82 protein-coding genes and 2 pseudogenes (2 of these 84 running past the window's edge) are annotated in these 115,343 nt (G+C 48.2%); 59 read left to right on the top strand and 25 right to left on the bottom strand.

Features of this window, described 5'->3' with window-relative positions; all coding sequences use genetic code 11:
* Positions 1-97, bottom strand: the beginning of a protein-coding gene (gene ahpC, locus GL2_RS20275; protein ID WP_143732545.1) for an alkyl hydroperoxide reductase subunit C. Its footprint begins 470 nt before the window's first position; 97 of the gene's 567 nt are visible here — the first part of the coding sequence; its start codon is at positions 95-97; its stop codon lies beyond the left edge, outside the window.
* Positions 98-323: 226 nt separating this feature from the next.
* Between ahpC and GL2_RS20270 the strand changes: the two genes are divergently transcribed.
* The 3 genes from GL2_RS20270 to GL2_RS20260 are packed head-to-tail and all read left to right on the top strand — an operon-like array spanning position 324 to position 2,823.
* Entirely contained in the window at positions 324-1,640 is a 1,317-nt protein-coding gene (locus GL2_RS20270) for a DUF2157 domain-containing protein (protein ID WP_143732544.1), read from the top strand.
* Positions 1,637-2,179: a GDYXXLXY domain-containing protein gene (locus GL2_RS20265; protein ID WP_143732543.1), complete on the top strand. Its 543-nt coding sequence runs from the start codon at positions 1,637-1,639 to the stop codon at positions 2,177-2,179. The genes GL2_RS20270 and GL2_RS20265 overlap by 4 nt, the downstream gene beginning before the upstream one ends.
* A 14-nt stretch (positions 2,180-2,193) precedes the next feature.
* Positions 2,194-2,823 (top strand): CPBP family intramembrane glutamic endopeptidase, encoded by a 630-nt coding sequence (locus GL2_RS20260; protein WP_172621221.1) that lies wholly within the window; start codon positions 2,194-2,196, stop codon positions 2,821-2,823.
* 172 nt (positions 2,824-2,995) lie between these two features.
* On the opposite strand, the gene GL2_RS20255 is transcribed toward GL2_RS20260, so the two are convergent.
* Together GL2_RS20255 and GL2_RS20250 are read right to left on the bottom strand one after the other, a co-directional pair.
* A complete protein-coding gene (locus GL2_RS20255) occupies positions 2,996-3,628 on the bottom strand; it encodes a hypothetical protein (protein ID WP_143732541.1) in 633 nt (210 codons plus the stop codon).
* 966 nt (positions 3,629-4,594) lie between these two features.
* Complete coding sequence (locus tag GL2_RS20250) at positions 4,595-5,299, bottom strand: 2OG-Fe(II) oxygenase (protein WP_143732540.1); 705 nt, start codon at positions 5,297-5,299, stop codon at positions 4,595-4,597.
* Positions 5,300-5,478: 179 nt separating this feature from the next.
* On the opposite strand from GL2_RS20250, the gene GL2_RS20245 reads away from it, so the two are divergent.
* Positions 5,479-5,877 carry a thioesterase family protein gene (locus tag GL2_RS20245; protein ID WP_143732539.1) on the top strand — a complete coding sequence of 133 codons (399 nt, stop codon included), beginning with the start codon at positions 5,479-5,481 and terminating at the stop codon, positions 5,875-5,877.
* A 371-nt stretch (positions 5,878-6,248) separates the two neighbouring features.
* Here GL2_RS20245 and GL2_RS20240 read toward each other — a convergent pair whose 3' ends face one another.
* The 3 genes from GL2_RS20240 to GL2_RS20230 form a co-directional block, all read right to left on the bottom strand.
* A complete protein-coding gene (locus GL2_RS20240; RefSeq protein ID WP_143732538.1) occupies positions 6,249-6,833 on the bottom strand; it encodes an exopolysaccharide biosynthesis protein in 585 nt (194 codons plus the stop codon).
* 13 nt (positions 6,834-6,846) lie between these two features.
* Complete coding sequence (locus GL2_RS20235; protein ID WP_143732537.1) at positions 6,847-7,206, bottom strand: hypothetical protein; 360 nt, start codon at positions 7,204-7,206, stop codon at positions 6,847-6,849.
* Positions 7,207-7,298: 92 nt separating this feature from the next.
* Complete coding sequence (locus tag GL2_RS20230; RefSeq protein WP_143732536.1) at positions 7,299-7,946, bottom strand: NAD-dependent epimerase/dehydratase family protein; 648 nt, start codon at positions 7,944-7,946, stop codon at positions 7,299-7,301.
* A gap of 366 nt (positions 7,947-8,312) precedes the next feature.
* On the opposite strand from GL2_RS20230, the gene GL2_RS20225 reads away from it, so the two are divergent.
* Both GL2_RS20225 and GL2_RS20220 read left to right on the top strand, forming a co-directional pair.
* Complete coding sequence (locus tag GL2_RS20225; protein ID WP_143732535.1) at positions 8,313-8,723, top strand: hypothetical protein; 411 nt, start codon at positions 8,313-8,315, stop codon at positions 8,721-8,723.
* A gap of 39 nt (positions 8,724-8,762) precedes the next feature.
* Positions 8,763-10,334: a hypothetical protein gene (locus tag GL2_RS20220; protein WP_143732534.1), complete on the top strand. Its 1,572-nt coding sequence runs from the start codon at positions 8,763-8,765 to the stop codon at positions 10,332-10,334.
* 11 nt (positions 10,335-10,345) lie between these two features.
* Here GL2_RS20220 and GL2_RS20215 read toward each other — a convergent pair whose 3' ends face one another.
* Positions 10,346-10,777: a DUF4174 domain-containing protein gene (locus GL2_RS20215; RefSeq protein ID WP_143732533.1), complete on the bottom strand. Its 432-nt coding sequence runs from the start codon at positions 10,775-10,777 to the stop codon at positions 10,346-10,348.
* A 270-nt stretch (positions 10,778-11,047) separates the two neighbouring features.
* Between GL2_RS20215 and GL2_RS20210 the strand changes: the two genes are divergently transcribed.
* Together GL2_RS20210 and GL2_RS20205 are read left to right on the top strand one after the other, a co-directional pair.
* On the top strand, positions 11,048-11,311 hold the full coding sequence (locus GL2_RS20210) for a hypothetical protein (protein WP_143732532.1): 264 nt from the start codon (positions 11,048-11,050) through the stop codon (positions 11,309-11,311).
* A gap of 236 nt (positions 11,312-11,547) precedes the next feature.
* Positions 11,548-12,936 (top strand): MFS transporter, encoded by a 1,389-nt coding sequence (locus GL2_RS20205; RefSeq protein WP_143732531.1) that lies wholly within the window; start codon positions 11,548-11,550, stop codon positions 12,934-12,936.
* Between the two features lie 30 nt (positions 12,937-12,966).
* Here the strand turns inward: GL2_RS20205 and GL2_RS20200 are convergent, their stop codons facing one another.
* On the bottom strand, positions 12,967-13,878 hold the full coding sequence (locus tag GL2_RS20200; protein ID WP_172621220.1) for a LysR family transcriptional regulator: 912 nt from the start codon (positions 13,876-13,878) through the stop codon (positions 12,967-12,969).
* A 151-nt stretch (positions 13,879-14,029) separates the two neighbouring features.
* Between GL2_RS20200 and GL2_RS20195 the strand changes: the two genes are divergently transcribed.
* The 18 genes from GL2_RS20195 to GL2_RS22240 all read left to right on the top strand — a co-directional run bounded on the left by GL2_RS20195 (position 14,030) and on the right by GL2_RS22240 (position 54,702).
* Positions 14,030-15,049 carry an NADP-dependent oxidoreductase gene (locus GL2_RS20195; protein WP_143732529.1) on the top strand — a complete coding sequence of 340 codons (1,020 nt, stop codon included), beginning with the start codon at positions 14,030-14,032 and terminating at the stop codon, positions 15,047-15,049.
* 421 nt (positions 15,050-15,470) lie between these two features.
* Positions 15,471-15,980, top strand: coding sequence for a hypothetical protein (locus GL2_RS20190; protein ID WP_143732528.1), 510 nt, complete (start codon positions 15,471-15,473; stop codon positions 15,978-15,980).
* Between the two features lie 2 nt (positions 15,981-15,982).
* Positions 15,983-18,007, top strand: a complete 2,025-nt coding sequence (locus GL2_RS20185) for a tetratricopeptide repeat protein (protein ID WP_143732527.1) — start codon at positions 15,983-15,985, stop codon at positions 18,005-18,007.
* Positions 18,007-21,144: a tetratricopeptide repeat protein gene (locus tag GL2_RS20180; protein WP_143732526.1), complete on the top strand. Its 3,138-nt coding sequence runs from the start codon at positions 18,007-18,009 to the stop codon at positions 21,142-21,144. Before GL2_RS20185 ends, GL2_RS20180 begins: the two co-directional genes overlap by 1 nt.
* A 68-nt stretch (positions 21,145-21,212) precedes the next feature.
* The gene (locus GL2_RS20175; protein WP_143732525.1) at positions 21,213-21,797 is read left to right on the top strand and encodes a tetratricopeptide repeat protein; all 585 of its coding nucleotides are present in this window, start codon (positions 21,213-21,215) and stop codon (positions 21,795-21,797) included.
* Complete coding sequence (locus tag GL2_RS20170; protein WP_143732524.1) at positions 21,794-22,117, top strand: hypothetical protein; 324 nt, start codon at positions 21,794-21,796, stop codon at positions 22,115-22,117. The genes GL2_RS20175 and GL2_RS20170 overlap by 4 nt, the downstream gene beginning before the upstream one ends.
* Before the next feature lie 69 nt (positions 22,118-22,186).
* Positions 22,187-22,948 carry a MotA/TolQ/ExbB proton channel family protein gene (locus GL2_RS20165; RefSeq protein WP_143732523.1) on the top strand — a complete coding sequence of 254 codons (762 nt, stop codon included), beginning with the start codon at positions 22,187-22,189 and terminating at the stop codon, positions 22,946-22,948.
* Positions 22,948-23,538 (top strand): biopolymer transporter ExbD, encoded by a 591-nt coding sequence (locus tag GL2_RS20160; RefSeq protein WP_143732522.1) that lies wholly within the window; start codon positions 22,948-22,950, stop codon positions 23,536-23,538. Before GL2_RS20165 ends, GL2_RS20160 begins: the two co-directional genes overlap by 1 nt.
* A complete protein-coding gene (locus tag GL2_RS20155; protein WP_232053695.1) occupies positions 23,535-24,074 on the top strand; it encodes a biopolymer transporter ExbD in 540 nt (179 codons plus the stop codon). The genes GL2_RS20160 and GL2_RS20155 overlap by 4 nt, the downstream gene beginning before the upstream one ends.
* 9 nt (positions 24,075-24,083) lie before the next feature.
* The gene (locus tag GL2_RS20150; RefSeq protein ID WP_143732521.1) at positions 24,084-25,463 is read left to right on the top strand and encodes an AgmX/PglI C-terminal domain-containing protein; all 1,380 of its coding nucleotides are present in this window, start codon (positions 24,084-24,086) and stop codon (positions 25,461-25,463) included.
* A gap of 292 nt (positions 25,464-25,755) precedes the next feature.
* On the top strand, positions 25,756-38,799 hold the full coding sequence (locus GL2_RS20145) for an isopeptide-forming domain-containing fimbrial protein (RefSeq protein WP_232053865.1): 13,044 nt from the start codon (positions 25,756-25,758) through the stop codon (positions 38,797-38,799).
* Entirely contained in the window at positions 38,799-44,006 is a 5,208-nt protein-coding gene (locus GL2_RS20140) for an OmpA family protein (protein WP_143732519.1), read from the top strand. The genes GL2_RS20145 and GL2_RS20140 overlap by 1 nt, the downstream gene beginning before the upstream one ends.
* A 450-nt stretch (positions 44,007-44,456) precedes the next feature.
* On the top strand, positions 44,457-45,095 hold the full coding sequence (locus GL2_RS20135; protein ID WP_143732518.1) for a LysE family translocator: 639 nt from the start codon (positions 44,457-44,459) through the stop codon (positions 45,093-45,095).
* 76 nt (positions 45,096-45,171) lie between these two features.
* Positions 45,172-45,807, top strand: a complete 636-nt coding sequence (locus tag GL2_RS20130; protein WP_143732517.1) for a LysE family translocator — start codon at positions 45,172-45,174, stop codon at positions 45,805-45,807.
* A 54-nt stretch (positions 45,808-45,861) separates the two neighbouring features.
* Positions 45,862-46,194: an SMR family transporter gene (locus GL2_RS20125; protein WP_143732516.1), complete on the top strand. Its 333-nt coding sequence runs from the start codon at positions 45,862-45,864 to the stop codon at positions 46,192-46,194.
* A 1,038-nt stretch (positions 46,195-47,232) separates the two neighbouring features.
* Positions 47,233-48,621, top strand: coding sequence for an MFS transporter (locus tag GL2_RS20120; protein ID WP_143732515.1), 1,389 nt, complete (start codon positions 47,233-47,235; stop codon positions 48,619-48,621).
* Positions 48,622-49,949: 1,328 nt separating this feature from the next.
* Entirely contained in the window at positions 49,950-53,039 is a 3,090-nt protein-coding gene (locus tag GL2_RS20115; protein ID WP_143732514.1) for a glycoside hydrolase family 9 protein, read from the top strand.
* Positions 53,040-53,253: 214 nt separating this feature from the next.
* Complete coding sequence (locus tag GL2_RS22240; protein ID WP_143732513.1) at positions 53,254-54,702, top strand: glycosyl hydrolase family 18 protein; 1,449 nt, start codon at positions 53,254-53,256, stop codon at positions 54,700-54,702.
* A gap of 238 nt (positions 54,703-54,940) precedes the next feature.
* Here the strand turns inward: GL2_RS22240 and GL2_RS20105 are convergent, their stop codons facing one another.
* From GL2_RS20105 to GL2_RS20095, 3 genes are all read right to left on the bottom strand, one after another.
* Positions 54,941-56,467: a lytic polysaccharide monooxygenase gene (locus tag GL2_RS20105; RefSeq protein ID WP_143732512.1), complete on the bottom strand. Its 1,527-nt coding sequence runs from the start codon at positions 56,465-56,467 to the stop codon at positions 54,941-54,943.
* A 657-nt stretch (positions 56,468-57,124) separates the two neighbouring features.
* A complete protein-coding gene (locus tag GL2_RS20100; RefSeq protein ID WP_143732511.1) occupies positions 57,125-57,862 on the bottom strand; it encodes a hypothetical protein in 738 nt (245 codons plus the stop codon).
* A 321-nt stretch (positions 57,863-58,183) separates the two neighbouring features.
* Positions 58,184-59,971, bottom strand: a complete 1,788-nt coding sequence (locus tag GL2_RS20095) for a cellulase family glycosylhydrolase (protein WP_143732510.1) — start codon at positions 59,969-59,971, stop codon at positions 58,184-58,186.
* A 554-nt stretch (positions 59,972-60,525) separates the two neighbouring features.
* On the opposite strand from GL2_RS20095, the gene GL2_RS20090 reads away from it, so the two are divergent.
* The 6 genes from GL2_RS20090 (at position 60,526) to GL2_RS20065 (ending at position 69,940) form a co-directional block, all read left to right on the top strand.
* Positions 60,526-62,439, top strand: coding sequence for a glycosyl hydrolase family 8 (locus GL2_RS20090; protein ID WP_143732509.1), 1,914 nt, complete (start codon positions 60,526-60,528; stop codon positions 62,437-62,439).
* A 702-nt stretch (positions 62,440-63,141) separates the two neighbouring features.
* Positions 63,142-64,173, top strand: a complete 1,032-nt coding sequence (locus tag GL2_RS20085) for a polysaccharide lyase (RefSeq protein WP_143732508.1) — start codon at positions 63,142-63,144, stop codon at positions 64,171-64,173.
* A gap of 548 nt (positions 64,174-64,721) precedes the next feature.
* A complete protein-coding gene (locus tag GL2_RS20080) occupies positions 64,722-65,558 on the top strand; it encodes a TauD/TfdA family dioxygenase (RefSeq protein WP_197736485.1) in 837 nt (278 codons plus the stop codon).
* Complete coding sequence (locus GL2_RS20075) at positions 65,555-67,018, top strand: FAD-binding protein (protein WP_143732507.1); 1,464 nt, start codon at positions 65,555-65,557, stop codon at positions 67,016-67,018. The genes GL2_RS20080 and GL2_RS20075 overlap by 4 nt, the downstream gene beginning before the upstream one ends.
* A 182-nt stretch (positions 67,019-67,200) precedes the next feature.
* The gene (locus GL2_RS20070; RefSeq protein ID WP_143732506.1) at positions 67,201-69,063 is read left to right on the top strand and encodes an L-tyrosine/L-tryptophan isonitrile synthase family protein; all 1,863 of its coding nucleotides are present in this window, start codon (positions 67,201-67,203) and stop codon (positions 69,061-69,063) included.
* A 193-nt stretch (positions 69,064-69,256) separates the two neighbouring features.
* A complete protein-coding gene (locus GL2_RS20065) occupies positions 69,257-69,940 on the top strand; it encodes an HAD family hydrolase (RefSeq protein WP_143732505.1) in 684 nt (227 codons plus the stop codon).
* 513 nt (positions 69,941-70,453) lie between these two features.
* Here GL2_RS20065 and acnB read toward each other — a convergent pair.
* Positions 70,454-73,069 (bottom strand): bifunctional aconitate hydratase 2/2-methylisocitrate dehydratase, encoded by a 2,616-nt coding sequence (gene acnB, locus GL2_RS20060; protein WP_172621261.1) that lies wholly within the window; start codon positions 73,067-73,069, stop codon positions 70,454-70,456.
* 310 nt (positions 73,070-73,379) lie between these two features.
* Here acnB and GL2_RS20055 point away from each other — a divergent pair, with 310 nt between their 5' ends.
* Positions 73,380-73,835: a DUF1289 domain-containing protein gene (locus GL2_RS20055; RefSeq protein ID WP_143732504.1), complete on the top strand. Its 456-nt coding sequence runs from the start codon at positions 73,380-73,382 to the stop codon at positions 73,833-73,835.
* 48 nt (positions 73,836-73,883) lie between these two features.
* On the opposite strand, the gene GL2_RS20050 is transcribed toward GL2_RS20055, so the two are convergent.
* Positions 73,884-74,819: a hypothetical protein gene (locus tag GL2_RS20050; protein WP_143732503.1), complete on the bottom strand. Its 936-nt coding sequence runs from the start codon at positions 74,817-74,819 to the stop codon at positions 73,884-73,886.
* A 226-nt stretch (positions 74,820-75,045) separates the two neighbouring features.
* Between GL2_RS20050 and GL2_RS20045 the strand changes: the two genes are divergently transcribed.
* Positions 75,046-75,672, top strand: a complete 627-nt coding sequence (locus GL2_RS20045; protein WP_143732502.1) for a tRNA-(ms[2]io[6]A)-hydroxylase — start codon at positions 75,046-75,048, stop codon at positions 75,670-75,672.
* A gap of 3 nt (positions 75,673-75,675) precedes the next feature.
* On the opposite strand, the gene GL2_RS20040 is transcribed toward GL2_RS20045, so the two are convergent.
* A complete protein-coding gene (locus GL2_RS20040) occupies positions 75,676-75,936 on the bottom strand; it encodes a DUF3081 family protein (protein ID WP_143732501.1) in 261 nt (86 codons plus the stop codon).
* A gap of 79 nt (positions 75,937-76,015) precedes the next feature.
* Here GL2_RS20040 and GL2_RS20035 point away from each other — a divergent pair, with 79 nt between their 5' ends.
* The 7 genes from GL2_RS20035 (at position 76,016) to GL2_RS20005 (ending at position 79,978) form a co-directional block, all read left to right on the top strand.
* On the top strand, positions 76,016-76,477 hold the full coding sequence (locus tag GL2_RS20035; protein ID WP_143732500.1) for a DUF3429 domain-containing protein: 462 nt from the start codon (positions 76,016-76,018) through the stop codon (positions 76,475-76,477).
* A 191-nt stretch (positions 76,478-76,668) separates the two neighbouring features.
* Positions 76,669-76,893: a hypothetical protein gene (locus tag GL2_RS20030; protein ID WP_143732499.1), complete on the top strand. Its 225-nt coding sequence runs from the start codon at positions 76,669-76,671 to the stop codon at positions 76,891-76,893.
* A gap of 834 nt (positions 76,894-77,727) precedes the next feature.
* The gene (locus tag GL2_RS20025; RefSeq protein ID WP_143732498.1) at positions 77,728-78,111 is read left to right on the top strand and encodes a hypothetical protein; all 384 of its coding nucleotides are present in this window, start codon (positions 77,728-77,730) and stop codon (positions 78,109-78,111) included.
* A 10-nt stretch (positions 78,112-78,121) separates the two neighbouring features.
* On the top strand, positions 78,122-78,583 hold the full coding sequence (locus tag GL2_RS20020) for a hypothetical protein (RefSeq protein ID WP_143732497.1): 462 nt from the start codon (positions 78,122-78,124) through the stop codon (positions 78,581-78,583).
* A gap of 151 nt (positions 78,584-78,734) precedes the next feature.
* Positions 78,735-79,016, top strand: coding sequence for a barstar family protein (locus tag GL2_RS20015; protein WP_143732496.1), 282 nt, complete (start codon positions 78,735-78,737; stop codon positions 79,014-79,016).
* 116 nt (positions 79,017-79,132) lie between these two features.
* The gene (locus GL2_RS20010) at positions 79,133-79,528 is read left to right on the top strand and encodes a VOC family protein (protein WP_143732495.1); all 396 of its coding nucleotides are present in this window, start codon (positions 79,133-79,135) and stop codon (positions 79,526-79,528) included.
* A 120-nt stretch (positions 79,529-79,648) separates the two neighbouring features.
* Positions 79,649-79,978, top strand: coding sequence for a hypothetical protein (locus GL2_RS20005; protein ID WP_143732494.1), 330 nt, complete (start codon positions 79,649-79,651; stop codon positions 79,976-79,978).
* Between the two features lie 14 nt (positions 79,979-79,992).
* Here GL2_RS20005 and GL2_RS20000 read toward each other — a convergent pair whose 3' ends face one another.
* A complete protein-coding gene (locus GL2_RS20000; protein WP_143732493.1) occupies positions 79,993-80,955 on the bottom strand; it encodes an IS110 family transposase in 963 nt (320 codons plus the stop codon).
* 314 nt (positions 80,956-81,269) lie between these two features.
* Here GL2_RS20000 and GL2_RS19995 point away from each other — a divergent pair, with 314 nt between their 5' ends.
* From GL2_RS19995 to GL2_RS19985, 3 genes are all read left to right on the top strand, one after another.
* Positions 81,270-81,605 carry a hypothetical protein gene (locus tag GL2_RS19995; protein ID WP_143732492.1) on the top strand — a complete coding sequence of 112 codons (336 nt, stop codon included), beginning with the start codon at positions 81,270-81,272 and terminating at the stop codon, positions 81,603-81,605.
* A gap of 120 nt (positions 81,606-81,725) precedes the next feature.
* Entirely contained in the window at positions 81,726-82,094 is a 369-nt protein-coding gene (locus tag GL2_RS19990) for a hypothetical protein (protein WP_143732491.1), read from the top strand.
* Positions 82,095-82,198: 104 nt separating this feature from the next.
* A complete protein-coding gene (locus GL2_RS19985; protein ID WP_143732490.1) occupies positions 82,199-83,053 on the top strand; it encodes a hypothetical protein in 855 nt (284 codons plus the stop codon).
* A gap of 28 nt (positions 83,054-83,081) precedes the next feature.
* Here the strand turns inward: GL2_RS19985 and GL2_RS22510 are convergent.
* Together GL2_RS22510 and GL2_RS22505 are read right to left on the bottom strand one after the other, a co-directional pair.
* Positions 83,082-83,207, bottom strand: a pseudogene (locus GL2_RS22510) (IS110 family transposase); the annotation flags it as partial.
* Between the two features lie 76 nt (positions 83,208-83,283).
* Positions 83,284-83,386, bottom strand: a pseudogene (locus tag GL2_RS22505) (IS110 family transposase); the annotation flags it as partial.
* 310 nt (positions 83,387-83,696) lie between these two features.
* Here GL2_RS22505 and GL2_RS19975 point away from each other — a divergent pair.
* Complete coding sequence (locus GL2_RS19975; protein WP_143732489.1) at positions 83,697-86,738, top strand: TonB-dependent receptor; 3,042 nt, start codon at positions 83,697-83,699, stop codon at positions 86,736-86,738.
* A gap of 524 nt (positions 86,739-87,262) precedes the next feature.
* On the opposite strand, the gene GL2_RS19970 is transcribed toward GL2_RS19975, so the two are convergent.
* Positions 87,263-87,724 carry a hypothetical protein gene (locus GL2_RS19970; RefSeq protein WP_143732488.1) on the bottom strand — a complete coding sequence of 154 codons (462 nt, stop codon included), beginning with the start codon at positions 87,722-87,724 and terminating at the stop codon, positions 87,263-87,265.
* Positions 87,725-88,798: 1,074 nt separating this feature from the next.
* Here GL2_RS19970 and GL2_RS19965 point away from each other — a divergent pair.
* Positions 88,799-89,260: a YpsA SLOG family protein gene (locus tag GL2_RS19965; RefSeq protein WP_172621219.1), complete on the top strand. Its 462-nt coding sequence runs from the start codon at positions 88,799-88,801 to the stop codon at positions 89,258-89,260.
* Between the two features lies 1 nt (position 89,261).
* On the opposite strand, the gene adiC is transcribed toward GL2_RS19965, so the two are convergent.
* From adiC to GL2_RS19940, 5 genes are all read right to left on the bottom strand, one after another.
* Complete coding sequence (adiC, locus tag GL2_RS19960; protein WP_232053694.1) at positions 89,262-90,698, bottom strand: arginine/agmatine antiporter; 1,437 nt, start codon at positions 90,696-90,698, stop codon at positions 89,262-89,264.
* Between the two features lie 65 nt (positions 90,699-90,763).
* Entirely contained in the window at positions 90,764-93,070 is a 2,307-nt protein-coding gene (locus GL2_RS19955; RefSeq protein ID WP_143732485.1) for an Orn/Lys/Arg decarboxylase N-terminal domain-containing protein, read from the bottom strand.
* Positions 93,071-93,164: 94 nt separating this feature from the next.
* Positions 93,165-94,877 carry a thiamine pyrophosphate-dependent enzyme gene (locus tag GL2_RS19950; RefSeq protein WP_143732484.1) on the bottom strand — a complete coding sequence of 571 codons (1,713 nt, stop codon included), beginning with the start codon at positions 94,875-94,877 and terminating at the stop codon, positions 93,165-93,167.
* Positions 94,878-94,915: 38 nt separating this feature from the next.
* Positions 94,916-96,595 carry an FMN-binding glutamate synthase family protein gene (locus GL2_RS19945; RefSeq protein WP_143732483.1) on the bottom strand — a complete coding sequence of 560 codons (1,680 nt, stop codon included), beginning with the start codon at positions 96,593-96,595 and terminating at the stop codon, positions 94,916-94,918.
* Between the two features lie 105 nt (positions 96,596-96,700).
* Positions 96,701-97,852: a saccharopine dehydrogenase family protein gene (locus GL2_RS19940; RefSeq protein ID WP_172621218.1), complete on the bottom strand. Its 1,152-nt coding sequence runs from the start codon at positions 97,850-97,852 to the stop codon at positions 96,701-96,703.
* Positions 97,853-98,357: 505 nt separating this feature from the next.
* Here GL2_RS19940 and GL2_RS19935 point away from each other — a divergent pair.
* The 3 genes from GL2_RS19935 (at position 98,358) to GL2_RS19925 (ending at position 101,479) form a co-directional block, all read left to right on the top strand.
* Positions 98,358-99,662: a condensation domain-containing protein gene (locus tag GL2_RS19935; protein WP_143732481.1), complete on the top strand. Its 1,305-nt coding sequence runs from the start codon at positions 98,358-98,360 to the stop codon at positions 99,660-99,662.
* Between the two features lie 63 nt (positions 99,663-99,725).
* Positions 99,726-100,556, top strand: a complete 831-nt coding sequence (locus tag GL2_RS19930) for a glycosyltransferase family 8 protein (RefSeq protein ID WP_143732480.1) — start codon at positions 99,726-99,728, stop codon at positions 100,554-100,556.
* Positions 100,553-101,479, top strand: coding sequence for an NAD(P)-dependent oxidoreductase (locus GL2_RS19925; protein ID WP_172621217.1), 927 nt, complete (start codon positions 100,553-100,555; stop codon positions 101,477-101,479). Before GL2_RS19930 ends, GL2_RS19925 begins: the two co-directional genes overlap by 4 nt.
* A 9-nt stretch (positions 101,480-101,488) precedes the next feature.
* Here the strand turns inward: GL2_RS19925 and GL2_RS19920 are convergent, their stop codons facing one another.
* Together GL2_RS19920 and GL2_RS19915 are read right to left on the bottom strand one after the other, a co-directional pair.
* Positions 101,489-102,226 (bottom strand): UDP-2,3-diacylglucosamine diphosphatase, encoded by a 738-nt coding sequence (locus tag GL2_RS19920; RefSeq protein WP_143732478.1) that lies wholly within the window; start codon positions 102,224-102,226, stop codon positions 101,489-101,491.
* A gap of 35 nt (positions 102,227-102,261) precedes the next feature.
* On the bottom strand, positions 102,262-102,771 hold the full coding sequence (locus GL2_RS19915; RefSeq protein WP_143732477.1) for a peptidylprolyl isomerase: 510 nt from the start codon (positions 102,769-102,771) through the stop codon (positions 102,262-102,264).
* 208 nt (positions 102,772-102,979) lie between these two features.
* On the opposite strand from GL2_RS19915, the gene GL2_RS19910 reads away from it, so the two are divergent.
* The 10 genes from GL2_RS19910 to GL2_RS19865 all read left to right on the top strand — a co-directional run.
* A complete protein-coding gene (locus tag GL2_RS19910; protein WP_143732476.1) occupies positions 102,980-104,653 on the top strand; it encodes a glutamine--tRNA ligase/YqeY domain fusion protein in 1,674 nt (557 codons plus the stop codon).
* 87 nt (positions 104,654-104,740) lie between these two features.
* A complete protein-coding gene (cysS, locus tag GL2_RS19905) occupies positions 104,741-106,117 on the top strand; it encodes a cysteine--tRNA ligase (protein ID WP_143732475.1) in 1,377 nt (458 codons plus the stop codon).
* Between the two features lie 105 nt (positions 106,118-106,222).
* Entirely contained in the window at positions 106,223-106,411 is a 189-nt protein-coding gene (locus GL2_RS19900) for a DUF3012 domain-containing protein (RefSeq protein ID WP_143732474.1), read from the top strand.
* Positions 106,412-106,426: 15 nt separating this feature from the next.
* Positions 106,427-107,854, top strand: a complete 1,428-nt coding sequence (locus GL2_RS19895; protein ID WP_143732473.1) for a Wadjet anti-phage system protein JetA family protein — start codon at positions 106,427-106,429, stop codon at positions 107,852-107,854.
* Positions 107,847-108,590, top strand: coding sequence for a DUF4194 domain-containing protein (locus GL2_RS19890; RefSeq protein WP_143732472.1), 744 nt, complete (start codon positions 107,847-107,849; stop codon positions 108,588-108,590). The genes GL2_RS19895 and GL2_RS19890 overlap by 8 nt, the downstream gene beginning before the upstream one ends.
* Before the next feature lie 126 nt (positions 108,591-108,716).
* Complete coding sequence (locus tag GL2_RS19885) at positions 108,717-112,361, top strand: ATP-binding protein (RefSeq protein WP_143732471.1); 3,645 nt, start codon at positions 108,717-108,719, stop codon at positions 112,359-112,361.
* A gap of 56 nt (positions 112,362-112,417) precedes the next feature.
* Positions 112,418-113,620: a Wadjet anti-phage system protein JetD domain-containing protein gene (locus GL2_RS19880; RefSeq protein WP_143732470.1), complete on the top strand. Its 1,203-nt coding sequence runs from the start codon at positions 112,418-112,420 to the stop codon at positions 113,618-113,620.
* A gap of 187 nt (positions 113,621-113,807) precedes the next feature.
* The gene (locus tag GL2_RS19875; protein ID WP_143732469.1) at positions 113,808-114,260 is read left to right on the top strand and encodes a hypothetical protein; all 453 of its coding nucleotides are present in this window, start codon (positions 113,808-113,810) and stop codon (positions 114,258-114,260) included.
* Positions 114,261-114,402: 142 nt separating this feature from the next.
* Entirely contained in the window at positions 114,403-114,876 is a 474-nt protein-coding gene (locus GL2_RS19870; protein WP_143732468.1) for a GAF domain-containing protein, read from the top strand.
* Positions 114,876-115,343 carry the 5' portion of a spermidine synthase gene (locus tag GL2_RS19865; RefSeq protein ID WP_143732467.1) on the top strand. It continues 279 nt past the right edge of the window, so the window shows 468 of its 747 coding nt (coding positions 1-468); its start codon is at positions 114,876-114,878; its stop codon lies off the right edge, out of view. Before GL2_RS19870 ends, GL2_RS19865 begins: the two co-directional genes overlap by 1 nt.

Here is a 115,343-nt window from a genome sequence, read left to right as displayed (position 1 = left end):
TACCTTTAACGTCGGCCTCGCTGAGGTCATGAAACTCGCCATTTTGGTAAGTTTTGGCACTGAATGGCTTCAGCTCGGATTCGATATAGCGTGACATGGATAGCTCCTTTAGAAATTCCGTTGTCTGTCTGTGTTCTCTATGGAATCTATACTATTGCTGGGGTCCTCCTAATAAAAATTAACAATTTAAATCCAGCAGATAGCCTCCAGCTATCTGAGACATTTCATTGTGGGTATGGGCGACTTTAGGGATACTCGGCCCTGACACAGGGTGTGGACAATAATTCGCACCGGGGATGGACACTTTTCCGCAGGATGGTGGTATGCGATTGATTCGATTGTTAAAGCATGATCTGGCACGAGAGACCGGGGAGTGGGTGGACGATGGGGTGATCAGTGAGGCGCAAGCTGAATTGATCTGTGCCCGCTACGAGGTGGACTATCACAGGGCCAGGGAGCGCTCCCTCGGATACAACGTACTGGTAGGCCTCGGTTATTTGTTTATTGCCCTGGCGTTGATCACCCTGATTGGCGCCAACTGGGATGAGATTCCCCGCGCACTGCGTATGGGGGGGCTGATTGCTCTCACTGTTGCCACCCAGTGTGTTGCGCTGCGTATATATCTGAAACGCGATCCCCGCGCGGGCGAGGGCCTTTTCCTGCTGGGGAATTTCTTCTTCGGTGCTTCGATAATTCTTATCTCGCAGATTTATCATTTGGGTGAGCATATGCCCGATGGGCTCCTCTGGTGGGCGTTGGGGTGCCTGCCATTTGCCCTGATCACACGGAGCCCCTGGATAGCACTGCAGGCTAATGTGCTGGCATTACTCTGGTTCTTTTTACAGGTCAGAATGGGGTATTACCCGGTACTTTTCCCACTATTTATCCTGGTTTCCCTTTTTGTGCTATTGCGTGGGCGGGTGAATGCCTTATTGCTTTTGGTTCTTCTGGGGAGTATTGGTTTATGGATTGAGTATTCTTTGGCGGAAGTTTGGCGAGTCCAGGAAGACGGCTTTAAGCTGGCCTTACAAGTCGAGAGCCTAGCGGTGGCTATTTCCTTGTTTGTGCTGTTATACATATTTGCTCATTGGCTGGCCCTGAAGCAATCATCAGTTGCCCGTGACTATGCGGCGGTAGTTTCGGTGTGGTGTTTGCGCTTTGCACTGATCAGCTTGCTAGTATTCAGTTTTGAATCCCCCTGGGAGTCGTTGATTGAAGCGGACTGGGACCACTTGTGGTCTATGTGGTTGGTAGTAGTGGTTATGGCCGTAATAACCTTGGTGTTGGCTATGCCGACACGACGCCTGCTATCTACAGGCATTTTTCTTGTGCTATTTGCCGGTGCCCTGGCTTTTGTGAGTACCAGTAATAACCAAGGGCTTGCTGTGTATCTACAGGTGGCTACGAATTTTGCATTAATTGGCAGCGGTATTTGGTTGATTTATCGTGGAATTCACGATGGCATTTCCCACTATTTCTTCCTTGGAGTGATGGCAGTATTGCTCACCGCCTTGTTGCGTTATATCGACCTGATTGGCGATTACCTGGGTGCAGCCCTGATTTTTATTCTATTTGCGGGCCTGTTGTTGGGAGCGGCCAAATACTGGAAGTTCCACCAGGGAAGGGAGGGTACACGATGAAGCAAGGAGTTATCTTAGCCCTGGTTACGGCAATTGCCGCACAATTTTTGATTCTTACGGGCTTGTATGTAAAGGCTCAGGTTCCACTCTGGTCTGGTGAGCCAATCCGGGTGAAGACTACCCCGGTGGACCCCCGCTCAATGTTTCGTGGCAATTACGCCCGCCTGAACTATGGCTTCTCTGAGATTAAGAAGTCAGCTCTGCCTGTTGACAGGCCGGTGCGCCAGGGAGAGGTGGTATATGTTTCCATGAAAATGTCGCCGTCTGGCTTATATGTGTTTTCCTCGGCGAGTTTGAAAAGACCGACTGAGGGTATTTTCCTTAGAGGGCGTCTTACTAACATAGGTGCCTGGCGTAACGACGATAGCTATCGTGTTAAATACGGGATAGAAGCTTACTTCGCACCCAAGAAAAAAGCGCTGCAGCTTGAAAAGGACCTGCGAGAAGGGGGCGTGGCGGAGCTGATGGTGACCTCCAGTGGTCAAGTGAGCCTCAAGTCTGTAGTTGGTGATGAAAAGAGCGATGTACAAAGGAACTGATGGAGCCAGGGCCTATGTCGGAAGGCGAAAAACCAGAAATTGAGAAGCCTAATCAGGTAAAGAGTAGCGCGCGCATTTTTTCCATTATGATGTGGATAGAAGCAGGATGCCTGCTGATCGCCCTGGTGGCCATTGAGCTTTCAGGGATTGAGGTTTCCCTACCGGGTGATACCCCGATACGTTCAATGATTTGGGGCCTTATCGGTGCTTTGGTCACCTTTGCCGCCGTGGTTATCCTGACCCGATCCCATACGTCTGTTGGCCGCACTTTGCGCGGTCATTGCGCGCAGTTAACCTCACTATTTTCCGGGCTTTCCAGTGTACAGATTGTTCTACTGTCTATAGCAGCGGGTGTTTGTGAGGAGCTGCTGTTTCGTGGATTCCTGCAGGCGTGGTTATCGGAGAAGAGCTCTCCGCTACTCGGGTTATTGGGGGCCTCGCTGGTCTTCGGCTTTATGCACTGGGCCTCTTTTACCTATTTCCTGATGACATTTGTTGTGGGTTTGATTTTGGGAATTGCCTATCAGCTAACTGGAAGCCTGTTGGGGGTGATCATTTGGCATACTGTTTATGATGTGCTTGCGCTTATGATGATCGCTTATTATCCGCGCTTACTGGGTTCAGATGTTCAAGTGGCCGAGTAGAGGTTAGTTACAATTTCACCAAATGGGAGTCAATGTCCCAAGGCTTCTCTTAAAATATGTATTCTTTTAAATTGTAGCTGCAGTAGCCAGGCGATTTAGGGAAGGGTAGTTCAGACGCATGTTTTATTGGATAAAACACTAATCCTATACTGAACTACCGCATTTAATTTATTTATTCAATCTCAAAAAAGCCTATGAGCTTGTCTTTGCGACCAATATCCTGAGTGTAGAATGTCCATCTGTCATCATCACCGCGAACGCCAAAAACACGAGCACAAGTATCGTAATAGGCTGTACCTGCTTTTGCTTGCTCCTTCTTGAAGTTTCTTCCTTTTTGACCTGTTTTGGGGCCACCAATTGATAGTCGCCTTGTCCTTTTCACTTCAGGGGTTACTACTTCATTCTCAAGTTCATCCCGTTGTACGCTCCCTTCAATAGTGCCACCATTGGGGACATCTCCAGCAACATGTATAACTGTAACGCTCTTATTTTGATCATCGTGAAATTTGAAGGTCATACGGCAGTTACTCAAGTGCGATGTCATAAAATAAGGAGGACTGTTACTGTCAAGCTTTACTGGAACCGCCTTTTTTCGAGCCCAGGTTAAGTAGGTTGCTTTCTTGTCTGACTTTGGATCCTTTTTCATTAGAATCTTGTTAGGGCCTTTGAACTCAAATTCGATGCTGGTTTCATACGCACCTGCCTGAGAATCAAATTCGGCACTGTTGAAGTCAAGCTCATAGGTCTTAAAAGCCTGCTCCAAATCGTTATCTAAGAGGCTTAAGAAGTTTTCATAACTCGGCATGTCTCTATTCCCTTTTGTTCGTTTTTTGTTCTAAGAAGTATATGGTTGATTATTAAAGTGACAGTGGGTGCAGTTTAATTGAATATAGATTAACAGTCGGTGAATTTTCCAGTTCATCAAATAACAAAATCATTTTGATTATTGAATGTTACTATATGGATGCTGTTCTTGAACTTATCATGTCAATATTTAGGCTGCCACCTAAATAGTTGTAGTAATTACAAGTTCCTAATTTGTTCCTTTTTTACTCCATATTTCTTTCATAATTCCTGTTCCAGGACTAATTTCGCCAGTCAGCATGGAAATATCGCCTCATAATGAAACATCGACTTACTGATAAATTACTTATTTGTCGGAAAGTTATCTTGAGCGAGATCAGCTTTAAGTGTATTTAACCCCAGTTCGGGCAGAGCAGCATTTTCTCTTGAATTGAGTGGGGATGCTTCCTTGCTAAATACTGGCAATTGCCAGCTACATCATTGTGGGCATTATCACCGTCATGACTGTAGCAAATGAGTCCCACATCAGCAGCAGGCGTTGGTCATTCCCGGGATTTACCGAGGGCAATATCCCAGAATAAATTCTATAATGGCGGCTGATATTCCTCCATAAATAGCAACCTCAGCGGGCGACTCATAGTGTTAGGTTTCTCCTTGAAAGACGCAACAATAAAGCCCCGTATAAATTCAACAGTTGATATAGGTCATCTGCCCGTTAAAGTAATGCTGAGGTCAACTAAATGGTTGGGGCCCTGATTGCGCCAATACAAAGTACTTGCCACTTTAGTGTTCAGAGATAGGTGTTCGACTGAAAGAAGTGATGGATTAACTGAGCTGTATCAGTGACGTGCCCGTTGCTGGTGGGAAGGATAAAAACGTACTTATGTCTTGGTACGACAAATGAGATTATGATAGATAAATTGTGGCAAGTATGGAAAGGCCAGAAAAACTGGCCTTATTTGTTTAATTATTGGTTCACACCGTATATCTGTTCGGCCCGATTGAATAAGACCCAGGAGGTTAAAATATACTTATCACCTGATTCAGGTACGTTACCTCTGTGGGTATGAGTAAAGCCAGCTGGCGCAATCACCATCCGGCCAGCTTTCGGCTTTACTGTTTTGTTTTGGTAGTAAAAGTCAGTATGTCCACCTTCATCGACATCGTTGAGATAAAACATAAACAATAGGGCGCGATGCAGTGCCTCATTGTGGGGTGTTTGAGGGAAAATTTCACTGTGCCAATAGGGGTAGCCGCCTTCACCCTTATTATACTTTTGGGCGTTGATATGTCCTATGCGGAATAACTGTTGTATCAAAATGTGCGCTTGAGGTGCGCCCACTTCTTCATAGTTGTCTTGAATGAGCGTAACCGGTTTGCCCGTTTTGGGATGAATGACAGTAAGGCCAAAGGTGCCTATGAGTAAAAAATAGTACTTTTTAAAGTAATGGGCTATATGCTCTGAGGTGTAGTCGACAGTTTTGGCTAAGATATCTTTAAATTCAGGGTGTTGGTTTAAATGGATATCCTTACTGAGTTTTTTCGAAGGATCAACACCCCCTCCTGTTACTCCCTGTACCTGCCTGCCTGGACTTTTCTCAAATGTTTCGATAATTTTCTGACAGAAATCCAAAGGAAGGGCGCCATCATATACTTCGATAAAATCTGTCATACGGGTAGTCCAATTAAACTGCTGAAGTTATACGTCAAGCATTCAATTCTAGGAATGTCAACACCAAGGGTCAATAGCAACTTTTTCGTTTCGTTAGATCAATCTATTCACGAGTTGATTTCTGTAAAAGCCATGTCATGCTGTGTGCATTATTAATGTATGTTATGTGCCGGTGAAATATGTTTGTAGAGTCGATAAAAACACGCTTTTCTGACACGGATGCGTTAGGTCATATCAATAACACCATGTTGCCTATCTGGTTTGAAGGTGCGCGTAACCCTATTTTTGAGTTGTTCACACCTAATTTAGATATACAAAAGTGGAAACTGATTCTTGCCCGTTTTGAAATAGAATTTCACGGGGAGATCTTCTACGGTCAGGATGTTGAGATACGTACAGGTATATCTCGCGTTGGATCAAGCTCATTTGACGTATACCAGGAGGCGTGGCAAAGCGAAAAGCGGGTTGCGTCCGGTAAAACGGTACATGTTTATTTTAACTATGATGCTAAGCGTGCAGAACCCTTAACAGATGAACTTAAGGAAGCTTTGCTCGCCTATCCTCTCGGTCAAGACTAACACCAGCCTCCCGGCTGAGAAGAAAAGGGTATTCAGGCTGGCATATGGTGACATTAAAAGGGTGTGCATAAGGCTTTGATAGGCCAGCTATTGTGACTACTGTCTAATTGTTAGCCATAGCTGCTATGTGCACCTACATAGGCTATGGGTAATGGGGGCTTTGGATACGATTCAAGTGAATGGATGAGCTTAGCTGGAGCACTGCATAAAAAGTTATGCTCCTTATTTATCGATTTAAAGTCTAATTTTTATACTGATCCATTCATGCATAAATCTTATACTGGGTTTATCTCAAGGTATTAATTAAAAGTAAAAAACTTGAAGCTATGATGCCAGTGAGCAGAGTAGTAGTGCGGATACACCAATGTTTGTCAAAGTAGGGCGTGGGCGAGAAGCCAGGTGAGTAGACCGGTAAAAACAAATGCAATCAGGGCTAATAGTCCATCGTGGGTAACCAGGGCCAGGCCAAAGATGGTGAGTGCAAATCCGGCAGTAGTTGCCGAGAAGGGCACAAATTCCATCAGGGGCATAGTCAGAGCAATCAGTGAGCAAATAGTGCCTATCGCGAAAGTACCACTGCGTCGTACCAGGAAGTCAAGGCGCGGCTGCATCCAGCGGTCGGCAAAGGCCGCCGGCCTTCGCATCCAGCGTAGGGTTGCATTTAACTTTTTATGGGAGATGGAGCGGTTTAGCAACCATTGTGGTAGCCATACATGTTTGCGCCCCAGTAACAGCTGGATGGCTACCAGCAGCAGGAGTGAGGCCATGGCAGTAGACAAGCCAGGCACGCCACTCAGTGGAGAAAACAGGATCAACCCCACTAACAGCAGGAAGGGCGCATAAGACCTGGGCCCGATTGCCTCCAGTACAAGCTGCAGGGAGATACGCGCAGTGTGCTGGCTACTCGATTCAATTTGTTCAAGCAGTTGCCGCAGTCCGGTGATTTTCTGTGTCATATGGGGCGATTCCTCAGTGCCCGGGCACACATAATTTTGCCGTTCCCCGTGCGCAACCTCCCTGGCATTCAACTTTTTGCTTGCTATTGCGTCCCGCGAGCCCACCTTTGTGCTTTGAGCACCAGATTTTACCCAGATAGTCCCTGACGCAAAAACCTACACCACAGGCAATATTGCCGTTCAAATCACGTAGAGCTCCGCCTCCAAAGTGATACGCGCAATAGACCTGGCCGTCACTGTTGCGAGTACACTGGCCCGGACCACACCGTTTCTGTTCCTGTCGATCCAGGCGACAGTCCGCCGTTGCGGATAGCGAAAGCAGGGCCCAATAGAGGGATAGTAGAGGGGTGAGATGGCGCACAAACAACAACATAGTGCTCACCGGAAAGTGTGTACCTATACAGATAGTCTGTGCTGCTGGGGCGCCATTCGCCAGTCTGGATGGCTTGGAAAGGCAAAGAATAATCAGGTGTAAAACAGTTCGTCCAGGGTGAAGGTTTCTATGCCTGTACCCGTTTTATTACAAACGTTTATCATTTTTTCCGCCACCTGGGCGCCGCTAATGGGGCGATATTGGCGTAGTCCGGGGAGTCGGCAGACCCAGGGTAGCAATACAGCGCCTATTTTTTCGGCAGGGCGTGATTCCCCTCTCTCCCCCAGGAGTAGCGAGGGGCGGAAAATACTGATGCGGGTAAAAGGCAGGGTCAGTACTTTCTGTTCGAGTTCGCCTTTCATGCGCAAATAGGCGCTGCTACTTTTAGGATTGGCTCCACTGGAGGATACCAGCAGGTAATGGGATACCCCGTTATCGGCAGCCAACTGTGCCGCACGGAATTGATACTCCACATCCACCTTGTATTGCCGCTCCAGACCGCCTGCCTGCTTTTTTGTTGTGCCCAGACAGGAGAAGAGCAGGTCGCCACGGAACAGGTTTGCGTGCTCTTCCAGGCGCTCAAAATCCACCACTTCATTGTGAACTTTAGGGTGGGAAAAGGGCGCGCTGCGGCGGGTTAGGGTGACTATTTCATCAAAAGAATCATCCTGCACCAGTTGTTCAATAAGATGGCTGCCAATCAGCCCGGTCGCACCAATAATAATTGCTTTTTTAGCCATAGTTCCCGGTCAATCTATTTAGGGTGTTTGTGGATGATCTCCCGTGAAGGGGTATGTTTGTCAAGTACATTAATGGTGCCTGAACTTTTTTAGGCTACTGCGGATGGATTTTTAAAAAATCCTTGTTTTGTTTAAAAATAATTCCCCTTTTAACGGTGGTGGAATCATGGCGTTACACCAGGCTCTTTTTCAGGACGCCATAACAAGCATTGAATTCATTAGTCACTGGAGTGTGTTTAAACAATGCTATTTGATTATTCTAAGTCACCATACCCTGTCCGTGAAAATTTGTGGGAGGCAAATGTTAGGGTTTGGCAGTTTAGTGAAAATACCGGCAACTGATGAACTGCGAAGAAGCACGTTACCATGGCCAGGGAGGTACGTGCTGCATTCGACTGTGATTTTTGTGGGGAGCGAAAGAAGGCATTATCTCCCTATCAGGTGGAAGGCAGGCACTATAGTAATTCCAATCTTCCCGAAGCCATATTTGATGCGCTTCATCGGATAGTGACCGATCCATCCCGCTTGAGTGAGGTGTGGTTCAAGCAACTTGTTTTTACAGGCTTTCCTGTGGGGAAGTACGTGACGCTTGTGGCGGTAACCGTGTTTGTGCTGAACGTAGTTACCTTCCACCGGGCTTTGGGGCTGCCTCTGGAGGAATTACCCAGCATGGAATCTATGGGGACTGATAGTTGGGTTATTGGGCGGAGCATTCAGCGTAACTTCGCTGCTTTTGCCCGGTGTGGCGAAATTGATTTTGGGGAAGTCTACGCTTAGTGAATGGTTGAGCGGTAGGGAAGCCATGGAGTCGTAGAAATGGACACATCCAAGTTGGTAGCGGGTATTGCACTGACCTTGTTGTTCGGTTCCGCTGTTACCCACTCTGCACCACCTTTGCCGGGCAAGCCCTGGATTATGCCCTTCGATGTGGACCAGCGCTTCCCACCTTCCAGAATCCATCCAAGCCTCTCTGGAGAGCCCAGCCAGCGGGAGGTATACGAGTTTGCCTGGCGCAGTTTTATTGCTCTCAACTGGCCCTACAAAGAGAATGGCCTGCGTGGCCAACCTGATCCCAAAGCCAGGTTAGCGCCGATCACCAACTTGCCGCTTCCCGATGATCTGGTGGTTTGGGAAACCTATATGTCGCCGGAAACGGTATTTGTGCCACCCCAGCAGTGGCCAGTACATTGGGGGAAGCCCGACACCAGTGGCCTTGTTAGGATCAGCACGCCTCCCTGTTACAACGGCAACTATCAATACGGCACCTCTTTTGCACCGGGTATCAACCAGCCCTACACCAGTGCCAATGTGCCGACGGGCCCGGTGGTGGACCAGCATAAAGAATATTTACGCGTCGAAGTTACCCTGGGACGGTCCTATTTCGATTACATCAAGCAGTTCGGTTACTTCGATTCCGATACCCAGGAGCAGGCAGTCAGGAAATATATCCGCTACGCCAATCGCAAGGGTGAATCACCACCTCCAGCGCAGTCGCCATCGGATAATGCCAGCCGCTTCCAGCCGGTACCAACGGGGTTGGAGTTTTACCTGGACCAGTTACCGCTCTATGCACGCCAGGGCCTGACCGAGGTAAAGGCTGCTTGGAAGGTGCTTAAGCTCAGTGGGGAAAACCCGGATATTCCCGGTCGCTACTTCCGCCGCTTGATGCGTTTTCCCCTGCCGGATGGTTCTTTGGGAGAGCCTGTGTTGATGGGCTTGGTTGGGTTCCATATCCACCGGGTCACACCTTTCGGGCACCTGCCGTCCACGTTTGAACAGGTGGACAATGTGCGCATCGGTAAGCGGTTGTTCGACCCTCTGCCGAAGCCCAAGCACCCGACCCTGAATCCCGGTGGAACTGGCGGGCACCCGGCCCGGTACGACAACGGTTATGAGGTCAATGGTGAGAGTGGTGTCGCCGGCGTGATACCGCTGCCCTACAAAGATGGTGAGCAGCTGATTCCCGTCGACGAAAGAGAGCGGATTAATGTCTCCAGGGTAACCCCGATCCCTTTGCAGGTTCAGTTGGTGAATTGGAAATACCAGACCCTGCTCAGGGATAGCGTCTGGTCCTATTACCAGTTGATCGGTGCCCAAAACAAAAACTTGGAGTCACCCAATCCGCGTCTGGGCCCGGGTATTTCGGGACCGCAGACTTCAAATACTCAAAATTTGGTGAATACTACTTTGGAGACCTATACGCAGAGAGGATTCAGTTGTGCTCGCTGTCACCTGAATGCCTTTCCCCAGGGGGTGACCAGCTTCCCGCCCTACGAGAATCGTTTTGAAGACCTACATGTCATGAGCTTTCTGTTACTGAACGCTAAATCAGGTAGTAACCCTGCACAGGATACTGAGTGTTCCAGCAGCTATAGCGCCTTGCCATAGATATCATGGGTTTATGGTGAAGAGTTGTCCTGCGCCTCCTGTTGACGCATCGGCATACTATCGATACGGCGGAAAATCTCCCTGGGAGCATACTTGACCGAGCGATATTTCACACCGCCATCCTTGCCAATTAAAACGACCTGCTCGCCGTCTCCCTTAAAGAATTTTTCTTTGATATTCGTACCGAAATCACTGGTTATTTTGCCGGGATAATTGGTTTCGATATTTCCCTTGGTAAAAACAAACCAGAGGAGATTCCTCTCTGCAAATTGTGGCCCCAGTTTTAATAGGGACTGCATGGTCTCTGGTGCTTTGGTGGGGTTATTTAATAACAATATTCGGTTTTTCCACTGGAAACCATTCAGGTTGTTCACGGTATCCTCTTCCGCAATCAAGGTGTGAGAGGTGAAGATGATCATGATAAAAAAAATAAATTTGCGCATGAAGAAATCTCTGCTACGGGCTGGATGCTGTAGATAGTAGTCATCCAGCAAGAATTACAAATATCCATATTTTAGCTGAGGCACTTCAACTAAACTTATTTATAACCACTCAATCTCGCCTTGAGAGGAAAACTCTATAAAGTTTGGCCGGGGCTGGATTTATAGCGCACATCCAAGAATGTGGGCCATAACTTGGGTATTCGGGAAAGCTTAGACGGAATTCGGTTGGGCTGTGATGCCGGATCGGAATCCCTAAGGTTGGTATCATCCATGTCATATGCGCAGGAGCCGTCCATAAACTCTCCCCGTTTCGGCTTACTGGCAATTTGCATATCCCTTTTCATCATTGCACTCGATATCAGTGCTTTTTCCCCTGCGATACCCGCGATAGTGGACTCCAGTCGTGCCAGTCTGGCCTGTGCAATTATCTTTATGCTAAAAATTACTGGTGGCGCCGTGGGGCCCGGTATCAATGCCGCAATTGTAGGGTTTGCCCGGATATTACCGCTGGAATCAGTTGGGCCTTTGAGATGAATGCCTGTTTAGCAATGGCAGGATTTATTATCGCATTTTTTTATGAGTGCACCCAAGGTGGCCGGGAGTGGAAGGGGATAGTGTTAGTCAATTAATGTAGAAAGTTGGGAGTATGGCCTGCAATGAACATTTATTGGGTTGAGGTCTATTTAAAGATTGATACAGCCATTGCTGTAATCACCGTAGATACTTCTTTATCTATGGTGATGTGAGTCTGCTCAGGAAGACCGCTCTTTATGACATATTTCCAGATGGACCTTTCAGAGTCTCAGAAAATGGGATTCATTGCGGTTAACCTTGCCCTATTCCTTATTACTATTGATTTTACCGCATTTTCTCCTGCCATCCCTGCGATTGAGCAGGAATTCAGTATTGGTGTTACTACTTCCCAGTGGGTAATCAATGGCTATGCGCTGATGTTTGGAGTCCTGATCGTCACAGGAGGACGTTTGGCTGACATCTATGGGCGCCGCCGATTATTCTTTATTGGCAGCGCTATTTTTTTACTATTTTCCCTGGTAGGAGGGCTTTCCCTTAATACGGTAACCTTGTTGATATCCAGGATTGTGATAGGAGCTGGCGCTGCACTGATGTGGCCGTCGATTCTGGGCATAGCATATACACTGGTACCCCTAACCAGGGCTGGTCAGGTAGGCGGGTTGGTGATGGCCGTATCTGGGTTGGCGAACGCGATAGGACCAATTTTGGGAGGAGGTTTATCGGATCTTTGGGGGTGGCGATGGATTTTCTTGATAAATATTCCTATAACACTGCTATCTGTGTTTCTATGCTGGAAGTTCGTTCCAGATGATACCCCAACGAAACCACCTCAGAAAGTGGATTATGCCGGCGTGATTATGTTGATGGTTTCGGTATTTAGTCTTTTATTTGGTATGTATGTTGCGGCGGAGATCGGATTTTATCGCCTGTTGACATTATATTTTTTCTTTGTTTTTTTTGTTGCTGTTGTGATCTTCGTGTTTTTGGAAGTAAAGAAGGGGAAGTATGCGCTGATACCTGGGGATATAATAGTTAATAAAAAATTTACAGTAATTGGTGTTATAACCTTTGTAACAGCAGTGGTATTCTTTTCGGCAATTCTATATATGCCTCAATTTTTTACAAAAGTTCTCGGGTTTTCTGCTATTGATTCCGGCTTGGCGCTACTGCCACTTATGGCCTCATTTGGTGTTATTTCTTTTCTCTCCGGGAGAGTGTATTTGGGCTTTGGGCCGAAACTAATAATTTGTGCGGGTATGCTGTTGATGGGTGCTGGAATGTTGTGGCTCTCTCTTCTGTCAGCTGAATCTCGATATATAGGCCTTGTTCCTGGTTTAATCCTGCTGGGGCTTGGTCTGGGGCTGTTTAATCCTGCTGTCACCACTTTTGCGGTCACCATAGTTGATCCGGGTAGAGAAAGTCTCGCCAGCGCAATCCTGTTTATGTTTAAAGCTGCTGGTGGTGCTTTGGGGTTGGGCTTAAACGCTGTAGTTGTGGCGTTCGCCCCGGATATGGTTGTAGGTATCGGCCAGGCCTTTTTACTAAATTCCTGTCTGGTTTTCGTGAGCTTGATAGCGGGTTTATTTTTTATCGTCGAGAGTATCCCTGGGAAACACAAAAGCTAGGCCCCTTACGTTTATTCGCTCTAAATTTCACTATTCTTTGTCTGCCAAATTTGTGTATATAAAGTCCACGCAGAGTTTGATTTTCGGAATCTGGTATCTAGTCCGTTCGTAGAGCAGGAAAATACCGATATCACCACCAGGGCTGACTGATACTTTGCCCTCGGTAGGCACTTTTACCAGCTGTCCAGAATCGATATGTTCGCAAATACTCCATGATGGTACACAGAACATTCCGCGATGATTTAGCGCTGCGGTAAGCAGGGCTTTGCCATTGTTGCTGATTAGGTGGGTGGAAAGTTTTAAGGGCTCCCATTGGCCGTCAGTTAAATAGTACCAGTCTATGGGCCCCCGGGGCCCTCGGTATTGCAAGGCTTGGGCGGTTTCTATGGCTTGCTTACCAAGGGGGAGTTTCTGGCCCAGGGAACTGAGGTATTCAGGGGAAGCTGTTAGAGAGAATTCATTCTGAGATAGGCGCTTGGCAATTACGTGCTCGTCCGGTGCATAGCCACCGCGTATGGCGATATCCACGGGATCTTTGCCTAGTTGGGTGAGATCATCGCTGTAGTGCAAGTCGAATACGATATCCGGATAGTATTGGGCAAATTGTTCCAGCAATGGTGTCAGGTGTTGTTCACCGTAGGAAGGCAGGCAGCTGATTCGGATAAGGCCGCTGGGGGCCTCAAAAGTTTGGCTAACAAGTTCGTCAGCCTGCTCCAGTTGCCGAATGGCTTCAGTGACCATCGAATAGTACAGTTTGCCCAACTCAGTCACTTCAACCTGTCGGGTGCTGCGTTGTAATAACTCGACCCCCAAGGATTGCTCCAAGTCGCGTACACGGCGGGAAATGGAGGAGGCTGGCACATCAAACTCCTTGGCCACAGCAGAGAAACTGCTCAGTTCTGCAACACGTTTGAAATAGCGTAATGCTCTTATTTTGTCCATAATGGCCTCTATTACCCCCTTTCTAGCCTTTATAATCTCCTGATTATTGTTGTAAAGACAAAAGACTTCCACCATTTACTATCTGTTTCCTTGTGAGAACAAAAGGCACTATCGCTTTCATACTGTGTTGATCTGAAAGTCAGAGAGATTTATGAAAGCGTTGAGAATGACCCGTTATGGGGATATTGAAAGTAGTCTGGAATTTCAATCTGCAAATATGCCAAGCCCCAAAGTTGATGAGATCTTGGTGCGTGTATATGCCGCCAGCGTGAACCCCGTTGATAATATGGTCCTGCGCGGGGACCTCAAAGCGATGCGCAAGGAAAGCTTCCCAGCCGGTGTCGGCAGGGATGTCAGTGGTGAGGTGGTCGCTGTAGGCAAGGGGGTCACCCACTTTAGAGAGGGCGACCAGGTGTTTGCCCGTGTTGGAGAGGAGCATGTGGGCACCGTGGCGGAGTTTATAGCTGTGCACGCTTCCCACGTGGCCCCAAAGCCACAAAACCTTTCGCATCAGGAGGCGGCCGGCATTCCGCTGGTGGGGCTGACTTCCTACCAGTCCCTGGTTCAAGTTGCCGGGCTGAAGCAGGGTGATAAAGTGCTGATTCATGCTGGCTCAGGTGGAATCGGCTCTATGGCAATCCAGCTGGCCAAATCCTTCGGTGCCTATGTGGTGACGACTACCAGCACGGCGAATGTTGGCTGGGTAAAGGCGCTGGGTGCTGATCTTGTCATTGACTACAAAAAGCAAAATTACCAGGACCTGCTCTCCGATATGGATGTGGTGTTCGATACCCTGGGTGGCCATTACACGTTGGATGCTTTCAAAGTTATTAAAACTGGCGGGCGTGTGGTATCGATTTCCGGTGATCTGGACCCACAGACTACCGAAGAGCTCGGCTTGGGCTGGCTGATCCGCAAACTGCTCGCTCTCAAGTCCCGCAAGCTGATGAAAGCGGCCGAGGCGAAGTCCGCTCTTTACCGGATGGTGATTATGAAGGCCAATGGTAAGCAGTTACAGGAATTGGGGAACCTTTACCAGGATAAAATTATCACCCCAGTTATAGATAAAACTTACGCTTTTGAGCAGAGTAAAGAAGCGCTGTCCTATCTTGCTGCCGGTCGTGCCAAAGGCAAAGTAATTATCTCAATGGAAGAACCCGCTACAGCATAAAGCCTTTCAAAGCTAAAAGGGTGAATTTGACTCGGGTGCAGTGCCGCCCCAAAAAACCGGGAGCGGCACTAAAAAAACAGACTGGAGGCTTTAAGTACAAAAGCCTTATTCCTGTAAGTTTTTGACTTGAGTCCATATAGCCTTTCGTGAAAAAGCAAATTCTCTTCACCCCGCACTCAATGTCTTCTTGCAAGGAATGTGCGAACTGCCTCACACTCTTCCCCCTTGCTCCCTTCTAAACTTCAGAAAATTCATACCTGTCTGTTTCGCTAGATTTGACTTTCCTCACATCTGCCCTTTCTCCTATTCAATACAATGCCGCTGGCTGAAAGGTCCCTGTGTACAGGCATTTCAATGTGGCCCGCGAGGGTCTCCGCATAGCTGGTATTCATTGTTAAAGGTAGGGTCAGAGGTAGGTCACATGTTCAGAATTCTACAGGTAACAATCCTTTTGCTACTGACAAGCGTGGTAACTGCGCAAGATGTCAGTCGTGATGATATCCGTGGCCTGGATGAGCAAATCCAGGACGTAAAAAAGGATGTAATCGACCTGACTGCTACCTTGGCGCAACTGGAGGAGAAGCTGCTATTCCCCTCCAATACCCAGGTGGCTTTTTTTGTCTCCATTGCCGATGAGCGGCCATTTGAGTTGGAATCCGTAGAGGTCAAGCTCAATGGCGAGATTGTTGCGCATCACCTTTACACTTACCGCGAGATTGAGTCCCTGCAAAAAGGCGGGGTGCAAAAGATTTACACGGGCAATGTACAAGCCGGTGCGCATCCATTAGAAGTGCGTTTTATTGGCAAAACTTCCTCGGGAAGGGAATATCGGGCTGATGCCTCTTATCAGGTAGACAAGGCTGTGGGGCCGAAGTTTGTCGAGATCAGTATTTTGGGGACCGAGTCTGAGATTAACTTCAAGGACTGGTAATCATGCGTACTTCTCTGCTATCGGTACTGCCGGGCCAGGTAAAGGCGACGCTGCGGGTTTTGGCTGCCTCGCTGTGTACCTTATCTGTTTTTACCGGAATGGCTAAAGCCGAAGAGAATGAGGAACTGCGAGATCTGTTTTTCGGCTCGGCTATGTTCCACGCTCACCAGGAAAACTATTTCGATGCGATAGTGGCCCTGGATACCGAGTTGGCTCAATTTCACCGCCTGGATGAACCGGAACTTGATCCCTTCAGTGCGCACTTGGGGCAGGCAGAGTTCTCTGTGGGGGACCTGGAACTTTCCTATCGCATGCACCGCGAAGCAGGCCGTGCCATTGAGGCGGTGTTGCAAGGCGATGTTTCTCAGCCGGTGCGCAATGAGGCAGCCTATCGCCTGGCGAAGATCCATTACCACAAGCAGCAGCCGGCCAATGCCTTACATGCGCTGGAAATGATTGAGGGGCGGGTGCCCATGCGTGTGCGCTCGCAAGAGCAATTTTTGCGCGCGCGGGTGTTTATGCAGTTGGGCCGTTTTGATGAAGCCGTTGAGTTGCTCAAAGACCTGAAGGGAGACGAGTCTCTGGCCGGCTTTGTCGAGTTCAACCTCGGTATTGCCCAGCTAAAATCCGGTGAGGAAGCCCGCGGTATATTGGAACTGACTGCTCTGGGTAAAAAGAGCAGTGGGAAAGCTGCCGAGCAGGCACTGTATGACAAGACCAACCTGTTGCTCGGTTCCCACTTGATGGAAGCTGGCGAATTACAGCTGGCGCGCCCGTATTTTGACCGTGTGAATCTTGAAGGTCCATTTTCCAACCGCGCGTTGCTCGGTGCGGGTTGGGTGGAAGCTCGCGCTGGTCGTTACGACCGGGCACTGGTGCCCTGGAAAATGCTGCAGGATCGCAAAGGCACTAACGAGTCCGTGCAGGAGTCCATGCTCGCCGTGCCCTACGCATACGGCAAGTTGGATGTACACAGTACGGCGGCGATTAACTACGGCCGTGCACTGGACGCCTTTGGCAATGAAATTGATACGCTGACGGCCTCAATTAACAGTATCCGCACAGGGAAATTTCTGGAAGCACTGCGCCGCAAAGAGGCTACCCAGGTACAGAACTGGGTGGTGGCACTGCGCAACCTGCCGGATGCGCCGGAGACCCATTATCTCCTCGATCTGATGGCCTCTAATGATTACCAGGAATTCCTGCGCAACTACCGCGACTTGAATGATCTCTACGAGCGCAATGAGGAGTGGCTCAAAAGCCTGAGTGCCTACGAGAATATTATCGGTATCCGCAGGGCCTACTACGAACCGCTGCTACCACAACTTGATGACCAATTTCGCAAACTGGATGCTCGCATCAAGCTGCGTTTTGAGCAGCGCGATAAATTTGCCAGTCGTATTGAACAGATGCTGGTTTCTCGCCGCCCCGAATATCTTGCCACTGCTGATGAGCAGGAGGCGCGACTGGAATTGATAGAGCTGCACAGCCGGATTGCCGAGAGTCCTCAGGAGTTCACTGAATCGACCCGCAGCAGGGTAGAGCGCCTTCAGGGCGTTTTGGATTTGCGTCTCTCAACAGAGTATGACGGCAGGCTTACGGAAGCCTATAAGCATCTGCAGCAACTCAATGTGGAAATTGAAAAGCTGCAGACAGTTTATCAATCCTATGTGCGCAGCCGACAGGCAGCCACCCACAGTTATACCGGCTACGACGAAGATATCACCCGGCTGCGTGCGCAGATTCGCAGTACCCAGCAGCGCCTGGAAGTGCTGATGGCGCGTCAGGGCAGAATGCTTGAAGCTTTGGCAATACAAGAGTTGGAGCGCCGTCGTACCCAGTTGGAGAGCTACCAAATAAAAGCCCGTTTCGCCCTGGCCGACAGTTTCGACCGTGCCAACGAGCTGCAGGAGCAGCGCGAAGATCAGCGTAAAATTGAACAGCACCGCGAGGCCCAGCCTGAACCTTTGCCCGGGGAAAATCCTCCGGAACTGGAAGCGGAAGAAAGCGAAGAGGGTGAAGCCTGATGCCCTGGTTTAATAAACCTATTGGCTTGTCGAGCATGGCTATTGTGCGCCGTTGCACCCTGGTTGGTATTGCATTGTTGCTCAATGCCTGTGCGGTCAATAATGGCAAAACTATTGGCAGCCTGCAGAATGTCGATATCGAGATTAAAGAAGAATATATCGACGGAAGTCTCGAAAAAGCCCTGGCCAGTTATCAGCGCTATTTACAGGAAACGCCCGAATCCAACCTCACGCCCGAGGCAATGCGGCGCATTGCCGATCTGAAAATCAAGCAGGCGCACCGCGCTGAGGATGCGGCCATTGATGGCATCGTCAGCAATGCAAGCGCAGCGAGTACAAGTGGAGCGGTGGTTGCCATTGATGCTCCAGTGGTGACCGCAGATAACTCCCTTGATGCACCTGCTGAAGTGTCAGCACCGATTGCTCAAGTTGAGAAAGCAGTAGCGGAAGACGGTGGTGACACAGAGTCGGACGCTGAGTTTGAGGCGCGCGCTAGCGGCAGTTTTGAGATTGCCGCGGACAACACTTCCCTGCCTGTACCTGCAAATGACCCCGATGCATTGATGTCGGCAAACGCCCGTGAAGCTATCAACCTGTATCTTGAGCTGCTGAAAAAATATCCCCTGTACGACCGCAATGATCAGGTGATGTACCAGCTCTCGCGAGCTTATGAGGAGGCTGGCCAGATTGACCAGGCGGTGGATGTGTTGCGACAGCTGGTTGCCAAATATCCTGATTCCCGCCATATCGATGAATCGTGGTTTCGTCTAGGGGAATACTACTTTACCCGCAAGAAATACCTGGATGCTGAGGATGCCTACGGTAAGGTAATCGGCATCGGAGTGGTTTCCAGTTTCTATGAGTTGGCCCTGTACAAACGCGGCTGGTCCCTGTTCAAGCAGGATATGTATGAGATGGCATTGAACGATTATGTTGCCATGCTCGATTATAAGGTTTCCCAGGGGTATGACTTTGACCAGCAGACCAATGAGGTAGAGCGCAAGCACGTTGAAGATACATTCCGCGTGGTGAGTTTGAGTTTCTCCTACATGGAAGGTCCAGATTCCATTGTCGATTATTTTACCCGCAAGGGTGCACGCGAGTATGAATACCTAGTGTACAGCCACCTGGGTGAGTACTATCTGGAGAAGCGCCGCTACCAGGATTCGGCTAAATCCTATACCGCTTTTGTTGAGCGCAATCCACTCCACAAGGTTTCCGCGGACTTCTCCATTCGGGTGATCGAAATTTATGGTAAGGGCGGATTCCCCAAACTGGTTCTGGATGCCAAGAAATCCTTTGCCAATACCTACGCCCTCAAAGCTGAATATTGGACTGTGTTTGATATCAATGAGTATGGAGAGGTGGTTGAGTTCCTACAGGCGAACCTGATCGACCTGGCCAGTCATTATCACGCCGCCTACCAAAACAAAAAGCTTAAGGATAAAAAGGCCGAGCACTATCGTGAGGCGATTCACTGGTATCGCAGTTATCTGCAATCCTTCCGCGAAACGGAGCGCGCAGCGGAGATCAACTATCAACTCGCGGGCCTGATGCTGGAGAATCGTGATTTCCATGGCTCTGCCCTGGAATATGAACGCACCGCCTATGAGTATCCGGCACACAAAGATTCCAGTGAAGCTGGCTATGCGGCGGTCTATGCCTACCGCGAGCATCTGGCAAATAATCTGAAAGAAGCCTCTGCGGAACAGCGCGCTCCCCTGCTGCGTGAAATTATCCGTTCATCGCTCACCTTCGCCGATACTTTCGCGCAGCACGAAAAGGCGGCCCAGGTGATGTTGGGTGCAGTGGAGGATTTGTATGGTCTCAAGGACTACGTACCTACTATCGAAAATGGTCGCCTGTTGCTGGAGAAATTCCCGGCGGCGGAGCAGGAAATTCGTCGCTCCAGTTGGATGCTGGTAGCCCATGCCTCGTTTGATGTACAGGCGTTTGTGGATGCAGAGGTAGCCTACGGAGAAACCCTGAATCTCACTGCTGCCGATGCCAAGGATCGTGCCGGGCTTGTCGATAACCTGGCGGCTTCTATTTACCAGCAGGGTGATATGGCCCGCAAGCAGGAAGATCATGTCACGGCTGCTGGGCACTTCCTGCGTATTCGCGCCGCCGCTCCGGGAGCAACCCTGTTAGCGACTGCAGAATACGATGCGGCAGCTTCCCTGATCATTTTGAAAGATTGGGCCCAGGCTGCAACGGTGCTTAACAATTTCCGCACCAATTTCCCAGAGCATGAGCTGGCAAAAGATGTCACCAAGAAACTGGCCGTGGTTTATCAGGAGAGTGGTGAGCTGCTGTTGGCTGCTGCGGAGTTCGAGCGTATTGAGCGCGAATCTGAGGATGAGGAAATCCGCCGCGAAGCTCTGACCCAGGCGGCGGATCTCTATAGCGCGGCAGGGGACAGCAAAAAAGCACTGGCAGTACTGCGCCGATATGTAGGCTTGTTCCCCAATCCAATGGAGCCGGCACTGGAGACCCGCCAGAGAATTGCTGATATTTATAAAGCAGATAGCAATGAAAAGCTCTACATGAAAGAGCTGCGCGAAATGGTGCGTATCGAACTGCGCGGCGGCTCCCAGCGCAGTGACCGTACCCGTTATCTCGCCGGTAATGCCGCACTGCAACTCGCTGAGCCGAGTTACCAGGCCTTCACCCAGGTGACCCTGGTAAAGCCCATTGAGAAAAACCTGAACCTGAAACGCAAGCGGATGAAGGCTGCTATTGGCGCTTTCACCGACCTGATTGATTATCAGGTAGCGGATGTTACCGCTGCAGCTACTTATTACCTTGCGGAGATCTATCTGCACTTTAGTCAGTCACTTAAAGACTCTGAGCGCCCCACCAACTTGAACGCGCTTGAGTTGGAGGAATACGAACTGGCCCTGGAAGACCAGATTTATCCGTTCGAGGAGAAGGCGATTTCAGTGCATGAAAAGAATGTCGAACTTCTCGGGGTCGGTATCTACAACCCCTGGGTCGACAAGAGCATCGCTAAGCTTGCCGGACTGATGCCTGCGCGCTACGCAAGGGCTGAAGAGGCTGGGGGGTACCTGCAAAGCATTGTGCCCCTGCCGCCAGAGCCAGAGCTGGGTGCTGGTGAAGCGGTTTCTGGTCATTAACTGTAAATAGTGGTCTGGAAATCAATAAAGTTGCCGGGTTGATAGTGGCAAGAGTGGAGCTGAGAGTTATGCAAACAAGGTTGCGAAGATTTTTCCTGGTGGGGCTCGCGCTGCTTCTATCCGCCTGTGTGGGGACTAATACCAAAACTGGAAAAATTTCCGATTATTCTTCTGTGAAGGTTTCCGGCAGTGTTAGCCGGGATTTTGAACGCTCGCTGGAATATCTGGCTGAAGAGAAATATGAGTCTGCTATTAATTTGCTGCAGTCGGTCGTTGAGAGGGAGCAGCGACTTCCCGCGCCCTATATCAATCTTGGAATAGCGCACTACCAGGTTGGCAGCGAAAAAGATGCGGAGGAAGCTTTCCTCAAAGCTCTGGAGCTGGATGCGGAGCATCCAGTGGCGACCAATGAGCTGGCGGTACTTTATCGTAAGCAGGGTCGCTTCGCCGATGCGCGAAAAATTTATGTGAATGCCTTGGCAGAAAACCCCGAATACCTGCCTTTGATTAAAAACCTTGGCATATTGTGTGATCTCTATCTGCAAGATCTCCAGTGCGCTCTGGCACAATTCCAACAATACGTACAATTGGAGCCGGAAGACCAGGATGTATCCATCTGGTTGGCCGATCTCAAGCGGAGGACTGGCAAGTGACATTGAGGTTGAAATGGATTTTGCTACTGGCAGTTTGCCTCACCGGGCTCCCCACAGCTTTTGCCCAATCCGGGAGTGAAGAAGCGAAAGGGTCTACAGAAAAGAAAGTTGACTCTAAGATCAAAGAGTTATCGGGCATTTCCATTATCGGTAATAAGGAAGCCCCCAAGTCTCTCTATATTGTCCCCTGGAAAAGTTCCGAGGTGGGTGTCGAAAGCGATCTTGTCTCCAGCCTGATGGATGACAAGCTCAAGCCGCTCGACAAGGAAGTTTTCATGCGTGAGCTGGAGTTCTACCAGCTCAGCCTGTCCGGCGACTAACGCCGTCCTTTCTCCGGTTGAGGCCGGAGCAGCAACAAATTACTGCAGTATTTCTCAAGAGGGTTTGTAATGGACTTTTTTAACAGCGTCATTGAGTTTTTCCAGACGGGCGGTACTTTTATGTACCCCATTCTCGTCGTTGCCGCTTTGGGCGGCGCCGTAGCCATTGAACGATTTATTCGCCTGCACTACGAGCGACATACCAACCGTGCCATGTGGGATAAATTACAACCCGTTCTCGCCTCCGGGGATTTTGATCGCGCGCGCAATCTGGTTAAGCAGGATAACTCCAGTGTGAGTAAATTGCTGTCCATGGGTCTGGCACGCCAGGGTGCGGTGCGTCGTCGCGAAGATATCGAGATCGCGATGGAAGAGAGCATGATGGAGATCACTCCTCAGCTGGAAAAACGCACGCCTTATGTAGCGCTCTTTTCCAATATCGCTACGTTGCTGGGCCTGCTCGGTACCATCATGGGTTTGATCGAAGCCTTCACTGCGGTAGCCAATGCCAACCCGGCGGAAAAAGCTGACTTGCTTTCTGCCAGTATTTCCGTAGCGATGAACACCACGGCCTTTGGTCTGATGACCGGTATTCCCCTGTTGATAGTGCATGCGCTGCTCAACTCCCTGACGGGTCAAATTATCGATAGCCTGGAAATGGTTTCTGTAAAAGCTTCCAACCTGATTGATAGCTCAACCCGTCGCCGCTTCGAAATGGATGCGCCCAAGCCAGAAGAGCAGCCTGGTAAGCAGCCTGCGGATGAAGCTAAAACCGAAGAAGCTGAAACCGAAGAAGTCGAAACCGAAGAACAGCAAACGGAAACTGCATAATGAGAAGGCGGCGCCACGGGAGAGATAAAGAGGCCCCGGAGCTGGATATCACCGCCTTCCTGAACCTGATGGTGGTACTGGTACCCTTCCTACTGGTATCGGCGGTGTTTTCACGGGTGACAATCCTGGAATTGAACATGCCGAGTGGAGCTGGCGGCGGTGCCCCGGATGACCCTACGGTGACGGTGGAAGTCGTAGTGCGTACGGAGGCACTGGAGATCAGCGATGGCGAAAAGGTTATTGCCCGCTTCCCTAACCTGAATGTCTCCGGTGAGGGGGACTCCACCCAGCCGGAAGTGGCTGTGGAGGAAACTGCCGGACAGGACGACGGAATTGAGGTATTGCCAACGGCTGAAGTTTACGACCTGAAAAAACTTACCGAGTTTTTGCTGCAGGTGAAAGCCAGCTACCCGGAAAAAACCGACTCTATTTTATTGATGGAGGCGGATATTGCCTATGAGCACCTGGTGGGTGTAATGGATACCGTGCGCGGTGCTGAAGTCCGGGTTGAAGGCAGTGATCCCAATGATCCGTCAGCAGTGGAGAAGGTGATTCTGTTTCCTGATATTTCCATAGGAGATGCGCCGTGAGACATGAAAGCCGACGTATGAAGCGTATGGCTCGCAGCCATAAGCGCAAAAAAACCTCAGGAATGAATCTGACGTCCCTGATGGATGTATTCACTATCCTGGTGTTTTTCCTCCTCACCAATACTTCCAGTAACGAAGCATTGGAGCCGCCCAAGGTGATCACACTGCCGGATTCGGTGGTTGAGACCAAGCCGAGTGAAACGGTAACCCTGATGGTGACGGCTGAGGAAATTCTGGTGGAATCCAAATCCGTTGTTGCCACCAGCGAAGTACTGGAAAGTGAGGAAATTGTCATCGAGCTGATTAAGCAGGCGATGATTGCAGAATTAGATAAGGCTATTGGTGTTGCCCTGGCCTCAGCTCAAGAAGGAGAGGGAGAAGAAGGTGAGCAGGAGGGGCCAGAGCCACCGGAAGTGAATATTCTCGCGGACAGAGGCATTCCGTTCAGCTTGCTGAAAAAGGTAATGTCCAGCTGCACCGAAGCGGGCTACACCAAGGTATCACTGGCGGTTATTCAGAAAGCATCTCAGGGTTAATGGAAGTTTGTGAGTAATTTTCTTCAACAACAGCAGGCGGTCAGCGAAACGCTCAATGCGGTTCGCCAGCGTATGCATCTGCTCGAGGATGAGCAGCGGCAGATCGAAGAGAAGCTGGCTGAATTGCAGGCGCATGGCTCCAAGTATCAGCTGCTCGATGAAATTTCAGAGCGCTTGCACAAGCTCGAAGAAGCTGGTGCAGGGGAGATGTTCTGGGCTGAGGACTACCGAGCAGATGCTTCTGAACGGGTAATTACACGCATTGGTGAATCCACCCGAGATTTCAATGAAAGCCTGGATCAGCTGCATCAATCCCGCAGGGATATCCTCGATCAAATCGAATACTGTAATGAGGAAGTTTTTGCTCTTGATGAGCAGGCTGACGAGTTGCGCCGTGAGGAAGAAGAATCCAGATTTGAATTCGAAATCACTCGTGAGTATGAACAGCCGGCTTTTCGCCCGATGGAAATGCCCTGGCATACCAAGGGGGAGGACGAGAAACGGTTTCGGATTTGCGTATTCGCCTCTCTGTTCATGGCCGCGCTGTTAGGTTATCTGGTTCCCCTGTATGTGCTGCCTGAGCCTGAAACCCAGGTAGTCGAGATCCCCGAGCGTTTGGCCAAGCTGGTAATCGAGAAGAAAACCAAGCCCAAGCCACCGCCCAAGCCGGAGCAGACGAAACCCAAGAAGGACGAGAAAAAGCCTAAGCCTAAGCAGGAGCAAAAGGTCGCCAAGCAAGAGCCGAAGCCTTCTAAGACGGAGAAAAAGCAAGCGCGTAAGAAAGCTGAGCGCGCGGGTGTACTGGCCTTCAAGGATAATTTCCAGGACCTTATTCAGGATGATCTGGACAATCGCCTGGGCCAGCAAACCCAGCTGAGTACGGCCGGCAAGCAGGAGAATCGCAGTCAGCGCTCGCTGATTACAGCGGCCGCAGCTGCCGGTAGTGGTGGCATTAACACCGCAGAGTTGAGCCGCAATGTTGGCGGTACTGGCTCATCCCTGGGGGGGGTGGCCTTCTCCAGGGTGGAGAGTTCTATCGGTACCGAGGGTGACTTTGCCGGTGAGGATAGGCCGCTCAGTGACGGTGTGGGTCCATCTCGAACTGATGAAGAGATTCAGATTGTCTTCGACCGCTACAAGGCCTCGCTGTATCGCATCTACAATCGCGAGCTGCGGAATAACCCGGCCCTGCAAGGCAAGATGGTTCTGAAGATCACCATCGAGCCGGATGGTTCGGTATCTCGTGCGGAAGTGGAGTCCAGTGATATGGATTCACCGGCACTCAACGCCAAAATTGTTGCGCGGGTCAAGCGGTTTAATTTCGGCGAAAAGGCCGGTGTTCCAACGATCACCATTCTTTTCCCGATCGACTTCTTCCCCAACAATTAACCGGTGTGGCCTCCTTCCCGTGTAAACGGGGAGGAGGTTGTTACGTTTAAAAACTGGGGGTGCCCCTGTTAACTCTGCTTCACTGCTTCAGCCTTTCTTGAGTTCCAGCTTGAGAACCACTTGGCAATCCCTGAAAAAGTTCCCTTACCTGACTGTTATTTATGACCTGCTTCACGGCCACTTTTCCGCTCTGTAATTAAAGTTCGCGCACCGGACTGTGTCTGTCCGGCGGCGATGCTCCTGAGCATTGTCAAGGATTTTTGAAATAGAAAAGCGGCGGCAAATAGTGACGATGATGTCAGAAGTAATTGGGCGGAAATCCTGGAATAACTTGCTTACTGGCTTGGTGCTATTGTGCATCTGGGCAGTCGTGTTCGCGCCAAAGGCTTTGGCTGATCACAATTGCCCCTCATCTCCCGACAATCCAGCAACATTCAATATTTTGGATCACCGCAGCAGTAACAGCTGGTGTGAATTGTGCGGCGATGGTCAAGTAACCATTGAAATTGACGTGCCTGGAATCCGTAGTGATTTTATGGGTACGCAGCATATTGAAAATATTGTCGTGACGGAAAATCTGGGTACTTCTGAGTTGGAGTATATTCCGGGTTCCACACGAGTAAGTTCTGGTTCCGTACTGAGTGAACCCACAATAAGTGGTACCACTATTCGCTGGGATCAAAATGACCTTTCCGCGCTTGCCGCGCGCAATGAAAACACCACTATGACGATTACCTTTGGTGTTCGCAGTAGGGCTGACCGCGAAGAGGACTTGGTTAACAATAACCGTACCCTGACAGCTACATCAACCTTTGATTACTGTAGTTATCCCACTACTACAGATACAGACAGTATGGAGTTACCCATACGTGAACCCTGGCCATCTATGGATAAGCGGGGACGGAATATCGACGCGGCCCAGACCAACTATACCAATGATGTTTATGGCAACATCAATGATGATGTTATCTGGCGTATTGCCATCTCGAATGGTGGTACCGCCGATATGCAGGATGTGCGTTTTGATGATTTGATGACTAATCCCAATATGGACATCAATTATGCCTGTCCAAGCCAGAGTGCAGCTCTTTCGGTTGCGAATAACAATGGAGTAAATCCTGCAGGATCTGGATGTGTACCTGCGAGTAACAGCATCAACAACTTTGAGTTGAGTGGAGATTTCTCCAGTGGCCCCGTACGCACTGATATTCCCGCAAACTCGACATTGAATATCTATCTGGTGGGCAAGGTAAATACCTCTTGTAGCAATGGCACAAATACAGTTTCAGACTTGCAGTGGGGCTGTGAGATTGATAATGATACTGGTGTGGGTGGTGTTTTTGATCCGGCCACAGCAAGCGCTCCGATGGCTGACTCAGAGCAAATGTATGCACAGGTAGCCACTGATCTTAATATTGCCCAGGCTATTACAGGAGCAAATCTTAACCAGCCATTGGGCTCTGCTGGCTTTGTGACGATTACAATCAACAACCGAACGAATGGATCGGTTAAGGATATTCAGTTTGTTAGTGATCTGCCCGATGAGTACGTGGTAGACACGACCTATACGCCGCAAATTATCAGTGAACGTCGTGGTGAAGATGATCACAATGCGAACTATAGCTCCACTTATCCTGGCAAAGTGGATACCTTGGAATGGCGTGTGGGGACTAATTGGAATCAATGGGATCCAGACCCTTTAAATAATAATAGGCCAGAATTCCGTTTGTTGAGCAGCACCGAGCATCCCAACTATCCGGATCAACGGCATATGATGCGCTATGGAGATGAAATCCAGATTCGTTTCCGTATTGTTACTATCGAGCCTAATTTCTATGACAAGATCGCCGACCTAGATATTGAGGAGGAATCGGCTGCTAATAGTAAAGATCCAAACAGTAATATTCGCCTGTCGGACAACGTTTTAAGTATTGATTATGACGATTTCTGCCCGGGTACAAATCCACCCACCCAGGTTGAAAATCAGTCGGTGACACCAGATCCGGAAGATCTCGATATCAGTACGGTTCATCCTCTGTATATTGTGAGGGACAGTGGTACTTCCGAGCTGATAGTGGATGTGACCAACAATGGTGGTCACGATGCGGACAACTACGGTGTATACGTCACCTTTGGTGAGGCCATGCGCGTACTGTCCAATAACCGCGCCTGTACGGCAATGGGTAATCCCAACCCTGGCACGGTGCCCACACACCCTCTGTGGAATCAGCCGGCCTACCTGCCAGCCTCGTCGACTGTTTATCATTGCTCAAACTTGGGGGGAGTGATTGAGCCGAATAAAACTGAGCGCATTGTTTTCCAGGTGGAGAAAAACCATTCTGCCAGTGACGACGATTTAACATTCCGTGCCGATGTAGTGGGTGAAATTACCCTTTCTGATGGTACACCTCTGGATTTTCCGGCGCCAGTAGAACTGAACCAAACAACGCCCAAATTGCAGCTTGCCAATAACTACACTCTCGACGGTATGCGCGCGCGGGTAATGGGTTTTAACCTAATTAAGGAGCGCTCTGATCAGTGTAACGAATTAACTTCCGAAGCTGCCTTTCCTAATAGCAGTGTTCTAATCGGTGAAGAATGTCGCTTTGAAATCCAGGCCGGTGGCTGGTTTGGTTTCGATACAGACGGATTTACCCTGATCGAAGTGCGCGATATTGATGTGAACGATGACCTGCCAGATGGTCAGGGATATATTTCCGATGCGCCGCTGAATTGTGCTGATGTAACTCTACCGCATCCAATTTCTCAGACTAACTGTGTGGTAATTCCCAGCGGTGACATTGTGGAAAGCGGAGGTCTGAATATTCCTCTTAGCGAAACAGATTTTCTTTGGGAAGTTACCTCTGAAATTAAAGAGCGGAATCGCTGGTTCCTTGCGGATATGACCACGCGCTTGTTAAATGATCCGATAGATACCGAAAATACCGATCCAAACCAACATGCAAGTCCCAGTATCGACTACGCACGCGCGCAATTTACCGCGGTATTTGATACTGAAACTATTATAGTGGATAACTACAACACCAGTGGTATTTTGACCAATATTGATGGTGTACCCACTACTGTACCGGGCTATCCGGATATTACCGAATGGTCGGAATCAGTTACTGTTTCCGAACCCCATATTGAGGTGGATAAAAAAGTCTGTAATGAAAACCTGTATGGCATCGGGGGCGGTTGTACTAACTTTGTCGATTTCACTAATGAAGGTCATCGAGACCAGACATATATCTTCCGACTGACTTTAACCAACCGTACAGCTGATAGTGGTGTAAATCGCGCTCCCGCCTATGATCTGGTAGTAACCGACACTCTCGATCCTTCTGGACAGATGTGTGTACAACCTTTAAACGCCGATGGTTTGGACAACGATGGAGATAGCTCCTCAGAAACCGCGATAGGCGCTGACGGTTTGGTGGGTATTACTCCGGGCGCTAACAATTACTCCGAAGCTACCCACTGTAGTGATCGTGGAACCCCGGCAATTATTACTTTCTCCTATGAACACTCTACAGCGTTGGAGCGTATAAACCCCGGTGATTCGGTCACTCTTTACTATCGAGTTAAACCGCACCGATCTGTGGCGCCATTGCAGGTGTTCACCAATACCTTCTATACGCGCTATGACAGTTTGGAGGGAGACTATAGCAACCAGAGTTCGCCACAAATTGACAGCGATGTGGATAACGATGGTGTTGGTGATGGCACCCCGGCTGCCGGACGTGCACGTCACTATCAATCTGAAGACGCCGAAGCGCGTATGCAGATTATTGAAGTAAAGGCGGAGCCAAAGCAGGCCCTGCAATTCTCTAATGGCGCTGCCAGTGGTACTAACAGTGATACAGCTGTTGTCGGTGAGGAGGTTCGGTATAAGTTAACTGCGAAAATACCTGCGGCGAAATTGCGCAATTTTGTTATCCGTGATGAGCTGCCCGCAGGCATGCGCTGTATCGAAGGGCAGACAGTAAACCTCAATGCACCGCCTTACGATGCGGCGGGTTTTATTCCCGGTGGGTCTTTTAATGCGACTTGTACCAGCACAGGCACCGCCGATTTTGTCGAATGGGATTTTGGCAATCAGGAACTCACCACGGTAACCGGCAGCCTGTTTGATTTCCCAGTGGAATTTATTGCGCGTATTGAGAACAGCAGTAATACCGATGATGGCGATGTGCTGGGTAACGGTGGTAGCTATACCACTGCACAGGTAGGTTATGTGGATGAAACAGGCGCGGCAGTGGTGGTGCCATTCGACTCCCATGCAATCACTGTAAAGGAGCCGCAGATTCAATTGACCAAGTCATTCGCTGTACCCAATAGCGATGCGGATGACATTCTCACTGTTACCGTAACGGCAGAAAATACCGGCACTGCAGCTGCCTACAATCTACATGTGCTCGACGATCTCACAGGCACCAAGCTGGTTTACCTGGGTAATATCGGTGGTACTGATCCGCCCCAGAATGTCGATATCACTACTATCGGGGCCAATGCGCCTATCTTTAGCTGGAATCGCAGCAATGCGGATTACACTATTGCTGTGGGTGAGACCAAAACCTTTACCTTTAATGTGCGGGTAGAGCAGGGCGTAGAGCCCCATGAAATCTTGGATAACACTATACAGGCCCGCTGGCAGTCTCTTCCTGGAAATGATGTCGCCTTGAACCGCGCAAATACTATTGGCCCGGATGGAGCGGCTGACGGTATGCGTATTGGGGTGTTACCCAATGCTGGCGACGCGATTAACGATTATGAAACCACTGCCAGTGCGCAGACGGAAGTACCGCCGCTACAGTTAACCAAATCTGACCTGGAACCCGCCGTGGTTCCTACCATCGGTGCGCATAAGAAATTCCAATTGGAAATCCGCCTGCCGGAAGGCATCAGCCGGGATGTGGTAATTACCGACCAGCTCGGCAGCCCCGAAGGTTATGTCCTGAGTCACAATACCGATTACGATGTCACGTACGATTTTGTCGGCATTGAAACTATTAATGGCAATGCACCGTCCGAGGCGGCTTTCAACAGCTTCCCCGCAGATAATACCTCTGGCAATGCCACCTGGAATATTGGTGCTGTAGATACGGCCAGTGAAAATGACACTGCGGGTGGTACCCTGGAACCGCTGATCAGGATTACCTATTTTGCCCGTGTGCAAAATGATCTGGCCACCAATAATGCTGATACCCGCCAGAACGGTGCGGCGCTCAGTTATAGCAACGGTGAAAGTGGGGCGGCAGAAAACCTCAATGACAATACCGCTGCAGTTACTGTGGTGGAACCTCTGCTCACCATCAATAAAGCGGTCAGTAATGCAACCAACCCCGGCAATCTTCCGGTGGGTGGGGATGTACTGGAATATGTGATTACAGTTGCCCACGATCCGGCATCTACCGCAGCTGCATTCGATCTCAACCTGGTGGATACACTGCCATCTGAGCTGCAGTTTGATAGTGGCTTTGCCCCGACAGCAATGATCAATGGTGGTGCTGTTGCCGGTTTTGTCGCAACACCTGCCGGGGCTCCCGTTGGGCCTCTTGTGTGGGGGCGTGATAACAGTGATAACACTCTGGACCTGCAGCTTGGTGAAACTTTAGTTATTACCTATCGAACCCAGGTAACAGGAGTATTTGGCTCGCCGATTAGCAACAGCGTAATGCTTGACTGGACGTCCCTTGATGACAGCAGCATTAATCAGCTGGCTTACGAGCGTGATGGTGCCGGCTGCCCGGCAGTATCCGCACCGGACGATTACTGTGAGGGTCCGGCTGAAGCCAGTATCGATACTGTGGACAACACCGGTATTGTGAAAACGGTTGTTGCAGATTCTGATAGCGCTTCTGTAGTAGGCACGCTGAGGGTTGGCGATACGGTTACCTATCAACTGGCCCTGAACCTGCAAGCGGGTACGACACCGGCAGTGACTATTAATGATGCACTGCCGAGCGGATTGGAATTTAATTCCATTGTCAGTGTGAATGGTGATACTGCTGCGCCCTACGACGACAACCTGAATGATTTTGTTTATTCAGCCATTGCTGTGCCCGCGGCAGGGGACACAGGTACGGTCACCTGGAACCTGGGAGATATCCTCAGCAACTTCGGCAATACCAATAAATTTGTTATCGAGTACACCGCCAAAGTAGTGGCGGGTTCGGGTATTGCAGCGCCGACTGCGACCCTGACCAATACAGCCGTGCTTAATTACACCGGCGCTGCCAGTACCCTGCAAGATAGTGCCGACATTACAGTATTGCAGCCGGTGATCGACAGCCTGACAAAAACGGACGCTACCTGGCCAAGCTCCCATATGAATGTGGACCCGGCCAACGATGTGATGCAGTTTACTCTGCATGCCTGTAACTCCGGTTTGGCGCCAGCCTACGATCTGTCCCTGACTGATGACCTGGCTACTCAGATGGATGAGGCCTCCATCGCCAATCTGCAGGTCACTTTGGATAGCACCGTACTTACACAGGGCACCGATTACTCTTACACCGCGCCAGGTAATCGTGGCGACGATATGCAGTTCACTTTCCTGGTGCCTGTCGAAGCGGGAGCCTGCCTGGATATCAATTACGAAATTGGCTTTTATACTGATATTGGCGGTGGCGAAAACTGGGTAAATACCTTCACGGTCAATGAATTCTGGTCACTGTCGGCAAAAAGCGGAGAGCAATATGCTCCTGTTCCACTGGGTACACCCTATCCGATGGGGACCATTGCCACCACAGTTACTGCGCCGCAAAAAACTCTGCAGAGTGCTGCTACGGCAGCGGTGGGCGAAGAAGTGGTTTACCGTATACAGGTTCCAGGTAGTGCAACCACATCGGCCATCTACGATGTGGAAATTACCGATGTTCTGGACCCAAGCCTGGAGCTGATCCAGCTGCAGGAAATTAATGGCCGTGCATTTACCGATAATACCACTAACAACAATATTGCCCTGGCCCTGGATATTATTCCGGCTGGTGCTGTAGCTATTTTTGAGCTGCGTGCCAGGGTTGCAAACAATGCAACGGCACAGGCGGGTCATAATTTCAATAATGAAGCCAGCTATTCCTATGCCGCTACAAGCGGTGGTGTGATTCAAGCCGGTGGCACGGGTACAGCACCGACCTTAACTATCGTGGAGCCGGATTTGTCTGCGACAAATTCTGTGGCTAACCAGACCAACCCCGGTAACGACCCGGATGCTGGCGATATCCTGCGTTTCACATTGGATCTCACCGCGGCAGGTAATCCGGAAAACGCCGCTGCTTACGATTTGCTGGTCAGGGAGCAGTTGTCCCTTGGCCTGGAATTTGTTCCGGGCAGTGTGACCTTTGCCAGTGTCGCCCAAGCTGATCCTACTGTGAGTGGGGATGGCATTAATGCTGCGCAGTTACTGGAGTGGAATCGCTCGAACAGCGACCTGGATATTGCTGCTGGCACTAACAGTCTACTGGTATTTGATGTGCTGGTGCTGGATGAAGTGCTAGCTGAAGCCTCGCTGTCTGCCTCTGCCCGTATTGAGTGGACCAGCCTGGATGAGGACAACAGCAGTCCTTTTGAGCGCAATGGCGCCGATGGTGTTGGTGGCCTGAATGATTACGTGTTGGAAAATATTGCCGCTCAGCTAATCGCTGCCAATGACAGCACAATCAGTAAAACCCGCGTTGACGACAGTTACGGTAGTGCAGATGCACAGCTGCGTATCGGCGACTTGGTGGAATACGAGCTGCGTTTGTCCCTGCCAGAGGGCACCGCTCCCAATACCTTAATTGTCGATACCCTGCCACAGGGGATGGTGTTTGTAGGTACCCAATCAATTAATGGCGTTACCACTGCACCCTTCGCAGCGGCGGCCCCCTTTATTCATAACGATATCGCCGAACCTGTGCAGGCCGGTGATCCCGCTACCGGCCCGACAACACTGAGCTGGAATATTGCACAGCTGATCAACAGTGGTGATAACAATCTCACTAACGATGAATTTATACTTCGCTATCAGGCAAGGGTTCTGAATAAGGATGTACACCCCTGGCCGGCCAGTAATACAGCGTTAACCAATAATGTGGAGTTCACTTTCGATGCTGCCGCCGGTGCCGAGCTGCGAAATGATAGTGATACCCTGGACCTGTTACAGCCGGATCTCATAGCGGCAATCAGCTCTACCCCTGCTGGTGGCACTACCTTGTCTGCCGGTGATATTGTCGATTACACCATAACGATTACCAATAACGGATCAGCGCCGGCCTACGATCCGGTCTTCCGCGACATGATTCCCATTGGCCTGCGCCAGAGCGGTGTCAATGTGCAGTCCCTTACTGTGAATGGCGCTGCAGCAACCATTGTTGCCCCGACTTTTGACAACGCCACCGGTGCGGCAGTTTGGGATTTCTCTGCGGGCACAGGTTATGCCATTAATCCTGGCCAGGTTTTGGAGATGGTGTATCGCGTTCAGGCAGATGCCAATCTGGGGGCGGGTCTGAATCTGCAAAATGCCGCTTATGTCGAGCTGTATTACTCACTGGATGACGATAATTTACCTTCCCTGGGTACGACTGCGGCTAGCATTGATATGCGAGAGGACTACGGTCCTACAGCACCAGTCAGTGTGCAGTTCAATACGCCCAATGCCGCGCCGTTGCTGATTGAAAATACCCAGCCGACAGCCTCTATTGGCGAACCGTTTAATTACCGCATCACTATTCCGGAAACCGTGCAGCCCACAGCCCTGCACGATGTCAGTGTGCTGATGGACCTGAGTACTTCTGCAGCCGACCTGGAATTTGTTGGCGCGGCAAAAGTATCGGGCAGTAACGTATTCACTCCAGAAAATAGTGGATCGGGCACTGCGTTGGTCATTGCTGATGCCACAAACGGCATTGATGTACCGGCAGGTGAACAGGTGGTTATTGATGTGACCCTGCGCCTGCGCGACAGCAATCCACCCAATGTGGATGGGTTGGCATTTAATAATAACGCCAGCTACAGCTATAACTACGACAATGACAATGCCGCCGCGGGGCAGGGTGCCGGTGCCGGAAACACGACCCTGGATATGCAGGTAGTGGAGCCAACGGCCATCACCCTGACTAAAACCGGCCCTGCCAGTATGCAGTCTGGATTGCCAGGTACCTTCACCCTCGACCTTCATAATATCGGCACAGGCCCTGCTTGGGATATTACTGTGACCGATATTCTGCCGGATAAAGATCCCGGTGGTATGTGTGAAACTCCTCCGAATAATTTTGCTGCGCAAATTATTGATGGTGCAGGCACTGCGGTTGCCACTCTGGTAGCAGGAACTGATTTTAATACGGTTTTTGATGAAGCCAGCTGCACTCTGACGATCACCTCCGTGGGAGCGGCGGCCATGCTGGCTGCGGACCACCACCTGTTGTTGAGTTACGATGCCACCCTGGATGTGGATACCATCGATGGCGATACACTGACCAATATTGCCGGTGTGGAACTCTGGCACAGCTGGGATAGCGGCTTACCGGAAGCACGCCAGTACACACGCCCGGAGCCCACTGATGGCACGCCAGGCGTACTCGATCACGAAGATGCCTATACCGTAAGCGCCTCTGTGCCCAAGGTAACTTTCTACAAAACCGTTGAGAATGTTACCCGTGCAGAAAATCCGGCAACTGCGGCCACTCCGGCAGATGTACTGCGCTATACACTCACGCTTACCAACCTGAGTGGTGCAGATGTTAGTGGTATTGAAATTACTGATGATCTGGGTCGCCTGAACAGCCTGCCATTGTTCCAGTCGGGTTCACTACAACTGGTGACAGCGCCGGTGGGTAGCGATAGCAGTGGCTCTGATGCGTCTGCTGGCACACACGGCAGCGGCTTTTTACAGGTGAAAAACCTGGATTTGGCGGCCACAGGAAGCGCTGGTGATTCTGTTCAGCTGGTATACGAGGTCACTTTGGCAGCTGTGATCGACAGCGGTACGCCGGTGTTGAACCAGGCCCAGGTGCAATTGCCTGGCCAGTTGTTGCAGAACAGTGATGATCCCAATATCAACGGTACTGACGACCCTGACGTTGCGGATGATGAAGATCCTACCCAGGTATTAATTGAGTCCGAGCCTCTGCTGGTAATTCACAAAACCTCAGCAGATATCACCGGTGACCCGGATTTACTGATGGTTGCGGATGCTTTGCGTTATACCATTCGCGTGGAAAATGCCGGTAACGAAAATCTCGTTAATGCGATGTTGCGGGACCAGGTTCCGGCAAATACTACCTATGTTGCCGGCTCCACTACCTTAAATGGCACAGCACTTACGGATGTAAGCGGCGCTTCCCCCCTTGCTGCTGGTATGACTATTAATACCGCCGGGGAGGCTGACGGTTTTGTGGGGGCGACTGCAACCGGTGCCACAGCGGTAATAGTCACATTTGATGTTACGATTAATGATGTCAACGACGGTACTATTATTTCCAACCAGGGCTTTGTGAATGGAGAAGGCGCTGGCAGTGGTCCTTTCGATGAAGCCCCGTCGGATGACCCGGCCACCGATGCGCCCAACGATCCCACCATCGATATTGTTGGTGACCTGCCCCTGCTGATTGCCCACAAAACTGTGGCTATTGCCGTGGATAATATTTCCACAGGTATTGTCGATCCCGGTGATGTGCTGCGTTACACCATTGCTATCTCCAATATGGGCGGTGTCGATGCCATGCAGGTGGCGCTGACCGACCAGGTACCGGCAAATACCACTTATGTGACCGGTACCACCACACTGAATGGAGTGGCGGTTGCCGATAATGCTGGTGGAATGTCGTTGCTCAATACGGCCCTGCCGGTTTCTTCCAGCGATCTGACACCTCCGCTGCCGGGTGCCAGTGAAGGTGTAATTACTTCAGCGCAAACTGCCACTGTGACTTTCGATGTGATGGTGAATGCCGACGCAGCCAGAGGTACGGTGATCAGTAACCAGGGCAGTGTTGCCGCCGAGGAATTGCCGCTGGTATTGACCGATGCGGACGGTAACCCGGCCAATGGTGCGCAACCCACACTGGTGGTTGTGGGTGATGCGCAGTTGCTGTCGATCGTGAAGGAAGTTGCAGTTGTCGACGGCGGTGCAGCTGAAGCAGGTACGGTATTGGAATACCTGGTGACCATTGCAAATATCAGTGGTGTGCCGGCGACCGATGTCAAAATCACTGATGACCTGGCTGTTGCTGGCGATGGTGTCCTCACCTATGTTGCTGACTCTGCCATGCTCAATGGCCAGGTTGATGGTGTCACTGTTACCGGCACCCTGATCAATGTGGATTACGCTGGCATTTATGGTGATCTGCTGCCGGGTGAAAGTGCCACGCTGCGTTTCCAGGCAAAACTTTCCGACAACTTGGAGATCGGTTACACGGTACTGAACACTGCAGAGGTGCAGTGGAATGATCCCCCCTCAACCAATCAGGCCAGCGTCGCCATTGATGTGGGCGGTACGCCGGGCATTGCCAATTTAGCGGGTTACCTCTGGCACGATGTGAATTTCAATAACCAGGCGGATGCGGATGAACGCCTGCTGTTGAACTGGGCTGTGGATCTCTATTTCAACGATGCCCTGCTGGAAACCATTCAAACCGATGAAAACGGCTACTTCCAGTTCCAGGGGCTGGTGCCCAACAGCTACGGGGGTATCAGTTATGAAATGCGCTATACCGCACCGGAAGCTGGGGAAAATACCGCATCTCTGGGTAATCCGGTTTCCGACTTCACCAATGGTCCGCAGCGTATCAGTGAGATCTTTGTGGAGTCCGGGGCCAATCCCCAGGATCTGAACCTGCCGCTTACACCTAATGGTGTGGTGTACAACTCGATCCAGCGTGCACCCATTACCGGCGCCACCCTGAGTATGTTACGTGTCAGCTCTGGTCAGGCGTTACCTGACCGCTGCTTTGACGATGATAAGCAGCAGGGACAGGTGACCAGCGCTGGCGGCTACTACAAATTCGATATTAATTTCGACGACGCCGCTTGTCCGGCCAATGCGGATTACCTGATTAAAGTGGAAATTGCCGATGACAATTATGTCGGTGGTGAATCCCTGGTAATTCCCGCGAAGACCAACGGTGAGACCGCTGGCTTTGACGTAGGTGCCTGTCTCGGTAGCAATGCCGATATGATTCCTGGCACGGCTCAGCATTGTGAAGTACAGCTATCTCCAGCGCTCCCACCGTTGGATATAGAAGCACGCGATGCAGCTACCGACTATTACCTGCGCCTGACACTGGACGATGATCAGGTCCCAGGAGACAGCCAGCTGTTCAATAACCATATCGCCATGGACCCGCACCTGGAAGGTGCACTTTCCATTACCAAAACTGCGGCGATGCTGAATGTGACCCGAAGCCAGCTGGTGCCTTACACCATTACCTTTGGCAACACCCTGCCGATACCGCTTTCGGATTTGCAGTTGGTGGACTTCTTCCCCGCAGGTTTTAAATACGTGGCTGGTTCGGCGCGTATGGATGGCGAACCAGTGGAGCCGGTGATGAATGGGCTACAGCTGATCTGGTCCGATCTGCGTGTGGAAGCCGAGCAAACACGTGAGCTGAAACTCTTGTTGGTAGTCGGCTCCGGTGTAGGCGAGGGTAAGTATGTCAACCGCGCGCGTATGTTTAACCAGCTATCCGGCCAGGTTGCATCTGGTGAGGCCTCAGCTACCGTTCGCGTGGTGCCGGACCCCACCTTCGATTGCACCGATGTAATCGGCAAAGTCTTCGACGATAAAAACATGAACGGTTACCAGGATGCGGGTGAGGGCGGCCTTCCGGGTGCACGGGTGGTTACTGCAACTGGTCTGAATGCCACCGCCGATGCTCACGGACGATTCCATATCACCTGTGCGGTGGTGCCGAATGCTGACCGGGGTTCCAATTTTGTGCTCAAGCTCGACGACCGCAGTCTGCCTAGCGGTTATCGTCTCACCACTGAAAACCCGCGGGTAATGCGTGCGACGCGAGGCAAGATGGTGAAGTTTAACTTCGGCGCCAGCTTGCACCGGGTAGTGCGCCTGGATATGGCCGAGGCAGTATTTGAGCCGGGCACCACCGAGTTGCGTCCCCAGTGGCAGTCGCGTATTGAACTGTTGCTGGAAAAACTCAGTGAGGCTCCCTCTGTATTGCGCCTGTCCTATCTCGCGGAAAATGAGGACCCGGATCTGGTGGAAGAGCGTTTGCAAACGATCAAGTCTGAGATTGCCGATGAGTGGGCGCGCAATAATGGCGACTACGAATTGAATATTGAAACTGAAGTGTTCTGGCGGCGTGGGGCGCCGCCCAGCAATGGAGGATTGGATTAATGTCCTCTGTAAAGCGCAATAAAATGGATCGGCCTAGTGCGGTAAATGCTATGGGGAAATCTGCCCGTACTTTTCGCCGGCGCGATCGCTGTCTCGCCACTGCCATCGCCCTGGCTCTGACACTGCCAGCACAGGCCCAGGAGCAAGCCGACACAGAGTCTGTTCCATCCCAGGAAGTCAGCTGGTGGCAGGTGTGGCAAAAAATTCCCGGACTGGCCCCTGAGATTGAAGCGCCCCAGGCGGAGTTCGAAGAGAAATCCATTGGCAGTAACACTGAAGCGATGTTGCTGCACGCTCCCTCCAACCAGTGGCTACAGGATGCGACCACTTTTATTGCTCCCCTGGACCCGATTGTGGTGGAAGACTTTATCGAGCCAATGCCGTTTTACACGGTGAACGATGAAGTTCCTGCGGAGGTCGTGGAATTATTGCGGGAAAAATTGAACGAGCTGGGTGAGACCCCCAATTTCAAGCTGCACTTTATCGGGCATACCGATTCCGACCCGATGCAAAAAGAATTGGTGGCGGACTTTGAAAGCAAGGATGAATTTACCCTGGCCCGCGCCCAATTTGTAGCGGACTTTTTCCAGCAGGCCCTGGAACTGCCTGAGCAGATGATTGCCGTTGAAAGCCGCGGTGATGTGGAGCCGATTGTCGATAATATCACCACCGCGGGGCGGGAACTGAACCGTCGCGTCCAGGTACAGGTGACTTACGATGCGCTGGATGAAGAAGCCATGGCAGCCCGCGCGCGCGCGGAAGCACTGGCATTAAACCGCGTTAAAGTTTGCCGCCAGGAAACGGTATGTAGGCTCAATTACACTGCAGGCACTGAGCAGCGTGCGCGCTTGAAAAACCTGATTACCCCCCTGCGCTTGGCGCCGGGGCAATCGGATCTGCCCGAAGCCTTTGTCCAACGCATTCGTGAGGTGCGATCAAATCTCGCGGATAAAAACAACCTGGTGTTGCACTTTGTCGGGCACACTGATGCCGAACCACTGGATGTGGGCGAAAGTTCGCAAGAGCAGCAAAACCTTTACCTGGAAAAATCCCACAGTGAAGCCCGTCGTGTTGCTCTGGGGGTGCGGGATGCTCTGGGCTTGCCCGATGCCATGGTTACCAGTAGCGGCAAGGGTGCAACCCAGCCTCTCGCTGCTAACGATACACCCAAGGGGCGCTCCCTAAACCGCCGCGTAGAGGTGGAGTTCTGGTACAACGATCCCCTCGAAGTAGCGGCGGATGGTGTGCAGGCTTGTCCTGAGGCAGCTGCCGCGGAAACCATCACTATTGCTTATGATTCCTTACGTGGCGCGATAGCGCCGATTCGCTTTGATAATGGTGACCCCATTATCACCCAGGCGCAACTGACACAGATGCGCACCGCTATGGAGGAAATTTCCAGCAAGGCCAATGTTCGTCTGAGTTTTATCGGTTACAGCGAAAACAAACGCATGGAGCGCCGCGAGGCCATGGTTTATGGCGATGATGTTGGGCTATCCGGCGCCCGAGCCCGCCGTGCCATGGATCAGGTAAAAGAGCTTCTTAATCTTGAAGACACCCAGGTGGAATTCGAAGGTCGCGGTTATGTACAGTCCGACGATGTGGTAGCCAACGGCTTTACCCTGGAGGACGGTGCACGGGTGGAAGTGCAGGTACTCTATGATGAGCTGGCGATCCTGGCGGAGAGCGATCGCCTGGAAATCGAGCGTATTAACCGCGAGGCCATCGCCAACAATCCCTACGCACTCAATCTGATGCGTATTACTGTGGATGGCAGCCCGGAATATGATCCCTACAAAAATTCGGCTGACCTGCAGCGCTGTACCGATATTGCCCTGGATAACGCCAACATCCAGTTCCGCTTCGATAATAAAAAGATGCAGCCGCGTTTGAACGTTACTGCCTGGCCAAACACCATTCGCTATGCGGACAATCCAGATACTGAGCTGAGTGAGAACCGCGTAGTTTTTCGCAGTTATACAAATTACCCATCATTTGTTGAGCGGGCCGAGGTGCGCCTGTTTGAAGAGGGGCAATCCCTGCGCGATACACCTGTTGCCGTAGTGGTGTTAGACCAGTATGGAAAAGGAAGCTGGCAGGCGGAATTTACCGAGTTCCAGGCACCGCTGAAAAAGCTTCACTATGTGTTGCGGGTGTACGATAAAAAAGGTCGTTTTGATGAAACTGCCGAGCAAACCCTGTGGCTGGTGGACAATATTGAAGCGCCCGCCGAAGATGTGAACGTTGCCCAGGAACTGCTGGTTGGGTACGGTGAAAATCGTCTGGCCCGACGAAATATTCCCCTGGACGGCAACAGTGTTTTGGTTAACGGTGCCCAGGTACCTTCGGGTCACACCGTGTGGCTGGCTGGAAATCCGGTACCGGTGAACGACCAGGGTCAGTTTGTTGCCGAGCAGATTTTTGATCCCGGTATGCATACTGTAGAGGTCGCGATTCTGGACGACGAGGGCAACGGCGAGTTATTCCTGCGGGATTTGGAATTTGCCAAGAACGATTGGTTTACCGTGGGTATCGCCGATCTTACTATCGGCTACGACAAAACCAATGGCCCGGCAGCACTGGTTACCGGTGATGAAACCCATTACGACAATTCCGTAAGCTACGACGGTCGCCTGGCGTTTTATACCAGCGGCGGCTTCGGTGAGGGTTGGCGTTTGTCTGCCAGTGCAGATACGGAAGAGGGCCCCGCCGACGATTTGTTTTCCAACTTTATGGAAAAATCCCCGGATGCACTTTTCCGTCGCCTGGATAGCGATCTTTATTATCCCACTTTCGGTGACGACTCTACCGTAGTCGAGGACGCACCTACCTCTGGCAAGTTTTATGTGAAGTTGTCCAAGTACGATGATTATGGTCTGTGGGGTAATTTCAAGGCGACCTATGCCGATAATGAATTAGCGCAGATAGACCGGGCCCTCTATGGTGCCAATGGTCACTTTGAAAGCGACTCCATGACCAGCTTTGGGGAAAAACGCTTCCAGGTGGATGCTTTTGGCGCGGAACCCGGCACCATTGCCGGTCGCGATGAATACCGTGGTACGGGTGGATCGCTGTATTTCCTGCGCCACCAGGATATTTTAAATGGTTCTGAACGCCTGCGTGTCGAAGTGCGGGATAAGGACTCCGGTCTGGTGTTGGGAGTCAAAAATCTCTCCCCAGTGATCGATTACGATGTTGACTATATCCAGGGACGTATCCTGCTAAATAAACCGCTTTCCGCCCTGGCTAACGATAATCTATTAATCCAGGATGGTTCCTACAATGGCAACCCTCAGTATTTGGTAGCTCGCTACGAATACACCCCCGGTTTTGAGGAAATGGATACCCTGGCCTTCGGTGGCCGCGCCCACTATTGGCTTGGTGACTATGTAAAATTTGGCGTTAGCGGTACTCAACAGGACGAGGATGATAATGAAACTGCTCTGCAGGGCTTCGATCTAACCCTGCGCAAAAGTGCCGGCAGCTGGTTAAAAGTAGAAGTTGCAGATAGTGAAGGTGGCAACCTCGACAGTACAAGTTCCCTTGATGGTGGTTTCTCCTTTGATAATGGGCAAACCCTTGACCCCGAGGCTGCGGCAGGTGCAACCAAAGTTGAGGGCAGCCTGCAGCTAGGTGATTTTTTCGAAAGCTTGCGCGGTTCAGGTAACTTTTATCACCAGGAGCGTGAAGCCGGCTTCTCTGGCCCTGGACAATTTGTGCAGGGTGATACCACCCAGTACGGAGCCGGTATTAATCTGCCCCTTGGTGAAAGCTTCGATGTAGGCGTTAAAGCGGATAGCAAGGAAGAGGAGTTTGGACTGCACACCAGTGCCGCAGACTTGACGCTTGGCTACCGACTCAATGATCACTGGCGACTCAGTTCCGCAGTTCGTGAAGACAGCCGTGAGGACTTCTCCTCTGTCGTAGCAGCTACCCAAACCCAGGGTGATCGTACCGATATGGCCGTGGAGGCGAGTTATGATTCCGGTGAAAACTGGAGTGCCTTTGGCTTTGTACAAAACACCATGGAAGTGAGCGGCACCCGCGAGGAAAACAATCGTATAGGCTTGGGCGGAGCTTATCGGGTGAGCGATCGACTCACCATGGATAGCGAAGTCTCCAGTGGCGATACCGGCATGGCGGCGCGCCTGGGTACCGATTTCCTGGTGAGCGACAGAACCAGCCTTTACATGAATTACACCCTTGATAATGAGCGTAGCGATACCGGCGTGCGTGCACGCAAGGGTAATATGAGTACCGGCTTCCGCAGCCGCTACTCCGATACTCTGAGCATGTACGGTGAGGAGCGCTACAGCCATGGTGATGTATCCACCGGCCTGACACATGCCCTGGGTATGGACCTGGCCCCTAACGATCGCTGGACCTATGGCACCACGGTAGAGGCGGGCACTTTGGAAGATCCGCGTACCGGGGCTAAAACTGAGCGTAATGCCGTGGGTTTCAATATGGGCTACAGTCTGGATGCCATCCGCTTGGCCTCTGCAGTTGAATACCGCACAGATGCCATGGAAACCGCACTGGATGAAAATACCGTGACGGAAACTGAGCGGGATACCTGGCTGTTAAAAAATACCTTCAGCTATCAATTCACTCCGGACTGGCGTCTGGTGGGGAAACTGAATTATTCCGATAGCAAAAGCTCCCAGGGGGAGTTCTACGATGGTAAATTTACTGAAGCTGTGATGGGGTATGCCTATCGACCGGTCAATCACGACCGCCTGAATACCCTGGTGAAGTACACCTATTTCTATAACGTCCCAACCCAGGACCAGGTGACGGTAAATAACACCTCGGCAGAGTTTATCCAAAAGAGCCATATCTTCTCCGCAGATGCCAGTTATGACCTCACCCGCCGCTGGACACTGGGAGCTAAGTACGCCTATCGTTTGGGGCAGTTAAGCCTGGATAGGGAAGACCCGGAATTCTTCGATAGCCGCGCTAGCCTCTATGTACTGCGTGCAGACTGGCACTTTGTAAAACACTGGGACTTCCTGATCGAAGGTCGTCTGCTTGACTTACCTGATGCCCAGGATAGCAAGAGCGGTGCTTTGATCGGCCTGTACCGTCATGTAGGCGATCATTTGAAACTTGGGGTAGGCTATAACTTTACGGATTTCTCCGATGATCTCACCCAGCTGGATTACGACAGTCAGGGCGTGTTTGTGAATATTATCGGTAAGTTTTGATTTATGGGCCCGGCTTTAGCTGGGCCCTTTTACTTTTGGTTCTGGTAAAAACCAAAGTAACCCCTACAAAACAAAGTATTTCCATTCGTACTATCTTTTTTGTGTTTGTTTAAAACCAAAAATTCCAGTACTTTCCTGTAAGGTGTGGGTTTTCCTAATCACCCGCAATGATTCCACATCTCAGTCTTAAATGGCACTTTCGCCATTTACTCCTAAGTAAACATGCCATTGAATCATATTGAATAAGTGAGGAGGAACTTATAGGTTATCGGTTACGGTGTGCGTTATTTATGGAATTTTATAGGTGAAGAAACATTAGAAATCAGTAAGATATCAATACTCATGTGATCCAGAACAGAGGGTATGATAATATTTATTCTATTATGAGTAGGTGTGCCATATATATAACCAATTGATTTATTGATGTAATTTTTGCCTGAGGAGAGCTAAGTGGATATAAATGACCTCATAACTTTTATAGTGGTAGCGACTTTATTGGTTATTTCACCTGGTCCGAATAGTATTCTTATCGCTAAAACAGTTCCATTATCCGGGCAAAAACCCGGATTCGCTAATATAGGGGGGTTCGTTGCTGCTTTTTACGTACATGGTACATTATCCATATTTGGCATTTCTATTCTTCTTGTTCAATCCGCTCAAGCATTCTTTATCTTCAAAATATTAGGCGCTGCTTATTTAATCTGGGTTGGCATTAAATCATTAATTAGTGCTTTGAAAGCTGGTAATGCAGGTTTGCCAGTTTCAGCTCAGAAAAATATTAAGCCCGCCTCGATACGTACTGCGTTTTTAGAGGGGTTCTTCACAAACGTGCTCAATCCCAAAGTGTCATTGTTCTATTTGGCAGCCTTTCCACAGTTCATGTCGATACATGAGGGGGTTGTAAATGCATATACATTGGTGACTGCACACGCGATGGTTAACTTTGTGTGGTTTTCTATAATGGTATTTACATTGTCGCGTATCAAATTTGCCGCAAATAACGTTAGGTTTAAAAGGTGGATAAATTCCATAACCGGTATAGTATTTATTGGTTTCGGCTCTAAGCTGGCTTTAATGAAAAGTGGCTAGGAAAGCAATAGGCCCAACCTCAATACACTGAATCTTTTTTGCGAATTATTGAGATGTAAGGAATGAGGGAGGAGATATGAACACTGATGTTTGGTTGGCTTATTTTTCGGTGGTTATTATCGCGGTAGTTTTACCTGGGCCGGCGACTATGTTGGCAGCAGTCCATAGTATTAAATATGGGGTGCCTAAATCATTAACAACGATCTCTGGAGCAGCTTCGGGGGTTATACTTATTTCAACTTTATCAGTATTGGGTGTTGGATCAATAGCTTATTTTTCAGGGATAGCTTTTACGATTATCAGAGTTGCTGGAGCATTATACTTAATATTTTTAGGTGTCCTACTTTGGAAAAAGGGTATCTCCCTGGTTGAAAATTATGGGGTTGATAAAGATAGTAATATCTTTGGTATGTATAGGCAGGGGTTACTGGTTTCAATAACGAGCCCGAAAACACTTACGGTATCAACAGCTATTTTTCCACAGTTTATAGACCCTGCATTCGATCTTAGTGCTCAGTTCGTAGTGATGATAAGTACGTTTGCGATTCTAACTACTCTTTATTTGCTAGTCACGGTTTATCTCGCTAACCGAACTATAGGTAGTTTGGGTGACAATGTTTCGTATATTTTTGGTAAAGTGATTGGCGGCACAATGGCGAGCATAGGAGGAGTTTTAGTTGTTTCTGCTGGCAGGGGAATCATAAAAGAGTGAAATTTTTTTCTTATAAATTATTTTTCGGTAACAGCTATATTGGAGATCGTTTAAGTGAAAAATTGGTTGTTTCTTGGTGTTGCAATTATTGCTGAAGTGGTAGCGACCTCAAGTTTGAAAGCAAGTGAAGGGTTTACAAAGGTCTGGCCTAGTCTACTTGTTGTTCTGGGGTACGGTGTAGCTTTCTACTTTCTATCACTCACACTAAAGTCGATTCCTGTTGGCATTGCATACGCAATCTGGTCTGGCTTGGGTATTGTGTTGATTTCATTAGTGGCCTGGTTGATGTTTGGGCAAAAGCTGGATTTTGCAAGCATAATTGGCATGACGCTGATAGTCGCTGGCGTAGTAGTTATCAACCTATTTTCAAAAGTCAGCGCCCACTAGAGTTAATTAAATCACAGCAAGGGGCAGCTAATTTTTTGCACTTGATTGTGAGATAGCTTTATCCCAGTTTATTCTCAATTCGGTGTGTATCTGGCCAGGTGTCTATATGCTGCTGCCCACCTTGCATCTGAGGTTCGTCACGTTTGCTAATGTTCCAATCTTTATTGTTACTGCACTGATTTGTTGGAGAAAATATTCTCCGGATTACCGGTGCGTTAAGTCTAAAAGATTGATTACTTTGGGGGCCTGTTACATTCTTTGGCAATATTTTGCTTGCTTCTGGCTATGGGGTTTATCGTACAGTTGAAGGTTTCGTATGTGATTAATATCCACTTGTTAATAATAACAATTTTATGTGCCTATGCTTTTGTGCAGGTTGAGGCTAAGAAAAAGAATGATGCCCTGGTTCCGCTAGGCTTTGTTAGAAATATAAAAAGTATTTCGGAGGGATTAGTATACTTTTGGTAGCAATAGTTTTTTACAGCGTTAGTGTACATTTCTCGCCATTCTAACAATGGTGTAAGAGTATACTGCCAAGGAGTCGGGTATGGCGTTGCTTCCCCCAAGGGTAATTATGAATTTTCCAGGTCGCTTCTATAAAAAATTTGGTACAAAAATATTGATTTGTTGAGGTGCCTTTGGAATGTGCGTGAGGCTTGTCATGCTTTCTGGGTGCGATATAAATGTTGGATACATACACTTTTTGCCAAGGATGCTAATACTAGGTGTCATTATAAGTTCCTATAATCCCGCGATTGTTACCATGGCCATATCAGCAGTAGATTCCTTCCAATCTAGCTTGGCTGGCGCGAGTATCTACATTTTGAGGCTGGTTGGCGAGGGCACAGGGGCTTGAGATTAATGCGATAATTCTGGCGTTGGCCCCTGAGATTACTACGAGGATTTCTCGAGCTTTTACCGTAGATGCCTATCTGTATCTGGTAAGCCTTATTATAACTATACTATTTTGTTACTGTGGACATACACAAAATAGTAGGGCAAAGGTATGACAGCCTACTCTAGGCCGTGAAGAAGCAAATGACAGAAAATAATGGACCGCTATTGGGAAAGCACTATTGGGGACTACTGGTTCTTTTCCTGGCTGTATTCCTTGTGGCTGGTGACTTTACAGCCTTTTCTCCAGCACTGCCATCAATAGCAAACACTTTTTCGGTTGAAATAACAACCGTTCACTGGGTAGTAAATTCATACTCTTTATCCTATGGAGTGTTGATAGTTACCGCTGGTCGTCTGGCAGACATTTATGGGCGTAAGCATATATTTATTGCAGGAGTCGTAGTATTTGCTGTTTTCTCTATTATCGGTGGCTTGGCATCGCATATTTGGGTCCTTTTAATTTCACGTGCTTTTATGGGGCTTGGTGGTGCATTGATCTGGTCTGCGATATTAGGTATGGCTTACAACCTTTTACCTACTGAGAAAGCGGGGCTGGCCGGTGGGTTTATGTTAGCTTCACTCGGTTTGGCTACATCTTGTGGGCCGGTGATAGGGGGGTTCTTGTCCGAGTATATTAGTTGGAGGTGGATCCTGTTTATCAATTTTCCCATGGCACTAATCACTGCATTCTTATGCTGGTGCAGATACCCTGCCGAAAAATTAAGCCGAGTAAAAGAGGGCATTGATTACAGTGGTGTGATCACACTTTCCATTTCACTTTTTCTATTCCTGTTGGCGATGGATTTGTTGACTCAGAATATTTTTAATATTGTTTTATTTTCTGTTATCTTGTCGATCAGTCTTTTTCTTATTTTGTTGTTCTTTTGGGTTGAGCGCAAAAATGGGCGTGATGCATTGATTCCAATTGAGCTGATGAATAATCGTAGTTTTATGACAGCTGGGTTGAGTGTGTTTCTGGTTGCTATTGCCTTCTTTGCCTCTCTGGTATATGTCCCACTTCTTCTTATAAAAATATACCAATATACAGCTCTTCAGGCGGGGGTTGCATTGTTACCCATGATGGTTGCCTCTGGGGTTTTTGCACTCCTCTCGGGGTTTCTCTATGAGAAGGTTGGGAAGAAAGTGCTGATCTGCATAGGAGCGCTGGGGATGAGCCTGGGTCTTTTTTGGCTGGCGAACTTAGGTGGACGAGATAACTACTTTCAATTTGTTCCAGGTCTGCTTTTGGTCGGGATAGGCTTGGGGATCTATAGTCCTACTATTGTTACTGCTGCTGTTACAGTTGTTGATCCCACTGAATCAAGCCTTGCCGGAGCCATTATTTATATGTTCAGGTTTATTGGTGGTGCACTTGGGCTTGGGATAAATGCGACAATTTTAGCCACGGCTCCAAATCTTGAAGTTGGTATTCGCTGGGTATTCACTGTGGATGCTTTTGTTACTCTTATCGGCTTTGTTGTTTCTCTACTCTACTGCAGGATCAGTCCAGGGCCAGTATTTAGGCGTTAGACCTGAACATTTAATCATTTCCGCCAAATATAACTGAGAATTTTTCCAGATGATACTTATGAACCATAAAGAACTTAATTATATTAAGGTAGCCTCCACCTTTGGTCGTGATGTTTGAAAAGGCTGCACTTTTACAGCACACAGGGTAAAAAATTGCCATCATGAATGGGTAAATTCTTATAAGGAGAGAATATGTGGGGCTCGTAATGCCAAGCTTAAGGCAGTATTACTGCAGGTGTCACTTCGTATATGAACTGAAATATCGGGATAAGACGTTATTTGTGAGCTACGTTGACAGGTTTGATCAATACTGTGTGATATATGTCGCCAAAGGGGTATACATTCAATCGAAAGTTATACGATGAAGGGCTACGTCCATATACTGTTGACGGTTCCACCGAAGCTCAGGGTTCCTAAAAGAAAAGTCAGCAGCTCAAATACTTCGTAAAGATATACATGTGAGACGAAATATTCCTGGGAATCATTTACAGGGCGAGAGCACTATGTTAGTGCGGTAGAGTTGGATGAATAAGTGATTGTAGGATAAAGTAAGAGGCAAGAATGTAAAGAGTATTGATAGGAGAAGATGAGCCCCACAGGCTTATTATATATTCGAGTGATTACTGATTTTAATGATATCGAAGATATCCAAACTGTCGCTGGGTCATAAGTTTGATTTGATCTATTAAATTCTCAGCCAGAGCTTCCAAGTCCAGATATATGAAATCAGGTATTTAAAAGCGACCTTATCAAATCGCTGTAGTATTTAAAATAGACATTATGACCCAACCATAGGAACTTAGCATTATTAACTAACCCATTGTAAGTATAAGCAGCTGTAATTTCAAATGATTAAGAAGAAATGATTCAAGGTAAATGAGCATGGACATGAATTTTCTACTGTGAGTACTGCTGACAGTACTGGGGCGCGTGGGCTTATTTTAAGTGGCGTTTACGGAACACGATAAATATCATAGGTTACGATACCTTATAAACCAATTCATTGACTTACTTCTGCTAGAGAATCTCAGAATTTATAAGAACCGGTTCACATTACTTTTATTATAAAGACTTTTCATCGTAAATTTCGCCCCATTTTAGCGCATCTCTATGGCTTTGCCCCCAATTATATTTCTTATTTACGTAATATCTTTCTTGTATTAAAGAGATTTGGATAGGCATGTTCTAAAAATTGCCAATTGAAAACCGTTTATAGGGGGATCCCAATTAACATCGAAATATTGAGGTTGATATTTCGGATTTTGTGCAGGACGACCAAGTTTTGAAGTTCGCTAGTTTTAGATTGTGATCACAACACGAGAATCATTATGAAGCTATATAAAATATCAGCCTGTATTTCCATCGGCGTTACCGCCCTTTATGGCAATATCGCTGAAGCAATTACAGTGAATTATGGTGAAGCATTACAAAAATCCATTTACTTCTATGAAGCACAACAATCGGGTGTGCTTCCGTCTTGGAATCGGGTGGAATGGCGCGGTAATTCTACGTTAGATGATGGGGCAGATAATGATGTCGATTTATCCGGAGGTTGGTATGACGCTGGCGATCATGTAAAGTTTGGATTTCCAATGGCTAGTGCAGCCACTATGTTGGCTTGGGGAGTGGTGGACTATCCGCAAGCCTATTCACAAAGTGGCCAAATGCAGCATATTAAAAATAATTTGCGTTATATTGCTGATTATTTTGTAAAAGCCCACCCTTCGGCCAATATTTTCTATGGTCAAGTAGGTACCGGTAGTGGAGATCATGCGTGGTGGGGACCGGTTGAAGTGATACACGCAACCTCTCGATCTGCATCTGAGCGTCCATCATTTTCACTGTCACCGACTTGTCCTGGTTCTGATTTAGCAGGAGAAACCGCCGCAGCGCTATCGGCTATTGCAATGGTCTTTACTGATGATGATCCAAACTATTCCGCACAGTTGATCAACCACGCTAAAGAGTTGTATACCTTTGCGAAAACCTATCCTGGAAAGTACAGTGACTGTATCACAGATGCGTCAGGATTCTATAATTCCTGGAGTGGGTACAAGGATGAACTTGTATGGTCAGCAATTTGGTTACACCGTGCCACTGGTGATCAAAGCTACCTGGATTCTGCGATTGCCAATTATGAAAATCTAAGTAATGAAGGACAGTCATCGGTAAAAGCATATAAATGGACACACGCCTGGGATGATAAGTCTTATGGTTCTTATGTCTTAATAGCTGCGTTAACTGATGATTCAGTGTATCGCGAGGATGCTGAACGTTGGTTAGATTATTGGACAACAGGTGTTAATGGTGAACGTGTAAATTACACTCCTGGAGGCTTAGCGCAACTGGATACATGGGGGGCGACACGCTATGCAGCAAACACGTCTTTTGTCGCGTTATTTTATTCAGATTATCTCAAGCGTTTACAACCTGATAATCCTCGTGCAAAAATTTATTATGATTTTGCCGTCGGTCAGATGAAATATATTATGGGGGATAACCCCAACAAGATTCCCTACCAAATTGGTATTGCACCAAACGGGCCGAAAAACCCCCATCATCGAACTGCACATGGTTCCTGGTCGGACAGTCTACAATTTCCGGTAGAGAGTCGTCATTTATTAATTGGTGCATTAGTTGGCGGGCCCGGAAGTGGTGACGCATATGAGGATGATCGTGGAGACTACATTGCCAATGAAGTGGCAACCGATTACAACGCAGGTTTCACATCGGCTTTAGCGCGTTTGTATCTCGATTTTGGTGGTAACCCTATTCCTGAAAGTGAATTCCCGCCAAAAGAAACGCGTGACTTGGAATATTATGTTGAGGCAAAAGTAAACTCATCTGGACCTCGATATATTGAAATAGGCTCATTGGTTCACAATCATTCTGCATGGCCAGCTAAAGTGATCACTGACCTAAAATTTCGTTACTGGGTGGATTTAAGTACAGAGTTTTCACTAGGCTACTCATTGAATGATATTACTGTGAGTACAGGGTTTAGCCAAGCAGCAACTATTTCGCCCTTAAAACCCTGGGGCAATCCGGAAGACGACATCTACTATACAGAGGTCTCTTTTAACGGTATTAAAATATTCCCTGGTGGGCAATCTGAATCAAAGAAAGAAGTACAATTTAGAATATCTCTGCCAACAAACAATAATCAACCCGAATGGGATAACGAGGGAGATCCTTCCTGGGACAGCTACGGTAACAGTCATGTACAAGCACCAAAAATTGCGCTGTACAGTGGTGAACAGCTGGTATGGGGTGAAGAGCCTTCAGCTCCTTGTGGTGGAAGCACCGGCATAAACTGTCCTCCGACAGCACAAGACGTTAATGTTGACACATTTTATCAAACGGAGGTTGAGATAATGTTCAACGCAGATGATGTCGATGGTCAAGTGGTCTCATTTAATTCTGGTTTTCCAGGTAATGGTACATTGTCTGGAACTGGGGCTAGTCGGTTGTACACACCCGATGAAACGTTTTTCGGTCAAGATAGTTTCACTTATTCTGCCGTTGATAATCAAGGGAGAATATCAAATACGGCAACTGTTACTATTAATGTTGAAGAGCCGATAATTCCAGCAGTAAGTATAGTTTCACCAGCCGACGGTAGTGAAGTTTATACCAACCGTAATTTCATGATTAATTTTAATATGTCTAATGCATATGCAGTAAATATAATAGTTAATGGTGCTCAAGTTGCTACTGGCGTTACTGGGCCATCTTCACTGATTACGTCACCTACAACTATTGGGAGTTTCCTGGTGGAAGTTCTTGCCGTTGATGAACAGGGTAATTATGTCGGAGCTAGTGATAGTATTATGTTGAATGCTGTAGAACCTCCGCCCAACACGCCACCGGTTGCAGATTTTTCTGAAGAAACGAAGGGACTGACTGTTATTTTTGATGGATCTACGTCGAGTGATGCGGATGGCGATATACTAATTTATCAATGGGATTTTGGTGATAACACTATTGGTAGTGGTGAAAATGTCGAACATACATATGTCAGTGAAGGCCAGTACAACGTAATATTGACAGTGAGTGACGGCATAGATAGCCATACGACTAAGCGCATGATTTCAGTTACTGCTCCTCCTGCTAGTGCAACCTGTGATTACAGCATAGAGTCTGATTGGAATTCCGGTTTTGTTGCGAAGGTAAATATTACTAACAAAACAAGTGAATCGATCAATGGTTGGGAAGTTTCATGGAAGTTGCCAACAGATTTTGGGTTGAGTAATGCTTGGAGTGCAACTGTAATAGGGAGTAATCCGTACTCAGCAACTCCACTGGATTGGAATCTTACCATTGAGCCTGGACAGTCAGTAGAGTTCGGTTTCCAAGGCACTAAATCTGTTGATTTACCAGTGCCACAATTTGAACTTACTGGAGATGTTTGTCAGTAAATAAAAAATACTGCCGGTAAATTATCTATAGCAGTTTTAAGATGATCTGATAATTGCCGGCTTTCTCCAATTTGTTATTCCGATGAATTGTGTCATGAACTATATTCAGAAAAGGTTTGATGAATTAGGAACGGCGCTAAGCGTTGGCATCAATATTTATTCATCTAAATTAGATGGATGATAAATTCAGGTTATTATTTTAGGGGAGTTCATAATGTTAAGATATAAAACAATAAAAGTGATGGTTGCTTTTGGTTTTTCTGTGGTTTCTAATTTTTCATTTGCAAATGAAATGGTTAATCCAGATGGAGGTTTAGTAGTTGGTTATTGGCATAACTGGTGTAATGGAGCTGGATATTCAGGCGGAAATTCACCTTGTGTCTCCTTGGAAGAAATTAACCCGATGTATAATGTTGTTAATGTATCCTTCATGAGAGTAGAGAGTTTATCAGGCGATAGAATTCCAACTTTTAAGTTAAACCCTAATATAGGTCTTTCTGAATCAGAGTTTATCAGTCAAGTTGACAAGTTGAACGAGCAAGGTCGTGCGGTATTAATTGCACTGGGTGGTGCGAACGCTCATATAGCATTGAGAGCGGGCGATGAAAAATCCTTTGCTGAGGAGCTTATCCGTATAACAGAGCTTTATGGTTTTGATGGATTAGATATTGACCTTGAACAGGCTGCAATTGAAGCTTCTGATAACCAGACAGTTATTCCGGCAGCGTTACGCATTGTTAAAGACCACTATCGGGCACAAGGTAAAAATTTCCAAATTACAATGGCTCCGGAGTTTCCTTACTTGACTCAGGGCGGTAAATATATTCCATACATTGAAAACCTTGAAGGCTATTATGACTGGATAAACCCTCAGTTTTATAATCAAGGCGGCGATGGCATATGGGTCGATGGTATTGGTTGGATTGCACAGAATAACGATGCACTAAAACGGGACTTTGTCTATTATATGTCAGACTCGCTTGCAAACGGCACTCGTGGGTTCCATAAAATTGCACACAATAAGTTGGTATTTGGTATACCAGCCAATATCGATGCAGCAGCCACTGGATTTATTCAAAACCCTCAAGATCTCTACCTCGCCTTTGATCAACTCGCGGCGGATGGTCAGCCTTTACGAGGTGTGATGACATGGTCAGTTAACTGGGATCTGGGGACTAATGCATCAGGGCAACCCTATCGAGAACAATTCATAAAAGATTATGGCCCTTATATTCACGGTCAGAAACCGACACCGCCGACCAATGGTGAGCCAACAATTATTGGAATAGAAGATATCAGGGTAGTGCAGGGCTCATTCTTTGATCCCATGCTTGGAGTAACAGCAACTGATTCTGAGGATGGAGATTTGACCTTTGCCGTTACGATTGATGGTCAGGTCGACACTTCAACTATAGGGAACTATACATTGACGTATCGAGTGCGAGACAGTGATAACAATGTTACATCCAAAGTTAGGACTGTTGAAGTTCATAATAATACTTGTGCAGTTGCGTGGGATGTGAACTCAGTCTATATTGCTGGTGAGCGAGTATTTCATAAAGGCAAACTGTGGCAAGCTGGTTGGTGGACGCTTGGTGAAGAGCCTGGTACCACTGGTCAGTGGGGCGTCTGGCGAGAATTAAATGACGACGATTGTAGTTGATCAGTAAATTTCTACGGGATGACTGTTCGAGGGTAGATAAATCAAGCTACGTATTCATTAGGGGGGCATTTTTATCTCCCCAACTTGGTTGGAAACCAAGTTGGTAGAGGGTTCCTAAGCTTACTAGTTTCGACCATATCAAATTTATGGTTAATGCTGTAAGTAATTTTAAACAAACACCCTATTAATTAAATTCTTTAACTAATAGAGTGAAGTGAAACTTACTCTATTATTTATACTACCTACAAATATCACCACTAACCTTTAGTTTCTGGATATTGGGAGAACCCTTTGTACCAAGAAATCCAAACTCAACTGTTTGACCGATAGCAATCTTCTTATTCCAGTCAAGATTAGTCGCAGTATATGAGTTATTGCCTAACAGTTCCGAACTCCAGTGATGGGTAACCTGGGAGCCGTCAGTATAATGCCAATATACTTCCCATCCATTTATGATCGTTGAACCTGTATTGGTAAGTCGAATATTGGCAACAAAACCGGTATCCCATTCCTCTGAGATAACATAGTCACAAATAACACTACCACTATCGTTAACACCAACATTTACTGTTTGTGAGGCTTGATCCGTTAACTGACCATCACTTACCGTCAACTGGACATCATATAACCCGGGATTTATATATGTATGATTTGCATTAACACCATATAGAGTTGGACCATTGTCACCAAATGTCCAAGCATAAGTCAACGTATCTCCATCAGGATCATTGGATGTACCGGCATCAACGACAATAGTTTTATTATCAATCTTGTGCAAGAATTTTGCATTAGGTGCACGATTCGTAGTATCTATTTGTTTTACCTCTATGGTTATCGTGGCAGGAGATGACTGGAGATTTTCATTATCCGTAGCGGAAAACATAAATGAGTCGATACCTACATAATCAACATTTGGTGTATAAACTCTATTTTCATTAGTGCCAGAAATAGTACCATGACTCGGTTGTTGTATTATCTGGTAATCCTCAATAAACCCATCACTGTCTGTGCCAGTTAAAGTGACTATCAGGTTTTCATTTTGTTTAACAGTTACAGATTGGTCATAAACGATTGGCGGACTACCCGCACCAGAGTTGAACATAACATCTACACAGCCATGAAAGCGTTCATAGGTCCATTGATTACGCCCCCACTCCGCATATATTACGTGACGGCCGCTACGTTCTGGAACATCACAGTAGGTATGAAATAGAGAATTGTCTTTATCGGGAATAATTTTTAGGTTGCCAGTTGGATTAGTATCATCATAATCTAGCTTGCAAAAAGCTTCTGACTCAAAATCCGACCATCTCAGTGGTACTCCAACTTGAAAGTGAAAGTCTGGTTTTGTTATCCAGTATCGAAATTCTTCCGTATCTTCAAAGTGGGAACCCCAGGAAATATTCCAAGTGAATTTACGATTTCCTGCGCTGATGTTTACTATCGGCCAGTCAATTGCAGAGTCCCAAGGAGTCGGACCTCCATTCCAAGTTTCACTGTCGAATCCACACACACGTTCAGGTAATTGCTTTACAACTGAACGACCCTGAGTATGGGTTAGAACACTCATGAATTGATACCCTCCTAAATGATCTGAGGCAAACGCCTCTTCACAAATAGTTCCACTTGCTTGGTCTGGTTTGATTTCCACACCGCACAATTGATTTCTTGATTTGGGTTCTTGTATCAATCCATGAGAAAAAACTGTTGTAGATACAAGTAATAGTGCGCCAACCGAAGTGGCTCTTATAATAGAAAAACGCATCAAATTTATGTCCTTTATCATCTGAATGGAATATTAATTTAATAATTTATTTGCTAACTGCTTGTATCAATGGCTGACGGAAATTAACATATTCTATGTTCCTGTAAAATAGATACTAAATTAATGATTTATCTATGATGTGTATAATGAATACTTATGCTTTGATTTTTTAGTCGCAATATCTGAAGTACAAACATCTATCCACCATAACGTAAAATTAAATTTCACTGTGGAATTCTGGAGAGCTAAGTTCTGGTCGTTAATTATGTGATGGATCTATCTAGATATGTAATTTCTGCATATATATTTATTACATACATAATTAATTTTATTTTTTTGCTTCGTGCTTATAAGGTTAAAATGATAATGTCAGACTCCATCATTAGTTAGTTTCGGTGATCATTGATATCTGTGTACGATTGATAACGTCCAGGATTGCTTTGTTTACGTGTCAGGCTGGTATGTATATTTATAACCAATTTGAATGTGGAGTCTATATATAGTTGATTAATTCCTTTCAAATTGTTAGCTGGCTTTCCTCAGAATATAGATTCGTATAGTTATTTTTCGCTTATTCGACAGTGGTTATAAAAGCTTTCACTTAATATAAGAGTAGTCCATCATCTATTGTACTAATTTTATGAAAATAGATATAGGTTAATGAAAAATATGAGCAAATAGTAGCTTCATAGCTGTTAGGTCTTCCTGTAAAGAACGTGCCGAATTTATTTTGGGGTTATCAGAACGAAGAAAAGCGTAGTATTGCTTGCTTAGTGAAGCTGCAGCTTTTCTAAATCCTCCCATATTAGAACGATATATTTCATACAATCCATGACCCAAGCCGCCCTCAATTCTATATTTGCAAAGAATTGAAATATACTTATGGGGTCCAAGAAACTTCTCAAAATCTTCTTTCGCCATTTTCCCATACATTCTGTTTGGTGTATTAGCTTGTACTTCACCAGCGCGACCATTAGGCAATCTAGCAACAAAATTAAGCCCTGAATACCCACAAGGATCTTGTTCGGGAAAAGTCTCAGAATTTTTAATTATGCCATAGCCATTTCGGCTTATACAGCTGGCTATTAATCCCTGTCTTACTTGAGATAAACAGCTCTTATTGTCCGCAATAATTGTCATGCGCACAAGATCTTTAAGGTCATAAACATCCCCGCCATAATCTTTGTTAATTTTATCAAGAGCTCTGTTTTTACCTTTAACTGGGCCCGGAATAATTTTTAGTCCACCGTAACAATTACTACTAATAGCTGAAGCTAGCTCTGCAAGTTGTTCGTTGGAACCTCCGGCATCATTGTATAGGTATTTCATGAGCCTATCTTGAGCTACACCTCTTATTTCCTCCAAGTGTCTCTTTGGGAATCTAACTTCCGACATTAGTTTTTTCCATAATACTCTGGTTACAGATGAGCTTAGTTTTAGTTGGTGTTAACTAAAAGAATGGTTGAAAAATCGTTTTTTTATTAAAAATTTAATTTAAAAAATAGTATTGTTTTTTTCTATTTGAGTGATTTATGATTTCATCTTTATGTTTCGGAGTTGTGTATACTGTAACCATTTTATCGATCTTATATATAATAAATTTGGTGAAATATATGTTGGGCACAGTGCTTCAGGATTGCTATCTGCATCAATTGGATGGAGTGGCATAATTCACAAATAATAGTTAAAGCGAATTATGCCACTGGAAATCAGCTGTTATTTATTACCCCAAAGTCGGTTTAACAAATCGGTTTTCCTGGTGTCAAACACATTCCATTGTCCCCAACCTTCAGTATTAGAAACGGGGTCGTATTCATGACCGTACCACCCTGCGGCATCTCCAGATTCAGGGTTAATTGCCCAATAACAAGCTTCAATTTCATGTTCTACCATATAGTCAACAGCAACGTTTTGCCAATCTTCATCAATACCTGGTGCAATATGTTTCCATCTTTTTTGGTCTCTGATTGGTGCTGTCCCGGCGGGCCAGTCCATATTTCCACCAAATTCACCAATTACTATGGCAAATCCCTCGTCACGCAAGTAGCCAAAATGTTCCTCCCAGCCATTTACTAGTTTCTCAGTGTCTATCAAAATATTGCATTGCTCATCTCCAGCAGCATCGCCTTCAAGTCCATTGCATCTTTCTTGTGACTCATCCATAAATTGTCTCTGAACAAACACGGAGGGCCCGTAGATGTGAGGAGATAAAACTAAACGTTCCTTTGGAATATTGAGTGGATTATCGGCCTGACCATAAAAATTCTCTCCCCAGTTGGGATTTGACTCTTCATTTCCATGAGGAACAGGAGTTCCATCAGACTTCTTAGCTGCAACTCCTTCAACTACAATTAATATATCTGAATTGACTTTATCAATTTCCTGATAAGCGCTTTCAGCAAGTGATTTCCACTCATCCCATGTGTAGTCCCAAGGTTCATTGAAGATATCAATACCTAATATATTTCCAACCCCAAGTTTATCTGATAAAGAAGCGATTTCTCGCAGGTTTTCTAGCCACCTATCCTCGTTATACTCATGGACGGTAACTCCAGGTCCTGCATCTGAACAGGCGTAATCTTCTCGAGTAAAGTCATACTCTTCGCGATCAGCATCAGTATATGGTGGTATTGCATCCAATCTACCTGCTCGCCAACCGACATAATTGGAGCAGGAATGAATATCAATAATGAGGTTCAAGTCATTTTTATCTGCCAGTACAATAAAATCTTCCAGGGCCTGACGGGAGTTTTCAGATAATACAGATGGGTGATTTTTAAATACATCAGGAATGCCTTGAGGGTTATCAGCCTCCAGTGTTTGTGGCACAATTGGAAGTCTTATTACATTAACACCTTGTGCTTTGATCTCATCTATAGTTTGCTGGATAGTTCGTCCGGTTCCTTGTCCTCCATTGGCCCAAAACGTATTACCTATAAAGAGTTCCATCGGTGCGCCACCTGGGTTATTCGCATCATCCGATGGTTCATGGCGCCCTTCAAGACCGAACCAAGCTCCACATCGTACTGGTAATACCTCATCGTTTTTTGTAATTTTTCCGCTACCATTCACACGAAAGACACCTTCAGAAGGTTCCGGGGGCTCTGGCGGGTCAACAGGTTCACAAACAGAGCCACTAATGACTGGACTTTCAGCAGGGTCACTATTCTTGGTACCCTGAAAGCCAAATTCTATGGAATGACCTGGCTCAATAATTGCGTTGTAAGATTCTGGCAATGCGGTATAAGGATTATTACCAGAAAGTTTAGTGCTCCAATCGTTGGTTATACGATCTTCCCCACTATATACCCAGTTCACATCCCAGTCACTGATAGTGCTGGTGGTATCGTTGGTAATTCTAATTGACGCAACAAAACCATTATTCCATTCATTTTGCACCCTGTATTCGCAAGTCGCTGCAAATGTGGGCATTGCACTCATAGTAAATAGGCTGGCGCTGAGGGGTAGTATAATTCCAGAAAGCTTCAAAGTTAATTTATACATTTCAGAATCCCAATTATTTTCTTAAAGACTCGCAATACAACGTACCCAGTTCTCAATTTAGTATTTAGTGTCATCACATTGGAGTAGTAACGATAAATTCCGAAGTACAATTATTGAATAAAAAAAAACTGTTATCTGCTAAATTTAATCAGCTTAAGATAAGAAGCGATAAATTTGAGACAAAACGGACGTGCCAATTAATAACTTCCCCAGATCTCCCCTTTTTGTGAACACGATCACTTTTTTAGGTATGTATTTTCAATGTAATGGTTTCTCTACTTACTCCAGAACACTTAAGGTGATGTTTACCTAGGGGAGAAGGCAGAGCAGCACTTGGTATTGAACGAGATGAAATAGGTTATTTTGTGGGTGGGTCGGACGCCCAAATCTATACGTTCTAGTTAAGTCAAATTATTGTTTCAAAGTTGTCAGCGAGTCTAAGAATATTTCAAAGATACAGTTTAAAGGATAGTTGTTTACAGTTTTAGCTCTAGTAATGAATTTTCTCCTCTAAAATGGATGTAATTCATTAACTGTGAACTTTGGAATCTGTAATGAATAAGCTCATGGATAGATTTGATATGGAGTTTTTCCTCTCTCAAAGTAAAACTGCATCACAGAATAATTTAAAGACCATTACTTTAAATATCAGACCGAGGAAGAAGAGTATGGCTAATTTTAAATCTATGAGATCTCTATTCTGTGTCGTAATTATGGCACTGTCCGCCTCATTCGTGACTGCACAAAACTACCCATTTCCACAGAATATTGATTATTACGGCATCAAACCTAACAGCCAAACAACCCAGAGCCAAAACGAATCTGTCAAAGAGTTTTATGATTATTGGAAAGATAAATACCTTCGTCAGTCAGCAACAATAGAAGGTGGCTATTATGTACATGGCGCCGATACAGATGGTCATGGTAAGGGAACCTCCGAAAGTCACGGCTACGGCATGGTTATTACAGCACTTATGGCTGGATATAACCAGAATGCTAAATCTGAATTTGATGGATTGTTTACCTTTTTCAATACTCATCGTAGCCATCTTAATGCAGAATTAATGGGATGGAAAATTGACGAATCGGAAACATCTGGAATTTATAGCTCGGCGACAGACGGTGACATGGATATTGCTTACGCATTATTACTAGCCGACAAACAATGGGGGTCTAATACTGAGATTAATTACAAGCAAGAAGCCATTGATATGATCAACAATGGGCTTCGAGTTTCTGACTACAATAGTGAATCGAAGCGATTGATGCTGGGCGATTGGGATACGCAAAAAATTTACACGACACGCAGCTCCGATTGGATGACAGGACACTTACGTGCGTATGAAAATGCCACAAATGATGCAGAATGGCTAGCAGCGATTGATTCGATATATGATATGGTGGCTCAGCTTAACACTCAAAATAGTAATAGTGGCTTGATGCCTGACTTTGTTACTGGACAAAATCCTCGACCCGATACCGAGAATGACAACGGCACTGGCGAAAAAAACTCTGGACATTACTATTACAATGCTGCTCGTACGCCTTTGCGATTGTCTATGGATTACATTCATAATGGAGATCAGCGATCAAAATCGGCATCAGAAAAACTTGTTACCTGGGTTAGGCTACAAATAGGCGATAGTTACGATTTTAATAAATACTATTCTGGTTATACTATAAATGGAAATGTACTTCCTGGCGCTGAGTATAATTCCACTGTATTTATTGCACCAGTTGTAGTGGCTGCCTCTGTTGATTCTGCTAATCAAGAAATGGTCAACGCTGGTTGGAACTATATAAAAGCAAAGCACGAATCTTACTTCGAGGATACAATAAACCTTTTAAGCTTGTTGGCACTAACTGGTAATTGGTGGGCGCCCAATCAAACCACGGGTAATGATAATGGTATACCGATTGCACTGAGTAAATCGGCTACCACTACAATGAATATGCCTGTATTGATCCGCTTAGAAGGAATTGATGATGGCACAATTACTGCGTACCATATTCACACGCAGCCAGCTCATGGTGCTATAAGCTGGTCAGGCAGTCAGGTGAACTATGTACCATCGAAGAATTATATCGGCTCTGACAGTTTTAGTTATACCGTTACTGACGACGATGGCAATGTTTCTGTGCCAGCGAAAGTTACATTATCGGTTATAGAAGATACACTTCCGACTTTGAGCTGTAATGTAAAAGAAGAATTCTGGACCGGAGGGTTTCTAGCCACAGTTACTGTAACTAACACTTCAGAGGCTGTGCTAAGAAACTGGCAAGTTGATTTGTCATTGGGGGTAGGTGAATCCTTTAACTATGGCTGGTCCGCAAATTTTAACGCATCATCTAATCCTTTAAAAGCTAGTGGCTTAGAGTGGAATAACCTATTGCAGCCTGGCGAATCAACTGATTTCGGATTTATAGGTGATAGTATCGCAGGTCACAGTAAAATAACTTGCCAATAATATTGCATATCGTCATAGTGAAGTATAAGTTTAATTGATCAGGGTGGTCAGCTGTTTACTTTTTATTTTAACCGACAAAGAGTAAGTGTTGGTGGATGGTAAGCAGCTGACATAAAATAAAGCATAATTTATTCATGGCTTAAGCTAAGTGGCAGCCTCGGTAGGCAATTGATAATAGCATTATAGGTTTTCCCCAGATTGCCAACCTAAGTGACACGCGCCTGCCCAACAGTAATTTCAGTGGACTCAAGTAATTTAACACCTTCCTTGAGCGGGTGTTGATTTGAAACGCTGCATCATCAACCCGGCTGAGTATCTTGCCAATTTCTATACCCTTCGGCAAGAATGTAGGGTTAAAAATAGTCGCAGTATAAAAATAAATATTTACCCAAAAGATGCATCACCAAGATGAGAAGGGCGTCATAATTCCAACTTACCCCAAAACTGGACCTATCTGCCAATTTATAGATGATTAGTATATTCATATTCGGCACTCTAGTCCGCTAAAAAACTCTATACCCCTTGACCTCAATCAATGAGAGCAATTTATTAGGAGGGTACATAACTGATTCAGTCGGTACCACTCACAAAGAAGTAAAGATCGAAAGTCGCCAAGTAAATTACTCTCAGATTAGAGAGTCGATCTACTTATAGTATTAAATAATTACATTTTTTATTTCAACCTAAGTAGCGGAGTAAATAGTGAACAATAAAATTGCTTTATTACTGTTGGTGTTTTTTTATGGATTTTCAAATTTAACATTTTCCGATATTTTATCGGTAAAGCCTGATTCGGCGACCCATGCTTTAAAAGATACACCTCTATCTACAGCTACTGAGTATACAGATTACGCCTTATTTAGAATGAACTTCGAAGTTAATTCCCCACTTAAAATAAATAATGATCGTTTAAAAGTGGTTACATTTTCCTCATCCGGAGCCAACAGACTACTTGAAGCTAGCTATATCCCATATAATAGGGGATCTGAGCGTATCACCGGAAAATTACCTCTGAACAATGCTGTTAAATCAGCAACCCTAAGTTACGATGTAAAATTTCATAGCGATTTCCAGTTTGTTAAGGGAGGTAAGCTCCACGGCCTTGGAGGCGGTAGTAGCACTACAGGGTGTGACCCTGTTGATTCTAATGGTTGGAGTGTTCGTGTAATGTTTAATGGTGATGGGGCACCCAAATTATATGTATATCATCAAGATAGGCAAAGTTCCTGTGGTGACAGCTTTTCAAACTTTACAGGCTTTAAATTTTCTTTGAATAGATGGTATAGAGTAGAGGTTTTTGTAAAATTGAATACCACTGCTAATAACGCTGATGGGTATATTGAGCTTTATGTTGATGGAAAAAAGATTGTCGAGAAACATGGTCTACGGTTAACAGGCAATATGAATGCATTAGTAGACACATTTATGTTTAATACATTCCATGGAGGTTCAACCGAGGATTGGGCACCGTCCAAGACTGTTAAAGCATATTTTGATAATTTTACTGTGAAAAGCGAAAAGCGGATTTTTGGTAAGAATGGTTGGACATGTGAGTATAAAGAGGGGGGAATCTACACGGCAAATGGAGCCTGCTGCATGAATTCCTGCGGTTCTTGCGGCGGTAGCGGTTGCGGAGATCTTCCAGGAGGAGCAACTTCCTGTTGCAGTATTAAAATTGTAAATGAAGCACCGCTATGCTCTTATCCAAATACAGGCGCCCCCTGCAGGCTCTAGCTGATATTTATTTGATCTATCATAGCGGGCTAGATGCCCGCTTTATATATTTAGAAGCTTGGTAAAACTCTGAATCTATTGGGACATGCTGTTATTACTGTAACGATTGACTTTACTATCTGGATAAAGTTAGGTATTGAAATTAATACAAAAAAATAATTATATTTTAATATTCTAAATATCTTCCGTATAGATCGCTTACTGCTAAAATTTTTATCATTTTATGATTAGCTCTGAATATGTACTAATCCTAATTTTCACAACCCTATTACCATAACAACAATCGCTAAACAGAAGCAAACCCTCCAAGTTTGAAATTGAGATGTTTGGCACATATTTCTAGAAAATACTCTGGCTTAATTGTTCTCGCGAAATATAAAAGGAATGATAATAAATATATTTGGATTAACGGTTAATCTATATAAGACTATGGCTTTAAGGGAATGGGTTACGCATCAAATCATTTTTTATTGACGATTGCTCATAATCATATGACATATTCGAAAGATTTTAAATTATTACCTGATTAACAAAGGGTGTAATCTATCGTGCATTACGAAACAATAAAATTGAATCCGTTTGGTGTGATGCTGAAACCAAAGAGTGGTGCTGTCAGCATTAGACACATAGAAATCGATCTTTTACGTGAGCTATTTAACAAGGAATTCTTTGTAGTGTTAAGGGGTTTTGAGCCCCTAAGAGACTCCCTGGATTTTGAAACTTTTAGCCAGTATTGGGGTGAAATTGACATCTGGCCATTCGGGAAAGTGCTGGATTTAATCCAAAATGAAGATCCAGATGATCATATTTTTGATAATAGTTATATGCCTTTACATTGGGATGGAATGTATCGACCCAAAATACCTCAGTATCAAATATTTCAATGTGTTAAAGCACCATCAGAAAATCAAGGCGGCAAAACGTATTTTTCCAACACTTTTAGTGCCTTAGAAAATGCCTCTACTGAAGATGTTAATGTTTGGAAGCAGGTAACAGGGACTTACCAGAGGAAGATGGAATTTTACAACAGTAAAGTTATATCGCCTATTATCACCAAGCATCCGCATAGAGAGTATAATGTTATTCGTTACAGCGAGCCGCATTTTGAATCCAGGGGCAAGCTAATCAACCCGCCTATAACCCGTTTCACCGGTATTGATGTAGAGTATATTGATGATTTTCATAGAAGTCTACGTAAAGCCCTATATTCTCAAAATACTTTATATGCTCACAGGTGGCAAACAGACGATATAGTTATCAGTGATAACTTTACACTTTTGCATGGTAGAGAATCTTTTAAGTCTAAATCCTCTCGCCATATTCGTAGGATTCAGGTGCTAAGTAACCCCCAATTTGAAAATCCAGGCTTGGATTCTTACCAATGAGAATAAAGGAAACCGATATAGTCATTATTGGGGCGGGCCCAGTTGGACTAATGTGCCATTATCTTGCTCAGATGAGCAATATAAATTCCATCGTACTAGATAAGTCTGGTGGCCCATTAAAAGTGGGCAGAGCGGATGCATTAAATGCTCGGACTTTGCAATTATTAGAGATAGGCAGTTTATTTGACGACATTTACCCCTTGGGTTTATCTTGTGATACAAGTTCTGTTTGGAAGGATGGGAAATTTATATCTCGCCAATCTGATTGGTGGAGAAGTCTAAAGGGATGTTTTCATAAGCATTTTCTTATGCTTGGTCAATCCCATCTGGAAAATTTATTAGACGAAAAACTTACAGAAAAAGGATCTTCAGTAAAGCGTTTAATAAAAGTCGATAACATAGAGATTAAAGGTGACGGATGTTACACTACATTAAACAACGGGGAAATAATTTCTTCTCGTTATGTTGTGGGTGCAGACGGTTCTAAATCATTTGTCCGCAATCTTTTCGATGTTGATTTTGAAATTGTGCGTCCAAATATTATTTGGGCAGTAATCGACGGTATTTTAGATACCGACTTCCCTAAAGTCCCAGAGATAATTGTGTTTCAAGCTGAAACAGCCGATGTCGCCTGGATTCCTCGAGAGGGTAAATTAGACAGATTTTACGTGCGGATGGATACAAAAGAATTTTCCATCGAAGATGCAATAGATAAGATTAACAAGGTGACACGCCCCTACAGTGTGCGCTTTAAAGAAATAGAGTGGTTTTCCCAGTTTTCAGTAAGGGAGTCAGTTGCTGAAAATTTTATTCTCCAGGATAAAATATTTTTGGCGGGTGACGCAGCTCATATCCATTCTGTAAATGGAGGGCAGGGTTTAAATACTGGTATATCGGATGCATTTAACTTGATTTGGAAAATTAATATGGTAATGAATCACGGCATGCCTTCCAACTTGTTGCGCACTTATGAATATGAAAGAAAGCCTGTTGCAAAAAATGTGATTGAAGGATCTGGAGAGTTAACTCGTTCAACTAAGTTCTCTGAAGCTGGAATGCATGCACAAGATTATGTAAAAATTATAGAGAAAAGGGCTGGGTATATAACGGGGATGGGGGTTGAATATAGCGGAAAAGGTCTTTCAGGGTCAAGAGTTTTTGATTTTAGTATATATGAAAAAAAAATAAAAAAACGTTTATATAGTATTTTAGACTATTCGAAATTTACTTTACTAATTGTTGGTGATGCTGAATTTTTAATCTGCATGCCAAAAGTGGTTAAATTGATGCAGGTCTATTTCGAGGAAGGTTTTGGCCGCTATTGGACAGATGACACCACATATAAAGATAAAGCGATTTTAATTCGTCCCGATGGTCATATTGAGTCTGTTTCTTCTCTGGAAAATATTGGTTCTCTATTTGAAAATCTAAATTTACCCTTAAGTTTTTCGATTGCTTAGGTATTGCTCACATTAAAAATAATCCACTCAATTGCAATATGGGGAGGGCAAATATATCTTCGGTTTATTTGGGGGTTATATTATTTTATTGCATAAAGATAAGCTTAGTGCTTAGCTAAAAAAAGTATATGTTCATTTTGGTGTGATAATAAATTATAAAATTCAATCAGGGTGCATTAATTATGTCCAATGTGGTTGTTCAGAGAAATGTAGAGGAAGTATTTTTTATAATATTCAATCAGCTCTTGGAGCAGTCTGATGCAAATATTGAGGGTGTATTAAACCTTAAAAAAATAATCACTAATTATTCCCTAAGCAAGGAAAAGATTCAATTTTTGCTGCCGGCATTCCCTTGTAAGACTAACAATCTTGATAAGGTGACAGGGTGCGATCCGGATTTAGGTGAATATTTGGTTTTAAAGAAATTTGTAAAAGCCATACGTGATATCCAGTCAGTATATGAACCTGGAGTTATCTTCTATATATTTTCAGATTATCATACTTTTTCAGAATACATCTCAGTGGATCTTGACCGTCATTATAGCTACGCCAATGGGCTTAGGGATATGGTTGAAAGTTTGAATTGCGATGACTCACTAAAGATTGTAAATTTTGAGGATTTTGAAGATTTTAAATTGCTTGAAGCACAGGAATACAGCAGGGCACTACTTCTAAAGTATGGAGATAAGGATTACATAAATAATTTTGAGTCATTAAAGCTCAGAAATAATAAAACGAACGATACGTATCTCGGCTTGAAGAAGTTTATGAGCAAGGATCAAAAATATATTCTGGCCGAATTTTCTGACAAGGAGCGTCGTAAGCGACTCTCTCAAATTGCCAAGGGTATGATGGTTCAAGGGGCGGCGCTTGATAAATTTCTACTGAGGAAATTTGGCAATTGTATTCGCTTAAGTATCCATAGACATCCTATGACTGGGGAGAAATATTCTCTAAATCTTTTTGAGAATTATCCTTTCAGGACGCCTTGGCATAATACAGTAATGTTTGATTCATTGTCCGGAAAGTATGTTGTTGATTCCTTTATTAACAATAAAAACAGATATCTAGCCATTCCTGTTGTTTTTAAAGGCAAGATATGGTGCCTTCTTAAGTTGTCAATCAATATGACGTCAATAGAGCAACCTCAAAGGTCAATAAAGGCTACTCTCTATCGTGAAAAGGCGGGGCTTGTGCTCGATTGTGGAAATTTAGATTTATCCATTTTTTCGCTTTCCCATAAGGAGTTAAGTAATTTAATTAAAGAGTTTAACTCTGTTACACTGCGTGGGTTTAAGAAATTTCAGAATCGATTGGATCTGGAGAGTTGGTATGATAGGTTTGGTCCACTAGTCCCATATAAGTCAGGAAATATTAATAGTATTTCATTTTGCAATAACTCTTACCTCTCTGGCATTAAATCTCCTGTTTTACTAAGTTGGAACTTGAAATGGCCTCTTTCATATCTTGACGGAAATCATGGTAAATATAATTATGCGGATATTACACCTGGTCATTTTGTAATTTATGCTTATAAAAACAAGTCTCTAAAGCAGGAATTTTTAACTGTCGATACCGCTTTGGCTGTGCTTAGAATGCATGGAAAAGAACGAGAGGAATTTCGAAAGCTAACCCTCAGATACCCCTTACTTGACGGAAATTTAAATTACAAATACATCTCACATCCTGTGTTAATGCAATGCCCATTGACGCATCAGGATATAATCCGTTGGATACCATGCAATGGTGAAACTTTATCATTGCAGACTTCCTCTTCGAGTGAAATGGATATCCAGGCATTTCCTGAGTTTCATAATGAGTCTTCTCTAACACAAAAGCTGGATGAAATATGTATGGATGATCAGATTCAAATTTCACATCACTTAATGGAGGGTGATGTGTTAATTGTCAATAATCATACTACCTTGCAAAGCATTCCTAAATTAAGTAACCAAAGTGAGCTTTGGTGTGCCTCACTTCAACCAAAATCTATTAATTCACCATGGAAGCCACATAATATCGTAAAGCTTGATCAGCTGGGTTAGCATAACACTGTAGAATGCCTTTATGAATATCATGCCGATCAATCATTAAAAATGTAAGCAATTTTTATTTATCAAGTTGATTGTATCAGATGACCTGGCTTTAAATAATACTCGCCAACTGCATTATAATGCCAATAATTGCAAGGCAATGATGCTAATTATTAAGTAATAATAAATATAAACGGATTGTGTAATGAGAGCTATTTTGTTTGATCTTGATGGTACCCTTTTCGATACTTCTCCAGACTTTATCTTTGTACTTAACTTACTGAGGAGACAAGAACGACTTCCCCCTCTCCCAGATGAAGAAATTCGCAACATGGTTACTAATGGCTCTAAAGCACTAGTAAAATTAGGATTTGAAAAAGAAGAAGGGGATCCGGGTTTTGATGGCTTACTCCAGCGCCTGCATGATCTATATCGTACACACCTCTCAGACCGAACAATACCTTTTCCAGGTATTGAGGCTTTATTGAATCAACTCGCATACAAAGGTATTCCTTGGGGTATTGTAACCAATAAACCAATGGTATTTACATTTGAACTTATGAAGGCATTTGCACACCTGCCAGCTCCGGAAACTGTAATTTGTCCTGATCATGTGAAGAGGTCAAAACCTGATCCGGAACCTTTACTTCTTGCCTGTAGACAGATTGGTTGCCCGCCCTCTGAGGCTATTTATATTGGTGATCACCAGCGTGATATTACCGCAGGTCAAAAAGCAGGTATGGCCACTATCGCTTGCAGATATGGCTACATTGATGCGTCTGAAAGCCCCGCCAACTGGGGCGCAGATCACCTAGTGAACTCCGCAGAAGAGATCTGGTCCCTACTGAAGAAGCACTACTTGGTTTTGGAAGATAAATACAATTTGTAATAGCGAGATTAGTTAGTAGGGGCAGGGCCTCGCTCAACTCAGAGAAAAGCACCAATAAGCTACTACCAGCTGGCCGAGAACGAATGATACTAGATTTATTGCTGAGAAAAGCCGAGCCCACCCACCAGCGACGGACATTTTCTTAGGTAATCAACTACGTGGCAGAGGTGCCCTATGACAAGATCAAGTAAATTAAACATAACTACTCGTGAGCAATACCCTGAGGAGTGTAAACTGGATGCCCTAACACTGGCGGACAATGCGTGCGTAAGTGTTGCCACTAAATAGCAAGGATTGCTCTTTTCCTGGTTTACGGAAGGGAAGTCATGCGAAGTTGCAACAATACCGAGGGGTTTTGTAGACCACTTCAGGCTGGCTTAAAGTTAGAAATACAGGCTGTAGACATGTAGAAGTTGCAGAATAATAGAGAGTGTAAATTAAAAATTTGACTCCCCCAGCAATAAAAAAGCCCCACCAAAATGGCGGGGCTTTTCCTTGAGGCCGAGCTACTGCTTAAACAGCAACGTCCTGGATCTCAGTCGCGGCAATACGCTTGCCTTCTTCGGCAGATTTCTGGAAGTCTTCAATCTGGTCGAAGTTCAGGTAGCGGTAAATTTCGCTGGACATGGAGTCCAGGTTCTTGGCGAACTCCTGGTATTCCGCGGGAGTAGGCAGTTTGCCCAGAATGGCACCCACTGAAGCCAGTTCAGCAGAAGTCAGGTACACATTTGCACCGTCACCCAGGCGGTTGGGGAAGTTGCGGGTGGAGGTGGACAGCACAGTGCTGTTCGGAGCCACACGCGCCTGGTTACCCATGCACAGTGAGCATCCGGGCATTTCGGTGCGGGCACCGGCTGCGCCGTAGATGTTGTAGTAGCCTTCTTCCATCAGCTGGTGCTCATCCATCTTGGTGGGAGGAGCGATCCACATGCGGGTGGAGATACCACCTTTATGTTCCTGAAGCAGCTTACCGGCAGCGCGGAAGTGACCGATGTTGGTCATACAGGAACCGATAAATACCTCGTCCACTTTGTCGCCAGCGACGTCGGACAGCAGGCGTGCGTCGTCCGGGTCGTTCGGCGCACATACAATCGGCTCTTTAATTTCAGCCAGGTCGATTTCGATTACTTCGAGGTACTCGGCATCGGCGTCGGCTTCCATCAATTTCGGATTGGCCAGCCACTCTTCCATGGCGCGCGCGCGGCGTTCCAGGGTGCGCTTGGAGCCGTAACCTTCGGCGATCATCCAGCGCAACAGGGTGACGTTGGAGCGCAGATACTCGGCCATGGTCTCTTCAGACAGCTTGATAGTACAACCAGCTGCGGAGCGTTCGGCAGAGGCATCGGATAGCTCAAATGCCTGTTCTACCGTCAGGTCTTCCAGACCTTCGATCTCAAGGATGCGGCCGGAGAAGATGTTCTTTTTACCTTTCTTCTCTACAGTCAGCAGGCCCTGCTTGATCGCGTAGAGAGGTATGGCGTGTACCAGGTCGCGCAGGGTAATGCCGGCCTGCATCTCGCCCTTGAAGCGTACCAATACCGACTCAGGCATATCCAGTGGCATAACGCCGGTGGCAGCGGCGAAGGCTACCAGGCCGGAACCCGCCGGGAAGGAGATACCCATAGGGAAGCGGGTGTGGGAGTCACCACCGGTACCTACGGTGTCCGGCAGCAGCATGCGGTTTAGCCAGCTGTGGATGATGCCATCCGCCGGGCGCAGGGAAACGCCGCCGCGGTTCATAATAAAGTCTGGCAGTTTGTGCTGGGTATCGATGTCGACAGGCTTCGGATAAGCGGCGGTGTGACAGAAAGACTGCATCACCAGGTCGGCAGAGAAGCCCAGGCAAGCCAGGTCTTTCAGTTCATCACGGGTCATGGGGCCAGTGGTGTCCTGGGAGCCCACGGTAGTCATTTTCGGTTCGCAGTAGGTGCCCGGGCGGATACCTTCAACGCCGCAGGCCTTGCCAACCATCTTCTGAGCCAGGGTGTAGCCCTTACCAGTGTCAGCGGGCTGCTCTGGCTTGCGGAACAGGTCGGAAACGGGCAGGCCGAGGGACTCACGTGCCTTGGTGGTCAGACCGCGACCGATAATCAGGTTGATACGTCCACCAGCTTGAACTTCGTCCAGCAGTACGTCGGACTTCAGTTCGAATTCAGACAGTACCTTGCCATCTTCAGCCAGGATCTTACCGTCGTAAGGGCGGATTTCGATAATGTCGCCCATGCCCAGGTCATCAACGGGGGCTTCGAATACCAGTGCGCCGGCGTCTTCCATGGTGTTGTAGAAGATAGGAGCGACTTTACCGCCGATACAAATACCGCCACCCTTCTTGTTGGGTACGCCGGGCATTTCTTCACCAAAGTACCACAACACAGAGTTGGTTGCGGATTTGCGTGAGGAACCGGTACCCACTACGTCGCCAACGAAAGCAACGGGCAGGCCCTTGGCTTTAACTTCTTCGATCTGTTTCAGTGGGCCGGTAACGCCAGCTTCTTCCGGCTCCAGGCCGTCGCGCTTCATCTTATACATGGCCAGCGCGTGCAAGGGGATGTCTGGGCGGGACCAGGCATCGGGGGCCGGGGACAGGTCGTCGGTGTTGGTTTCGCCGGTTACCTTGAATACGGCAACTTTGATGCTCTCGGGCACCTTGTCACGCTTGGTGAACCACTCGGCGTCGGCCCAGGACTGGATAACCGCTTTTGCGTGTTCGTTGCCGGCTTTGGCTTTCTCTTCCACGTCGTGGAAGGCGTCGAACATCAGCAGGGTACCTTTCAGCTGCTCTGCAGCCAGCTCAGCCAGCTCTTTGTCGTCCAGCATTTCAACCAAGGTGTGGATGTTGTAGCCGCCCAGCATCTGGCCCAGCAGCTCTACAGCGTGCTTGCGGTCGATCAGCGGGGATTCCGCCTCGCCTTTAATAATGGCGGACAGGAAACCGGCCTTAACATAAGCCGCTTCGTCAACACCCGGCGGTACGCGGTGAGTGAGCAGCTCAACTAATTCTTGTTCTTCGCCTTTTGGCGGATTTTTCAGCAGCTCAACCAGGCCAGCTACTTGCTCGGCGTCGAGCGGCTTCGGTGGGATGCCCTGTTCGGCGCGTTCTGCGACGTGTTTGCGATAGGCTTCAAGCACGGATAAGTCCCTCTCGGTGTGTGGAGTGGCACCAACAGCAGGTGTAATTCCCAGTCTATGCACCACGGGCTGCTGGGATTTTTTTTTCGAGGCCGCTGAAGGCGGGTGGCGAATACTACAGGAAAGCCTTACAGCTGTTAAGTTTATCGAAAAATCAATAATTTAAGTGAATTACGACTATTAATGAGGTGAATTTTAGTAGGTTTGGCAGTAAGTGCTTTGGCACTTTTCTTGCCGCCCGAAACAAAATAGTCTACGCGCAACTTTAATCCCGGCCATTGGGGCTTGGATGCCTGGAACTGGTTAATCGATGTACAAAAAAGTCCGCACGCCCTGTATCGGGGTCTGCTCAACGGGAATTGGTGACGATGTCTGCCGGGGCTGTAAGCGATTCGCCCACGAGGTAATCGACTGGAATGCCTATACCGAAGAGCAGCGCCGTATTATTGCCGAGCGACGTGAGGCCTATTTGGTTAATGCAGTGCGTAGCCAGCTGGAGATCGTTGACGAAGAGCAGTTACTGGCACAACTCCACCACCAGCAAATCCGTTTTGATGACAGCCAGAATGCCTACTGCTGGGTTTTCGAATTACTGCGCGCGGGTGCAAGCCAAATTAATGAGTTGCGGGAGTATGGCCTGAATCCCACTGTGCAGGCGCGTGGTGTTCCATTGGTAGAGGTGCGCAGGCGTATTGATGAGGATTTTTATGCCTTATCGGTTGCTTACTACCAGCGTTTTGTTGTGCCCGGCCTGATTAAGAGCTGACATGGTGGAGTAGGGCGATAAGGCGTCAGTTATTTTGTTGTCTGGCGGCTAACGCTGCTGCCGCAGGAATACCCTGAGCGCAGGTAGAAATGCCTCGGTAGAAAGTGCCAGGTCCCGCCTTTGACGGCGCCGGCTCAGGCTGGGCTGGTGGTCCACACGGGTAAATTCCGGCAGTTGCCCGGCCGCATCTCCCTCCACCAGGATTGGCATCGATGAATAACCAACCTGGTGATATTCGTCTTCCTCACTGGCTTCATGCCCGAAGAAAATTTCTGCGACCTGGAGATTGGGGCGACTCTGTATTTGTACCTGGCGCAGGTCGCCCTGTTGGCGCTTGTGCAAACCTGCAAGTAATTGTCGCTGGTATTGAATGCCTGGGTCGGAACCCAGTGGGTCCAGTTGCACCAGTTTCTTTTCACACCATTTAACACTCACTTTACGAATGGACTTGCGCGCCTTGATCCAGGAGAGGGTAATGGCATCGGGTCGCTGGGGGCAGAGCAGTACCAGCCGGTAGCACTGACGCAGATGGGCGCGGGGGAAGCCGGCATCTGCCAAAACCTCCCGCACAGTGCGATCTCGCTCTGCGACTGGTCGCTCCCCAAGCGCAGAGCGGAAATCAGTGATAGCTGCACTGAAGCTCTCCTTGTGAGCGTTGAGTTGTTGCGCCAGGCCCAATGTTTTTTGAGGTACCGCAAGAAGCCCGGGAAGCTGCAGGGTTGCACGGGCATCACTGCCTGAACCCAGCGGCTCAACGTAGTCCAGTTGAGCATAGAGGGCACCGGCCAGTGAAAATGGCCGCTCGAAACTTTGCCCCAGGGTCTCGGCCGTATCCTGGGCGAACTGGGGTTGCAGCAAGTAATGCTGCCAGGGCTTGCCCGCGTTCTGCAGCTGCTCAAGTGAGTCGCGAAGCCCACTTGCGCTGTTATGGAGCTGCTCCAGTAATGGGGCTATTGCCCGTGCCAATTCGCGGTGATCTTCCATAGATATCGTTTTATGGGGGATAGGAAAGATTTATATTAATTCACTTAATAAACCGTTATCAACAGAAGCCACTATAGCTAGCTCCTGTTCGTGCTCTCCGTCAGGACGACCAACGGTCAACAGAAGTGGGGGGAGGTGGTCGATTGAAGGTATAGGCCTGCCTTTCTTTGAGCGGGCGGCTATAATCCTGCGCCAAGTGATCTACTCCAGTTGAAGTATCTATCCTATGAGTGCCCAAGTCCCCGATCTTTCCGCTATCCACGAATTCCTGCTTTGCTCAACTCCAGATGCCTGGATTAAAGCGGCGCTGGAAGAGCCTGCAATGATGTTGGTGGATCACGCAAATTGTGAGAAGAAGGCAGCGGGCACAGCGCTCAATCTGATGTTTCGTTACCTGAATGACTTCGAATTGCTGAACAAGATGTCGCGTCTGGCTCGCGAAGAGTTACGCCACTTTGAGCAAGTTCTGGCCATAATGGAAAAACGCGGTATCGCTTACCCCCACGTGAGCGCTTCCCGCTATGCCGCAAGCCTGCGCGCAGAAGTGCGTACCAATGAGCCGGGTCGCCTGGTAGATACCCTGATTTGTGGTGCGATTATTGAGGCGCGCTCCTGTGAGCGCTTTGCCAAGATTGCTCCCCATCTGGACGAGGAGTTGCAGAAGTTTTACCTGTCCCTGCTGAAGTCCGAGGCCCGACATTTCCGCGACTACCTGCACCTTGCAAGGAAAGCGGCTGGTGAAGATATTGAGGCCCGTGTGCAGGCACTATTGGAAGTAGAGAGGGGTCTGGTACAGGGTAGTGATGGCGAGTTTCGCTTTCACAGTGGGGTCCCGAAGCAGAGTGATCGCTGACATTTAATCCTTGTCGAGGCTGGCTATCAGCTTAATAAACTCCCCAAGGTCTTTGCTGTTTTCGTAGTCCACGGAGTACTTGTTGTGGAAAAAGACGGTGAGTTTTACCTTGGGGGAGTTGATGAAAACTGTATAACCATCAAAGTCTGTACTCATCGTTAACCCCTGGAAATGCCATCCATCAGCCTCTTTCTGCCCCTCTTTGGTGGCCCGGTCGAATACCCGCAGTGCCTGTTTGACGTCGACTTTGTGTTCTTCACCCATAACTCTGATCTCGTGCCGCTAAACTTGTTGTTCTGATGTCGGAAATTTCCTATCGGGCTGAACAGGAAGCTTAGACAACATGGATAGTCATAGCTATCAGCAACCTGTGGTCGATACCCGCCTGTTTGACGCCCTGGCGTACTTGGGTCTTATACCTTTTGTTGTAGGGATATTACTGCAGTTGCTGGATGTATCGCTGTTGGGTATTGGTGGACGCCTGTTCTTTTCTGCTTATAGTGTGGTTATTCTCAGTTTCCTCTGCGGTATATGGTGGGGTGGGGCGCTCAATCGCCCAAGTCATCCACACCGGCTTGCCCTGGTGCTCCTCAGCAACCTGGTCGCCTTGTTTGGGTGGGTAGGAATGCTGCTCTACGAAACTGCTTGGGGGCTTCCTATCTTGGCTATCGGGTTTGCTTTTATCGCCTGGATGGAAGCGCGTTTGAACCCGAATCTTCCCGGACGCGAGCAGTATTTTCGTACTCGCAACAGGGTGACCTGGCTGGTTATCGGGTGCCACCTGATTATGATGGGAGTGCTTTAGGCATCGGCAGTCTGGGTTGCGGTGATATGTCTAATTTATAACCTGTGTTAGCAAACAGAGGTTTTCTGCTTATGGCTGGGACAAAGTCCTAAAATATTCCCCAGCTGGGTGAATACTTTGTCCCCAGGGATGAAAATGCCCTGATCGAATTATTTGGGCGGGATGTTAGTCGGCGAGTTATAGCGCGTTTTGTGAAACTTCAGGATGAGGGGTATCAGCGCTGTATTGAGGTAAAGAAAGGGCGTATTTATCGTACGGACAAGCTACTGCTGGATAGCTACTCCAGGAAAATAAAAGAAGAGGAAATCCTGGATTGCAAAGTACTGCTGGCCAGAGAGGAGTTTGGTCCGCTTGCCCAGGCTCACCGTATAGAGCCTCTCAAAGAGACCCAACGTCTTCGGTTTCGAATTCCATAATTCCGGGGCCATACCTTTTCATTAACAAGGAACAGACTTGCTCAATCCTCTTGGTCAACCCCAAATGCATAAAGATCTGCAATCAGTCCATATGGCGAGATATGCATGGAGTGGTGGTATAGGCGTGTTGTTCTGTTAAATACGCCTAGAGCTGGTTTTATATACAGTTTCTCAAAACGTATGACCAAATGCGAGCTGGAATTTCGGTCATCGTGATCGTTATTTTGAAAGGTTTTGCAAATATGCCAGAAAAATCATTAAATACAATGAGTTACGTAAAGTGGTATATTCCGGGATAGTGGTCTCGGTGACCGTTTTTCCATGTTGTACCCTCGTATCAAGTTTGTGTAAGTGTATGATTTTGAGGTGATTCAAGGAGTTCTGACATGGAATTGCTTCTGAAATAGTAATCAGGATAATAGTGGTCATGGTGATCACTATATAAATGTTATTGTGGCGGTCGGATTTATTGATTTTTCGTGGTAGCTGAAGGTTTAGTGCCACTAAATAGCAGCCAGTATTGAGCAATTTTTGCTGGTTGCAATTCAAGCAGTTTCATTCCTAGAGTGTTTGCTCAGGCGCAGTAGAAACCGGCAGTCCGCTGAAAATTCGCGGAGTGCCAATTAGATAGGAATTGGTTGGGGGAAGTGCGGTATTCTTCCCTCTTAAATATTGGGCAGGGGCCAGCCAAGCTGTGGTTGGCAAAGTGCCAGTAGGTAGTCCTGAGCGCGCCAGCCATAACCAGGCTAGTCAAGCTCGCCCAGCCCCTTCGGGGCCGGGCTGGACAGCCTACGCTCCGCTTCGGCTGCCCTTGCTAGCAACGTTAAGTTTCCTATGAGTAGAGCTATCATATTAATCGTCATTGTCTTATTCCCAAATATTGTTTGGGCAACCTCTTTTGCGTGCGGCAAGCCTGAGGTCAAAGAAAATGACGAGCGAATAACATTTGAAAAAATGGAAGGCGACAGTACTGGCGGAACTTATAAAGTGCACTTGCCAAAAATTGAGAAATATAAGCCGTCATTGGTGTGGGCTGTATTTTCGTCTCCTCAAAATAATAGCGCTGGCGCAGCAGAGCTAAAGATTGAAGATAAGGGCGCTACGTATGTAGGTAAATTACTATATGCAGGTAGCATCAGTGTAAAAATCAAGGCCGAATATATCGATGGTTTTGGTTGTAGATTGGCAATCGAGAATGAACAAAACCATAACAAGTAAAGGCAAGTAAATGAAACACCTACTACTTTTAATCGCGTTTATTTCATTTCCTGCTTTTTCATGGGAATGTCCTCAGTTTGGGAATAGTACGGATGTTTCCACGCATTGGCATACAGCTACTGATGTGATATTTGGCCGTGTTAAGAGTGGCTCAATAGTTGAAGATCCCGCTGTAACTTATGATCAAATTTATGAATTTGAGGTCTTTCATACTCTAAAAGGTAAACCTGAAAGTGGAAAATTCAATTTTCAGGTAGAGAAAGGGCCGGGTATAGATGGCTTAGTGATCGGTCAAAGCTATATCTTATTTTTCTATAGTAATTCTAAAAGAATAGATTTTTGTAGTATGCAAATTGAGCTTTCAAGTCACATCAAAGAGCTAGAAGAGCTAAAATTTTCTACCTCTAGAAGTGATGTATGGTACTCGCGACCACTAAAGGAGCTTCTGGACCTGTGGCACGCCCAGCCTTAACAATCACAGGCAGTATGCTACGGCCCTTCGGGCCTCCGCGGGACGGATTACCTTGTGCACATTTTGCGCGGGTCGCTTCGCTCTCATTTTTGCGCAAAAGGCGCACAAGGTAATCCGCCCCTGCAGTGGGCGTTATGTTTCAGAGTGAGTCATGGAGATAACCGTAGACTGGAAGCAAATTGAGTCAGAGGATGATTTCTACAATATATTCCTCTCTCAAGTAAAAGCACCTGATTGGCATGGGCGGAATCTCGATGCACTAATTGATAGTATTGTGACCGGAGATATAAACTCAATTGAGCCTCCCTACACAATACACAATCTTAATACTGGCTTCGCTCCAAGGCACATCACTGAATTTCAGCTCAAAGTGCTGGCCATTTTTAATGAGGGTGTGGTTGAGAATAGGGGCATTAAAGTTGTTAACGAGTAAAAACATAACAAGTTTAGGCAACATCGCCCCTTTGGGGCTGGACCTACATTCCGCGGCATCGCCGCAACATTTCGGCCGTTGCTAAAGTCGTTATGCATTAAAGAAGTGAGGAAGAAGTGAAAGGAATATTCCATTTATCTTTTGTGGCTGACAACTTTGAAACCACCCGAAAATTTTATGAGGAAGTGCTTGGGTGTCGTACCGGTAGGGAAAAAGAGACATGGCTTGATATTCACTTTTTCGGCCACCAACTAACTATCCATAGGAATAATTGCCCATCCGAAGTAAGCCCTATTGATCACTTTGGTGTGATTCTTGATAAAGATGAGTGGCATAATCTTTCTGAAAGAGTTTCCGCAAGTAATACTGGTTATGTTCTTTCGCCAAATGTAATAAAAATAGATACTGAAGCCGAGTCTGGAAAATACATTATAAAAGATCCATCGGGGAACATCCTTGAGTTTAAGTACTACTCAGAGCTGATCCACCCCATGAGCGAGGCCCATGCATAACAAGCAGCGGCAGAGCGACAGCCAACACTACGCACATTTTGTGTTACTCGCTGGCGCTCAAACATTAACACAAAATGCGCTCCGCGCTGGCTGCGCCTGCGCTGGGCGTTATAGGTCAGTATGAACCGGGTTATCGTCGCAAGCATTTCAGTTTTCTTGTCTGCTTGCACTACTACGTATCAAGAAGCTGTTAAATCGCTACTTCAAACTGATTGGATTGAAAGCAATATTGCGTTTGTCCCAACATGGGAGAATCAATCAAAGATTGAAAGAAATGCAGATGCTGACTTGGCTCAATGTTTAGATGTGCTATCAGGGCGCCAAGAAAGTCAGAGCTTTCATAGACAATCGTTAAAGATCTCAACTAACACCAAGAAATTGATGATACTGGATTGTATGGCTAAAAGTGGTTGGCGGCTTGTGCCGAATGAAATCGTGGTCACGAGGTAACCGATAACAAGTGACTATGGTTGCTCGTCAAGCTTTAAAATCATATTTTCATCCCAGTAAGTGTTATTTTTCACCATCGTATTCAGAATGGTAAGTTGCTTTCTCATACATGCAATGAGGGCCGCTTTCTTAGGCTTGCCAGCGTCGACTAAGCGTTTATACATTAGCTTTAATTTAGGATGGCACTGGATGGCCGACATGATGGAAACAAACAGAACTGTGCGTACGCGATGCCTTCCGCCTCGAATATATCTCTTGCCCTGGAAGCTGCCGCTATCTCGGTTCATTGGGGCGATACCAACGAGTGCAGCAATCTCTTTTCGGTTCAGTTTTCCCAATTCAGGTAGTTCGCTCATCAGGGTGTAGGCCAACACATTCCCGACTCCTTTAGCGCTTAACAATAGATCGCGTTTTTGTCGCCATTCGGCAATACTGCTGACGAGCTTATCCAGTTGCTTGTCGATTACTTCTAACTCTTTTTTGATGGCTTTCAATATGGATTGAATAGGTTTGTGTACAGATTTAGGCATTCGCTTGAGACGGTTCTTTTGCATGGTGCTCATCTCCAAGCACTGGCTTCTTACAACCAGTAAATCACTGATATTCCTTAATTTTTCAGGTTTTATCGACGATAGCCTCGGCTTCATTGCCTCCCCAAAGTGAGCAATGTCGACAGCATCCAGCTTGTCAGTTTTGGCGAGTCGCCCCGCTGACTTTGCAAAGTTTCTTACCTGCGAAGGATTGCAAACAACTATCGGCAATCCCGCTTTGTGGGCAGCACAGACAAACTCCAGTTCAAGCCTTCCTGTGGACTCGATAAGTACTCTTTTGGGTTTAAGGGGTTGTAGTTGTTTAATGGCGTCCTTAATACCATCCTTATCATTGGTAACACTAAAGAATTGGCCAGTTGGTCTCACAAAGATATCGAGCTGTTTGCTGCTAGTATCGATACCGACATTGATCTCTTGAGGTTCCATAAGATAAGCTATCTCCGCCTTGCTATTCGGGCTCGAGGCCCACATGACTATTCGAGTTATGCCTAGTGAGTGCTTATCACGTTCATACTTGTTATCGGTCTTTTATGAACCGGCCAGGCAGCGAACTGTGATAAACAAGGCCTTCGGTGGCCGCCGAAGGTGGGTCTCAATTTACCCGTTAGCGAAAAGGATTTTCAACATCAGAATCGGACAAGAACAACCATACAAGTGGGTAATGTTCGTTCCAGCCACTACGTGGCCTCTACCGGACCTACGCTTCGCTCCGGCCGCATACCCAGGGTGTTAAGTTTCACATGAAGAGAAAGCCTAGAATACTGAAAAAACTCTATAGGCACTGGTTGGAGTTGGCGGTTATTGATCTTAGCCAAGATCCTACATGGCGCGAGCGGCTATTTAACTCGGAGTACAATAGCGAACTCCCCATTAATTCAGAAAATTGTGAGGGGTTGTGGAAACCGGCAATCAAAGCCCTTGGTAAGTACGGCCTGGAGTATACGGTTAGTAAGGTTCCAAAAAATCAGGTAGTTGAACCATGGTTGGCAGAGGGTGGTTTAGTGGTGTTTGAGTTCAAAGCTAAAAAATTCCCTGCAGTGCGCATGCAAACAGGTAACAACCCCGATGTCATATAGATCTAACCAAAAACAACCATACAAATCAAAGCACGCGGACTTGGTAAAGCTGTCACCTTTTTCGCTTGCGCAAAAAAGCCGCCAACTTCACCAAGCCGGTGTTTGAGGCGTTAAATGTCTATGAGCATCGAGATTACATCAATAGAAGAAGTCGGGCTACCGAACTATATGGAAACAATCATAGGTACAGAAACCTATGAGAGAGACTCTCCATTGCTAGCTAAGTTAAAGATTTTGGTAAAATCTGAACCTCAAATCGACGATCTGATCTTCGAAATAAGAGAGCAAGGTGACGGGTCTCCCTCTATAGATGAGTATTACGAAGACCAGGTATTTGATGAAGTGCAAAAACTATTGTCCCAAAACCTGAACAAGAAACAAAAAGGTAGGCTCTCAAACGAGCTAATTGGGTTCTTTCAAATGGAAGCTTTCAAGTTTTGGTTAGGGGAAAAATCTATCTTTCCCATTAAGTACAATGAAAACATTTAACAAGTGGCGGCACAATCGCCAGCAAAGCTGGCTGGACCTCCGCACTGCGTGCTCCGGCCTGTACGCCAAGTGTTAGGCAGCGGATAGCAAGTTGCGAAAATTGCATGAAAAACTTAGAGTTTCATATAAAAAATATCGGGAAGGATGTTCCTCATCAGATAAAACTGATTGAGAAAGAGATATCTGGAGGAGATATTTCTAAATCTACTATCGATCGCCTTCAGAATACAGAAAATAAGTATGTATTAACTGTAAGTGGCCTTAGGCAGGACACTTTTGAGTATCTGGTAAGTCAATATGGTAAAAATTTCAGGACAATTAATTTTTGGAAGTGCCCATTAGTTGAAGACCTTTCGCCGATCGAAGATTTGACAAACGTTGAATATATCTCTTATTTTTGGAATCAAAGAGCTACCCGTCTTTGGGATTTCAAAAAGACTCCAAAAATTAAAGGATTTAGCTTCGATGACTTTACAAGGATGAAGTCAATATCAGATCTGGAATATGCTAAAAATTTAGAGGAGCTTGAGTTTGGCGATAAAGTCTGGGTTAAATATAAGCTTGAAACACTCGATCCTATTGCAAAATTAGTAAATCTGAAAAACCTGAATTTTAGTGCAAAAAAAATCGAAGACGGCAGAATCGAACCACTGGGAAGTCTAGCTGGCCTCGAAAGCCTATCTTTCCCTAGTAATTTATTCACAACTGAACAAGTAGCGTGGCTAAAGACTAAGCTTCCAGAAGCAATAGAAGCTAAAGTTCTGAATCCATTCTGGACCATTGATAAGCCGATTGAGATTGGCGGAAAAAATAAAAATACGTTTATTGTAGGGAAACGAAAACCATTTCTGGATTCAGTAATTGATCAGAAACGGATAGAAAAATATACGGTCGGTTTTGAAGATAGAGTCAGGTGGTTTAAAAACAACCCTAGTAAGCTTCCCAGTGATTTTGCCTAACAAGTGACTATGGCTCTTCGTCAATCTTTTAAGCTATATTTTCATCCCAATATGTGTTGTTTTTCACCATGGTATTCAGGATGGTAAGTTGCTTTCTCATACAGGCAATAAGAGCCACTTTTTTGGGTTTGCCAGCGTCGACTAATCGCTTATACATCGGCTAGGATGGCACTGGATAGCCGACATGATAACTGTGCGTACGCGATGCCTTCCGTCTCAAATGTATCGCTTGCCCTGGAAGATGCCGCTATCACGGTTCATTGGGGCGACTCCAACGAGTGCGGCGATTTCTTTACGGTTCAATTTTCCTAGTTCAGCAAGTTCGCTCATCAGTGTATAAGCCAATACATTCCCGGCTTCTTTGACGTTTTTTTCTTCCTTTTAGTGAATTTCACCTTTAGCGGGTTCCTGTAAGTAAGATACGTGCACTGACTAACCATTCAGGCGCGTAAACCAACCTTGAAGGCTTCAATTGTGCCCAATTTTTGTGCGTCACTTAAAAAAACTGAAATCTTATAACTTTTACTTACTTTTTTATCCCCCCTCTTATCATTTTCTTGCGTCCTTAATGTAGTTGGGTCCGAGAGAAGGCAGTTTTTGGCCTTGAAAAAAATAATAGTGAGATAAGAGAGAGAAACTCAGCATGATGATGAGCCTTCGTAAGCAAAAAAAGTTGATTGCTCAAGCAATCCCCTCCGCAAACTCAAGCGACTATTCAACCCCCTGGTACAGTGTGGCGATTGCCTGCCTGGTAATAAACACTGCGCCTATGGCAGCTTTTGCCCAGGAAGAGCAAGCGGACAAGCCCGGTAACTATTCTGGTTCAGCTATTGAAGAAGTTACGGTTACCGCGCAGAAAATTGAGGAAAGTATTCAGGATGTACCCATTGCAGTTTCTGCGCTATCTGGGGATAACATGGATGCTTTAAAGATTGAGGGGGGAAATGAACTGTTGCGGGCCATTCCCAATGTTAACTTCTCCAAAACAAACTTTAGCTCATACAATTTCTCTATTCGAGGGGTGGGTACACAGTCAATTTCCGCCAGTAGTGATCCTGCTGTTGCGGTAAGCTTTAATAATGCCTCTTTAATCAGGAATCGCCTGTTTGAGCAGGAATTTTTTGATGTGCAGCGGGTAGAAGTTCTGCGTGGGCCCCAAGGCACACTATATGGCCGCAACGCCACTGCTGGTGTAGTTAATATGTTACCAGTTATGCCGGAAGATGAATTTGCCTCAGAGATTGAGGTAGAAGTGGGCAATTATAATAGTAAGCGTACCAAGGGTATGTTGAATATACCATTAGGTGAAACCTTGGCCTTCCGTTTTTCTGGTGCCATGACCAAGCGGGATGGCTTCGATTACAATACCTATACTGAAAATGATGTTAACGACCGGGATCTATATTCCACCCGTGCTATTTTTGAATGGACTCCCAGTGATAAATTTAACGCTAATTTAATTTGGCAACACTTTAAGGAAGATGACAAGCGGTCCCGTACCGGAAAGCAGCTTTGTACTACTGATCCCGGTGATGAAATGATTGGGGATACAGAGACAACAAGTCTATCAAAAGGTATGACAAGTCAGGGCTGTTTGCCTGGTTCACTATACAGCGCAGATGCTTTTGATGCACCCAATGGAACGGGGCTCGCCTATATACTTTCAGCAGCGGGGCTGATTGACCCATACCTTTTTGGAGGTAGTTATACAGACTGGAAAGATCCCTACAGCGGTGTAGAGCAGTCGCGAGATTTACGTGAAATATCTACTAGTTTTGACCCAGTATTTCGTGCAGAAAATGACTTGGTACAGCTGAATTTTGAATGGGCTTTATCTGATACCCTCACCTTTTACTCCCAGTCTACCTATGCTAAGGATGATTACTATTCTTCACAGGATTATAATCGGTTTACCACTGGCGCGGTCTTTAATGACCTAGCAGAAGTGGGTGATCAGTGGTCATTGGGCCCCACCCCTGGCGGCATTTATACTGACCCACAACTTGGTCCTTCTGATGGTATTTTGGGAGTGGATATCAGCCGTTCCGAAAATGAACAGTGGAGCCAGGAGTTCCGCTTACAAACGGCTTTTGATGGGCCCTGGAATTTTTCCTTCGGTGCAAATTATCTGAATTTTGAAACCAAGGATGATTATTTTGTCTTTAATAATATGTTCACAATGATTACTGAATATATATATAGTCGGGGAACAGATGAGGATGGCAATAATATTCCGATCAATTGCGTTGACCCCACCACAGATTTAGTTGGGTCAGACTGTATATATATCGACCCTAATTCCCTAGAAAATATTGATGAAATGGGGCACAACTACTTCCTCAGCCGTAACTTAGTAGATACCCGTTCCTGGGCTGTATTTGGGGAGGCATATTGGCAAATCACGGACGATGTAAAACTCACCACAGGCCTGCGGTATACTGATGACGAAAAAACTACCACTCCTGTATCCAGCCAGTTATTACTTGGTACGTATCATGAAGATGGTATTACTGTTCCAGGTAATAGCTCAGGTGGCTATACGCATATGGGATATCCTAAAGGGGAGAAGTTTTCTCAAAGCTGGAAGGAATATACCGGACGAGCGGTGCTGGACTGGCGAACAGATACCCCCTTTACCGATGATACAATGTTCTATGTTTCTTTTGCTCACGGTTATAAAGGAGGCGGCTCCAACCCACCACGGGCGGAGATTGACCCTGCGCGGGTTCAATATCAGCCATTAGACAACACTTTTGAGCCGGAATTTGTAAATTCCCTAGAATTCGGCACCAAGAATGTTTTGCTGGATGGCCGCTTAAACTTAAACGCAACTGCCTTCTATTACGACTATACCGACTACCAAGTTTCCCAGATTGTTGACCGTATCGCATTAAATGAGAACTTTGATGCGGAAAGTATGGGGCTGGAATTGGAGCTCGCCTGGCAGATGACGGATAATACCAGGGTGAATATGAATGTAGGTTACCTGAAAACCCGAGTTGCGGAGGGGGAGGAATCCATAGATGTCATGGATCGTACCCAGGGAAATGAAGATTGGACCGTTCTGCGGCCCTCCTTACAGGTACCCTCCAACTGTATTGCCCCAGTCGAGTATGTTGAAGCTGCTATTGCTGCCTTGGAGCCTTCATTTTTCATGACACCCCTATGGGCATTATGTGCAGGCTCAAGCCAGTGGGGCTCATACTCTGATGCGATTGAAGCTCCCCTAAGATATGATCAAATTTTAGCTCTTTTCGGTTACGACCTACCCCAATATAATCCCCTGACAGATGCTCCCAATGGTGGGCGTGGTTTTGCTGCCGATCTAGGCGGCAATGAACTACCGAACTCCCCTAATTTAACGTTTAATTTAGCTGTGGAGCATGTTATTCCCCTAGCAGATTGGGAACTAGCTTTACGTGCCGATTACTATCGGCAGTCTGAGAGTTATGCACGGGTATATAATACTGAGTATGACCGCTTAAAAGCTTGGGATAACTTCAACGCATCAGCAACCCTAATCCACCCTGCTTCACAATTGCAAATGCAGTTATATGTTAAGAATATCTTTGATGATACTCCTATCACAGGCGCATTTACCAATAGTGACGATTCCGGACTTACCACCAATGTGTTTACTCTGGATCCACGCATTATAGGCTTTAGTTTAAATAAGCGTTTCTGATTTTTATATTCCCAGTGAGACACTAATAGTTCTATAGTGTCTTACTGGGGTTTCAGACTGGTTATACCTGAAAACACCTCCATTTCTAATCTTCTTTTCATTCATATAAATCATCGATCAATCGTATAGCGAGCGGTTGATGATTGTTTGCTGGGGCTGGCCACACACCTCTCAATTGTACATTCTTTTGGGAATACCTATAGTCTCCCTGCATTGTCTTCTTATTAAGACCTAAAGTAACTTTGAGCTGAAAATGCAAGTTTATACAATCTATAGACAAATAGTTTGGTAAAAACTATATATCTGTACATTTGGTATATTATTAACGTGCCGAGTTAATGAAGCGAACGGGTCAACTAATGGCAAGCATATTAAAAAGAGAGGATGAAAAATTTATTCTCGGATAATGATTGATATTTAGAAATAGACATCTTGGGTTTTTTATGAATATACAGATGTGGCAAAGTAGAGTAGCCAGTACTTTCTGACTACTCTACGTTAGATATCAGGCTTTTTGGGACTGCTTAGGGCACAAAGGATGCCTGAGGATTAGTAGAGATAGTGCCGCTTATCTCGCAGTTGGCGCCAGTGCCAACACTTGGCAGTTGCGCTGCATTGAAAGTAAGCTCTCCGGTCGCTTGGTTAAAGTCACCGGTAATATTACCAAAACAATCACCAGTAATGGCGTTAACGTTCACGTTATGCAGGGTGACTGTGTTGTCTGCATTACCTACCAATGTGTACGGCAGTTTGGTAAAAGTAACACTGCCACAAAGGAAGCCACTCAGTGACAGGCTGCCCACCGAGGAATTGCCTGCCGCATCTACAGTAGTACTGCCGGATAGGCCACAATTAAGGTTTATACCTTTTTTTACAGCTATATTACCGACATTGGCCAGGCCTATGGTTCCCTGGGGAGACCAAGTATCAGCAGCGGCGCCGGTGCTGACAATAGTCAGGGCGAGCGCAGTAAGGATCTTTTTCATGTTCATTATTTCCTATTTTTAATAATTAGAACCGGTAGAAGCATGAATACACGGGGTATCCATCCCTTGCGAGTAAAGCATCTACATTAATCATCGCTGGAGAAGCGAAAAGTTGGATTCACTTAAACTGCATTGATATTTAATTCCCAAACCCTCCTATCTCCATTCCTATAAGACGCTTCCCCAACCGATTCGGAGGGATACAAATTTTCTTGTACGTGGTGTTTGATGCCAGTTTTAGGCCATTTTTTTAGATATGGCTAAGCATCGGAAATATTTAGTGTTCTTAGATGCCCATAGATTGCTTAGCGATTTCGATTGCCCCGCCCCCATTCCTTTCGGACACATATATTCCTTCACGGTGAACCAGTAATTATCTGTAACTGCTTGTATTTCTATCTCCACCTGAATATCCTTAACTTCTAGTAGTGTATTTTATGTATTAACTCCAATTCTTAATTTTTTGATAACCCAGCTTTAAGAAACCTTGGAGATTAATGTTTTTGATGAAATGCGGGATGATGGAGGCGAAAGGTATGCACAGAATAGGAAAGAATGAAATACTAACGTATGAATCATATAGCTAAATTGTTTGCTATTTATCAATTTTGTTCTCTGGCACCTGGAGTCAACGCTTTTAACTTAATTTTGCGTCATGCTACCGTTTTTTTGAGAGGATGGTTTCTTAAGGGAATTATTGAATCACTTGATTCTCTCCGATCTCTTTGAGCATTGGATGGTCACCGATTGCTGTTATTACGTTATTTATAGTGATCTAATCCTTGTTTATGCAAAGTCATACAACGAATGCTCAATTGATAAACCAGGATGCTAAAATTTAGTTTGGTTGACGCGAGAGCTATTTGACGCTGTGCCACAAGATCAATAATTCCGGATTAATTGGCAAGGTTTAGAATCATAGTTTAAAGGACTTATCTATGAATACTTTTGCCTGAGATCTTAATATTCACTTTGGTGAATTTTTGGGGCGCTAAAAATCACTATTGTTGTGATGGATAATGTTTTTTAGATATCTTTGGGTTTTATTAAGGTTGAATTAATAGGGGTGGATTATTGTTTTGGCCAAAAATAATTATCAGCGGTGGGCAGACTGGTGCGGATACTGGTGGGCTGGTTGGTGCTCGGCTTGTGGGAATCAAAACTGGAGGATGTGCCCCGCTTGGATACCTGACAGAGGATGGTGCAAATCCGAAGATACTCAAATCTTTTGGGCTGGTGGAACATTGCTCGGCTAGGTATGAAGATCGCACTTTACACAATATTAAAAACTCAGATGCTACTCTGATTTTTGCTACAGATCTAAGTGTGGATGGTACTTTGTTAACTCTTAGATATTGCCAAGCGCTGGAGAAACCTTATCTGCTAGTTGATTTATCCAGTAATTGCGTACTTAAAATTCGTGAGTTTTTAAATATCGTAAAGCCGAATGTCTTGAATGTCGCTGGTAATCGTGAGTCTGCTTCAAAGGGGCTGGCGAATAGGACCGCGGAGATAATCCAACAAGTGTTTCACTGAGTTAAGAGTTCTCACCGGCTTTGTTCTCAGAATGGATTAGCCGTTCGATGGGTTGTGGTGCCCTCAGGCGCAATTGTAAGTCTTTGTATTGTCCAACTGATATCCAGAAAAAAATACACAGTGCACCAATGGTGACTGACAGAGTGAAATAATGTATCCATATAGGCCCGGGACCACCTGGCAGCAGATGTTTTTCTTCTACACTACGCCGGCGGTTTAATATCAATGCATAAAAAATCACGGTGGATATTACAAATATCAGGGACCAACGTGTTTGCTGGGCATTTGATCCAACTAGTGCTACCAGGCAATAAACAGCAGCGATCAGTAAAATAACGGTATATACGCTGTATTGGTGGTGTGGCATTTTGCCATACGCGAGAACCTTGAGTGCTATGGCGGAATAGATATAGGGCAATAAGGTCATAATTACTGCAACCGAAGCAATCTTGCCGAATTGTTGGTTGGCGCTGGGTGATATAGTAGCCAGCACCAGTATCGACATCAGTATGGCAACTATCGTAAGGCCAGCAGATGGCACACCCTTGCTGTTGGTTTTGGCAAAGATGCTGGCGAATAATCCGTCATCGGAAGCGGCTTTAGCAGATTGCCCTACCAAAAGAATCCAACCGCCCAGGGAGCCGATACAGCCTATAGCCGCACAGATTGCAACAACATTTGCTGCAGTATTACCCAAAGCCAGGCGTGCGGCATCGGCAAATGGTGCAGAGGAAGCAAGCAGTTCTTTGTTAGGCACCATCCCCATAATCACCGATGAGCTCAGTACATAAGCCACAGATGCAATCAATACGCCACCCACAGTGGCAATAGGTACATTGCGGCTGGGGTTTTTAACCACAGCGGCGGAAACGGAAGCGGTTTCAACACCGATAAAGGCCCACAGAGTAAAGGTAAGTGTGGTCATCACTGCGCTGACATCGCTCTTGCCGGAGACATTCCACCCCTCGCTAAATATTTGGCTGTCAAACCAGAACCATCCGAATATTGCCGTTCCGAGAATAGGGATCAGTACAAGGCTGGTGGTCAGCGATTGTATCTGCCCCACTGTGCGGGGGCCTAGGATGTTGGCGTAAGTGAGCAGCCAAATCAGGGCTACCTGGGCCAAGGCAAAGGTAAGGGGGTCTTTGAGGGGCGGGAAGAAATGGGTGACATAGCCGAGTCCAGCGGTGATCAGGGCTACATTGCCAATTACATTTGCCAGCCAGTACACGAGGTTGGTCTGGTAGCCGATATAGTCTCCAAATGCTTTGCGTGCGTAGGCGTATGGCCCGCCTGCGGCGGGATCTATGGCGGCGAGTCGCGCAAATACCAGTGCCAAAGAGACTGCACCTACGACCGTTACCAGCCAGCCTATCAGGGAAATGCTGCCGACGACTGCGAGGTTGGCAGGTAGCATAAATACCCCGGAGCCCATCATATTGCCTGCCACCATCAGAGTGGCGGGTAGCAGGCTAATTTTGCTCTCTTCCTTGGTGGACTGGGCTATGGCTCTGCCTCCCCGCGCAAGGCGTAAATATGGTAGTGCCCATCGCGCACCTCTACGCCATGGTTATCATGGCTGAACCCTGGGAACTCGCGATCGAAGGATTCCAGTACTTGTAGGTATTGCAGGGCGGGGCTATCTGTACTGCCAAAATTTTCCCCTGGCATTAAGAGGGGAATACCGGGTGGGTAGGGCGTAACACCGGTTGCCGCGGTGCGCCCGGCCAGCTGGTTGAGCGGCAGCATCTCTACATCACCACGTACCAATGCCTCATAAGCCTGGACTGGGCTGCAGTCGGCACCGGGCAGGGCGGAAAAACCGGCCGACATTGTCGAGGTGCTACGCAGGTCTTTCATACCGGTAAACATTTTATCGGCGAGGTCGCGCAGGCCGATATCGCCATAGGTTGGTTGTTTTGATAATAGGTTTGGCAAGCACTGACTGAGAGGTTGGTTTGCGTCGTAGTCCCGTTTAAAGGCGAGCAGGGCATTCACCAGTGTGCCCCATTTGCCCTTGGTAATGCCGATAGAAAACAGGAACAGAATGGTAAAGTCTGTCGTTTTTTCTACGATGATTCCGAGGTTGTCGAGATATTTGCTGATGATACTGGCCGGTATCCCCCAGTCATCCAGCTCGCCGTTGCGCTGCATACCGGGAGTGGTGATAGAGACCTTGATGGGGTCGAGCATGCAGTAATTTTTTTCCAGGTTGCCGAAACCGTGCCAGGATTCTCCTGGGTCAAGCAGCCAGCATGCGGCCTCTTTACACAGCAGTTCTGCTGGCGCCGCGTGAAATGCATAGTTGTGTCCGCTACTGGGGTCGGTTACTCGATCCGGTTGCCATCCATCAAAAAACCATTCGCCTTTATCCTCGTACTCCCTTTTTAGTCGAGCTAATACCTGGCGAAAAGCTACGGCTTCGGCAATGGATTCTCCGGTTAAAGCGGCGCCGCCAGGACCATCCATCATTGCGGCGCTGATATCGTTGGAGGCCATGATTGAATAGAGCGGAGAGGTTGAAGCGTGCAGCATAAATGCTTCATTAAAGCGTCCGTGTTCAATGGGACTACGGCCATCGCGAATATGGATCATGGATGCTTGCGATAGCGCTGCGAGTAATTTGTGCGTGGACTGGGTGGCGAACTTGGTGGGCTTAAGGCTTGGGTCTGGGTCGTCGCTGTCATACATGGCGAAGCGATCCCGGTAAATGGGATTGAATCGAGCGTATGCATACCAGGCCTCATCGAAATGTAATCTGTCTACGGATTTCCCCAGTAATTCCTCAACCCGCTGTACGTTGTAGCAGAGGCCGTCATATGTAGAATTGGTAATTACCGCGTGCACTGCTCGTTGGCTATCCGCAATGCTGGAAAGCGGATTCTCCTGGATTGTCTGCTCTACTGCGGCCTTGGTCAGTTGTTCCGGCGGAATAGGGCCTATCAAGCCGTAATGATTGCGCAGTGGCACGAGATAGGCGGGTACGGCCCCGGACATGGTGATCGCATGTTCTACTGATTTGTGACAATTGCGATCGCACAGTGCCAGCTGCCCGCGAGTGACTGAAGCCATGACGATCACGCGGTTGGAGGTGGAGGAACCGTTAGTGACATAGTAGGTTCGGTCCGCCCCAAAAACTTTTGCTGCGTAGTGTTCCCCTGCTGCGATAGGGCCGGTGTGATCAAGTAGAGAGCCCAACTCGGTTACAGAGATGGACAGATCTGATCGCAGCATATTCTCGCCAAAGAAATCGTAGAAGGCGCGACCAGCGGGGGATTTTAAAAAAGCTGTGCCGCCGGTGTGGCCCGGAGTGTGCCAGGAGTACTCGTGCACACGGGCGAAATGTGTGAGGGCTGAAAACATCGGCGGCAATACCGCGTGTCGGTAGCGTTCAATGGCACCCTGAATACGCCCGCTGATAAAAGTGGGTGTATCCTCCAGCAGCCAGATAAAATCGTTGGCCAATTCCAGTGCGCGGCGCGGCATATTGCCAACAGTTTCGCGGTCGGCGAGTAAAAATACCGGTAACTGCAGGTTACGCGATCGCAGCTGCTCCAATACGGCCAGAGCAGGATACTCTCCGTTGCCGGGAAGCTCCCAGTTCAGCAGCAGGCATTGTATTGCCGGGTTGGCCCGTAGCATGGCACTGGCATCATCGCTGGAGACGGTGGTAATCAGCTCAATACGACGCAGGGCCAGTTCTTCTTGGAGGCGCGCAGCGGCACGCCCTGGGGCACTGTTGCTGGCGATTTCCCCGCTGGCGAGAAGTGCCAGCGAGTCGGTTGAGACTTTTTCTCCGGGTTTGTGCATGGCTTCCTGCCTGATGGGCGCTCACCTGAAATTGCGGGGAGGGGGCAATAAATGTAATTCCCCTTACCTCCCGAGTTTGCGCGACAATTTCGGACTACTTCAGGAAGTTGTCTTTCAGCAGGTCGACCACTTCATCAGCACGCCCATTGAGAATGGCTTTGAGCCCAAACAGGGCAGTGGAAGATACTTGCTGGGCGGTCACCTCTGGAGGCATTACCAGCTCCAATCGGTTTACCGTAACGTCGAGTAGTGCGGGCCCCTCTGTCGCCAGCCAGCGCTTCATGGCACCTTCTAGCTCTCCAGCTTCCTCGACTTTTTCCCCGGCGATACCGATCACTTCTGCCATGCGGCCGAAGTCGGGATTTTTCAGACCGGTGAAACTGTCCAGTATTCCCTCAATGCGCTGTTCCATTTCTACAAAGCCCAGAGAGTGGTTATTAAATACCAGTAGTTTAAGCGGTATTTTTTCCTGGACCAGAGTTAATAAATCCCCCATCAACATGGTCATGCCACCGTCACCGCACATGGCAATTACCTGGCGGCCAGGGTTGGCTTTAGCCATACCCAACCCCTGTGGGTAGGCGTTGGCCATGGTGCCGTGGGATAGGCTGGTGAGAAATGAACGCTTACCATTGGCACGCAGCTGTCGCAGCAGCCATACCATGGGCGAGCCTCCATCAGCGGTAAATGCAGTGTCCTCATCTGCCAGCTTGTCGAGTGTTTGCGCTACAAATTGGGGGTGAATCAGTTTGGGGTCGGGCTCATGGCCACGCTCCTCCATTTGCTCCACATCTTTCTGGTAACGTACGCGAAGATCATCGAGGAATTTTTTATCTGTGCACGCTTTTAATTTTGGCAACAGGGCCTCTATGGTGGTGCTTACATCGCCCACCAGCCCCATATCTATGGGAGTGCGTCTGCCCAGGTGCGAAGGTTCGATGTCCACTTGGATAATGGTGGCTTTCTCCGGGTAGAACTGGGTGTAGGCAAAGTCATTGCCCAGGCAAAGTAACAGGTCACAGGTTTGGATGGCGCGATAACCTGCAGGGTTGCCGAGGATGCCATTCATACCCACATTGCAGGGGTTGTCATATTCCAGGAATTCTTTGGATTTAGTGGTATGTACTATTGGAGCGGCCAAGTGCTGGCCAAGTTTTACCACCGCATCATGGGCTTTGCGGCAGCCTATACCGCCGTATATTGTGATGTTTTTGGCTTGGTTAATTTTGTCTGCCAGCGCATCCAGCTCCTGATCTGCGGGACGTGTTAACCACTTAGGGCGGTGCACAGACCAGGGAAGCGAATCCTTCACTTTGGTTTTAAACATATCGCCGCTCACCACTACAACCGCAACCCCGTGATGATTGAGCGCTGCCTGGGCGGCTTGACTGACGATGCGGCGGGCCTGATGTGGGTCTGCCAGCACTTCACAGAAGACTGAACACTGTTCGTAGAGTTTTCTCTGGTCGACGTCCTGCGGATAGCCGAGCCCCTGCTCGGCGCGATCGATACAGGAGGCAATCAATAATACTGGCGCACCATTTCTGTGGCTTTCAAAAATGCCATTGATAAAGTGCAGGCTACCGGGGCCAGCGGTGCCGGCACAAACGCTTAATTCACCGCTCAGGTAAGACTCACCTCCCGCGGCGAAAGCGCCCACCTCTTCATGACGTACATGTATCCATTCCAGATCTGAAGTACGTACCGCTGATGTGAAGTGGTTGATGGTATCGCCGACAATCCCGTAGCAGCGCTGGGCTCCGGCTTTCACCAGGGTGTCAACGATAACCTCCGAAACAGTTTTCATGGTGATCTCCACAAAGTGGGGTGTGGTTACAGGGCCATTTATTTAGAAATACGCCGAATTTCCCTGTCCAGGCCGTGTTCAAGTTTAAATGCGGGTTGGAAAGAGTTGGCCTGGGCAGCGAGCCACCAGCGCCCGTAGGGAGTTTCTTCTGGTGCATCTACCAGGGAATTTTCCTCAAGGAAGTGCCAGATATGATGAATGGGCAGTGTCTCAACGGCGTTGACATTGTGATAGAGGTGGTAGGGCTGCAGGTCTCGAGGGTCGGTCAGGCCTGCACCTGCAACGATATCGCCAAGTGCCTCCAGGGTTTTTGCCTGGAATGCCGCTGCCCGTTTACTCTGCACATCCACTACCAGTCCGCGTTGTCGTTTGGGATCCTGTGTGGTGACACCGGTGGGACAGGTGTCGGTATTACAGCGCAGGGACTGGATACAGCCGATGGAAAACATAAAGGGACGTGCCGCATTGCACCAGTCAGCGCCAATAGCCAGGCATTCAGCCAGCCCGGAAGCAGAGTACACTTTGCCACTGGCGGCTAGGCGTATTTTGTCGCGCAGCCCTGCGCCTACGAGAGCGTTGCGTACCACAATCAGCCCTTCCAGTAGCGGCATTCCCACCCGATTAGACAATTCCAGCGGTGCTGCTCCAGTGCCTCCCTCGGAACCATCCACTACGATAAAGTCGAGCAGAATACCCGTCTCGATCATGGCTTTCATAATTGCCATGACTTCATAAATGTGCCCGACACACAGCTTGATCCCTACCGGTTTACCACCGGACAGGGTGCGCATCTGCTCAGCAAATTGCAGCATTTCAATGGGGGTGGAAAACATAGAGTGAGCGCGGGGTGAGACACAGTCGACCCCCGGTTTTACCTTGCGGGTGGAGGCGATTTCCTGAGTCACTTTCGCGCCGGGCAATACACCACCATGGCCTGGTTTGGCGCCTTGGCTCAATTTTATTTCGGTCATCTTGACCTGGTCATCACAGGCTTCTCGAAACAGGTCGGGGTCGAAACTGCCGTCGTCCTTGCGCGCACCGAAATAGCCTGAGCCCAATTCCCATACGAGGTCGCCGCCGTGTTTTCGATGGTAGGGGCTGATGCCACCCTCTCCGGTATCGTGGTAGAAGCCGCCAATCGAAGCGCCTTTATTTAATGCCTCAATGGCCGCAGCGGAGAGGGCACCGAAGCTCATGGCTGAAATATTGAGAAGGGATACAGAGTAGGGTTTTGAACATTGCTCTGTGCCTACTTTGATTCGGGACTTCACATCCGCTTCTTTTGCTGGGGTGATGGAGTGCGTCAGCCACATCTGTTCCCCGGAATAGACATCCTGTTCAGTACCGAACGGATGCATGGCAGAAGTCCCTTCGGCCCGGGAGTTTACAACCCTGCGGGCCTCATAGCTGAACGGCCTGCCCTCCTCGTCTCCTTCCACAATGTAGGCGCGAAAATAGGGGCGCAGGTTCATAAACATCCAGCGGATACGTGCGGCCACCGGAAAGTTGCGGGTGAGGGTCCACTCGCGCTGGAACATGTCATACAGGCCCAGACCTACCAAAAATAAACTGGCTGCCAATGGAATTAGCCACCAGGCACTTCTGGAGAAGGTAAGCACTAAAAAGACCGGTGTGAGAATCAGGGCAGTCACAGGGATGATTGCGCGCTTGATTCCGTTCCTACTGGCGTAGGCACGCCAGGCACTTGAGATAATCATAGAAAATGAAGGCCAGTGTCGTTACAGAGAGTACCGATACTGAACCTAGATCATCTATAGGAATTTTGCCGCTATCTCATCGCGATCTGCGGTTAAACAGGCATCTTAGAATGTGAGAGCCGGCATGCGCTCCCGGGAGTGCGATTCAATGGCGGTAACGATGGAGTAGTTATTCAGCTCCATCAGGATCTCATCCAGGCTGAGAAGCTGCCAACATGGGCGTGCACCCAATTCGATAGCATTGCCGGATAGAAATTTACGCGCTAAAGCCGCCGCTGGTGCGGCGGGAATCCAGGGGCCATCGCCAATTAAGCCGAGAATTTGCCATTGTCGTGTAGCGGATTCGCCATGAGTGTTTTTTCCTTCGGCGCGCACGATCATACCGCCGTGGGGAGTGCCTCCAGGCCAGCGTGGAGTCAGTCTATGTCCCAGCTGGGCCAGGCGGGCACTGGTTGCAGGTAAGTGCAGCCGGGCTAATTGGGCGCAGGCAGACAGGCCTAGCTGTAGCGGAAATGGTTCCAGCCCTGTGGCAAATCGCGCACTTTGCAGGTCGGGAAGGTATCTGGGGCATAGCTCCAGGTCCGGTACGTCGAAATCGCACAGCCAACGTTTTCCCACAGGGTGTGCCAGCGTTACCGGGCGAAGATTTTTTCCCGCAAAGGACTCGCGCCAGCGACCATCACGCAGCTGTGGAAAGCTGTGCCCCAAATATTCGAAACCTGCACGCACAGTAGCCAATCCCCGGTCAATACGGTGCGCTGGCGCAATAGCAATCTCTACAGCATGAATATCCGGAAGCTCCCGGTGAATTTCAGCGAGCGCAGCCGAACTCAGGCCGGGCAGGCTACTGGCACCGGATACCATGGCAATACCTGCTGCTTCTGCAGCGGGTGAGAGACGGTGAAAGTCGCATACAAAGCGGCGAGCATCTGAGATGTCGATATAAGGTGTGCGGGATTCGATACAAGCTTTGGCAACCCGATAATCAGTTTCTTTCTGGAATGGGCCAGCGCAGTGGATCAAAAGATCCAGGTGCAGTGCTTTCAGTTGTGCCGCGAGGTTGATGGAGTCCCGCTCCAGGCGCAATCCCTCGGCAAGGCCGCCGAGCTGTTCTGCACAGCGATCTGCAAGGCTCTTATTACGCCCGGCAATAATCAGTTGGATATTGGCTTCTGAATTCAGCATCTGCGCAATACGTGCGCCAAAGTTGCCGTAGCCGCCAAGTATTAATACACGTTTGTTCAGGTTATTGATCACCTGGATTGAACTCCTCTCCCTTGAGGTCTTGGGAGATCATGCAATGGGGCGGTGGCGTAAATCAAGGGAATCTTGGTACGGATTCACACTGCACCCATGTCTATCGAGGGGAGTGTGGGGCACATGCAGTCGGAAAGCCTATAAATATTTGCATATCCTTAAAATTAACTACTCGGATTTAAACCACAGTTTTCATCAGGCTGAGAGGGGAGGTAAGTATGCGGATGATGTGGAGACCCAGCATATACGTGGTGCAGGGAGGCGGCAGATTTGTAGTTGTGAACTGGACCCGAAGTCTGCCTATCCGGCTCAAGGGCTGATGAATGAAGTCTTCGGTGTAGCTGAAAAGTACGCCTACCACAGTCATCCTGGGCGGGCTCCCCCGTACTCTTAATTGGTGCGCAGATAGTAAGAGTCAGTAGTGCGATGCCCCATGTAAAAGTATTGGAATATCCTGCCAAGCAAATGGCTAATTTACCAACGAAACGTTGTACGGAGGAGCGTCATGGCAGGCTGGAATACTTCACCCAATGTGCCACTGTCGATTACCGAGCAGCGTATTTATGATCTGAATCATCGCAAAGCGCTGGCCGACTTAATTGCACGGGCTATGGGCGTTAAAGGTCGAGTTGATGTTGAGCTGTTCGAAAAGGCCATTCCCAATGTAGTCAATTCCTATCCGATTTTTCGCTGTAGATACAATGACGAGCCTGTCTACCGGAAATTTGAAGATATTGAACTTGACTATCTGGATATTCGCCATATGAGCGACGAGCATATCACCAGTTTTCTACGACAGTTTAGTAGCTCACCCATGGATTTAGGTGCGGATCAGTTGATTGGCCTCTCCCTGTTTCGTACTGGTCATGACGAATATATTTTCCTGGTCAAATGCCACCATATTATTGCTGATGGAATTAGCTTGTCGAAGCTTTGGTCTGAAGTCCTCACTGGTTACCTGAACTTGGAAGCGGGTAAAAATTACAAGCCAATAGTGGAAACGATGGATTTTGCGGATTACGTAAACTTCGAAAACACCTATTTAAAGTCTGCCCGTGGCCAGGACGCAAAGCATTATTGGCGGAACAAGTTGGCGTTGCAGTATGAGGATGTAGAGTCTGCGTCTAATCAGGAAATAGCCTCGATTATTTGTAATGAGATCAACCACAACATAATGGGAGAGGAGTTTCTGCAATTACAGGCAGATGCGAACTCTGAAAATACCAGCTTATTTGTCTATTTATGTGCTGCCTACCAGCAAACCCTGGGTGAGTTCCTGCAACATGATTTTTGGATGAATACGAATTTATCTCTACGGCTGAAGCGGGAGCATCGATATATATTTGGACCAATGTTTCGTTATGCAAACCTTAGGGCCTGTCGGGATGAATCCTGGAAGGAGAAATTGAGACGATTGTCGATGGAGATCAAGCGCGCGGTACGCACCGTCTATGCTGCTGACGCTATCGGTCCCCACGGCAGTATTGGCCATAACCTTAATGCCTCTCGATGTTACCTGATTACTTTCCTCCAGGCGAAAGAGCATCAGGAGGGCTTCGCCGGCGTCTACACCGGGGAAATTTCAAATTGGAACACACTAAATGATCACTTGAAGATTCGCACCATCTCACTACCGACACGGCTTACGCCCTACGGAATATACCTTTCATTGGCCGACTATGGCGGCCAATTAAGGGCGAGCTTTATCTATAATGTGAATTGCTTTACTCAAGCGCAGATGGAGAGCTTTGTGGGTCGCTGGCATGCTCGTGTGATCTGTGGAGCCGGGGGCAGTATGCCCCCTCTTTGACTGGTTCATCTCCTTGCTGTACCGGTATCTGCCGTACTGCCTTTAGTTTTGACAGTAAATACCATGTCTCGATGTGCCTTCGTTACTCTCGTTAATAGTCCTGACTATGTGATTGGCGCCACAGCGTTAAAGCGATCCCTGGATCGTGTAGCCAGTGCCCACCCCCTGGTGTGTATGGTGGTTGCAGGTAGTTGCGACAGCGCGTCATTGGAGCGGGCGGGTTGTTTGGTGCGGGAGGTACGTCCGCCAAAGTTCTCCGATGAATTTACCAGCAGGCACGGGCGCGAGGCTCTACATCAGCGCGCTCCTTTCGATAAGGGTGAAAAGCCCGCATTTCACAACCCGCTGAATAATTTCTGCAAGCTGGCGCTGTGGCGGCTGACAGAATACGACAAGGTGGTTTTCCTCGATGCGGATATTTTACTGTTGCGAAATATCGATCACCTGATGGACTACCCGGAATTCTGCGCCGCACCAAACCTCTATGAGGGGCTGGATGGTTTTCACCGAATGAACTCCGGCTCTTTCACTGCAGTGCCCAGTGAGACCACTTACCAGAATATGCTGGCAGTACTGGATCGCCCCGGTGTTTTTTGGCGTCGTACCGACCAGACATTCCTGCAAGCCTTTTTCTCCCAGTGGCACGGATTGCCCTATATCTACAATGCCCTACAGTATTTATATCTGAACCTTCCGCAACTTTGGCAGTGGAGCAATATTCATGTGATTCACTACCAGTACGAAAAACCCTGGCAGAAATCACATCCGAAAGCGAGGCAGCTGAAGCCGTTAATTGATTTGTGGTGGGCAGTGTATGAAGGGCGGGATATCGATGCACAATTGGTTACCTTGGCCCAGGCACAACAGATGCAGCCCAATGGAGGGGTTCCTTGAAGGTTGGAATTACTGGTGCAAGTGGATATGTGGGGCAATTTATCGTCCGCCATTTCCTGCAGCGTGGCTACACAGTAAGGGTGCTGTTACGCAACGTACAGAAAACGAAAATTTTCTGTGCGCCCGATGGCAGGTTTGAATGGACCTGCGGTGATATGTCGAATGATGTGGTGCTGTCGGAGTTTGTCGATGGTGTCCATGCGGTTGTGCATGGCGCCTACGACCATCTGCCGGGGCGTTACCGTGGCGGAGAGGGAGATAATCTCACAGGCTTCCTTGAGTCGAACCTCAACCGTTCCCTGGCCTTGATGCAGCTGGCCCACGGTGCTGGCGTGGAAAAATTTGTATTTATTTCCAGCCGTGCAGTCTATGCAAGCGGGCATTTGCGCGGCAACCTGCAAGAGCACAGCGCGGCCCAGCCCGATACATTCTACGGGGCTTATAAGGCTGCGGTAGAGGCGATGGTGTCTGCCTGGGCTTATCAGCTCCACTGGCATGCGGTATCGCTGCGCCTGACCGGAGTCTACGGTGTGGTAAATCCGTTGGCGCGCAGCAAGTGGTATGACATAGCGCGAGCGGTTGTCAGAGGTGAAGAATATTCGCAGGGCAGAAATGCCACCGAGGTGCATGGAGATGATGTCGCCAGGGCGGTGGAATTGTTACTGCATGAGGCAGATGCCCGCGGTCAGGCCGTCAACTGTAGCGACCGGTTGGTGAGTAACCGCGAGATAGCGGAAATTATCCAGTCGATTTCTGGGGAGCGTGGTCCGTTGCCACCGCAAGCGAAGGCCGTATCACCAGCAGTGATGGACTGCGCATATTTACAGCGTAAGGGATTCCGTTTCGGTGGAGTAGGGCGGTTGAGGCAAAGCCTGCGAGAGTTGGTTGAAGCGGTGCAGAAAGAGCAGCGCTCCAGCCAATAACGGTACCGATCAGCGGGTTGGCTGGTGGATTGGCCAGTGGATTAATTCCAACGAGTTTTTGCCCGCTTTCAGACACCAGCCATTCTTATCCCAGTCCCCCAATACAATGCGCTCCGCCGGAGCGCCATCAATAGTGAGAGAGTGACGAGCAGGCCTGTGGGTGTGGCCGTGGATTAAAGTATCCACATTGTGCTCGCACATAACCCTTTCCACTTCTTCAGGGGTGACATCCATGATGTCTTCCGCCTTGCGGCTGTTCATCGCCTTGGAGGCCGCTCGTATCTGAGTGGCGATGGCGCGTCGCTCTTCCAATGGCTTGGCCAGAAGTGCCTGTTGCCAGTTGTTGTCGCGGGCTTGGCGGCGAAATGCCATATACTCCTCATCGAGGGTGCACAAGCTGTCGCCGTGCATCAACAGCACCCGATGGCCGGCGAGGGAGAGGGCGGTGGGATCTTGTAGTAATACCGCACCCACGCGCTGGGCAAAATCTGTCCCGAGCAGGAAGTCGCGGTTGCCATGCATCAGGTAGAGCTCAACTCCGGTACCACTGTAGTGGCTAAGCTCCCGCACAACCTCATCAATCAGGGGGGCATCGTCGTCATCGCCAATCCAGGCCTCAAAGAAGTCGCCGAGAATATATAGCGCCTCGGCACCGGCGGCCGGGCCGCGCAGGAAGTCAAAGAAGGCCCTGGTGATATCCGGGCGTCCCTCGTCGAGGTGCAGATCAGAAATTAAATAAGTAGACAATGTCCCCGCCTTAGAGTCTGTATGGACTCGAGAAATTACTTGCCAGCGTAATCGTCAGAAATGCTGACGCCAGTGATTTCGATGGTTTCCAGGGGAACGTCCTGGTGGAAACCTTTACTGCCGGTCTTAACGCTTTTGATTTTGTTGACTACGTCCATACCGTCAGCAACTTTACCGAACACACAGTAGCCCCAGCCTTGTGCATCTTTGCTGCGGAAGTTCAGGAAGTCATTGTCCTTCACATTGATAAAAAACTGCGAGCTGGCGGAGTGTGGGTCCATGGTGCGCGCCATGGCCAGGGTGCCGACATTGTTCTTCAGGCCATTGTCGGCTTCGTTCTCTATGGTCTCGCGGGATTCTTTCTGTTCCATATCGGGGGTCATGCCGCCGCCCTGGATCATGAAGTTATCGATCACCCGGTGGAAGATGGTCCCAGTGTAAAAATCATCACGACAGTACTGCAGGAAATTGGCAGCAGTCTTTGGGGCCTTGTCGAAATCCAGTTCGATAGCGATATCTCCGTGGGTAGTGTGCAGGGTGATCATAAAATGTCCTATGAGGGTTGATTTGGGGCGGCATGATACCTTGTAGTCCGTAGCTGTAAAACGCTGTGACGATAGATCGATGCCGATTGCCTAAAAAGTGAACGCCGCCAACAAATTGATTGGCCGGCGCCATTCCAAATTCGATATTCTGTATCTCAACTAGGCTATAATCCGCCGTTTACATTCGCACAGCTGTAACGAGAAACCTATGACATCCGAGAGCAAGCCCGCTCACTTTTTACAGAACCTTATCCGCGAAGACCTGGCAGAGGGCCGGGTATCCCAAGTGGCAACCCGTTTTCCGCCGGAGCCGAATGGTTACCTGCATATTGGCCATGCCAAATCTATCTGTTTGAATTTTGGCCTGGCGCAGGAGTTTGGCGGCACCTGTAATTTACGCTTTGACGACACCAACCCTGCCAAGGAAGAGGAAGAGTATGTTGACGCAATCAAGCGCGATGTCTCCTGGCTGGGTTTTGAGTGGAACGGCGATGCCAAATACTCCTCGGATAATTTTGACCAACTCTATGAGTGGGCACTGCACCTGATTAAAGAGGACAAGGCCTACGTCTGCGACCTGTCTGCCGAAGAGGCTCGCCACTATCGCGGCACATTGAAAGAGCCGGGCAAGAACAGTCCCTACCGCGATCGCTCCGTGGAGGAGAACCTGGCGCTGTTTGAAAAGATGCGCAATGGCGAAATGGAAGAGGGTCAATGCAGTCTGCGCGCGAAGATCGATATGGCTGCGCCCAATATCAATCTGCGCGACCCGATTATTTACCGTATCAAGAAAATGGCCCACCACCAGACCGGTGATAAGTGGTGCATTTATCCGAGCTACGATTTTGCGCACGGCCAGTGCGATGCGATTGAGGGTATTAGTCATTCCATTTGTACTTTGGAGTTTGAAGATCACAAGCCGCTGTACGATTGGTTGATTGAAAACCTGCCGGTGCCCTCGCGCCCACGCCAGTATGAGTTTGCGCGCCTGAGTCTCAACTATACCGTGGTATCCAAGCGCAAGCTCAAGCAGCTGGTGGACGAAGGGCATGTGGATGGTTGGGATGACCCCCGTATGCCAACCCTGTCCGGTATGCGTCGTCGCGGTTTTACCTCGGCCTCCATTCGCAATTTCTGCGAGATGATCGGTGTAACACGATCCGACTCGGTGGTGGATGTGGGTATGCTGGAATACAGCATTCGCGACGATCTGGATAAAAATGCACCGCGCGCCATGTGTGTGATGGAGCCTTTGAAGGTCACTCTGAAAAATTACCCGGAAGGCCAAGGAGAGATACTGTCAGCACCGGGCCATCCGGTACGCGATGATCTGCCGGCCCGTGAACTTCCTTTTGGCCGCACTCTCTATATTGAGAAAGAGGATTTTCGCGAAGAGGCCAACAAGAAATACAAGCGTCTGGTGCTAGGCAAAAAAGTTCGCCTGCGCAACGCTTATGTGATCTTTGCTGAAGAAGTAGTGAAGAACGATGCCGGTGAAATTGTTGAGGTGATCTGCTCGGTTGATCTGGACACCCTGGGCAAAGACCCGGCCGACGGCGTTAAGCCGAAGGGCGTTATTCACTGGGTATCTGCGGACAACAATGTCGATTGCGAAGTGCGCCTCTACGATCGCCTGTTCAACGATGCGGCGCCGGATGCCGGCGGTAAGAACTTCCTTGACTGCGTAAACCCGGACAACCTGCAAATCCTAAAAGGCTGTAAGGCGGAAATCGGCCTGGCCAAAGCGGAGCCGGAGCAGGGCTACCAGTTCGAGCGCAACGGCTACTTCTGTCGCGACAGCAAGTACGGCAGCGCAGAAGCGCCGGTGTTTAACCGCACCATTGGTCTGCGCGACAGCTGGGCCAAAGAGCAAAACAAATAGCAAAGCGGAGAGCTGCCTGAGCGGCAGTTTTCGCGGCTGGGTCAATGACTGGCCCAGCCACACAGCAAAAAGAATTCGAGAGAAAAGATGTCTCTACAGGTCTACAACACGTTTTCCGGGAAGAAAGAACCCTTTGTGCCACAGGTGGAAGATCAGGTACGCATGTATGTATGTGGCCCCACCGTGTACAACCGCGTGCATATCGGCAACGCTCGCCCTGTAGTGGTGTTCGATACTCTCTACCGGGTACTGAAAAGAAATTTCAACGATGTGGTTTACGCGCGCAATATCACCGATATTGACGACAAAATCATGAAGACCGCGCGGGAAAATGGCGAGGAAATCGGTGTGTTGTCGGCGCGCTATGCCCAGGCCTACTACGAGGATATGGCTGCGCTCAATAACCTTGAGCCGGATATTGTCCCCTACGCCACCCAGCACCTGCCGGAAATGATCGCCATGATCGAAAGCCTGCTGGAGAAAGGCCACGCCTACGCCGCCGAGGGCCACGTACTGTTTGCAGTGGCGTCCATGCCGGAGTATGGCCAGCTGTCAAAACGCTCCCTCGACGATATGCTAGCCGGTGCGCGGGTGGAGGTGGCACCCTACAAGAAATACGCGGGTGACTTCGTACTGTGGAAGCCTTCCGCAGATGAAGAGCCGGGCTGGGATAGCCCCTGGGGCCGTGGCCGTCCGGGCTGGCACCTGGAGTGCTCGGCAATGATCAAGAAGCACCTGGGTGATACCATCGACATTCACGGCGGCGGTCGCGACCTGACCTTCCCGCACCATGAAAACGAGCGCGCCCAGAGCTGCTGCGCCAATGGTGTGGACTTTGTGCGCTACTGGATGCACAACGGCTACGTCAACATTGATGGTGAGAAGATGTCCAAATCTTTGGGCAACTTCCGCATGGTTAAAGACCTGTTGGAACTGTACCCCGGTGAGGTGCTGCGTTTCGCGCTGCTGTCTGCCCACTATCGCTCAGAACTGAACTTCAGTGCGGATCTACTCGACCAGGCTTGGCGTACGCTGGACACTCTCTACGGTGCCCTGCGTGAGACTGAATCAGTGGTGGCGGAAGCGGCGGACTTGTCTGACAGTGCTTTTCTGAAGGCGCTGGAAGATGACTTGAATACGCCTATCGCCATCAGTGAGTTGCACCAGATTACCCGAGATCTGAATAAGGCCGAAGTCGCCGATAAAGCACGGCTGAAAGGTTTATTACTGGCCGCCGGCGATATGCTGGGTATTCTGCAACAGGACCCGGAAGCCTGGTTTAAACAGGCTCGCGGAGGTGAGGAGTCCATTTCCGCTGAGGAAATTGAAGCCCTGATCGACGAGCGTGTGCAGAGCAAGAAAAACCGCGACTTTGCCCGCGCGGATGAGATTCGAGAGGAGTTAAAATCTAAGGGTGTGGTACTCGAGGATAGCCGTGAAGGTACCAAGTGGCGCCGTGAGTAGGGCGCCACTTACTCCACAGAATTAGTTAAAGGCGCCTTCCTGGCCCGCTGGAAAAGTTGGCTGGGGTGGGGTGTAGAACCCGAATTTCATTTGTAGAAACAAGCTATGAAAAAAGTATTTGCCCTGATCGCTTCTCTTGTTGCCGTGGTAACTCTCAGCGCCTGTGAGCCCAAGCGTGGCTCCGATGCCTGGTGTAAAAAAATGGACAGTGTACCCAAGGGCCAATGGACCATGAATGATGCGGGTGACTACACAAAGTACTGCGTCTTCAACCAAAAGCCGGAAGAAGAATAAACGGGCAGTTAGTCGTTGTTCTTCGCCGATTCCCACCAGCACTTCTTTCGCCCGCTGACCGGTAAATACCGCGAGCAGGTGGTGGAGTGCCTGCGTCTTTTGTATGAGCGTCTGTACACCGCCAAGGCTGATTACGGTGAGTCTTTGCTGCGCGAACAGATTCTTGAAATTTTTGCCGAGGCCCTCACCCGTGCGCCGCAACTCGACAGCGAGGACGGCGTGCAGGACCCGGAAGGCCGCTTCCGCAACCTGCGCGATCAGGCTGTCTGGGTACTGAACAGCCTGGTTGAATTTGGCTGGCTGGAGAAGCAAGTGGACAGTGCTACGCTCACCGCCACTTACCCTTTTAGTCGTCGGGGCCGCCTGTTTACCCAGCCATTGGTGGAAGTGAATGGCACTCGCGTACGCACCCGTCACCGCAACACCCGCAATACTTTGAATGCCCTCGAAGCCTTCGCCAGCCGTGGGGAAGTCCACGACTTGATTGATGCCTGGGAGTACTCCGAGCGCATCGTGGCGGATTTCACCGATATGATCGCCGAGCTGGAAGAGCGCAAGCGGGAAATGGTACGCGAGGTGGAAGCCCAATTGCTGGTGCAGCAGGCCACTGATGAATTTTTCTCCTTTATGGAGAGCCGCTTCCAGCCAGACCTGGCTATTCGCCTGTCGGCGGACAGTGTGGAAAAGCACCGCGATGCCATCAACCGGGTGATCGAGCGCATTCGCTGCATGGAGGATATGCGTAAAGCGGAGTGGGAGAAGCGCCTGCGCAAGCTGTTACCGGAACTAGTACAGCATGGCCAGTCCCTGCTGTGGCTGATGCTCGATACTATCGAGGACCGCATGCGCCGTGCCTGCGAGGTGAAACTGCCCGCGTTGCGCCGCGCCCTGCAGGGCTTTACCAAGCGCGCCGATATTATTATCCGCCAGCTCAGCTACCTGCACAGCCAGGCCGAGGGCGAGTTCGCCGATCTGTGCCAGCGCCTTGGCGACAGTCAGCAGAAAACTCAAATCCTCGAACGGCTGGGCGAACAGCTGGGGGGCTTCCAGCTGCGCCTGTTCGACCCCAGGCAAACCCAGCTGTGGCAGCGCAACCGCCGCCAGCCGGTGAATACCCGGGTCGAGGACGAATCCCCCATCGGTGAGGAAAACCGTCGTGAGATCGAGCTGCAGCAGCTGCTCGACCAGGCATTTAACTTCAACAACAGTCACCTGCGCGATTATTTACACGATGCCCTCGGTACCGGCCGCCAGATTAACAGCCGTAACTTGCCGCTGCGAGATGCACGCGATCTGCTCGCCATGAGCCATGTGATCGAAGCGGCCGCGGTCAACCAGAGCGGTGCCGCCGACTTGCAGGTGAAATTTACCGGTGAAATCGCCAACAATGATTATTTCACCAAATTTGATGAATATATTCTGGAGCTGAAAAACAGTGATTGAACAGGCTTTGGAAGAAGCGCTGGCGCAGTGTCGCCTGAACCGCAGTGAGTTTTCCGAGCTGCTGGTGCGCCTGTTGGATTACGGTGTGATCTGCCGGGATGAAAGCGTGATTGAAACCACCCTTTACGATCGCTTCCAGCGCTGCGAGCAGCTGGTACGCGAGTGGTTGGTGCCCCTGGGGTTGCGTTTGCAACACGATAGCCGTTTCCAGTTTATCCGCGTCTATCCGCCCGGTGCCGAGGTGCCCGGCCTGCCGGATCAGGAAGAGCCCCATCACGGCGGTTTCCGCGCACGCCTTGGACAGCAGGAAGTGGCCGCGATCCTCTCCCTTCGAGTGGAATACGACAAGGCGCTGCGGGAAGGGCAGGTGGATGAGAACGGTTGTGCTGCGCTCTCCCTGGAGGCCCTGGAACTGGGAATGCGCAACCTGCTGAAAATGTCCCTGCCGGATAAACACGCCGAACGTAAAAACTTGCTGAAAAAGTTGCGCCAGCTGCGCCTGGTGCAGTTCAGTAGCGAAGAAGTGGAGAGCAGCGCGGAAATCTGGTTGCGGGTGCGCCCAACGATAGCCCACTTTGTGAGTGAATCGGTATTACGCCAGTTGATCGACTGTGAAGCGCTACCCACGGCAGAAGGTGATGTTGCCGACGCTGAGGGGGAAGAAGGGCAGTCCTCTCAGCGTATAACGCCAAGTAGCGAAGAGCACAGCCTGTTTGAGAGCGAAGCCGCCTCTTAGCAAGTAATAAATAATGGCCGGCAAGTCGGCCGTAAAGTATCGAGAAATATTCGACCACCTGGGATTGCGTGAATCGCACTCAGGAGCCTTGGAGAGGGGTGTCGGGTTCCCGCCTGTGAAAAGACTATGTTTCTAAAAAAACTGATCCTGATTAACTGGGGCAATATCCCGCAGTTGGAATATGAATTCGGCCCGATCAACCTGTTTTCCGGTGGCAACGGTTCCGGTAAAACCACGGCGGCCGATGCCATCCAGACACTGATGACCGCCGCCCACGATACCCTGTTTACCTTTAACCCGGGGCAGGATGAAACCACCCAGCGCGGGCGCGGCGGTAAGCAGGTACGCACCTTGGCTTCCTATGTGCTGGGCTGTGATGATGGCAGCTACGCCCGCCTGGAACCCACCGACTGTTATATCGCCGGTATTTTTCACCCCACCAGTGGTGAAGACGGTGCGGAGCCGTTTACTGCGGTGATGGGCATCCGCGCACACCTGGATAACAGCAGTAAGCCTGCCCAGGCGCGCCAGAGTGATCTGCGCTTTTTTGTTTTCCCTGGCGAGCAATTGGTCATGGGGGATTTTGTCCGGGATTACACCGATGGCAAACACCTGCTGCCTTTAGATAAGTTCAATCAGGTGTTGGGTAAGCAGTTCGAAAAAGTCGAGCAATACGACAAGAAAAAGGCCTACCTGCGTCGCCTCTACGGCGCCTTGCGTGGACGCCGCGATGCAGTCTCCGATCGTGAGGCCATGCACGCCGCGCGCACTTTTGCCAATTTCATGGCCTACAAGCCGGTGAAGAGCATCAACGACTTTGTCGCCCAAGAGGTACTGGAAAAGCGCGACTTGGGCGATGCTATCCGCTCGGTCTCCGAGCTAATGAAAACCATTCACAGCATGGAGCAGGAAGCTCGCCAGATTGTGGAGCGGGTCAGTTCCCTGGAGGCCATTGCCCAGTCGGTGGAACTCTATCGGGAGCAGTGGCTGCAATTGCGCGTGCAGGAATATCTATGTGCCCGCCACCGCCAGCAACGGGTACAGAAGAGTTACCTGAGCGGTAAGAATGATCAGCAGAAATTACGCGGTGACCTGGAAAACAATGAGCGCGAAGTGCGCATCTCCTCCGAACGGGTCGATCAGCTCAATGGCCAGCTGGTTGAGCTTCAGGCCCAGCGCTTGGGTATCGATGCACTGCGCAATAAGGATGATTTGGAGCAGCGCATTAACAATGCCCTGAATCTCCTGTCCCAGCAGCACACACCGCTGTCGGCCGAAGAGGCCCGCTGGCGCGAGAACCGCGGAGCTGCCGAAGAGTTGTTAAACCTGCTTAATAGCACTTCCGCCGAGCTGGAAATCAGCGCCTTTTCCGATAAGACGTTGGTGCAGTCAATCAAGCAGGTGGCGCGCGAGGAAGACTTGCCGGATCTGCACAAGCTGCTGGGTAAGGACTGGATCGATTTGGCCGCACTGGAGCCCCTGCGCGAACGGACTGCCAGCAGCGAAGCTTTGCAGAATCGCCTCTGTGACCTGCTGGAAAGCAGTGACAAAGGTACTGGCGGGGATACATCCTCGCCGAAAGAACAGATTGCCCAGCAGGCTTCCCGCTGGGAGCAAAAAGTACAGCAATTGCAAAAGCAGCTGCGCACCCAGGAAAGCCGCATTCAACATTTGCAGGCCAACCGCGTTCGCTATCCCCAGGCGGTGGAAGCGGCCCTGGCGGCGATCCGCGAGCAGTGCCCGGAAGCGGAGCCCCGCGTCCTGTGTGACTATGTGGAAGTGTTGGATGAGCGCTGGCAGATGGCGATTGAAGGCTATCTGGGCGGCGCGCGCTTCTCCATTATTGTGGAGCCAGAATTTGAAGCCCGGGCGATTCGCATCGTGCGCAGCCTGCCGGGGCGCAACAACCGCGCCCGTGTTATCCAGGGGGATAAAGCCCGCCGGGATGCCGAGCGTCTGGATACTCCGGCCGATTCCATTATCGAACTGATGGAATTTACCCATAAAACCGCCGAACACTATTTGCGTGCGTCCTACGGTGCTGTGGTGCAAGTTGAGGATGAGCACGAACTGCGCGGTACCCGTCGGGGCCTGACCGCCGACGGTATGGCCAGTGGCAATTACAGCATGTGGCGTTGTGATATGGACGATGCCGAACTGGTATTTGGCCAGGGCGCCCGTGCCCGTGCATTGGCTGCGCAGCAACGCGCCATGGAGGAGCTGCTCGAAGAGGCCACACAGGTAAATGAACGCCACCAGCTCTACCGCCGAGTGACCAATGCGGTGCGCGGACTGACGAATATTAAGCTGCTCTCAATTGTTGACTCAGCACTGGCGGCCCAGCGGGAATGGCGCAACGCAGAGCGCGCTCTGGAAAACCTGGACCTGAAGGACTTTGAGCAGTTCGAGCAGCAGGTGGATGAACTCAAGGCACAGCTAAAAACCCAGCTGGATCAATTGTCTGGCCTGCAACGCAAAACCGGTTCCCTGGAAACAAAGTTAAAGAATAACGAGAAACTGCTTTATGCTTTGTCCAGCGAGCTGGAATCCCTGGACGATGCTGCCAGTGAAAGCGAGGGGATGGTAAGACGCATTACCGCCATCGATCCAACTTTCGATGCCGAGCAGGTATTGATCACCGCCGACGAGCAGGTGGAGCGCGCCGCGGATCACTTTGATTTCTCTGCGGATATCGAAAACTGGCAGGGCTTGCTGGAAAAATACAGTCGCCAGCTGGATCGCGCCGTGATGGAGTACAACGCTACCTGTGCCAGCGTGGATACCCTGGTGTTTGAACCGGACCTGACTGGGGGCCATAAGGATGCCCTGTTCAAGTTGATCAGCGGCTTGGGGGGGCAGGTGGAGACCCTGCGCAATCGGTTGAAGAACAACCTGCTGGTTGAGCGCCACGATCAATTATTGGGGTTGAAAAAATCCTTCAACACCACTTTTGTCACCCATTTGTGCCACGCTATTTACCAATCCATCAATGATGGTAAGCGCGTTCTCGATGATCTCAATAAAGAACTGGAGCACCACCGTTTCGGCGCCGATCGGGAAAGCTTCCGTTTCGACTACCAGTGGGTGGCGGAATTTAAGGAGTACTGGAGCTTCTTTAAAGCGGTGATTGAACTGCCGAATCTGGGCGAAGAGCAAAGCCTGTTCGATACGGATCTGGCGCCCAAGCACCGCAAGGTACGAGATCGCCTGTTGAATATGCTATTGAGTGAGGATGAGCAGGTGGCGCGACGCGAGCTGGACCGTATCAGTGACTACCGCAATTACCGCAGCTATGAAATTTACAAGGAACCGGAAGGTAAAGAGCCTATCGCCCTCAGCCAATATGGCACAGGCTCCGGCGGCCAGCTGGAAACTCCGGCGTATATTATCCGTTCCGCTGCAGTAACTTCTGCCTTCCGCTTTGGCGAAAGTGGCAGTCATTTGCAGATGGTGCTGGTGGATGAGGCTTTTTCCAAGATGGATGAATCTCGTTCTAAGGAAGTGATCCGCTACCTGACAGAAACACTGGGGCTACAGCTATTGTTTATTATGCCCAGCAGCAAGTCAGGGCCCTTTATGGATCTGATTTCTAACCAATTTGTATTCAGTAAGTGCCCCAGTGCCAAGCCCATCGGCCAGCTGAATACACGGGTGTATGTGGATCGCAAGGTGTGTAACCAGGAGCGTATTGCTGAACTCTGGGCCAACCACCGCCGTACGATTCGCCAGCAGGCATCACTGGATTTTATGGACCTGGTGGAAGTAGAGTAAGGTGACAGGGAGTTTATAGCTTGGGGTGAACCCCACCATTGGCAGGGAGGCAACCGATGGAAAAGGCATTACCCTATTGGGTGGAAGAAAACCCGCTGTTGATCGGAATCCTGAATTTTATTTTGGACCGCCGGGACAGCCAGCTGGAGCGCGCTACGGAAACTCGCATCAGTTTCAGGTTGGATTTGCGCGCCGGTAGTAAGCGCTTGCAAGAGGTGTTGGAGCCACTTAGAGACCCGGTTCAAGATGAGCAGGTGCTGTGGAATGAGCTCCAGCATTTTGCCCGGGAATATCAATGTTTCACCGTAAAGCCAAACCCGAAAAGGCGCCCGGGCATCGCTGAGTGGCAGGGTGCCCAGTTGATATTTCGGGATTCCAGTGAGGATCAATTGCGCTTGTGGCTCAATCGTCCATCTCCCATTGTGCGCAAATCATCCTGGTCCAGTATTCTTGAGCCCTATGCAGATCGCTTTGAAAACCCCGCCGCTTTTCCTCTGAGTGGATTGGAGCTCCAACCGGGATTTAAGTCTGTGGAAGAGATTGTTTCCTGCTGGGCCTCCATTGGCAAAGAGCTGATATTCAGTAAAAAAATTTCCTGGCGACAATTGGCTGCCCGCTGTTTCAAGGGGGACTCCAAGTATCTTGAGCTACACAGTCGTCGGTCTTTGGTGCGCAGCCTGTACCCGGAGTTAAGTCGAAAAATCCAGGAGCGCCAGCTGTTGCTCCACGTTTATCTGCCTGCGAGATTTGAGCAGGTAATTTTTATCGAAAACCAGGATACTTTTATCAGTCTGGCTGAATTACAGCCTGCGCATACTGTATTGGTTTACAGCGAGGGCTATCGGGGCGGGGCAGAACGGATTCGCAATCAGGATATGATCCGGTTTAGTTCATTTAATGTGGCTTCTGAAGATAATCGACGGCAATTTATTGAGTGGTGGTGTGAAAAAAATTCGCTTGTGCTGCCGATCTTTTTCTGGGGGGATTTGGATTATGAAGGGATGCGTATTGCTGCGGCATTGAGAAAAAGCTTCTCCGAATTGCGCTGCTGGCGGCCCGGTTACGACTTGTTACTCAACTCTCTGTGTACTGGTAGGGCTCATACCCCGGCTTCAGCAGAAAAAGCGGGGCAAAAGCCCATCCAAATGATCGGTTGCCAATATGCAGATAGTACTTTGATTCCCGCTATTACGGAGAGAACTTGCTTTGTGGATCAAGAGGCAGCAGCCATAGACGCTTTGGCCAGTACACTGGCTTAATTTTTCCTGTGCAAGACGAGCTTGTCGCTAACCGGTAAATTTCAACCGTATTCACCGGGCGAAGTCTGCTACAAAGGCTTTGGTCAGCTTTTGAACTTGTTTTTTATGCGCAATATCTCGGAAGATACAGAAAATTTGCTGTAAAAATACCCTTTAAGAATAAAAAGGGAAGTTTCTGGAGATTATTATGCGTCAGTTTTCCATTTTGGTTATTTTTGTCTTGGCCTTTGGCGGCGCAGCTGTTTTATACGAGAAGGAAAGTCGTAAAGTAAAAGGCGTGCTGACCCAGATTACCGAACTGCAGGCGCAGATGGGGGATCTGCAGGCGGAGGTCAATCGGCTTAACAGCGAGCTGAAGGCTGCTCAGCTCGCCGAGCGCCGCCGTCCCAACCTGAGTACTATGGCTAGTCGTATCCGCCGAGAGGTACCAAGGCCAGCAGCACCCAAACCAGTCGTGGAGAAAAGGTTTGAGAAAACTGCCAGTAGCCTGATTGCATCAGACGTCACCGCGGCTCCGCCGGCCATTCAATCCGGTAAAGGCAGCACTGGGGATGACGACGAGTGGTCTCACCCCACCATGGATGCGGATCAATACCGGGATGAATCTGGGGGTGAGGAAGTACTGGATCCTTATCAGTAATTTGCAGTCAGCTATTGATTCCAGCCCCAAAGCCCGCAAAATACCTGCATCGTGGCGCACACTGCGCTGGGGTATTTCGCGGGTTTGCTGTTTATAGCGGACACTGTTTGTAGCCACTGATTGTGAGGGGGCAGTCCTGCCAATGTCGTTAAATAAATTTTATACATCTCTGAGTGGGCAACTCGAGGGCCTGCTCTCGGCTGAGCAGGACTGGCTGGCAAACACGGCTAACGCCAGCGCGTTATTGTTTATGGAGTTGGAAGACATCAATTGGGCCGGCTTCTACTTCTTTTATGGTGATGAGCTGCGCTTGGGGCCTTTCCAGGGCAAACCGGCCTGTACACGTATTCCAGTTGGCGCTGGTGTCTGCGGCACAGCGGTCTCCACCGGTGAGCCCCAGCTGGTTGAGGATGTGCACCAGTTCCCCGGCCATATCGCCTGTGATGCGGTCTCAGCCTCTGAGGTGGTAATTCCTCTGTACAATGCCGGTGGGCGCTGCCTGGGCGTGCTGGATATCGATAGTCCCAATATTGCCCGATTTTCGGAAGAGGACCTGGTTGGACTGCAGGCCTTCGCGGAGGTGCTGTTGAAATCATCCGAGTTGCCAGAAGACTAATGGCATTGCTTTGGCAGAAGCAAACAGGCGATACCTGCTATCAGGTGCGCAATCATGGTGCCAGTGTACGCCTTTATAGCAACGGGGTTTTTCACTCCCAGTGGAACCCCCGTGACCCGCTTAAAGGCTCCCTGTGGGAGCTGCTTCTGCTGCCTGCGTTTTTCCTTCCTGAAAAAAGCCTGAATTCTGTGTTGGTGCTCGGTGTGGGAGGAGGCGCTTTGATCCGTCTTTTGCAGACCTATACCTCGGTAAAGCGTATTGTGGGGGTGGATCTGGACCCGGTGCATTTGGACGTTGCCCGCCGCTTCTTCGACGTCTGCGATGTTGAACTGGTGTGCGCAGATGCCAAGGAGTATGTGGCTGACTATTTGAGTGATCCATCAGCTGAGAGTTTCGACCTGGTGATTGATGATCTGTTTGGCCACTGCCAGGGAGTGGCACAGCGTGCTGTGCCGGCAGATAAACCG

Source organism: Microbulbifer sp. GL-2 (genome assembly GCF_007183175.1).
In the GTDB taxonomy this organism is placed as follows: Bacteria; Pseudomonadota; Gammaproteobacteria; order Pseudomonadales; family Cellvibrionaceae; genus Microbulbifer.
Note: the sequence above shows the minus strand (reverse complement) of the source record. Positions and strands in the feature narration are given on the sequence as shown.

What these genes read in the sequence shown, in the direction of transcription:
- GL2_RS19970 (WP_143732488.1), bottom strand. Translation starts at nt 87,724, where the DNA reads ATGAAAAAGATCCTTACTGCGCTCGCCCTGACTATTGTCAGCACCGGC.
- GL2_RS19930 (WP_143732480.1), top strand. Translation starts at nt 99,726, where the DNA reads ATGTCTCGATGTGCCTTCGTTACTCTCGTTAATAGTCCTGACTATGTG.
- GL2_RS19915 (WP_143732477.1), bottom strand. Translation starts at nt 102,771, where the DNA reads ATGATCACCCTGCACACTACCCACGGAGATATCGCTATCGAACTGGAT.
- GL2_RS20000 (WP_143732493.1), bottom strand. Translation starts at nt 80,955, where the DNA reads ATGGAACCTCAAGAGATCAATGTCGGTATCGATACTAGCAGCAAACAG.
- GL2_RS20015 (WP_143732496.1), top strand. Translation starts at nt 78,735, where the DNA reads ATGGAGATAACCGTAGACTGGAAGCAAATTGAGTCAGAGGATGATTTC.
- GL2_RS19995 (WP_143732492.1), top strand. Translation starts at nt 81,270, where the DNA reads ATGAAGAGAAAGCCTAGAATACTGAAAAAACTCTATAGGCACTGGTTG.
- GL2_RS20090 (WP_143732509.1), top strand. Translation starts at nt 60,526, where the DNA reads ATGAATAAGCTCATGGATAGATTTGATATGGAGTTTTTCCTCTCTCAA.
- GL2_RS20160 (WP_143732522.1), top strand. Translation starts at nt 22,948, where the DNA reads ATGAGAAGGCGGCGCCACGGGAGAGATAAAGAGGCCCCGGAGCTGGAT.
- GL2_RS19945 (WP_143732483.1), bottom strand. Translation starts at nt 96,595, where the DNA reads ATGATTATCTCAAGTGCCTGGCGTGCCTACGCCAGTAGGAACGGAATC.
- GL2_RS19900 (WP_143732474.1), top strand. Translation starts at nt 106,223, where the DNA reads ATGAAAAAAGTATTTGCCCTGATCGCTTCTCTTGTTGCCGTGGTAACT.
- GL2_RS19985 (WP_143732490.1), top strand. Translation starts at nt 82,199, where the DNA reads ATGAAAAACTTAGAGTTTCATATAAAAAATATCGGGAAGGATGTTCCT.
- GL2_RS19870 (WP_143732468.1), top strand. Translation starts at nt 114,403, where the DNA reads ATGTCGTTAAATAAATTTTATACATCTCTGAGTGGGCAACTCGAGGGC.
- GL2_RS20235 (WP_143732537.1), bottom strand. Translation starts at nt 7,206, where the DNA reads ATGTTGTTGTTTGTGCGCCATCTCACCCCTCTACTATCCCTCTATTGG.
- GL2_RS20255 (WP_143732541.1), bottom strand. Translation starts at nt 3,628, where the DNA reads ATGCCGAGTTATGAAAACTTCTTAAGCCTCTTAGATAACGATTTGGAG.
- GL2_RS19975 (WP_143732489.1), top strand. Translation starts at nt 83,697, where the DNA reads ATGATGATGAGCCTTCGTAAGCAAAAAAAGTTGATTGCTCAAGCAATC.
- GL2_RS20190 (WP_143732528.1), top strand. Translation starts at nt 15,471, where the DNA reads ATGTTCAGAATTCTACAGGTAACAATCCTTTTGCTACTGACAAGCGTG.
- GL2_RS19950 (WP_143732484.1), bottom strand. Translation starts at nt 94,877, where the DNA reads ATGAAAACTGTTTCGGAGGTTATCGTTGACACCCTGGTGAAAGCCGGA.
- GL2_RS20205 (WP_143732531.1), top strand. Translation starts at nt 11,548, where the DNA reads ATGACATATTTCCAGATGGACCTTTCAGAGTCTCAGAAAATGGGATTC.
- GL2_RS20115 (WP_143732514.1), top strand. Translation starts at nt 49,950, where the DNA reads ATGAAGCTATATAAAATATCAGCCTGTATTTCCATCGGCGTTACCGCC.
- GL2_RS22240 (WP_143732513.1), top strand. Translation starts at nt 53,254, where the DNA reads ATGTTAAGATATAAAACAATAAAAGTGATGGTTGCTTTTGGTTTTTCT.
- GL2_RS20210 (WP_143732532.1), top strand. Translation starts at nt 11,048, where the DNA reads ATGTCATATGCGCAGGAGCCGTCCATAAACTCTCCCCGTTTCGGCTTA.
- GL2_RS20020 (WP_143732497.1), top strand. Translation starts at nt 78,122, where the DNA reads ATGAAACACCTACTACTTTTAATCGCGTTTATTTCATTTCCTGCTTTT.
- GL2_RS20245 (WP_143732539.1), top strand. Translation starts at nt 5,479, where the DNA reads ATGTTTGTAGAGTCGATAAAAACACGCTTTTCTGACACGGATGCGTTA.
- GL2_RS20100 (WP_143732511.1), bottom strand. Translation starts at nt 57,862, where the DNA reads ATGTCGGAAGTTAGATTCCCAAAGAGACACTTGGAGGAAATAAGAGGT.
- GL2_RS19885 (WP_143732471.1), top strand. Translation starts at nt 108,717, where the DNA reads ATGTTTCTAAAAAAACTGATCCTGATTAACTGGGGCAATATCCCGCAG.
- GL2_RS20140 (WP_143732519.1), top strand. Translation starts at nt 38,799, where the DNA reads ATGTCCTCTGTAAAGCGCAATAAAATGGATCGGCCTAGTGCGGTAAAT.
- GL2_RS20265 (WP_143732543.1), top strand. Translation starts at nt 1,637, where the DNA reads ATGAAGCAAGGAGTTATCTTAGCCCTGGTTACGGCAATTGCCGCACAA.
- GL2_RS20215 (WP_143732533.1), bottom strand. Translation starts at nt 10,777, where the DNA reads ATGCGCAAATTTATTTTTTTTATCATGATCATCTTCACCTCTCACACC.
- GL2_RS20220 (WP_143732534.1), top strand. Translation starts at nt 8,763, where the DNA reads ATGGACACATCCAAGTTGGTAGCGGGTATTGCACTGACCTTGTTGTTC.
- GL2_RS20240 (WP_143732538.1), bottom strand. Translation starts at nt 6,833, where the DNA reads ATGACACAGAAAATCACCGGACTGCGGCAACTGCTTGAACAAATTGAA.
- GL2_RS20145 (WP_232053865.1), top strand. Translation starts at nt 25,756, where the DNA reads ATGATGTCAGAAGTAATTGGGCGGAAATCCTGGAATAACTTGCTTACT.
- GL2_RS20130 (WP_143732517.1), top strand. Translation starts at nt 45,172, where the DNA reads ATGAACACTGATGTTTGGTTGGCTTATTTTTCGGTGGTTATTATCGCG.
- GL2_RS20050 (WP_143732503.1), bottom strand. Translation starts at nt 74,819, where the DNA reads ATGGAAGATCACCGCGAATTGGCACGGGCAATAGCCCCATTACTGGAG.
- GL2_RS19875 (WP_143732469.1), top strand. Translation starts at nt 113,808, where the DNA reads ATGCGTCAGTTTTCCATTTTGGTTATTTTTGTCTTGGCCTTTGGCGGC.
- GL2_RS20045 (WP_143732502.1), top strand. Translation starts at nt 75,046, where the DNA reads ATGAGTGCCCAAGTCCCCGATCTTTCCGCTATCCACGAATTCCTGCTT.
- GL2_RS20175 (WP_143732525.1), top strand. Translation starts at nt 21,213, where the DNA reads ATGCAAACAAGGTTGCGAAGATTTTTCCTGGTGGGGCTCGCGCTGCTT.
- GL2_RS20105 (WP_143732512.1), bottom strand. Translation starts at nt 56,467, where the DNA reads ATGCGTTTTTCTATTATAAGAGCCACTTCGGTTGGCGCACTATTACTT.
- GL2_RS20225 (WP_143732535.1), top strand. Translation starts at nt 8,313, where the DNA reads ATGGCCAGGGAGGTACGTGCTGCATTCGACTGTGATTTTTGTGGGGAG.
- GL2_RS20270 (WP_143732544.1), top strand. Translation starts at nt 324, where the DNA reads ATGCGATTGATTCGATTGTTAAAGCATGATCTGGCACGAGAGACCGGG.
- GL2_RS20025 (WP_143732498.1), top strand. Translation starts at nt 77,728, where the DNA reads ATGAGTAGAGCTATCATATTAATCGTCATTGTCTTATTCCCAAATATT.
- GL2_RS20200 (WP_172621220.1), bottom strand. Translation starts at nt 13,878, where the DNA reads ATGGACAAAATAAGAGCATTACGCTATTTCAAACGTGTTGCAGAACTG.
- GL2_RS20065 (WP_143732505.1), top strand. Translation starts at nt 69,257, where the DNA reads ATGAGAGCTATTTTGTTTGATCTTGATGGTACCCTTTTCGATACTTCT.
- GL2_RS19955 (WP_143732485.1), bottom strand. Translation starts at nt 93,070, where the DNA reads ATGCACAAACCCGGAGAAAAAGTCTCAACCGACTCGCTGGCACTTCTC.
- GL2_RS20095 (WP_143732510.1), bottom strand. Translation starts at nt 59,971, where the DNA reads ATGTATAAATTAACTTTGAAGCTTTCTGGAATTATACTACCCCTCAGC.
- GL2_RS20260 (WP_172621221.1), top strand. Translation starts at nt 2,194, where the DNA reads ATGTCGGAAGGCGAAAAACCAGAAATTGAGAAGCCTAATCAGGTAAAG.
- GL2_RS19910 (WP_143732476.1), top strand. Translation starts at nt 102,980, where the DNA reads ATGACATCCGAGAGCAAGCCCGCTCACTTTTTACAGAACCTTATCCGC.
- GL2_RS20005 (WP_143732494.1), top strand. Translation starts at nt 79,649, where the DNA reads ATGAACCGGGTTATCGTCGCAAGCATTTCAGTTTTCTTGTCTGCTTGC.
- GL2_RS20075 (WP_143732507.1), top strand. Translation starts at nt 65,555, where the DNA reads ATGAGAATAAAGGAAACCGATATAGTCATTATTGGGGCGGGCCCAGTT.
- GL2_RS19880 (WP_143732470.1), top strand. Translation starts at nt 112,418, where the DNA reads ATGGAAAAGGCATTACCCTATTGGGTGGAAGAAAACCCGCTGTTGATC.
- GL2_RS19935 (WP_143732481.1), top strand. Translation starts at nt 98,358, where the DNA reads ATGGCAGGCTGGAATACTTCACCCAATGTGCCACTGTCGATTACCGAG.
- GL2_RS20250 (WP_143732540.1), bottom strand. Translation starts at nt 5,299, where the DNA reads ATGACAGATTTTATCGAAGTATATGATGGCGCCCTTCCTTTGGATTTC.
- GL2_RS20040 (WP_143732501.1), bottom strand. Translation starts at nt 75,936, where the DNA reads ATGGGTGAAGAACACAAAGTCGACGTCAAACAGGCACTGCGGGTATTC.
- GL2_RS20070 (WP_143732506.1), top strand. Translation starts at nt 67,201, where the DNA reads ATGTCCAATGTGGTTGTTCAGAGAAATGTAGAGGAAGTATTTTTTATA.
- GL2_RS20035 (WP_143732500.1), top strand. Translation starts at nt 76,016, where the DNA reads ATGGATAGTCATAGCTATCAGCAACCTGTGGTCGATACCCGCCTGTTT.
- adiC (WP_232053694.1), bottom strand. Translation starts at nt 90,698, where the DNA reads ATGATGGGCTCCGGGGTATTTATGCTACCTGCCAACCTCGCAGTCGTC.
- GL2_RS20055 (WP_143732504.1), top strand. Translation starts at nt 73,380, where the DNA reads ATGTACAAAAAAGTCCGCACGCCCTGTATCGGGGTCTGCTCAACGGGA.
- cysS (WP_143732475.1), top strand. Translation starts at nt 104,741, where the DNA reads ATGTCTCTACAGGTCTACAACACGTTTTCCGGGAAGAAAGAACCCTTT.
- GL2_RS20165 (WP_143732523.1), top strand. Translation starts at nt 22,187, where the DNA reads ATGGACTTTTTTAACAGCGTCATTGAGTTTTTCCAGACGGGCGGTACT.
- GL2_RS20180 (WP_143732526.1), top strand. Translation starts at nt 18,007, where the DNA reads ATGCCCTGGTTTAATAAACCTATTGGCTTGTCGAGCATGGCTATTGTG.
- GL2_RS19990 (WP_143732491.1), top strand. Translation starts at nt 81,726, where the DNA reads ATGAGCATCGAGATTACATCAATAGAAGAAGTCGGGCTACCGAACTAT.
- GL2_RS20230 (WP_143732536.1), bottom strand. Translation starts at nt 7,946, where the DNA reads ATGGCTAAAAAAGCAATTATTATTGGTGCGACCGGGCTGATTGGCAGC.
- GL2_RS20195 (WP_143732529.1), top strand. Translation starts at nt 14,030, where the DNA reads ATGAAAGCGTTGAGAATGACCCGTTATGGGGATATTGAAAGTAGTCTG.
- GL2_RS20185 (WP_143732527.1), top strand. Translation starts at nt 15,983, where the DNA reads ATGCGTACTTCTCTGCTATCGGTACTGCCGGGCCAGGTAAAGGCGACG.
- GL2_RS20120 (WP_143732515.1), top strand. Translation starts at nt 47,233, where the DNA reads ATGACAGAAAATAATGGACCGCTATTGGGAAAGCACTATTGGGGACTA.